This is a genomic window from Streptomyces sp. NPDC050416, assembly GCF_044458845.1.
GTDB lineage: Bacteria > Actinomycetota > Actinomycetes > Streptomycetales > Streptomycetaceae > Streptomyces.
Genome location: NZ_JBITII010000002.1, coordinates 395,869 through 506,318, shown reverse-complemented (window position 1 = coordinate 506,318; position 110,450 = coordinate 395,869). Strand labels below are relative to the sequence as shown.

Genomic DNA, 110,450 nt, shown 5'->3' with positions numbered 1-110,450 from the left:
GCGCGTGGTCGGGCCCCCCGGCCCCCGGCCGCCGGGAGCTCCTGGGTTTCGCCGCCGTCGGTCTCCTCGCCTACGCCGTCGACCTGGCCCTGTTCACCTGCCTGCGCGGCCCCGCCGGACTCGGCCCGCTCACCGCCAAGGCGCTGTCCTTCGTCGCGGCCTGCTCGGTCGCCTACGCGGGCAACGCCCTCGGCACCTATCGGGACAGGCGGATCAGCGGCCTGCGCCCGTACGCCGCCTTCTTCGTGGTGAACCTCGCCGGCGCCGGCGTCCAACTGCTCTGCCTCACCGTCAGCCACTACGGCCTCGGACTCACCTCCCAGCGCGCCGACACCCTCTCCGGCGCGGTCATCGGCATGGCGCTGGCAACGATTCTGCGGTTCTGGGGTACCCGTACATGGGTCTTCCGGGCGGAGGGCAGAGTCGGATCATGGACTGGCTGAAAAGGCTTCCGGTCGTCGGGCCGTGGGCGGAGCGGCTGATGATCACCCACGCGTGGCGGTCGTACGAGCGGCTGGACCGCGTGAAGTGGACGCGGCTGGCCGCCGCGATGACCTTCACGAGTTTCGTGGCGCTGTTCCCGCTGCTGACGGTGTCCGCCACCATCGCCGCCGGCACGCTCAGCACGGAGCAGCAGCACAGGCTCCAGGACAAGCTCGCCGAGCAGGTGCCCGGCATCTCCGACCAGCTGGACATCGCCGGCCTGGTGGACAACGCCGGCGCCATCGGCCTCATCGCGGGCGCGCTGCTGTTCTTCACCGGTGTCAGCTGGGCCGGTTCGATGCGCGAGTGCCTGCGCGCGGTGTGGGAGCTGGACGACGAGGAGGAGAACCCGGTCCTTCGCTACGCCAAGGACGCGGGCGTCCTGCTCGGCCTCGGCGGCGCGCTCCTCGTCACCATCGCCGCCTCCGCCGTCGCCTCCGCGATGATCGGCTGGATCACCCGGCACCTGGGCATCGACGAGGGCGGCTGGAGCGGCGTCCTGCTGCACATCGCCGCGTTCCTGATCGCCGTGCTCGCCGACTTCCTGCTGCTCCTCTACGTCCTGACGCTGCTGCCCGGCGTCGAGCCCACGCGCCACCGCCTGGTCGTGGCGGCGCTGACCGGCGCGGTCGGCTTCGAACTGCTGAAGCTGCTGCTCAGCGGCTACTTGCAGGGCGTGGCCGCGAAGAGCATGTACGGCGCGTTCGGCGTGCCCGTCGCGCTGCTGCTGTGGATCAACTTCACCTCGAAGCTGGTGCTGTTCTGCGCCTCCTGGACGGCGACGCGGAGCAAGGAGGACGAACTCCAGGACGTGCCGGCCGTGCCCGACGCCACGGGCGTCAGGGGCGGGTCCGGCGGCGCACCAGATCCGGCAGCGGCCAACGGCGGTTGACCAGGAACGCGCCGCCCGCGAGCAGCACCAGCACACCGCCGGTGATGCCGAGCGCGATCCCGATGCCGCCGGAGCCGCCCACGCCCGGGCCGCCGGCCACCGGCTTCCCGGCCGTGCTGCCCACGCCGCTCCCGGAGCCGCCGGCCTCCCCGGAGGGGTTCGCGCCGGGCTGGGAACCGGCCTGCTCGGCGCTCTTCGGCGGCACCAGCTCACCCACCGGCTGGACCTTCCCGGCCGCCCTGAAGCCCCAGTCGAACAGTCGCGCGGTCTCCTTGTAGACCTCGTTGTGCTCCTGCTTCTGCGGATTCATCACCGTCACCAGCAGCACCTTGCCGTCCCGCTCGGCGACACCGGTGAAGGTGGCACCGGCGTTGGTGGTGTTGCCGTTCTTGACGCCGGCGATGCCCTGGTAGACGGGCAGGCCCGCGTCGCCGCTCAGCAGCCGGTTGGTGTTCTGGATCTCGAAGGACTCGCGGACCGGCTTGCCCTTCTTGTTCTTCTTCGTCTGGCCCGGGAACTTCGCGCGGACCGTCGAGCAGTACTCCCGGAAGTCCTTCTTCTGCAGCCCCGAGCGGGCGATCAGCGTCAGGTCGTAGGCGGACGAGACCTGCTTCTCGGCGTCGTAGCCGTCCGGGCTCACGACGTTCGTGTCGAGGGCCTGGAGCTCCTCGGCGTGCTCGTTCATCTCCCTGACGGTGTTGTCGACGCCCTTGTTCATGGCCGACAGCACGTGCACGGCATCGTTTCCGGAGCGCAGGAAGACGCCGAGCCACAGGTCGTGGACCGTGTAGGTCTCGTCCTCCTTTATCCCGACCAGGCTGGAACCCGAGCCTATGCCCGCCAGGTCGGAGGGGACGACCTTGTGCTTGGCCGTACTCGGGAACTTCGGCAGCAGCGTGTCCGCGAACAGCATCTTCAGCGTGCTCGCCGGGGCCAGCCGCCAGTGCGCGTTGTGCGCGGCCAGCACATCACCCGACTCGGCGTCTGCGACGATCCAGGAGCGGGCGCTCACGTCCTTCGGCAGCACCGGCACGCCGCTCGCCAGGTTCACCTGCGTCCCCGGCTGCCCGAGCCGGGCACCGCCCACGGTCGACATCGACGCCGGGGGAGTGGCCGACGGGCTCGCCGACGGACTGCCCGAGGGGCTCGGGGCCGCGACGGCGGCGGGCGCGGCCAGGGCGAGGGACGACAGGACGGCGGAGGTGACCAGCAGGGATCGCCTGACGGTCTTCTTCGGAGCGGGCACGGTCGGAAACGTACATGCAGTACGCAGGGAAGTCCCGCCTCCGCCCCCACCCCGCGAACGGAACCGGACATGCTCTGGCGATACTGGTCCCATGCCGTGCTCATCCGGGGGACAACCCCCGGACCCCCGGCCGCCCCCGGGAGCCCGGCGTTGTGATGAAAGGTCTGATTTTGTGAAGCTCAGCCGCCCCGTCTCCTGGTTCCTGCTCGCCTTCGGGGTGTGGAGCTGGGTCATCTGGATCACTTTCGTCAAGAACCTTGTCAAGGACAGCAGCGGGCTCGCCTTCGACGACGGTCATCCCACGGCGTACTTCTGGGTGCACCTGCTGCTCGCCGTCGTTTCCTTCGTATTGGGGACGGCCATCGGGGCCATCGGGTTGCGTGGTCTGCGCGCACTGCGCCGGACGTCATAACGGCAATCGGGAGACACGACACCGTGGCCATCGTCTTCGTACTCGTCGCACTGCTCGTCCTGGCCGTCATCGTGACGGCCAACTGGTACGTGTGGCGCCGCCTGTTCCGCGACACCACTCGCGGCCCGGGCCTCACCCGCCGCACGGGCGCGATCCTGATCGCCGGCGGCTGGCTCCTCGCGATCACGGCCCTGGTGGCCGAACGCACCGGCGCCCCCTTCTGGCTCCAACAGGTCCTGGCCTGGCCGGGCTTCCTGTGGCTGGCCCTGTCGATCTACCTGCTGCTGGCGGTCGTCGCGGGAGAGGCCGTACGGCCAGCGCTCCGGTGGTTCCTCGAGCGGCGGGCGAGGACGAGGGCGAGGGGCACGGGCTCCGAGCCGGGTGCCGGCGTGCCCGCCGGTGCGGGTGCGTCCGGCGGTACCGGTGAGCCCGTTGCCGCACCACAGACGGACGACGGGGCCGGTACGCCCGGCGGTGCCCCCACATCCGTGGCGGCGACCTCCACGCACGCCGACCCCGGCGGCACGATGACGGCTCCCGCCACCGCCCCTCACCCCGTGGCCGGCCCCGCACCCGCCACCCCCGACACCTCCCCGCAGCCGCTCACCACCCCGGGCGCCCCCGACAGCACCGCCTCCGCTCCCACCGGCCCGTCCCGCCGTCTCTTCGTCTCCCGGGTCGTCGCCGGGGCCGCCGCGGCCGCCGCCGTCGGGACCGTGGGGTACGGGACGTACGGCGTGCTGCGCGGGCCGAAGGTGAAGCGGGTCACCGTGCCCCTGGCCAAACTGCCGCGCGCCGCGCACGGGTACCGGATCGCCGTGGTCAGCGATGTGCACCTCGGCCCGGTCCTGGGCCGCGGCTTCGCGCAGCAGGTCGTCGACACGATCAACGCGACGCAGCCCGACCTGATCGCGGTCGTCGGCGACCTGGTCGACGGCAGCGTCAAGGACCTGGGCCCCGCGGCGGCCCCGCTGGCGCAGCTGAAGGCCCGTCACGGGTCCTACTTCGTCACCGGGAACCACGAGTACTTCTCCGGCGCCGAGCAGTGGGTCGAGGAGGTCCGCCGCCTCGGACTCGTCCCCCTGGAGAACGCCCGCAGGGAGATGCCGTACTTCGACCTGGCCGGGGTCAACGACGTCGCCGGCGAGGACGAGGGCCAGGGCCCCGACTACGCCCGGGCCCTCGGCGACCGCGACACGGCACGCGCGTGCGTGCTGCTCGCCCACCAGCCCGTGCAGATCCACGACGCCGTAGAGCACGGCGTCGACCTCCAGCTGTCCGGCCACACCCACGGCGGCCAGCTCTGGCCCGGCAACCTCATCGCCGCCGCCGCGAACCCGACCCTCGCGGGCCTGGAGCGCTACGGCGACACCCAGCTCTACGTCTCACGCGGCGCGGGCGCCTGGGGCCCGCCCACCCGGGTGGGGGCACCGTCGGACATCACCCTGATCGAACTGGCGTCGAAGCAGGCCTGACCCTGTGAGCACGCTGTGAAACCGGACCGAACAGCCCATCGGTAAGTTCTTTCCCAACTCGGCAGATCTCCCTTCCGCCCGCTCAAACTCCTGTGATTGGGTGAGGCCGCCACAAAGGGGTGTGGCTCTGGCACAAGGGCCCACGGGCCTGGGAGGGCAAGGCCGATGCGATCGGTTCGCATGCGGATACTCGCGGTACTGCTGGTCCTGGCGGCCGTGGGCTTGGGCGCCTGGCAGCTCGTGCCGTCGAAGAAGGACAGCACGGCCATCACGGTCGGCACGACGGACGCCGTCACGTCCCTCGACCCGGCCGGCGCCTACGACGCCGGTTCCTGGGCGCTGTTCAGCAACGTCTTCCAGTCGCTGCTCACCTTCGCCCCCGGCGGCACCGCACCCGCGCCGGACGCGGCCAAAAGCTGCGCGTTCACCGGCGGCGACCTGACCACGTACCGCTGCCAACTGCGCTCCGGCCTCACCTTCCCGAGCGGCCGGACGATGACCGGCGACGATGTGAAGTACTCCTTCGACCGGATCATGAAGATCAAGTCCCCGGTCGGACCGGCGTCCCTGCTGGACACCCTCCGTTCCGTGGACGCCGACGGACTGACCGTCACCTTCCACCTGTCCTCGCCCGACGCCACGTTCCCGTTCAAGGTGGCCACCGGCGCGGGCTCGATCGTCGACCACACCGCGTACCCGGCCGGCAAGCTGCGCACCGGCAGCCGTGTCGACGGCACCGGCCCGTACACCCTCACCTCCTACACGCAGGACGCCAAGGCGGTCCTGGCGCCCAACAGCCATTACCAGGGCGCGGTCAAAGGCGGTGCGAACAGGCCCGTCGAACTGCGCTACTACGCCACCCCCGCTGCCCTGGACACCGCGTGGAAGGACAAGCGCGTCGAGGTCACGACCGACCAGCTGCCGCCAGCGGTCCTCGCCGATCTGAACCCGAGCGATCCCGCGCAGCGCGTCTTCGAGGCGGACGGCTCCGAGACCCGCAACCTGTACTTCAACACCCGCGCGGGCAAGCCCCTGCACAACCCGAAGGTCCGGCAGGCCATGGCCTGGCTGATCGACCGCGAGCGGCTGGCCGCCACCGTCTACGACGGCACCGTCGACCCGCTGTACTCGCTGATCCCGGCGGGCCTCACCGGGCACACCGCCTCGTTCTTCGACGACTATCCCGAGCCGGACCGGAAGAAGGCGCGGAAGCTGCTCACGCAGGCCGGCGTGACCCTGCCCGTCCGCTTCACCTACGGCTACGCCAAGGGTCGCGGCGCCGGTGAGCAGGAGGCCGCCGAGATCAAACGGGAGCTGGAGGCGAGCGGCCTGTTCAAGGTCACCCTCAAGGGCTACGAGTGGACCGACTTCCAAAAGCGCTGGGCGAGCGGCGAGCTCGACGCGTACGCCGTCGGCTGGGTCGCCGACTTCCCCGACCCGGACACCTTCCAGGCCGCGCTCGTCGGCACCGGCAGCGCCATGAACACCGGCTACAGCAGCAAGACCGTCGACCGGCTCATCAAGGACAGCCGCCGCTACGCCGACCGCGGCGAGGCCGACCGGGACTTCCAGTCGGTGCAGCAGACCGTCGCCCAGGACGTGCCGGTGCTGCCGTTGTGGCAGGCGAAGGAGTACGTCGTCACCACCGAGGACATCGGCGGCGGCCAGTACCTGTCGGACGGCACGGGCGTGTTCCGGCTCTGGAGCCTCACGCAGCTCTAGAGGCCCGTGCGTGCTCCGGCGCCGGCGCTCTAGGCGCCGGTCCGCCGCGTGGCGGGGTCCGGGATCGCCCGGGTCATACCCGGCAGGAAGTCCGTGAACAGCTCGTGCACCTCACGCACGAGCGGCCGCAGCACCCGGAAGCGGGCCAGCGCGACGCCCCGCGCGGTGAGCCGGGCCCCGCGCTCGGCGAGCCGGTAGCTGCGCTCCCGGCCCTCGGTCCGGTCGAAGATCCAGTACAGGACGAGGCCCATCTGGGACAGCCACATCAACTCGGGCAGGATGTCCCGCAGTTCCTCGGCCACCTTGGTCTTCGTCGCCCCGGCCAGCACCTCCCGGTGGACGCTGATGGCCTCCTCGCGCGCGTGCTCCGACTCCGGGGAGAAGGGGCTGAGCGGACTGTCCGGGTCGGCGGCGTTCTTGAAGAACTGCACCGCGAACTCGTGGTACGGCGCGGCGATGTCCAGCCACGCCCGCAGCACGCCCGCGAGCCGGGCCTCCAGATCGGTCTCCCGGTCCAGGATCTCCCGGACCGCCACCTGGTGCTCGGCGGCGATCCGGTCGTAGAAGCCCTGGATCAGGTGTTCCTTGCCCTCGAAGTAGTAGTACGCGTTGCCGACGGAGACCCCGGCCTCCTTGGCGATGGCCCGCATCGTCGTCTTGTCGTAGCCGCGCTCCTGGAACAGCCGCATGGCCGTCTCCAGGATCAGGGCACGGGTCTGCTCGGACTTGCTCGGGGTGGCGCCGTCGTCGGGGCCGTCGCTCTTCGCGGACACGGGAAGAGAGCCTAACGTCAGCGGCCCGGCGCCCGGCGAGGGGCACAGGTGCCGTCGGCGCAGCCCGGCGCGGTATAGGTCCAGCCGGCGTCCGGGTCGTACGCCCACCCGTCCGCCCGCCGGTACACCCGCCCGCCCCACTGCCCGCCGCCCTGCCCCCGGTTCCACTGCGCACCGCGCCACCTGGCGGCGGCCAGCACCGCGCCCTTGGCGAGCCGGGCGCCGGACGGGGTGCTGAGCCGGTGGGCGAGCGGCCGGTGCTCGCGCAGCGCCCACAGGGTGACGATCCAGGCGGCGGGGCCCTGGTAGACCTGCCCGGCGTCGCCGACGACGGTGATCTCGTCGAGGGTGGCGCCGTGGTCGAGGCCGGGAAACCGCCGCCGGGCCTCCTCGGAACCGGCCGGGACCAGCTCCAGCGGCACCAGCTTCGGTTGCCGCAGGAGCCAGTCGCGCAGGAACGCGCACAGGGAGCACTCGGCGTCGTACAGGACGGTGAGCCGGCGGACCGGTGCGGTGGCGTTCATGCCGCTCTCCGCTCAGGCCTGGGCCTGCGGGGCGGCCCAGCCCTGCGGCGGCACCGGCGGCACCTGCTCGCGCTCCATGGCACCGCGCCGCCGGATCCGGTTGAGCACGTACACGTTGCCCAGGTGCATCACGCCGAGCACCAGCAGCACCACGCCGAGCTTGGTCGACAGGGCCTCGAAGACGCCGCGCGTGTCGGTGATGGTCCCGTCGCCGCTCAGATACAGCGCGACGAACCCGAGGTTGACGAGGTAGAAGCCGACCACCAGGAGGTGGTTGACGGCGTCGGCGAGCTTCTCGTTGCCGTGCAGCACGTCGGCGAGAAAGATCCTCCCGTTCCGGCTGAGCGTGCGGGCCACCCAGATGGTCAGACCGATGCTGACCAGCAGGTAGATGACGTAGGCGACGACCGTGCGGTCCATTGCCCCACCCTTCTTGAACACGTTCAAAACGCTGTCGGGATGACTCTAGACCGCTTTTTGAACATGTTCAACACAACGGCTCGCCGAGGAGCGGCTGACCGCACGGGAGTTGATCCGGCGCCGGGTGTTCCAGGAGGTCGCCGAGTTCAACGCCCGGACGCCGGAGGTGTTCCAGGGCATGGTGCGGCCCGATGACACCGAGCGCGTGCTGAACTTCGCGGGGAACGGCTTCCTGGTGCTGGAGGGTGACCGCCAGGTCACCGACCCGGACGAGGAGATCGAGCTGACGCTGCATCGTCCCGAAGTCCGGCTCGTCGGCCCCGCGGACGGGCTACCTCCCCTACGAGGGCGACCGCATGCTGGCGGTGATCCTGAGCAAGGCGATGATGCCGGCGGAGGACACGAACATCACGGCCCCTTCGTTCCTGAGCCAGTTGTAAGACTCAGTCGCCCGAACCCGGCCGACCCGCCTCCAGGATCGCGGCGACGTCGAGCGTGACCTCGGCACCGATCGTGTCGGGGAGCGTGACGAGTTCGCCGGGGGCATGGGGACGGTGGCTCGCGTACGTGTCCCCGACGGGATCGGTGAGGACGTGGAGGCGCTGGTGCTTGCGGTCGACGACGACGTAGACCGGGACCTTCGCCTCCGCGTACGCGGTGACCTTGGTGCGCAGGTCGGCCCGGTAGTTGCTGGAGGTGACCTCCAGGACCAGGCGGAAGCAGACGGGGCCGTAGCAGTTGTTCTCGATGAGGTGGTCCCGGTAGTCGGCGTCCACCAGGGACAGGTCCGGGATCGCGTAGTCCTCCGTCCCGGTCGGCAGCCAGAGGCCGATGCCCTGGATCAGTCGTGACTCCGTCCCATGGAGGCCGGCCGCGATGAAAGGCGACGTCAGGTCGGTCAGCACATCGCCGTGGGGGCCGTCGGGGGGCGGGGACGCGAGGATCTGGCCTCCGATGATCTCGACTCGGTAGCCCGGGTTGCGCTCCATGAGCCGGTTGGCCTCCGCGATCAGCGGACGCTTTCCGTAAGGCCGCTCGACGGCTGCAGCGGACATCAGGGTGCCTCCCGTGGCTGGTGTCGAGAGCATCATCGAAGGCCGGACGCCGCCCGCGCGGCCTGCTCAGTTGCGTTCACCCGATGGTGTGGCATATGCCAGAGGGCCTCGTCTCCAGCGGAGACGGGGCCCTCTCGATCAAGCGGTCGATCTCAGTAGCGCCGCGTGATCAGCGCCCGCTTCACCTCGGCGATCGCCTTCGTGACCTCGATGCCGCGCGGGCAGGCGTCCGTGCAGTTGAAGGTCGTGCGGCAGCGCCAGACGCCGTCGCGGTCGTTGAGGATCTCCAGGCGCTGTTCGCCCGCCTCGTCACGCGAGTCGAAGATGAAGCGGTGCGCGTTGACGATGGCGGCCGGGCCGAAGTACTGGCCGTCGTTCCAGAAGACCGGGCACGACGTGGTGCAGGCCGCGCAGAGGATGCACTTCGTCGTGTCGTCGAAGCGCTCGCGGTCCTCGGCCGACTGCAGACGCTCGCGCGTGGGCTCGTTCGTGTCCTTCGTGATGAGGAAGGGCATGACGTCCCGGTACGCCTGGAAGAACGGCTCCATGTCCACGACCAGGTCCTTCAGGACCGTCAGGCCCTTTATGGCCTCGACCGTGATCGGCTTCTCGGGGTTGATGTCCTTGATCAGCGTCTTGCAGGCAAGGCGGTTCTTGCCGTTGATCCGCATCGCGTCCGAGCCGCAGATGCCGTGCGCGCAGGAGCGGCGGAACGTCAGCGTGCCGTCGAGCTCCCACTTGATCTTGTGGAGGGCGTCGAGGACGCGCTCCTTCGGGTCGATCTCCAGCTGGAAGTCTTCCCAGCTGGCCTCCGCCGCGACCTCCGGGTTGAACCGGCGGATGCGGAAGGTGACCGTGATGTAGGGGGAGTCGGCGAAACCGGGCTCGGGCTTGCCGGCCGCGTCTTCCTTGTCCAGAACGGGGGTAGCCATCAGTACTTACGCTCCATCGGCTGGTAGCGGGTCTGGACGACCGGCTTGTAGTCGAGACGGACGGTTTCGGAGCCGTCGGCGCCGACCTCGCGGTACGCCATGGTGTGCCGCATGAAGTTGACGTCGTCGCGGTTCGGGTAGTCCTCGCGGTAGTGACCGCCGCGGGACTCCTTGCGGGCGAGCGCGGAGACCGCCATGACCTCGGCGAGGTCGAGCAGGTTGCCCAGCTCGATGGCCTCCAGCAGGTCCGTGTTGAACCGCTTGCCCTTGTCCTGGATGGACACGTTCTTGTAGCGCTCGCGCAGCTCCGCGATCTTCTCGACCGCCGTCTTGATCGTCTGCTCGGTGCGGAAGACCATGACGTTGGCGTCCATGGTCTCCTGCAGCTCCTTACGCAGCGTCGTCACGCGCTCGGTGCCGGTGGAGTCGCGCAGCATCTCCACCTGCTTGAGCACGAACTCGGCCGGGTTCTCCGGCAGCTCGACGAAGTCCGCCGTCTGGGAGTACTCGGCCGCGGCGATGCCGGCCCGCTTGCCGAAGACGTTGATGTCCAGGAGCGAGTTCGTGCCGAGGCGGTTCGCGCCGTGCACCGACACGCACGCGACCTCGCCGGCCGCGTACAGGCCCGGGACGACCGTGGTGTTGTCCGCCAGGACCTCACCCTCGACGTTCGTCGGGATGCCGCCCATCGCGTAGTGGGCCGTGGGCTGGATCGGGATCGGGTCCGTGTACGGCTCGATGCCGAGGTACGTACGGGCGAACTCCGTGATGTCGGGCAGCTTGGCGTCCAGCTGCTCCGGCGGGAGGTGGGTGAGGTCCAGGTAGACGTGGTCGCCCTCGGGACCGCAGCCGCGGCCCTCGCGGATCTCCGTGTAGATGGAGCGCGAGACGACGTCGCGCGAGGCGAGGTCCTTCATGACCGGCGCGTACTTCTCCATGAAGCGCTCGCCGTCCTTGTTGCGGAGGATGCCGCCCTCACCGCGGGCGCCCTCCGTCAGCAGGATGCCCATGCGCCAGATGCCGGTCGGGTGGAACTGGAAGAACTCCATGTCCTCCAGCGGGATGCCCCGGCGGTAGACCGCCGCCTGGCCGTCACCCGTCAGCGTGTGCGCGTTCGACGTCACCTTGAAGAACTTGCCGCAGCCGCCGGAGGCGTAGATCACGGCCTTCGCCTGGAAGACGTGGATCTCGCCGGTGGCCAGCTCGTACGCGACCACACCGGCCGAGCGCTTGACGCCGTCGACCTCGGTGATCAGCTGGTCCAGGACGTAGAACTCGTTGTAGAACTCCACGCCCTCCTTGACGCAGTTCTGGTACAGCGTCTGGAGGATCATGTGGCCGGTGCGGTCGGCCGCGTAGCAGGAACGGCGGACCGGGGCCTCGCCGTGGTTGCGGGAGTGACCGCCGAAGCGGCGCTGGTCGATGGTGCCGTTCGGCGTGCGGTTGAACGGCAGGCCCATCTTCTCCAGGTCGAGGACGGAGTCGATGGCCTCCTTCGCCAGGATCTCGGCGGCGTCCTGGTCGACCAGGTAGTCACCGCCCTTGACCGTGTCGAAGGTGTGCCACTCCCAGTTGTCCTCCTCCACGTTGGCCAGCGCGGCGGCCATGCCGCCCTGCGCGGCGCCCGTGTGGGAGCGGGTGGGGTAGAGCTTGGTGAGCACGGCGGTGCGGCTGCGCTTCGTCGACTCGATGGCGGCGCGCATACCGGCGCCACCGGCGCCGACGATGACGGTGTCGTACTTGTGGATCTTCATGATTCTCGCAGCCCCGTGCCTAGCGGATGTTCGGGTCGAAGGTGAAGATCACCAGCGTGCCCAGCAGGATGGTGAACACCGTGGCGGTGTAGAGCAGGCCCTTGAGCCACAGCCGGGTGTTCGCGCGCTCCGCGTAGTCGTTGATGACCGTGCGCAGGCCGTTGGCGCCGTGCAGCATCGCGAGCCACAGCATCAGCAGGTCCCAGACCTGCCAGAAGGGGCTCGCCCAGCGGCCCGCCACGAAGGCGAAGCCGATCTTGGAGACACCGCCGTCCAGCACCAGCTGGATCAGCAGGTGACCGAGGACCAGCACGACCAGCACCACGCCCGACAGGCGCATGAACAGCCACGCGGCCAGTTCGAAGTTGCCGCGGGTGGACTTCGGGGTCTTCTTGGTGCGCTTGCGCGGGGCCTCGATGAAGGGCGCCGGGTTGTCGACGGTGTAGACGGCGCCACCCTCGACGGGGCCGACGCCGGCGGCGGTCTTCTCAGACGTGGACATTGGCGTCAGCTCCCGAACAGTTCACGAGCGGCGTGGCCGAGGACGGGGTAGATCGCCCCGAGCATCAGCACGACCCACAGGGCGACGACGGTCCAGAGCATCTGCTTCTGGTAGCGGGCGCCCTTGATCCAGAAGTCGACGGCGATGACGCGCAGGCCGTTGAGCGCGTGGAAGAGGACGGCGGCGACGAGGCCGTACTCCAGTAGCGCGACGATCGGCGTCTTGTACGTGGCCACGACGTTGTCGTAGGCCTCGGGCGACACACGGACGAGTGCGGTGTCCAGCACGTGAACGAACAGGAAGAAGAAGATGAGGACGCCGGTGACTCGGTGAGCCACCCAGGACCACATTCCTTCCCGGCCGCGGTACAGCGTTCCAGCCGGCACGGAAGTTTCCTCCGGGAGCGGGGATTGGGGCCGCGCCGGCTTGGTGTGTCGGTCGGGCCCGGCCGGGTACGGTCCACCGGCCCCCAGCATCGTAGCGAGGCGCTGCCGCTGGGCTGAGCCGGGGTCCCAGGGTGTGATCAAACTGGCATGCAAAGAGGTACAGGTGGGCTAGCGCGGCCAAGGGGGCGGGGGGTGTCACTGGGACCGCCGGGTGTGGGCCGTCAGTGGTTGATCGCGCAGTTCCCCGCGCTCCTGAGGGCAGTCAGCAGACGCCCCCTCGCGAGGCGCCGGAGTTCGTCCGCCGTCACGGCCCGCTCCTCCTCCGGATCGTTGGTCAATCGTGACCGGATGGCTTCCAGGAGGCGGTCCAGGGTCTCGGCCTGCGCCACACCGTCCAGGCAGATGACGAACGCATGTCCGAAGCGGGCCTCGTAGGCGGCGTGGGCCGCGCTGAGGGCCGTGTGGGCCGCGGAGTACGTGCCGGGTGGGAGGGGTGGCAGGGACTCGGCTGTCAGGGCCTCGGTCAGGTCGGGCCAGGTCAGGTCGTAGGCCGCCTCGTCCGCCGCGGCGAGCAGGGAGTCCAGGTCCGGATAGGGGCGGTGTTCCGCGACGCGCCGGGACCAGCGGGGGCTGCGCAGGCAGGAGAGGAGCGTCTGCTCCAGGGCCTCGGCCGAGGCCGCGTTGAAGTGCTCCACCGGTATGGCGAGTCGGCCGGGGAGGTCTGGGAGACGGTGCGCAGGCAGCGTGGGTCCTCGTGGGCGTCACGTGTGTCGGCAGGGCATGTTGTGAGAGATGTGACGTCACGCTATCGAGTACGACCATGACGTGTCCGACGGATGCCCGAATTTCACCCGGCAGAGAGAGATTCGGAACGCGTGGTGGACGGGCGCCGGACGGGGCCGGGTCTTAGGTTGGCGGGTGTGAGTCAGCACAGGCGCCGGGTTCCGGCGAAGCAGACGAAGCAAGGGAAACAGCGGCAGGTGCTGGTCGTGGCCATGGCCGTCGCCCTGGTCGTGATCGTGGCCGGGGTGAGTCTGGGGCTCTGGGCGGCCTCGGGCGGTGACGGCGGGACCACCGGGCCGGAGGCCAGACCCTCCCAGGGCCGGTCCGCGGCCGCCCCGCAGGGCACCTCGCCGGAGGACGCCCCGAGTCCGAGCCGCTCCTACGCCTTGTCCAAGGCGCCGCGGACGATCCCCGCCGTGCGCGAGCACACCGCGGCGCGCGGCCCGGGCTGGCGCCCCGCGAGCGGGAACCGCGTGGTCGTGGACGACCCGGCGCTGGCCGACGAGGGCCGGCTGATCGCCGGTGAGCTCGGCCTGAAGTACGAGGGCGAGAAGGACGACCGGCGCGCCGGGGACCTGCGGCTGACGCTGAACGAGGACAAGGGCGCGAACCCGGAGTCGTACGTCATGACCGTGCGCGACGGGCGGGTGGAGATCGCCGGGCCCGCCGACGCGGGCGTCTTCTACGGCACCCGGACCCTCAAGCAGGAGGTGCACGACGGCGGTACCGCGCCCGAGGGCGTGGTGCGGGACGAGCCGGCCAAGCCGGAGCGCGGGTTCATGCTGGACATCGCGCGCAAGAACTACACGGCCGGCTGGATCGAGGACCGGATCCGCGAACTGGGCGATCTGAAGTTCAACCAGCTCGGGCTGCACTTCTCCGACGACCAGGGGTTCCGGATCGAGTCCGACTCGCATCCGGAGGTCGTGTCCCGGCAGCATCTGTCCAAGGCGCAGGTGCGCGAGATCGTCGACCTCGCGGAGAGCCGGCACATCACGGTCGTGCCCGAGATCGACTCGCCCGGGCACCTCGGCGCGGTCCTCGACGCCCACCCCGACCTGCAGCTGCGCACCGCGCAGGGGTCGGCGGTGCAGGGGGCCATCGACATCTCCAAGAGCGAGAGCGCCCGGATCGTCGACGACCTGCTGAACGAGTACGCGGACCTGTTCCCGGGCGTGCCGTGGCACCTCGGCGGCGACGAGTACCAGGCGCTGGTGCGCTCCGACCCGGAGGCGTCGTTCCCGCAGCTGGCCGCCGCCGCGCGGGAGAAGTACGGCTCCGGCGCGACGGTCGCCGACCTCACCACCGGCTGGCTCAACGACCGGGCCGCCACCGTCCGCAAGCACCAGCGCGTCCCGCGCGCCTGGAACGACGGCTTCTTCCGGGACACCACCGTCGACGCCGACAAGGACATCCAGGTCGGCTACTGGACCGGCAAGGAGATCGGGGCGCGGCCGCCGGCGGTGTACCTGAGCGAGGGCCGGAAGGTGATCAACTACAACGACGAGTTCCTGTACTACGTGCTCGGCCAGCCGCAGACCTTCGTCTACCCGACGGGGCAGCGGATCTACGAGCAGTGGACGCCCCGGGTGCTGCGCGGCACGCAGGCCGTGCCGGAGCGCTACGACGGGCAGATCCTCGGCGGGGTCTTCGCCGTCTGGGGCGACATCCCGAACGCGCAGACGCAGGAGCAGGTGGCGGCCGGGATCCGGATGCCGCTGCGGGCGACCGTCCAGAAGCTGTGGGACCCGGGCCGGCCCGAGCTGTCCTGGGCGGAGTTCCGGGCGCTTGCGGACAGGCTCGGCTGACCGCACACGAATTGGCCCGTACGGCTGCGAACTGCCGTACGGGTGTGGTGGTCTTCTGACGCGAGCCGAATCGAATATGCCGGGGGGAACCGGAGCATGGGGTACTGGGGGTACTTCGTCGTGGGCCGTGGGGAGCGGCCGCTGGCGGAGCTGGACGCGCTGGCCGGGGCGGTGGACGGGATGGTGCGGCACACCTCCGCGCCGGGCGGGTGGCAGGTCTGGGAGTACCCGAGCAGCGACGGCGACGTGGGGAACATGAACGCCCTCGCCCGCCAGACCGGGGCGCCCGCGCTGTTCGGGTACGTCATGAACAGCGAGTGCGTGGTGCTGGAGGCCGCCGCGCCGGAGAGCGGGACGTGGACGACCTGCCTCGCCCGGGCCGCCATGGCCGGGTACCTGGGGGCCGGGCGGGAGGGCCTCACCCTGGAGGACTACTTCCTGGAGCCCCGCGACGCCGCCGAGCACGCCGTCCGCTGGGCCGCCGAGGCCGGGCACGAAGTGAACGCCGACGCCCTTGTGGACGTACTCACTTCAGACCCCGATCCGCTGGCCGAAAACCTCCTCTTCCGCTTCCTCGACCGACTGGGCGTCGTGCCCCTGTGACGTTCCGGGGCCGTTGCGCGCAGTAAGGGGAAGTGCGGGTTCCGTGAGGGGTGAGGGCTGTAAGCGGCCTGGTAGGGCCCCTGCATGGCCCGCGGAGGGAGGCGTGGATGAGCCTGGTGGAGTTGATCGCACAGGCCGACGAGCGCGGGCTGGCCGCGAGCGGACTGGCTTGTCTGGATCGGTGCGTGCCCCTGCTGGGCGGCGACGACGAGACCCTGCGGCCGCTGTGGGCGAGCCTCAGCGACGGCGCCGGCGGCGGCGACTGGGGTGAGGGGCTGGAGCAGGCGCGCAAGAAGCTGGACGCCGCCGGCACCGGCGACGAGGCGGCCGTGCTCGCCCACCGGATGCTGGAGGCCGCTCCCGCCGGGCGGTCCCCCGCCGGGTTGCGGGTGTGGGCCGACGCCTGTTCCGTCGCCGCCCTCCAGATCCACCGCCTCCTCGACACCGCCGCCGACGACGCCTCGTCGGTCGCCGTGCGCCGCGAGGGCCGTACGGAGGGCATGTCACCGCTCGTCGCCGCGGAACTGCGCCGCCAGATCACCGTCCTGGAGGTCCTGGCCGGTCACGGCCCGGCCGGGCTGCGGCGGGCGCTGGAGGTGTCGACCGAGGGGCGCCGGGTGCTGCGCGCGGTCGTCTCGCGCCGGAGCCGGCAACGCGGCTGAGGAACGGGCCGCCGGGCCTTTGACCGGCCTAAACCCCCGTTCCTGGAAGAGTCCTGTGACCGTCGTAGGGCCGAGATGGGGCGGTCCTGCGCGACTTCCGGGAAGTCGCCGATTCCGTGTGACGAAGCGTCACGCCGCAGCGCTTACCGGGGTGTGACGACTCAAGCGGAAACCAGGCCCTCGGCCGCGGCGAAGCCGCTGCGGTGGGCGGCGGACACGGTGGCGACGATGCGCGAAGGGGCACGGCTGCACCTCGACTACTCGGCCCAGAGCCTGTGGAGCATCGACCGGATGATCGAGGGGATACGGCGGGAAGGAGCCCCGTACGCCGCCGTGCGGGAGGTGCTGCGCGGATTCGGCGCCTACGCCGGTGAGGTGATGGCGCGCCAGACCGGCGCCGAGTGGTGGGCGACGGGCGGCGACCACTGGATCCGCACCCCCGACGGACGCCTCTGGGACCCGATCGACGAGGCCCGCCGCTGTTACGCCGGGCACGGCTCGCTGCGGCTGCTGTGCCGGGACGCGACGGCCGCCGCGCCCCGGCGGTAGCGTCAGCGCGCGAGCGCCACCGTGACGTCGTCCTCGATGACGGGGCCGGCCGCCTCGGGGGACGGCTCGTCGGACGTGGCGGCGTTCCCGGCGAGGGTGCGGATTTCGGGCAGGTCGTCGTAGAGGTGCTGGCCGGGGCACTCGGTCGGGTAGCCGTCGCGGTGGCCGGAGATGCGGTGCAGCGTGGCCTTCTGGCCCGCCTTGTACTTGCCGTTGTCGGCACCGGCGGTCAGCACCACCGTGCCGGTCGGGTCGATGCCGTACAGGCCGAGCTTCCAGGCCGCGACCTTGGCGACCGACGCGCGCACGGCGGTGTTCGCGGTCGTCCTGCCGTAGTCGCCGAGCACCGAGACGCTGCTGGTGGCGGTGTTGAAGCCGTAGGTGTGGGCGCCGAGGACGGGCTTGTCGATGCCGCCCGCACGGCCCTCGAAGACCGTGCCGCACTTGTCGACGAGGAAGTGGTAGCCGATGTCGTTCCAGCCGTTGCTGCGCACGTGGTAGAGGAACACGCCGCGCACGATCGACGCCGACTCGGCGCAGGTGTAGTCGTTGGTGCCCGCCGTGTGGTGGACGAACAGCGCCTTGGTGTCGGTGGTGTAGGTGGGCGGGTCCTTCACCAGGGACTCGTCGGCGCCCCAGGCGGAGCGTGACGTCACGGCGGGACGCCCGGCGGCGGGCGCGCCCGCCGCCGGTCCGGCCACGTCCGGTTCGACGGCCGGGCTGTGCACGGCGTCCGACCCGCCGTCCGGGTCGACCAGTTCGACCCGCAGCCCCTCGGGCAGCCGCCCGCCCGACACCCGCACCTGGACACCGTCCGAAGGCCCGGTCCACAGCGGCTGGGTGCCGCCGCGGACCCCGGCACGGTCGCGGTCGGGGCCGGTCTCGGGCGTCCGGACGTCGGTGTCGAGTGCGCGCCACGCGCTCCACTCGCCGCTCTCCCGGGAGCGGGTGCGTACGTGGGCGGTGCCGTCCAGGGCCGCTTCCGGGTCGTCCCAGGTGACACCGATCATGCTGAACGGCTCGGTGGTGCGCGGGTCGAGGGACCGCTCGTGCGGGTCGCCGTCCGGCACCCGGACGGTGTGCACACCGTCCGAGGAGGAGGCGGTGTCGGAGGCCCGGGCGGGCTGGATCAGGCCGAGCGTGCCGGCGGCCAGGGCGGTGGCGACGGCGGTGTGCAGCAGGAGGCGTGTCATTCACGGCTCGATTCCGGTCCTCTGGGCGGGCGATGAGGGAGCCTTTCCCCCTTGCCCGCCCGTCCGTTCGGTCTGCCGGAGAAATCCGGCGAACGGCCGAGGACCGGTCGAGTCGTCACGGCGTCAGCATCTGGCCCAGGCGGGCGTCCCTCGGGGTGCCCAGAGTGGTCTTGCCGAAGACGACCGAGTCGGCGTAACCGAGGCCGGTGCTGTTGCTCGGCAGGTGCAGCAGGACGCCGTCGCCCCCGTCCTCGCCGTCGGCGCCGAACGTGAGGTCCACCCGGCCGTAGCCGGACAGGTCCGTCAGGGACACCGACGAGCCGAAGCGGTCGCCGCTCTCCGTGGAGCCCGGGACGCCGGAGGTGTCCTGCGAGATCCCCACCGAGCCGGAGCCGGTCAGACCGGACGCGGTGCCCTTGACGAGGATCGCGTCGCCCGCGTCGGCGCGGTTGACGCCGTCCCGGGTCAGGTCCTCGCCCGGGGCGCCCGCGAGCACGTCCGCGTAACCGTCGGCGTTGTAGTCGCCGGCCGACACGGAGGTGCCGAGGGCGTCACCGGACTCGTTGCCGCCCGGCACGTAGGCCGTGTCCTGGAGGATCACGGTCATGCCGGTGGTCGTGAAGCCCGTGGCCGTGCCCGGGACCATGGTGATCTGGCCGCCGGACTTGCCGCCGGACTCGGACGCGACCGGCTGACCGATGACGATGTCGTCGTAGCCGTCGCCGTTGACGTCACCGGCGGCGAGGGAGCGGCCCCCTTGACGGAGATGACGCCCACCTTGGTCAGACCGGTCGCTGAGCCCGCGAAGCGGACGACCCGGCCGATGCCACCGGTGTCGCGGTAGTTCACGGCGATGTCCGCGTAGCCGTCCCGGTTGAAGTCGCCGGTCGCGGCGTCGAGGTAGGAGACGGCGCCCGTGGCCGTGGTGAGGGTGCCGTACGTGGTGGCGCCGCCGGTCAGCCGGGCGTTCCAGTTTCCGCCCTTGCCGGTGCCGGCGGAGAAGACGTCCGCCTTGCCGTCGCCGTTGAAGTCGCCGACGGCGACCGTGGAGCCGAGCCTGGCGCCCGTCGAGGTGACTCCTGACGTGGTGTACGAGAAGCCGGTGTCGAGGGCGGGTCCGTACATCACGGTGACCGCGCCGCGGTCGGCGTGGCCGCTGGTGTCGTCCTCTCCGGGTGCGCCGATCGCGAGGTCGGCGTAGCCGTCGCCGTTGACGTCGCCCCACGCGGCGGACGTGCCGAAGCCGTCACCGGACTCGTGGGAGCCGGGCACGCCCGGGCTGCCGCCGCCGCTGGACTCAGCGGCTTGTACGCACGCGTGCTGCGACGACTCAACTACCCACCCTTAGAACTGGTCACATTCGCACCGGCGGTTACACAGGCGCCACTCACCCAGCGCACATCCGTGGCCAGACGTCACCCGGTAGTGCCGATGTCGCGGCCCGTACCGGGCGGGGGCCTTCCGCTTGCTGTGACATTTCTCCGGTGCGCGGCGCTGATGATCGTGGAGGACAACCCGGTACGGACGAGGACGGTTCTTGGGCCAGCGAGAGGAACCCCGGCGCACGCAGGCACGCGACGGGGAACTGGGCGAGGCCGTCGAGCGGGCCCAGGACGGTGACGAGGAGGCCTTCGCGGTCGCCTACCGGATCGTGCAGCCCGGACTGCTCGGCTATCTGCGCGGACTGGTCGGGGACGACGCGGAGGACGTGGCCTCCGACGCCTGGCTGGAAATCGCCCGGGACCTGGGGCGGTTCAAGGGCGACGGGGCCGGTTTCCGCGGCTGGACGGCGACCATCGCCCGGCACCGGGCGCTGGACCATCTGCGCCGCCAGCGGGTACGGCCGAGGTCGTCCGCGCTGGAGCAGGACGTCCTGGACCTGCCCGGGCCGCACAGCACGCACGACCAGGCGCTGGAGGCCATGTCCACCGAGCAGGCGCTGCGGCTGGTCGGGGGCCTGCCGCAGGACCAGGCCGAGGCCGTTCTGCTGCGTGTCGTGGTGGGGCTGGACGGGCCGGCCGCCGCCCGGGTCCTCGGCAAGCGGCCGGGTGCCGTACGGACGGCCGCGTACCGGGGTTTGAAACGCCTGGCCACCCGGCTGGGCGCCGAAGGTGTGACGGATGAGGCTCCCCGGACGCTGGGGGAGTCGAAATGAACGATGCCGGCGGGCCTGGCGGAGGCGCCGGGTCCGGTGCCCTGAACAGGGCGGACGAGCACAACGTATGGATCGGCCCCGGAACGCCGGGGCGGCCGGCCGGGCCGGCCGGGTCGCACGGACCCGGCGGGCACCGCAGGACGCGTGGATCGAGCAGGGACGGAACAGGACATGGGTGAACAGCAGAGCGGCGGGGTTCCGGGCCGTCGGCGTGTCCACCCTGGGAGTTCCGCCCGCGACCACCGGGCGGGGCGGGATGCCGACGGCCGGCTGCCCGGCCACCGCGGGACGGCCGGCCTCGGCAGCCCGGGGCTCGGCAGCCCGGGCCTCGACACCCGGCCCGTCTTCGACGCAGCCGAGCTGGAAGCGCTGCTCGTGTCCGCCCTCGTCCGGGACCGGATCGACGCCGAGGCGGAGCAGCGGGCGGTGGCCGCGTTCGTGGCCGCCCGGGACGCCGGCGCGCACGGGGCCCGCACCCGCCGCCGCGACGACTGGCGGCCCCGGGAGCGGTGGCATCCGGGCCGCTCGCTGAAGGCCACGCTCTCCGTGCTGCTCGCCAGTCTCACGCTGGGCGGGGTCGCGGTCGCGGCGATCGGCTCGGCGGGATCCACGGACGGCGCCGACGACCGCGGTCGTCCCCCCGCCTCCACCAGCGCCCCCGGCGCCCCGGCGGGCGAGCCCGCCGGCATCCCGTCCGGCTCCGCGTCCGCGCGCCCGGACCGCCCCGCCCCCTCCCGCGACACCGAGGCCCACTGCCGCGCCTACGAGCAGGTCGACGGCCGGGGCAAGGCCATGGACGCGACGGCCTGGAAGCGCCTCGTCCGGGCCGCGGGCGGTGAGAGGAACGTCACGGCGTTCTGCGCGGAGCAACTGGCCCCGGCCGGGGCGAAGCCCGGCAGCACCGCCCGGCCGGAGAAGAGCGCGGGTGCCCTGGGTTCCACCGGAGCCGGCAACGGCTCGGGCAGCGCGGACAACGGCGCCGGCAACGCGGACAGCGGCGCCGGCAACGCGGAGAACGGGTCGGAGGCCGCGCGCAGCGGCGGGGACGGCGCCGCCGACGGCGCCTCGTCCGGGGCCAAGGGCAAGCCCGCCCAGCCCAACGACCGCCGTCCGTAGCAGAATTCGGCAACAGGAGCCGGAGAGCCGTGCGTCCACGCCCGGCCGCACCGTCAGGGCGCCAGGCCGTATCGCTCGGATGCCCGACCGCGTCACCAGGCCGCCGATCGGGTCCGCCATGGCAACGGCCGGGGCCGCCACCCCCCACAGGAGAGGCCCCGGCCGTCGCGCGGCACGGGCCGCGCGGCGGCCCGTACTACCTACAGCGCCCGGGCTGCGTTTTCTGTCACACCCCAGCGTGTCACGGCTTAGTTGCATCCTGGACGGACATGGACGGGGAGTGGTTTCAGGTCGTAACGTGCCTTTCGCGCCAGACCGCGGAGGACGGATGGCCATAGCAACCACTGCGGTCCTGAGACCGCAACCATGCATTGAGAAACCACGACGGCGAGAAGCCGGTCCGCGAGAGCGGCGCCGGTTTAGGCGCAAAGAGGGGCGCGCGCGGTGCTGGGGGACGACGCGGAGCTGACCGCCGCGGTGCGCGCGGCACAGGACGGAGACGAAGACGCGTTCCGGACTGTGTACCGGGCCGTGCACCCGCGGTTGCTCGGGTACGTACGGACGCTGGTCGGCGACCCCGACGCCGAGGACGTGACGTCCGAGGCCTGGTTGCAGATAGCCCGGGACATCGAGCGGTTCACCGGCGACGCGGACCGCTTCCGCGGCTGGGCCGCCCGTATCGCCCGCAATCGCGCGCTGGACCACATACGCATGCGAGGGCGCCGGCCCGCGATCGGCGGCGACGAGACGGAACTGACCGGCCGGGCCGCCGAGTCCGACACCGCTGACGAGGCCATCGAGGCGCTCGCCACCGACGGCACGTTCTCCCTGATCTCCCGGCTGCCGCAGGACCAGGCCGAGGCGGTCGTGCTGCGTGTGGTGGTGGGGCTCGACGCGAAGACCGCCGCCGAGACCCTCGGCAAGCGTCCGGGCGCCGTCCGTACGGCGGCCCACCGGGGTCTGAAGCGGCTGGCCGAACTGCTCGGCGACGATCCGGAGGCCGATCCGGAATCGGCCGGGGTGCTCGACGCGCTGCCGCCCCAGCGAGAACCGCGCGGTGGTGCCATGGCGTCCGCACGTGTGACGCAAAGCGTCGCACGGACGCAGAAGGATGTGTGATGGCCGACGAGCAGCACAGGTGGCTGGACCGCGAAACGGCGGAGCGTTTGCTGAGCGGAGAGCCACCGGAAGCTGTCGACGGCGCCGCCCGGGGCGAGGCCGAACGGCTCGCCGCAGCGCTCCGCGCGCTCGCCGCCGCAACCCCGCCGACCAGCGATGAACTCCCCGGTGAGGCCGCGGCGATGGCCGCCTTCCGCAAGGCACGCGCGGAACGCGCCGACAGCGCGGCGGCGCCCGCGGCCGACGGCGGACGGGCCGGTGCGGAGGTCGCCGACGCCGGGCTGGTCCGGATCGGAACCTCGCGCCGCAGCGGCTCCGGCGGTGTCCGGCGGCCTCGCCGGGTCCGTCCCGCGCGCCTCGCGCTGGCCGCCGTGCTGGCGGTCGGCATGGCGGGCGGTGCCGCCCTCGTGGCCGGAACCGGAGCCCTGAACGCACCGTTCGGCAACGATGAGCCCCAGCCCGGTTCCTCCGTCTCGGCCGCTGTCACTCCGCCCGAGCGCCCGCTGGTGTCGCCCTCGCCGAGCGACGCCGCGCAGGGCGGGTCGACGCTCGAAGGCAAGCCGAGCGGCGGCGATTCAGGACGGGACGTGGCAGGCGACGACCCGTCCCGCACGCCCGGCTCCGGTGACCGGGGCGAGCGGGAGGACAGCCACGGTGACAGTCGCGGTGACAGCCGTAGGGAGATCGCTGCCGCCTGCCGCGACCTCCGCGACGGCAAGCGGCTGGACGCCGACCGCAGGCGCGCCCTGCGCGACGCGGCGGGCGGCTCCCGGGTCTGGAAGTACTGCAGGGGCGTCCTGTCCGGGTCCGGCGGCCGTTCGGGAGAGCGGCACGACGAGGACACGGACCGGCGTCACCAGGACGAGAGGTCCGGGAACCACGACCGCAAGCAGGACGAGGACCGGAAGAAGGACCGGAAGAAGGATCGGAACAAGGCCCGGGAGAAGGACCGGAAGAAGGCCAGGGAGAAGGACCGGAAGAAGGCCCGGGAGAAGGCCGGGCGGAATGCCGGGGAGCAGGCCGGGACGCTCGCAGAGCGGCAGGTCCGCGGCGCCGGTCCCGCGGACCGCGGTCGGTCCGCACGGTCTCTCGCACCCCTGCGACCTGCGGTTTCGCACTCAGTGAAAATCTCCTCGCCGAGGGTGTGACGTTTTCGGCCGCCCCGGCGCAGTAATGAGTGAGCCGACTGGTCATCGGCCGTCGCACAGAGCCGGGGTTCCCCCCGTACCTACGGCTCGTGCACCTGAGCGCGGGCGGGACACGTTCCCCCGGTCCCGCCCGCGCCCCATCTCCCCTTCCGCGTCCTCACCAGGACACGACGACCTTGTCGCCGTCGCGGACCTGCGCGTAGAGCTCCGCGATCGCCCCCTCGTCCCGTACGTTGACGCAGCCGTGCGAGGCGCCCGCGTAGCCCCGGGCCGCGAAGTCGGGGGAGTAGTGCACGGCCTGGCCGCCGCTGAAGAACATCGCGTAGGGCATGGGCGAGTCGTAGAGCGTCGACACGTGGTCGCGGGACTTCCAGTAGACGGAGAACACACCCTCCCGGGTCGGCGTGCCGCGTGAGCCGAAGCGGACCGCCATCGTCGACACCGTCCGGCCGTCGATCATCCAGCGCAGCGTCCTGCTGGTCTTGTCGATGCACATCACCCGTCCGGACCTGCAGCGCGGATCCGGTGGATCGGCCGGCTGGCCGCCCATCAGGTACAGGTCCCAGGTGCCCGGCTCGCGGGTCATCCGCAGCAGCCGCTGCCACGTGACGGTGTCGGTCTTCCCGGTGCGCGGCAGCCCGCGCTTGCCCTGGAAGCCGCTGACCGCCCGCTCCGTCGACTCGTCGTACGTCCCGGTCGGCCCGTCGAAGAGCCAGGCGACCTGCCGCAGCCGGGCCTGGAGCTCGCGGACGTCCCGGCCGGTGTCGCCGCGGGACCACAGCACGCGGGCCGGAACGGGGGCCGCGCTGGGCTTGTCGTCGCCGGGCGGGGCGGGAGCGGTGCCCGGCCCGCCGTCGTCGTCGGGGGTCCGGGCCGGGGACGGGGTGTCGCCGGGTAACTCGATGTGCACCGGTGAGCGGCTCTTCCCGCCGCCGTCGGGGGCCTGCACGGTACAGCCGGCCAGCACGGCCGCCCCGGCGACTGCCACTGCGATCGCTGCTCTCCCCATGCCCGTGGTACGCACGCGGCCCTCCGTCGTCTCACCGGTGTGCCCGGATGTCACCTGAGATGTTCCCCGGGGGTGACCGGCCGCGAACCACGGGGCATGGTGGTGAGCGAGGTCACTACCGTCCGTCCTGCGGGAGGCATCAGACCATGGCGCGCGAGTCGGAGTCCGGGCTGCCCATCGAACCGGTCTACGGGCCGGACGACCTGCGGGACTGGGACCCGGCGCAGAAGCTGGGGGAGCCGGGGGCGTACCCCTTCACCCGTGGCGTGTACCCGACCATGTACACCGGCCGGCCCTGGACCATGCGCCAGTACGCGGGCTTCGGCACGGCCGCCGAGTCCAACGCCCGCTACCGGCAGCTGATCGCCCACGGCACGACGGGCCTGTCGGTCGCCTTCGATCTGCCCACCCAGATGGGCCACGACTCCGACGCCCCGCTCGCGCACGGCGAGGTCGGCAGGGTGGGCGTCGCCGTCGACTCGATCGACGACATGCGGGTGCTGTTCGGCGGCATCCCGCTGGACCAGGTCTCCACGTCGATGACGATCAACGCTCCCGCGGCCCTGCTGCTGCTCCTCTACCAGCTGGTCGCCGAGGAGCAGGGCGTCAGCGCCGACAAGCTGACCGGCACGGTCCAGAACGACGTGCTGAAGGAGTACATCGCCCGCGGGACGTACATCTTCCCGCCGAAGCCCTCACTGCGCCTGACCGCCGACATCTTCAAGTACTGCCAGGCCGAGATCCCGAAGTGGAACACGATCTCGATCTCCGGCTATCACATGGCCGAGGCGGGTGCGAGCCCCGTGCAGGAGATCGCCTTCACCCTCGCCGACGGCATCGAGTACGTCCGCACGGCCGTGGCGGCCGGCATGGACGTCGACGACTTCGCGCCCCGCCTGTCCTTCTTCTTCGTGGCGCGTACGACGCTCCTGGAGGAGGTCGCCAAGTTCCGTGTCGCGCGCCGGATCTGGGCGCGGGTGATGAAGGAGGAGTTCGGCGCGCAGAACCCCAAGTCGCTGATGCTGCGCTTCCACACCCAGACGGCGGGCGTCCAGCTGACGGCCCAGCAGCCGGAGGTGAACCTGGTCCGCGTCTCGGTCCAGGCCCTGGCGGCGGTGCTGGGTGGCACCCAGTCGCTGCACACCAACTCCTTCGACGAGGCGATCGCGCTGCCCACGGACAAGTCCGCGCGCCTGGCGCTGCGCACCCAGCAGGTCCTCGCCCACGAGACGGACGTGACGGCGACCGTCGACCCGTTCGCGGGCTCCTATGTCGTCGAGAGGATGACGGACGACGTCGAGGCCGCGGCCGTGGAGCTGATGACCCGGGTGGAGGAGCTGGGCGGCGCGGTCGAGGCGATCGAACGCGGTTTCCAGAAGGACGAGATCGAGCGCAGCGCCTACCGGATCGCGCAGCAGACCGACTCGGGCGAGCGGGTCGTGGTCGGCGTCAACCGCTTCCAGCTCGACGAGGAGGAGCCGTACGAGCCCCTGCGGGTCGACCCCGCCCTCGAGGCCCGGCAGGCGGAGCGCCTGGCCAGGCTCCGCGCGGAGCGCGACCAGCCGGCGGTGGACACGGCCCTGGCCGCCCTGAAGAAGGCCGCCGAGGGCGAGGACAACGTCCTGTACCCGATGAAGGACGCCCTGAAGGCCCGGGCGACGGTGGGCGAGGTGTGCAACGCCCTGCGGGAGGTGTGGGGGACGTACGTCCCGAGCGACGCGTTCTGATCCCCCTGTCGCCTCCCCGTGCGACACTCCCTTCCATGTTCGGTGTCATCGATCTGCCCACCTACCTTGCGGGCCTCGTCCTGATCGTTCTGCTGCCCGGTCCCAACTCCCTGTACGTCCTGTCCGTCGCCGCCCGGCACGGTGTGCGGGCCGGGTACACCGCCGCGGCCGGTGTCTGGTGCGGGGACACCGCGCTGATGACGCTGTCGGCGGCCGGGGTCGCGTCCCTGTTGCAGGCCAACGCCGTGCTGTTCGGGATCGTGAAGTACGTGGGAGCCGGCTATCTGGCGTGGCTGGCCATAGGCATGCTGCGGGCCGCGTGGGGCATGTGGCGGGCGCGTGCGGAGCGGTCCGCCGGTGCGGAGGCCTCCGCGCCCGCCGGGGAGCGGCCCTTCCGCCGTGCCTTCGTGGTCAGCTTGGTCAACCCCAAGGCGATCCTCTTCTTCGTCGCCTTCTTCGTGCAGTTCGTCGACCCGGGGTACGCCTATCCCGCCCTGTCCTTCGTCGTCCTCGGCGCTCTCGCCCAGCTCGCCAGCGTGCTCTACCTCAGCGCGCTGATATTCGGCGGCACCAGGCTGGCCGCCGCCTTCCGCCGCCGCAGGCGTCTGTCGGCGGGGGCGACCTCGGCGGCGGGCGCGCTGTTCCTCGGTTTCGCGGTGAAGTTGTCCCTCGCGAGCGCGTGATCAGAGACCGACGCGCCCCAGGTACTGCCGCAATCCGTCGCCCGTTTCGCCCGCCCAGCCCACATAGGCCGTCCGGGCGCACCAGGAACAGGCCCTCTCCGTACGTCGCCTGCTGTGCCCCGCCGACCGCGCGCACCTGCTCCGGCAGGGCCGGTGCCGCCGTCCCCACCGCCACCAGCGTCCAGTGCGGTCCCCGGAAGGCGTCGAAGAGCCGTACGCCGTCCAGCGTGCCGTCGGGTGCGCGGTCGCCGGCCCGGAGGGCGCCCGGCGCCGTACGGGTCTCCTGGGTGAGGGACGACTCCCGGTAGCCCAGCCCCAGTTGGCGGGTCGCCGCGCCGCGCCGCACCTGCCCGCGGTGGACGCGCGTCGACAGGCCGAGCATGTCCGCGGCGACCGGGCGTCGTTCCTCCTCGTACGTGCCGAGGAGCGACGCCGGCGCACCGCCCCTCAGCACCGCGCCCAGCTTCCACCCGAGGTTGTAGGCGTCCTGGACGCTGGTGTTGAGGCCCTGGCCGCCGGCCGGGGAGTGCACGTGGGCCGCGTCGCCGGCGAGGAAGACCCGCCCGGCGCGGAAGCGGTCCGCCAGGGCCGCCCGGGGGCGGAAGTCCGAGGCCCAGCGCACTTCGGTCACGGCCTCCGGCGTGAGGTGCGAGCGGGCGGCGACGACCTTCCGTACGCCCTCCGGGGAGGCGTCCGGGGCCGTGCCGTCCGGGAACTGCGCCACCAGCTGGAAGTCCTCCGTGCCCGGCAGCGGGCAGATCGCGAGGAAGCCGTCGCCGTCCCCGCGCGGCGGGAAGATGTGCCAGTGGTCCCGGTCCAGGCCGCTGATCCGGACGTCCGCCACCAGCATCGGGTTCGGGTCGACGGTCTCGCCCGTCATGCCGATGCCGAGCAGCGGGCGTACCGTCGAGCGGCCGCCGTCCGCCGCGACGGCGTACCGGGCGGTGACGGGCGCGCCGGAGGCGAACTCCGCGCGGACCCCGTCCGCGTCCTGCGTCAGGCCGACGAGCTCCCGGCCGAAGGCCACCGTCCCGCCCAGCTCCGCCAGCCGTGCCCCGAGGATCTCCTGCGTGCGCCACTGCGGCACCATCCACGGCCCGTTGTACGGCGAGTCCTCGGTCTCCTCGGCCGGGTCGAACATCCGGTGCTCGCCGGCCCGCCTGCCGTCCTGCCAGATCATCCCCACCGGGTAGGGGCTGCCCGCCGCGCGGATCGCGTCGAGCACGCCCAGGTCGTCGAAGACCTCCATCGTGCGCGGCTGGATGCCCTTGCCGCGCGAACCGGGGAACAGCCCCTCCGCCCGCTCGGCCACCAGCGCGGCGACGCCCCGCCGGGCCAGGTCGATGCCGAGCGCCAGACCGGTCGGACCCGCGCCCACCACCAATACGTCCGTGTCGATGGGATCCATGAGCCACCCTTTCCTTAACGCTGTTAAGTGCGGTCGTTCCCGAGCGTGGCCTTAACGGTGTTAAGTTGTCAAGCGTGAGTACGGAACGACGCGCACCCCTGGACCGCCGACGGGTCGCGGACACCGCGCTGCGGCTGCTGAACGAGGTGGGCCTGGACGGCCTGACCCTGCGCGCCATCGCCCGGGAACTGGACGTGAAGGCGCCCGCCCTCTACTGGCACTTCAAGGACAAGCAGGCGCTGCTCGACGAGATGGCGACGGAGATGTACCGCCGGATGGTCGCCGGGGCCTCGCTCGACCCGGCCGACACCTGGCGGGAACGGCTGCTGAAGGCCAACCGGGGACTGCGCGCCGCCCTGCTGGGCTACCGGGACGGCGCCAAGGTGTTCAGCGGCTCACGCTTCACCGGCATCGAGCACGCCGGGCAGATGGAGGACAACCTGCGCCTGTTCACGGCCGCCGGCTTCACCCTCGCCCAGGCGGTCCGCGCGCTCACCACGACCTATCTGTACACGCTGGGCTTCGTCACCGAGGAACAGGGCGTCCAGCCGCTGCCGGGCGAGCGGCGCGAGGGCTACGACCTGCACGAACGCGCCCGCCTGATGGCCGACTTTCCCTTGTCGGCCCAGGCGGGCGCGGAGATCTTCGAGGACTTCGACGGGCACTTCGAGGAGGGACTCGCCCTCGTGATCGACGGGATCGGGGCGCGATACGGGGTCTCATGACACCCCGGGTCAGGACCGCTGCGCGCGGGCCCGCCGTACGGCCCGGGTGACCACGGGGGGCAGCAGGTCCTTGGCGAGCCGGCGGGCCCGGGACGGGGCGGGCCGGGCCGGGCGCGCCGCGCGGGACTCGGCGACGGGCGCGGCCGGGGCACTGGCCGGCGCCGGTACCGGTGCCACGTAGTGCCGGGAGGGCGGGAAGGCCGGCGGCTTCATGCCCCTGGACCGGGCGCGGACCAGCCGGTGCCCGGCCGCCTCCTGCACGCTCAGCCCGACATCCGTGCGCTGCCGCAGCATGTCGAGCAGCTCCTCCTGGACCGGCTCCGGGTCGCCCCAGGTGCCGTACAGCTTCTGCGTGCTGAGGCAGACCGGGCGCAGGCCGCGGTTGAGGACGGCCTCCCAGGCGGCGACCGAGACACCCGGCGTGTGCTCCGAACGGAAGTCGTCGAGGACGACGATGCCCTCGGGCATCAGGATGTCGTGGGCGGCGCCGATGTCGCCGTACACGTGCTCGTACAGGTGCGAGGCGTCGACGTGGACGAAGCGGCAGGTGCCCGGGGCCACCTTCTCGGACACCACCGAGCTGGGGGCCGCGATCACCGTCGGCAGCGTGTCGTGGAAGGACAGGTAGTTCCGCTCGAAGGCCTGCTGGGTGAGCGAGGCGTACGACTTCGTCGACTCCGCCTTGTTGGCCTCGTCCGGGGCGTCGCCCTCGAACAGGTCGCAGACGGTGAACTGCTCGCCGTCCTGGAGGTGGTGGCCGAGGAGGATCGCGCTCTTGCCCATGTAGACGCCGAGCTCCAGCAGGTCTCCGCTCATGCCCTGCTTCTGCTGCCGCTCCAGGAACCAGGTGAACAGCATCTGGTCCAGCGGCGGGAACCAGCCCGGGACGTCGGCGAGTTCGCCGGGGTACGTGTCGGTCGCTTGTGCGTTGGTCATGAGACGAGCCTTCTCCCTGAGCGGTGCTGAAACCGACGGCTGGTTGAACGTCCCGTGAACAGCTCAGCGGGCCTTGGCCAGCAGGGTCCGCAGCCGTGGTGTCAGCGGCTTCTCCACATACTGGTTCAGCAACCACGCCAGGCCCAGCATTGAGCCCACGGTCAGGGCGAATGTCGCCGCGGACGGCAGACCCAGACCGCGGTGCAGGGCATGGATCACCACCCACCCGAGGTGCTCGTGGACGAGGTAGAACGGATACGTCAGCGCCCCCGCCACCGTCAGCCAGCGCCAGTTCGCCCAGCGCAGCCAGCCCAGCGCGATCGCCGCGACCGCGACGAAACCGAAGGTGACGACGAGCATGATGCCGATCGAGGAGCGGTACGAGAAGCCGCCCGCGTCGGGCGCGTGCCACAGGCTCTGTACCGCGAAGTGCTGACCGATCAGCCAGCTCACCGCGACGATGCCCCACCCGTAGGCGTCCCGCCGGTCCAGGTGGACGAGGTAGAGGCCGACACCGCCGATGAAGAAGGGGGCGTACTCCGGCATCACGACGATGTCGAGCAGCGGCAGGTTCGCGTTCTGCGCGATCACCGTCGCCAGCATCCAGCCGGCGCAGAACATGATCACCCGCCGGCGGTTCGCCCCGGGGAGCACGACGCACAGCGCGAACAGGGCGTAGAAGCGGACCTCGGCCCACAGGGTCCAGCACACTCCGAGCACCCGGTCCACGCCCAGCGGCATCTGAAGCATGGTCAGGTTCACCAGCGCGTCGCTCGGCGAGACCGCCTTGTACGCCACCACGGGCAGCGCGAACACCGCCGTGACGAGCACGACCGCCACCCAGTAGGCGGGCAGCAGCCGGGAGGCGCGGGAGGCGAAGAACGACTTCAGCGGCCTGCCCCAGCCGCTCATGCAGATCACGAACCCGCTGATCACGAAGAAGACCTGGACGCCGAGGCAGCCGTAGGCGAAGTACTCGTGCAGCGTCGGGAACTGCTCCTTGGGCGAGCTGCCCCAGGCCTGGGAGACCTCACCGTCGCGCCCGCCGTAGTGGTACGCCGCCACCATCAGCGCGGCCACCAGCCGCAGCCCGTCCAGGGCCCGCAGCCGGCCGCCGGAGTCCTTCCGGCGCGGCGGGACGGTCGTGGCGCCCGGTGGTTCGACCAGCACGGTGACGTCGGGCCGGGGCTTGGGGGTGCTGACGACCGTCTCGGTCACGCTGAAAACCTCTGTAGTAGCTCGTATGTCCTTCACCTGAGCCGCCAGGGGCGGGCAGGGCGCCGATGCCACCCTAGGGCGGAGGTTGACGCTAAAACGTTCGACGGAGTCAGCCTTCGCCCGCCGGTCCCCATGGGTTCATCTGGATGTCGCCGAGCCCGGCCACAGGACGGGCCCGCCTCAGCGGCGCACCGCCTTGCGCAGCGCCCGCGCCCGCCGGACCACCCGGCGTGCCGTGGAATTGCGGGGCAGGAACGCCAGCCGCTGCGGAATACCGCCGGGCAGTCCGAGCGAGGTGAGCCGGCGCTTCTTGAAGTAGCGCCGGGTACGCGGACCGAGATGGCGGGACAGGAACGCCTCCGCCCGCGGGCGCAGGTCCGGATAGATCTGCGGCTGCATGGTGAACCCGACGGCGGTCACCAGGTCGGACAGCAACTCGGGCCGTAGCAGGTCGCCGTCCTCACCGCCGTCCAGGTCGGGCAGCAGCGCGTCCGCCAGGGTGGTGGGGATCCGGTTGCTGTTCTGGTACGGCGTCAGCCGCTCCAGCAGCAGCTCGGTGCCGATGCGCGCGACCGGCAGCTCGTAGAGCACCGAGGCCGTGAACAGCGCCGTGGAGAAGCAGCCGATGACGAGCGCGGGCCGGGTCCGCTCGAACAGCACCTCGGCGAGCACGGGCGTGTCCAGCACGGTGAGGTCCACACCGAGCTTCTCGGCCTCGGTCTCCAGGGCGCGGCTGTAGCGGGCCGGTGCGGTCGGGTGCGGCTTGAAGACGACCGTGCGGTGGCCGCGGGCGACCGCGCCCCGCATCATCCGCACGTGCAGGTCCTCTTCCTCCTCCGGGGAGAGGATGTTCAGCGCCGACAGGTACTGGCCGAGCAGCAGGGCCGCGTCGCCCGGCAGGTCGGGCAGCTCGGGCACGGTCTCCGTGACCTCTCCCAGCACCTTGAGGAACGCGGGCGTCGGCACCAGCCGCGCCGGCACCTCGAACTCGGTCAGCAGCATCGGTGTGAGCCCCGGCACCAGGTCGAGGTGCAGCAGCCGCCGCACGCGCGTGCCGACCAGCGGGTCGAGCTTGTTGCGCGTGGGGCCGTAGCTCATCAGCCCGTCGGCGTAGACGTCGATGGGGGCGTCGGTGAACAACTGCGCCACCGTGAGCGCGGGCGCGACCTGGATGGACTCCAGCACCAGGCTCACCCGGTCGTCGCCGAGGCCCCACAGCATCCGCAGATAGCGCTCGAAGAGCGGGATGTCGTCGGAGCGCGGCGTCCACGCCCCGGGGTGGAACGGGCGGATGGCGTCGTTCCAGGACAGCACGTCGTCGAAGTGCTCGCGCAGCGGCGCGAAGCCCGGCATCTCGTCGAGGGCCGGGGTCGTCTCCGGGGTCGCGGAGTTGTTGAACACCAGCAGCACCCGGCGGTCCGGCTCCTCGAAGAGGTCCGAGTCGATCGCGGCGGCCAGGGTGGCGACGCCGTACAGCGTCGAGGCGCAGAAGATCTGTGTGGTCCCGGGCATCAGGCGGCCGCTCCCGCCGGCGTGACCCTGCGCCGCAGCCGCCGCAGCTTGGACGAGCGGTCCATGTCCATGGCCTCCAGTGCGTCACCGAGCGCGTCCTGCGGCATGCGCTTGATGGCCGCCGCGCTCATCGACCGCAGCTGCCTCGCCACGGCCGGTTCGAACCTGTCTTCGTTGGAAAGGTGGTGCGCGATGATCGCGCAGTACGTCCGTACCGCCTTCGGCAGCAGCCGGCCGGCCTCACGGTCGGCGGCCGTCTCCTCGATCACCTGGTCGAAGGCGCGGATGAAGTCGAGCTGGCGGACATCGCCGATCTGGGTCAGGGACGAGGCCACCCCGCGCCGGTAGAACACGCCCAGCAGGCTCACCACGGCGAACGACTCCGCCTCGCGGTGCAGCTTCCAGATCCACGGCCGGTCCTCGGCCGTGCGCAGCCCGTCGGTGAAGTGGAGCAGGCCCCTGTCGAGGAGGCGGCGGTGGTAGGCGCCGGCCCAGGCGTAGGCGTAGTCCACCGAGGTCGAGCGGTGGGAGGGGAGGATCGCCTCCCGCGGGTCGAACGCCTCCCAGCGCCGACCGACCGGGACCCGGGAGACGGAACGGGCGCGCGCGGTGGCCTGCACATGGTCGGTGCGGATGAAGTCGCAGCCCAACTCGTCCAGGGCGGACACCAGTTCGGCGAGGTAGCCGGGGGCCAGCCAGTCGTCGCCGTCCAGGAACGTCAGGTACTCGCCCTGAGCCGCGTCCAGGCCGGTGTTGCGGGCGGTGGCGAGCCCCCCGTTCTCCTCGTGTCGGATGTAACGCACCTGCGCGACATCCGAAAGGTCCTCGGCCGCCCGCTCGAGAATGGCCGGCGTTTCATCCTTCGAATGGTCGTCGACCAGGATGAACTCGAAATCGCGGTCGGCGTTCAACCGAAGGCTTCTGAGGGTGTCCGGGGCGAATTGCTGCACGTTGTAGAACGGCACGATCACGGAAAGCTTAGGCACCCGCAAAACGTTAGGAGGCCGTCCGGCTCCGCAACTTTCCGGTGCACATACACTGGGTGAACTCAATGTGTCAGAACGGTGCACCCCGTGTACTTCCCCGTTCGCCACGGGCCAGTTCGGCTCCCGGTGGTGCGTTGTTAACTTTTCGTTGAGTCGTGGTTCCGCCATACCTAGGAATTGCTTCCTAGCGTCTTGGACGTGCCAGCAAGTACACCGAACCGCCCGCGAATCGCCGTCCTCGCGGACTCCGACACCCGATGGAAATGGGGTGCGCTCACCGCGCACCGCATCGCCCCGGGACAGTCCATGGAAACCGGACCGCGCGAGAGCGCGCAAGTCGGCCCCGCCCTCGACGGATTCCTGCTGCGCGGCCGGGCCACGCCCACGCCGCGCCAGCTGGAGGAAGTGGGCGTGCGCGCCGACTCGCTGCGGGAGGTCACCGCCGTCGAGTTCCTGCGCACCATGACCGAGGAGTCCTACGACGTCCTCGTCCTCGCCCTCGTCGGCGGCGGTGTGCAGGCGATGCTGCACGGCCTGGCGCGGGTCTGGCGGAACCGGACCTCGCGGCCCGTCGTCGTCACCGGCTACGTCGGTGTCGTCTACGAGAAGCTCGCCGACGGCCTGCTGCTGCGGCACGGCGCGGACCTGGTCCTCGCCAACTCCCGCCAGGACGCGGACCGTTTCCGGGCCGTCTACGAAGGGGTGGGCGCCGACGCCACGTCGGTGACCGAGGTGGCCCTGCCGTTCCTCGGCGGCGCGTCGTACGAAGGTGAACACGACCCCTACACAGTCGTCTTCGCCGCCCAGCCCTCCGTGCCGGAGAGCCGCAAGGACCGTACGTACCTGCTGAACCGGCTCGTCCAGCACGCCCGCAGGCACCCCGAGCGCGAGGTGCTGCTGAAGCTGCGCTCCATGCCGGGCGAACACACCACCCACATCGAGGAGTTGCCGTACCAGAAGCTGGTGCAGCGCCTCGATCCGCCGGCCAACTTCCGCCTGGTCTACGGGAACATGGGCGAGGTCCTCGACCGCACCGACCTGCTCGTGACGGTCAGCTCCACGGCCGCCCTGGAGTCGCTGCACCGCCGCATCCCGACCGTCGTGCTGACCGACCTGGGCGTGCGTGAGGCCCTCGGCAACCACCACTTCGTGGGCTCCGGCTGCCTCGCCTCCTGGGACCAGCTCGACGCCGGACACCGGCCCGCGCCCGACGAGGAGTGGGTCGCCCGGCAGGGCGTGGTAGCGGACGGCTCGTACGAGTCCGCCTTCGACGCGGCCCGCGAACGCATCGCCAAGCTGCTCGACCGGCCCGGTGGCCTGCCGCCGCTGGCCCCGTACTACACACCCGTCACCGCGCCCGGCTATCTGCCCGGCATCCTCGCCCGCCACCACCTCGGCCCGGACGGCACTCCGCTGCCCGGCGCGCCGGCCGCCGACAAGGAGCCCGGCCCGGTCCGGCAGATCGTGCGCCGGGCGGCGCGCGGCGCCTACCGGCACGGAGTGCAGCGCGTGGCGCCCGTCATCCGGCGGATGGGGGAGCTGTGAGCCGCACCGAGACCCCTGCTCAAGGAGTAGTCCCCATGTCCCAACCGGAAGCGGGCCGAGGCGCCTCGGTGCGCCGCGTGCTCGCGGTGATCCCCGCGCGCGGCGGCTCCAAGGGCGTCCCCGCGAAGAACCTCCTCCCCGTCGGCGGTGTCCCGCTCGTGGCGCGGGCGGTGCGCGAGTGCCGCGCCGCCCGGCTCGTCACGGACGTCGTGGTCTCCACCGACGACCAGGCCATCGCGGCCGCCGCCCGCCAGGCCGGCGCCGAGGTCGTGCTGCGGCCCGCCGCCATCGCCGGCGACACGGCCACGTCCGAGGCCGCCGTCCTGCACGCCATGGACGCGCACGAGGCCCTGCACGGCGCGGTCGTGGACGTCGTGCTGCTGGTGCAGTGCACCAGCCCGTTCATCACCCGCGAGGACGTGGACGGAGTCGCCGCGGCCATCGTGGAGAACGGCGCCGACACGGCCCTCACCGTGGCCCCGTTCCACGGCTTCGTCTGGCGCGACGCCGAGGACGAGGTCGCCGCCGGCACCGTCGCGGAGGCCGACGCGGCCACCGGCGGCGGCTACGGCGTCAACCACGACAAGTCTTTCCGCCCCCGCCGCCAGGACCGCCCCCAGGACCTGCTGGAGACCGGCGCCGCCTACGCCATGGAGGCGGCCGGCTTCCGCAAGCACCAGCACCGCTTCTTCGGCCGGACCGAACTGGTCCGCACCGACGCCGCACGCGTGCTGGAGATCGACGACCCGCACGACCTCGCCCGCGCCCGGGCCCTCGCGCCCCTCTTCGACGCGGACCGCCCCGGCGCGCTGCCGACCGCCGACGACATCGACGCGGTCGTCCTCGACTTCGACGGCACCCAGACCGACGACCGGGTGCTGGTCGACTCCGAAGGACGGGAGTTCGTCTCCGTGCACCGCGGGGACGGACTCGGCATCGCGGCCCTCCGCAGGAGCGGCCTGAAGATGCTGATCCTGTCCACGGAACAGAACCCTGTGGTCGCCGCCCGGGCCCGGAAGCTCAAGCTCCCGGTGCTGCACGGCATCGACCGCAAGGACCTCGCGCTGAAGCAGTGGTGCGAGGAGCAGGGCATCGCGCCGGAGCGCGTGCTCTACGTCGGCAACGACGTCAATGACCTCCCGTGCTTCGCCCTCGTGGGCTGGCCCGTGGCGGTCGCGAGCGCCCACGACGTCGTGCGCGGCGCCGCACGCGCGGTCACCACCGTCCCCGGTGGCGACGGCGCGATCCGAGAGATCGCCAGCTGGATCCTCGGCCCCTCTCTCGATTCCCTCACCAAGTAAGGACATCTCTGCCATGAGCACCAACTCCCGTATCCGCCGGTTCGGCACGCGCGAGGTCGGCCCGGGCCGTCCGGTCTACGTCTGCGGTGAGATCGGCATCAACCACAACGGCGAGCTCGAGAACGCCTTCAAGCTGATCGACGCCGCCGCCGAGGCCGGCTGCGACGCCGTCAAGTTCCAGAAGCGCACCCCGGAGATCTGCACCCCGCGCGACCAGTGGGACATCGAGCGCGACACGCCCTGGGGCCGGATGACCTACATCGACTACCGCCACCGCGTGGAGTTCGGCGAGGACGAGTACCGCGCGATCGACGAGTACTGCAAGTCGAAGAACATCGACTGGTTCGCCTCCCCGTGGGACACCGAGGCCGTCGCCTTCCTGGAGAAGTTCGACGTCCCCGCCCACAAGGTGGCCTCCGCCTCCCTCACCGACGACGAGCTGCTGCGGGCCCTGCGCGCCACGGGCCGCGCGGTGATCCTCTCCACCGGCATGTCGACCCCGAAGCAGATCCGCCACGCGGTGGAGGTCCTCGGCTCCGACAACATCCTGATGTGCCACGCCACGTCGACCTACCCGGCCAAGGCCGAGGAGCTCAACCTGCGCGTGATCAACACGCTGGAGAAGGAGTTCCCGAACGTCCCGATCGGCTACTCCGGCCACGAGACGGGCCTGCAGACCACGCTGGCCGCGGTCGCCCTGGGCGCCACCTTCGTCGAGCGTCACATCACCCTCGACCGCGCCATGTGGGGCTCGGACCAGGCCGCCTCCGTGGAGCCGCAGGGCCTCACCCGCCTCGTCCGTGACATCCGCACGATCGAGGCCTCCCTGGGCGACGGCGTGAAGAAGGTCTACGAGTCCGAGCTGGCCCCGATGAAGAAGCTGCGCCGCGTCGCCGGCGTGGTCGCCGAGGCGGAGATCGCCGACGCGGCGGGCGAGCCGGTCGGCGTCTGAGCGCACCACCCCCACAACCCCCCTTACGACGGGACGGTCGTACGTCGATGAGCCCCCGCGCCGGGAACGCCGGCCCCCACACTCTCGCGTTCGTCGAGAGTCCGGTACAGCTGCTGAACGTGCTGGAGTGGGCGCACGCGCATGCGCCCGGCGTGGGGCTCACCCTCGTGGTGCTGTCGCCCGTCGACCCGATGACGCGCGGTCAGCTGCGGCGGATGTCCGACCTGGCCCGCGACGAGGGGCACGAGGTCCGCTGGGAGGAGGCGCGCGGCGGGCCCCTGGCGCCGTTCCAGACCATCGGCGGCCTGGCCGGCCTGCTCCGCAGGGCGCGCCGGATCGTGCTGGGGGACCCCTTCTCCCGCTACGTCCAGCTGCTGCTGACGATCACCCGGGTCCGTGACCTGGTCGTCGTCGACGACGGCACGGCGACCTTGGAGTTCGTCGGCCAGCTCGCCCGGGGCGAACGGCTGGTGCGCTGGCACCGCAAGGGCGGCCGCCCCGGCCCACGCGACCTGATCTTCGCGCCGGTGTCCTCCTCGGCCCGGCGCCGCCTGACCCCGGGGGACGCGCGCCGGGTCGAGATCTTCTCCTCCATGCCGATGGAGCAGACCCCGGCGGGCGTCACCGTCAGCGCGAACGACTTCTCCTGGACCCGCGCCCGCTTCGGCCCGCCCCGCATCACCAAGGGCGCGGACATGGTGGGCACGTCCCTGGTGGAGACGGGCGTGGTCGACGACGACCACTACCTGGAGGCCGTCCGCGCCCTGGCCAGGGCCCACGGCGCCACCCGCTACTTCGCCCACCGCCGCGAGAGCACGGACAAGCTCCGCCGGCTCGCGGTCGAGACGGGCCTGGAGATCGTCCGCCCCGAGCTCCCCCTCGAACTGATCGCCCGCCGCGGCCCCATCGGCCGCACGATCCTCAGCTTCCCCTCCACGGTCGTCCACACGCTCCCCCTCGCCCTCTCCGGCACCGAGGTCCGCGTCGCGGTCTGCGACATCGACCCGACCTGGCTGACCGACCACGCCTCCCCACGCGCCCAGGGCTTCCTGTCGGGGGTGACGGGGGCGGCGCGCGACGTGCATCGCGTGTCCGCGGCCGGACCGGGGGAGGGGCCGGGGACGGAGGGCCAGGGGGGTCGGGGCCCGGGGAGTACGACCGGTCCGGGGGGACCGAGGGGCTCGGCTGCCGGGGGTCCGGCCGGTCCGGCCGGTCCGGCGGGTACGGCCGGCCAGGGGAGTGTCACGGGCACGACGGGCTCGGCCGGGACAGCGGGTTCGGCGGGTTCGGCGGGTTCGGCCGGGACGGTGGGTTCGGAGGGCATGATCGGCTCGGCCGGGTCGGTGGGCTCGGGAGGTACCCCAGGCCCGGCCGGGGCGGCGGGCGCGGTGACTGCCGGTTGACGTGCTGGAGATTCCCGGGGGCCGGCGGGTTCGAGCGGGTCAGCGGACTGTAGGACCTATCGGCGGTCTCACGGCCTCATCGGTCCCATCCGGCCTCAGCGGCCTCGCGGCCTCGGCGGCGTTCAGGGAGTCGGCGGTTTCGCCGGGTCAGCGGGCTGTCAGACGGCTTGGCGGCTCGGCAGTTCGGTGGGGGCCCGACGGTTCAGGACGACGTCTCGGACGTGGCGGCATACGCGGCCGTCACCGCCATCACAGCCAGGGCACCCAGGGCTGCCGGACCAGCTGGGGCGGCCGGAGCAGCCGCAGAGGCCAGGGCCGCCGGAGCCGCCGGGGCAGCCGGGCCGCCGGAGCCGCCGGGACCGCCGGGACCGCCGGGACCGCCGGGGCCACCGGGGCGGACGGAGCCCCCGGGCCGGACTGCCATGACAGCCTGAGGACCCGCCACCTCCTGGCCCGGATGCTCACCCCCGGCCAGGACTCACGCTCCGGCAGGAGCCGGCTTGCGGGCCAGGAGGAACGCTCGGGGACGCTGTTCCTCGCCCTCGGCCTCCCGCAGCACACGGGCGTAGAGCTCCAGGCCCGCCTCCGCGAGCCGCGCCGCGACGGTCTCCGGCGTGCGCCAGAAGTAATCGAGCGAGATCTCCTGCCCGAAGCGCTCGGTGAGGTGCGCGCGGCCGTCCTCGGCACCTGACTGGAAACCGAGCAGCACGGGCGCGCCCGGCACCAGGACGCGGTGGAACCCGGCGAAGACCGAGGGCAGATGCTCGTCCGGCACATGGATGATCGAGTACAGGGCGACGATGCCGCCGAGTGTCTCGTCCGGCAGGTCCAGGGCCGTCATCGAACCGACGTGGAACCGCAGCCGAGGGTGCGCCCGGCGGGCCAGGGCCACCATGCGCGGTGAGACGTCCACCCCGAACACCGGCAGGCCCATGTCGTGCAGCCGGGCCGCCACGTACCCGGGCCCGCTGCCGATGTCGGCGACCGGCGGCCGTACCGGCGCCCCGGGGGCACGCACCAGGTCGACGAAGGCCGTGAGGAGGGCCCGCTCCAGCGGCCTCCCGGCGAGACTGTCCGGGAACCCGGCGGCATAGTCCTCGGCGATGGCGTCGTAGGAGGCCTGGGTGGACTCGACGAACTCGGGGCTGTCGGCGTGCACGGGGCGCACACTATCGGGGCCGGGCGTCCGCCAGACGAACAAGGCCGTGTTCCCCGCGCAGGGCGTGGTATCCGTGGAGGAGGATGGATGGATAACGGCGTCGCGGCGCAGGTGTGGTTGAAGTCACATCTGTGGGCCGTGGTGACCGGCTCGGCCCGAAGACGGGCGAGTTTACCCATCTGGCTTGATAGCTATACGTTCGGCGGTCATATTTTCTGCCCCCTAACGGGTTGAAGTTTTGTTGATCGAGGGTCAGCCGACCGCCCTGGCGCCCTACCCTTCAGAGGGTGAAGCAATTGATGTCACTGGAGTCCGAGGTCGATCTTCCCGGGGGAGCCGTACTTCCCGGTGCGCTGCCCGACGCTCTGCGCGCCGAGCTCATCGCGTTCCGACGCGACCTGCACATGCACCCGGAGCTGGGCAACCAGGAGTTCCGCACGACAGCCGCGATCAAGGAGCGGCTGGAGAGGGCCGGCCTCAAGCCGCACGTCCTCGCCGTCGGGACCGGACTCGTCTGTGACATCGGCGTAGAGGGCGAGCAGTGGGACGGGGGCCCCAGCATGCTCGCCATGCGGGCCGACATCGACGGCCTGCCCATCCCCGACATGAAGAGCGACTGCCCGTACCGCTCGACCGTGCCCGACCGCGCGCACGCCTGCGGCCACGACGTGCACACCACCGTCGTCCTCGGCGCGGGCCTCGTCCTCGCGGAGCTCCACAAGCAGGGCCTGCTGCCCCGCCCCGTCCGGCTGATCTTCCAGCCCGCCGAGGAGGTGCTGCCCGGCGGTGCCGCCGACGTCATCAAGTGCGGGGCGCTGGAAGGGGTCGGCGCGATCATCGCCGTGCACTGCGACCCCCGGGTGGACGCGGGGCAGGTCGGACTCCGGGAGGGGCCCATCACCTCGGCCTGCGACCGGCTGGAGATCGCCCTGAACGGCCCGGGCGGGCATACCGCACGCCCCCACCTCACGACCGACCTGGTCACCGCGGCCGCCCGCGTCGTCACCGACGTACCCGCCCTGGTCGGCCGGCGCTTCGACAGCCGGAGCGGGCTCGCCATCACCTGGGGCCGCGTCGAGTCCGGGCACGCGCCCAACGTCATCCCGCAGCACGCCGAGCTCTCCGGCACCGTGCGGTGCCTCGACATCGAGGCGTGGCGGCAGGCCCCCGACGTCGTGGTCGCCGCGATCGACGAGATCGCCAACCTGCACCGCGCCAAGTCGGAGATCAACTACGTCCGCGGCGTCCCGCCCGTCGTCAACGAGCCCGGTGTGACGGAGCTGCTGCGCGACGCCATGATCGCCCGACGCGGCGTCGACTCGGTCGTCGGCACGGAGCAGAGCCTCGGCGGCGAGGACTTCTCCTGGTACCTGGAACACGTCCCCGGCGCGATGGCCCGCCTGGGCGTACGCACCCCCGGCGAACGCCAGGTGCGCGACCTCCACCAGGGCGACTTCGACGTGGACGAGTCCGCGATCACGGTAGGCGTAGAACTCTTCACAGCAGCGGCCCTGGTCAACGGCCTCCGCTAATCCGTCGGGGGTGCCGGAACCCGGCCGCGGCTGAAGCCACCTTCGCGGGGGCGCGGGGAACTGCGCGACGAGCCGCGACGGTGCCGCACGCGGTCGCGGGGTTGGGGGCGCGGGGAACTGCGCGACGAGCCACGACGGTGCCGCACTCGGACGCGGGCCCCCGGTGACGACCACCCCCGGTGCCCCGTGCACCCTCGGGCCCCGTCCACACCGGCCCCATCCCCCCGGCGGCGTCTCCGGTTGCGAGCGGCGCAGCCCCACGGCAGCCTGGTGCGCGTGACCAGCAGGCATGCGCCGTGTGCCCGAGTACACCTTTCGACCCCGTTCGATCCCGTGGTTCACAAGGGCGTAACCGGCCATCGGCACGAATGGATAACGGCCCCGCGGCGAACCGTTCCCAGGAGTGTCTACGCGCGTTAATGTGCGCCGAACCGAGCACCCGCTGCGGGGCTTTGGAGAATGGGGAACTTCACGATGCGTCGGATTTCCAAACTGACCCGCGTCGCGGTGGGGGTCGCGTCGCTCGGGCTCGTCGCCACGGCGTGTGGCGGCACCAGTGGTGACAGTGGCGACAGCGACAGCAAAGACCGTGGCATCGCCATCGCCTACGACATCGGCGGCAAGGGCGACCAGTCCTTCAACGACGCCGCCTACGCGGGCCTGACGAAGGCCAAGGACCAGTTCGGCTACCAGACGGCCGACATCGAGCCCACCGAGGGCGAGACGAGCGCCGACAAGGAGCAGCGTCTCGTCTCGCTGGCCAGGCAGGGCTACAACCCGGTCATCGGCGTCGGGTTCGTCTACGGCCCGGCGATGAAGGCCGCGGCCGCCAAGTACCCGGACACCACCTTCGGCATCGTGGACGCCGTGGTCGAGGGCAAGAACGTCGCCTCACTCGTCTTCGCCGAGGAGCAGGCCTCGTACCTGGCCGGCGTCGCCGCAGCCAAGGCCACCAAGTCGAACACGGTCGGCTTCGTGGGCGGCGTGGACATCCCGCTGATCCACAAGTTCGAGGCCGGCTACAAGCAGGGTGTCGAGGACACCAAGCCCGAGGTGAAGGTCCTGTCGCAGTACCTCACACAGACGGCCGAGGAGGGCGGTTTCTCCAGCCCCGACAAGGGCAAGGCCGCCGCCGAGGGGCAGATCGAGAAGAAGGCCGACGTGCTCTACGCGGCCGCCGGCCTGTCCGGCCAGGGCGTGATCGAGGCCGCCGCCAAGGCGAAGGTCTGGGCCATCGGCGTCGACTCCGACCAGTACAAGCAGGCCGCCCTCGCCCCGTACAAGAACTACATCCTCACCTCCGCCCTCAAGGACGTCGGCGGAGCGGTCTACACGCTGGCCAAGTCCGTCAAGGACGGCAAGCCCCTGACGGGCACTCAGACCTTCGACCTGAAGGTCAATGGCGTGGGCCTGTCCGAGGCGAACCCCGAGTACGCCAAGATCCCGGGTCTCAAGGCGGCCGTGGACAAGGCCAAGGAAGGCATCACCGACGGTTCCATCAAGGTCAAGACCGAGTAGGACGTCAACGGTCTGCGACAGCCGGAGCGGGGGGGGCCCCCGGGGGGCCCCCCCCCGCTCCGCCGTTCCCGTGGGGAACAGGAATCGGAGGCCGGGAGGCGGGAACCGGATCACCCAGCGCCACCCTCCGTTCGCAGTCGGCAACGCCCCGACCAAGGCCGGGTGATGGCTTGGCCACGGCCGCATAACAAGGTGGACAGAAGGGGTTTTCAGGCAGGTCTACGCGCGTTAATCTGCGGCGAAGCCAGCGCCGAAGCTGAACCGTCCCGGCGCTGTGCGGCCCCGGTAGTACGACAGGAGCACCCACACATGCGCCGGATTTCCCGGATCACGGTCGCAGGCGCAGCGACCGCCTCCCTGGCCCTCGCCCTCTCCGCCTGTGGCAGCACCTCGACCTCCGGGTCGTCGGACTCGAAGGGGAACAAGGGCCTCGCCATCGCGTACGACGTCGGCGGCAAGGGCGACCAGTCCTTCAACGACGCCGCGTACGCGGGCCTGGAGCAGGCGAAGAAGGAGTTCGGTTACCAGACGGCCGACCTGGAGCCCACCGAGGGCGAGACGGACGCCGACAAGGAGCAGCGTCTGGTCTCGCTGGCGAAGCAGGGCTACAACCCGGTCATCGGCGTCGGCTACGCGTACGCCGGGGCCGTCAAGGGCGCCGCGGAGAAGTTCCCGAAGACCACCTTCGGCATCGTCGACGACGCCACGATCAACTCCAAGAACGTCGCCGACCTCGTCTTCAGCGAGGAGCAGGCCTCGTACCTGGCCGGTGTCGCCGCCGCCAGGAGCACCAAGTCGAACGTCGTCGGCTTCGTCGGCGGTGTGGACATCCCGCTGATCCACAAGTTCCAGGCGGGCTTCGAGCAGGGCGTCAAGGACACGAACCCGAAGGTGAAGGTCCTGTCGCAGTACCTGACGCAGACGGCCGAGGAGGGTGGTTTCTCCAGCCCCGACAAGGGCAAGACGGCTGCCGAGGGTCAGATCGAGAAGAAGGCCGACGTCGTGTACGCGGCCGCCGGCCTGTCCGGTCAGGGTGTCATCGAGGCCGCCGCCGCCAAGAAGGTGTGGGCCATCGGTGTGGACTCCGACCAGTACAAGCAGGAGGCCCTCGCCAAGTACAAGGACTTCATCCTCACCTCGGCGATGAAGGACGTCGCCAAGGCGGTGTACAACCTGGCGAAGTCGGTCGAGGACGGCAAGCCCGAGACCGGTATCGTTCGTGGCGATCTGAAGACCGGCGAGGTGAGCCTGTCGGACTCCAACCCGAAGTTCGCGGACGACGCCGAGCTTCAGGAAGCCATCAAGACGGCCAAGGAGAAGATCATCAGCGGCGAGATCAAGGTCAAGAGCAGCTGACGACCGACTGCCTCGAAAGCAGGCGGTAACCCCCGGGGTTACGTCCGCTCGACGGGGTACGGGGAGGCTGCTCCCAGTACCCCGTTGTCGCGGTGCGTCGGCCCCTTTGTATGCCGTAGGGGCGCTACGCGCGTAGACGGCCCCCGTCCCCAGGAGAGTGCGCCATCAACGCGTCCAGCAGCCCTCCGGCCGGAGCGGCGGTCAAGGAATCGGTGACCGCCGTCGAGCTCGCCGGGATCACGAAACGTTTCCCGGGCGTCGTGGCCAACCACGACATCCACCTCAGCGTCCGCAAGGGCACCGTGCACGCCCTCGTCGGCGAGAACGGCGCCGGCAAGTCGACGCTGATGAAGATCCTCTACGGCATGCAGAAGCCGGACGAGGGCACCATCACCGTCGACGGCGAGCAGGTCGGTTTCTCGTCGCCGGCCGACGCCATCGCCCGCGGCATCGGCATGGTCCACCAGCACTTCATGCTCGCCGACAACCTCACGGTCCTCGAGAACGTCGTGCTCGGCAGCGAGAAGCTGTACGGCATCGGCGCCAAGGCCCGCCGCAAGATCAAAGAGCTCTCCGAGCGCTACGGCCTCGACGTCGAGCCCGACCTCCTGGTCGAGGAACTCGGCGTCGCCGCCCGCCAGCGCGTGGAGATCCTCAAGGTCCTCTACCGCGGCGCCCGCACCCTCATCCTGGACGAGCCGACCGCCGTGCTCGTCCCGCAGGAGGTCGACGCCCTCTTCGCCAACCTGCGCGAACTGCGCTCCGAGGGCCTGTCGGTCATCTTCATCTCGCACAAGCTCGGCGAGGTGCTCTCCGTCGCCGACGAGATCACCGTCATCCGCCGCGGCACCACCGTCGGCACGGCCGTCCCCGCCGAGACCACCTCACGCCAGCTCGCCGAGATGATGGTCGGCAGCGAACTGCCCACGCCCGAGACGGCCGAGTCCACGGTCACCGACCGACCGGTCATCAGCGTCGACAAGCTCCGCCTGGCCGCCCCCAGCGGCAGGGCCCTGCTCGACGACATCAGCTTCACCATCCACGCGGGCGAGGTCCTCGGCATCGCCGGTGTCGAGGGCAACGGCCAGACCGAGCTGGTCGACGCGCTCATCGGCCTGCGGGCCGCCGACTCCGGCACCATCCGGCTCGCCGACGAGGAGATCACCGCCTGGCCCACCCGCAGGCGCCGTGAGCAGGGCATCGGCTACATCCCCGAGGACCGCCACCGCCACGGCCTGCTCCTGGAGGCACCCCTCTGGGAGAACCGCATCCTCGGCCACGTCACCGAGAAGCCGCTCGCCAAGGGCGTCTGGCTGGACCCGAAGGCGGCCCAGGAGGACACCCGGCGGATCGTCACGGAGTACGACGTCCGCACCCCCGGCATCGACGTCACCGCCGCCTCCCTGTCCGGCGGCAACCAGCAGAAGCTGATCGTCGGCCGCGAGATGAGCCACAAGCCGCGCTTCCTGATCGCCGCCCACCCCACCCGGGGCGTGGACGTCGGTGCCCAGGCCGCCATCTGGGACCACATCCGCGAGGCCCGCCGCGAGGGCCTGGCCGTCCTGTTGATCTCCGCCGACCTGGACGAGCTCATCGGCCTGTCCGACACGCTGCGCGTGATCTACAACGGCAAGCTGGTCGCGGACGCCGACCCGGCCACCATCACCCCCGAGGAGCTCGGCTCGGCCATGACCGGTGCCGCCACCGGGCACCTCGAGCACGAAGAGACCCCCGAGACCTCGAAGGCCGACGCCCCCGAGTCTCCGGAAGACGAGGCCCGCTGATGAAGAAGTTCGACAGGGAGCGCGTGCTCCTCGCGGTGGCCGGACCGGTCATCGCGCTCGCCGTGGCCTTCGTCCTGAGCGCGATCGTGCTGGTCGCGTCGGGCAAGAGCCCCGTCGAGCCGTTCGCCCTGATGTTCGAGCAGCTGAGCTTCTCCGACATCCAGGTCCTGATCATCAACCAGGCGTCGATGTACTACATCGCGGCCCTCGCGGTGGCCATCGGCTTCCGGATGAACCTGTTCAACATCGGCGTCGACGGCCAGTACCAGCTCGGCGCGATGCTGGCCGCGATCGTCGGCGCCCACGTCGCCCTGCCGGCCGCCCTGCAGGTCCCGCTGCTGCTCCTGACCGCTGTCCTCACCGGCGCCTTCTGGGCCGGCATCGCGGGTGTCCTGAAGGTCACCCGCGGCGTCAGCGAGGTCGTCGCCACGATCATGCTCAACGCGATCGCCACCTCCGTGATCGCCTACCTGTGGCTGCCGAACGTCTTCGGTGTGAAGGTCGGCAACAACAACACCACCGGCGAGATGCACGAGTCCGGCTGGATCCCCGGCATCCCCATGGGCGCGGCCGGCGAGATCTACGGCCTGGTGCTGCTCGCCGTCCTGCTCGGCATCGGCTACTGGGTCGTCCTCAACCGCACCCGCTTCGGCTTCGACCTGCGCGCCTCCGGCGCTTCGCAGACCGCCGCCGCGGCCAGCGGTGTGGACCCGGGGCGCATGGTGCTCAGCGCCATGCTGATCTCCGGCGGCATCGCGGGCCTCGCCGGCCTGCCGATCCTGCTCGGCGACACCCACACCTACAGCCTGAACTTCCCCACGGGCATCGGCTTCCTCGGCATCGGCATCGCCCTGCTCGGCCGCAACAGCCCCGTGGGCATCGCCTTCGCCGCCCTGCTGTGGGCCTGGCTCGACAAAGCCTCGCCCGAGCTGGACTTCCACGGCTACGACAAGGAGATCGCGGTCATCATGCAGGGCCTGATCGTGCTCTCCGTCGTCGTCTCCTACGAGGCCGTCCGCGAGTGGGGCCTGCGCCGCCAGCAGCGCCGGGTCGGCGCCGAACTGGCCGCCGGCCACGTCCTCGGCAACAACAACACCACGAAGGAGGTGGCTGGCCGATGACCACCGCGACCGACCTCAACCAGCCCACGCTGCAGCCCGCGGCGCCGACCGGCCGCCGCCTGTCGTGGCCCGTCCTGCTGCTGATCATCGCCGGCGGACTGGCGCTCACCTCGATCGTCCGCCTCATCACCGGCGCCGACGGCATCACCAACGTCAGCCAGATGTCCACCGCGCTCCAGCTCGCCGTGCCGATCGGCCTCGCCGGTCTCGGCGGCCTGTGGGCCGAGCGCGCGGGCGTGGTCAACATCGGCCTCGAGGGCATGATGATCCTCGGCACCTGGTTCGGCGCCTGGGCCGGCTTCCAGTGGGGCCCCTGGACCGGTGTCCTCGTGGGCATCGCGGGCGGCGCGATCGGCGGCCTGCTGCACGCCTTCGTGACCGTCACCTTCAACGTCAACCACATCGTCTCCGGTGTGGCCATCAACATCCTCGCCCTCGGCGCCACCCGCTACCTCGCGCCCCTCGCCTTCGAGGGCCACACGGGCGGCTCCGCCAAGCAGTCCCCGGCCGTCGACTCCCTCGGCAGCTTCACCGTGCCGGGCTTGTCCGACGCGCTCCGGGACCTCAACAACCAGGGCTGGTTCTTCGTCTCGGACATCGCCGGCCTGCTCGGCGGCCTGGTCACCAACGTCTCCTGGCTGACCCTGGTCGCCGTCGCGCTGATCCCCGGCACCTGGTGGGTGCTGTGGCGCACCGCGTTCGGCCTGCGGCTGCGCTCCTGCGGCGAGAACCCGGTCGCCGCCGAATCCCTCGGCGTCAACGTCTACAAGTACAAGTACATCGCCGTGATCATCTCCGGCGGTCTGGCCGGCCTCGGCGGTGTCTTCCTGTCGATCGTCGCGAACCCCTTCTACCTGGAGGGCCAGGTCAGCGGCCGCGGCTTCATCGGCCTCGCGGCGATGATCTTCGGTAACTGGATGCCGGGCGGACTCGCCCTCGGCGCGGGCCTGTTCGGCTACACCGACAGCCTCAACCTGCGCGGCGGCTCGGCCAACGTCCACGCCCTGCTGCTGCTCGGCGCGCTGCTGCTGGTCATCGGCGCGATCTGGCTCGTGATCCGCAAGAAGTACGTCCCGGCCGTGGCGACCCTGATCGCCGGCGCCCTGGTGTTCGCCTGGTACGCGACCACGGACGAGGTCCCGAACCAGGTCGTCTCCGCCACGCCGTACGTCATCACCCTGGTGGTCCTCGCCCTGTCCGCCCAGCGCCTGCGGATGCCGAGGGCGAACGGCATGCCGTACCGGAAGGGGCAGGGCAAGTGACCGGGGCCGGCCCGGACGTCGACTGGGAGAAGCTGCGCGCGGTGGCCCGGGACGCCATGTCCCGGGCGTACGCCCCGTACTCCGGCTACCCGGTCGGCGTGGCTGCCCTGGTCGACGACGGCCGGATCATCTCCGGCTGCAACGTCGAGAACGCCTCGTACGGGCTCGGCCTGTGCGCCGAGTGCGGTCTGGTCTCCGAGCTGCACAACACCGGCGGCGGCCGGCTGACGCACTTCACCTGCGTCGACCGCGACGGCGCCACGCTCGTGCCGTGCGGCCGCTGCCGCCAGCTGCTGCACGAGTTCGGCGGCCCGGACCTGCTGCTGGAGACCCCGGCGGGGATCCTGCCGCTGTCGGCGATGCTGCCCCAGGCCTTCGGCCCGGAGCACCTCACCAAGTAATCCCCGTGCGGCCCCCCTGAGTTGCTCACGCGACCGGCTCAGGGGGGCCGTACGGCTTCTGGAATCCTCGGAAGGAAGCCCAAGCCATGGCCATGGACGCCATCTCCGTCATCCGCACCAAGCGGGACCGCGGCGAACTCAGCGACGAGCAGATCGACTGGGTCATCGACGCGTACACCCGCGGGGAGGTGGCCGACGAGCAGATGTCGGCCCTCGCGATGGCCATCCTGCTCAACGGCATGAACCGCCGCGAGATCGCCCGCTGGACGGCCGCGATGATCGCCTCCGGCGAGCGCATGGACTTCTCGTCCCTGTCCCGCCCGACGGCCGACAAGCACTCCACCGGCGGCGTCGGCGACAAGATCACCCTCCCGCTCGCCCCCCTGGTCGCCGCCTGCGGTGCCGCGGTCCCGCAGCTGTCCGGCCGCGGCCTCGGCCACACGGGCGGCACGCTGGACAAGCTGGAGTCGATCCCCGGCTGGCGCGCCCTGCTCTCCAACGAGGAGATGCTGCACGTCCTGGACACCACGGGCGCGGTGATCTGCGCGGCGGGCGACGGCCTGGCCCCGGCCGACAAGAAGCTGTACGCCCTGCGCGACGTCACCGGCACGGTCGAGGCGATCCCGCTGATCGCCTCCTCGATCATGTCGAAGAAGATCGCGGAGGGCACGGGCTCCCTGGTCCTGGACGTGAAGGTCGGCACGGGCGCCTTCATGAAGACCCTGGAGGACGCCCGCGAACTGGCCTCCACGATGGTGGGCCTCGGCACCGACCACGGCGTGAAGACGGTCGCGCTGCTCACCGACATGTCGACCCCGCTCGGCCTGACGGCCGGCAACGCGCTGGAGGTCCGCGAGTCGGTGGAGGTCCTCGCGGGCGGCGGCCCGGCGGACGTGGTCGAGCTGACGATCGCCCTGGCCCGCGAGATGCTCGACGCGGCGGGCATCAGGGACGCCGACCCGGCGAAGGCCCTGGCCGACGGCTCGGCGATGGACGTCTGGCGCCGCATGATCACGGCCCAGGGCGGCGACCCGGACGCGGAGCTGCCGGTGGCTCGCGAACAGCACGTGATCAAGGCCCCGGCCTCGGGCGTCCTCACCCGCCTCGACGCCTACGGCATCGGCGTCGCGGCCTGGCGCCTGGGCGCGGGCCGCGCCCGCAAGGAGGACCCGGTCCAGGCGGGCGCGGGCATCGAGATGCACGCCAAGCCCGGCGACCAGGTCACCGAGGGCCAGCCCCTCCTGACCCTCCACACGGACACGCCCGAGCGCTTCGAGTACGCGCTGGACGCGGTCGAGGGCTCGTACGACATCGCCGCGCCGGGGACGGCCTTCGAGGCGTCGCCGGTGGTGCTGGAACGTATCGCCTGACCAGGCGGTTTCCCTTTCGGGTGAACGGGATCGGTGGACCGCCACCGGTCCCGTTCGGCATGCTGGGATCGGTGACGCACTGATCGGAGAACCGCCATGAGCGCACTCACCGTCGACCACTCGACGGCCAACGGCCACGAGTGGGACGACCTCGTCCGGATCTGGCAGGAGACGGACGCGCCTGAGGGCTGCAAGGTGGAGATCATCGAGCGGATCGTCACCGTGGCGCCACCGCCGTCCAATGCCCACAACGACATCGTTGATCTGGTTCAGCGAGCCCTGTACGAGGTCATCCCCAGGAACCGGGGCATCTACCAGACTCTGGGTACGGCGGTTCCGTCCCGTGACGGGCTCTACATCCCTGATCTCGCCGTCGCCCCCAGGCAGGTGCTGCGCAGCGAGGGCGGCAACTTCATCCCGGCGTCCGCCGCTGAACTCGTCGTCGAGATCACGTCCAAGTCCAATGCGGCCCATGACCGGATCAAGAAGGCCGCGGGTTATGCCCAGGCCGCAGTTCCGCTGTACCTGCTCATCGACGGCTGGGCCCCCGGCGGCCCCACCATCACTTCGCAAGCTGAGCTTCCTCACCCCAACACCGCCGCCACCACCACCAGAACCGGCACCGACACCACCGTCGACAACAGGATCGACTCCCTCGCCAGCGCCTCGCCCACCCGGTAGCTGCTCGCGTACGTGAACAGGTTCTGCGCCGCCGGAAGCGCCGACGTCACCACCACGTCGAGCAGTAGGGCCCCGTGCAGGCCGAAGACGCCCGCTGCGAGGGCCCAGGCGACCAGGGGCTGGATGACCGCCTTGAGGGTCACGGCGAGGAGGACAGGGGCCCGTTCCGCGCCGCGCAGCGGAAGCGTGCTGCCGCGCAGGGAGATGCCGAAGGCCAGGAGGACCGCCGGGACCGACATGTTGCCGATCAGGGTGAGCGGGTCCATCAAGGGGCCGGGGACGTGCAGGCCCGACGCCGACGCCGCCACACCGGCCAGGGAGCCCAGGGCTATCGGATTGCGCAGAGGCGTGAGCAGGCGCTGCCACAGAGGCCGCTTCTCGCCGCCGCTCGCCAGGTCCAGGACCGTCAGCGCCACCGGCGTGACCCCGACCAGCTGGAACAGCAGCACCGGCGCGACCAACGACGCGTCGCCCAGCACGTACACCGCGATCGGGATGCCGAGGTTGCCCGAGTTGACGTAGCTGGAGCACAGCGCGCCGATCGTCGTCCGGCCCACGCCCCAGCCCCGCGCGGCACCCACCGCCACGAAGACACCCGCCACCGCCGCCGTGCTCATCGCCGTGACCAGCAGCCGGTCGGAGAAGATCACCGACAGGTCGGCCCGGGCGAGCGTCGTGAAGAGCAGGGCGGGAGACGCCACGTGGAAGGCCAGCTTCGTCAGGACCTCGCGCCCGCCGTCGCCCAGATACCCCCGGCGGCCGATCAGATAGCCGACCCCGATGACGACCGCGATGACCGCGAAGCCGCTCAGCACCCCTCGCACGGGGGCCCCTCACCGGCGACATGTGCATCGGACAGCGCGGGAGGGGCAGATGCATGGGGCATACAGCCAACCCTCCGGGGAAGGCCGTACCCAGGTCAATGTGATCCTTACGGCGCCGACAGGACGGACAGCCGCGATGAGTTACCGCCGCCCCCCCGGTCTACCGATCGTGGACGCCATGACACCCCCCGTGCTCGTGCTCCCCGGCCCCGTCGCCCGGGACGAGGTGAGCGGACTGAGCGACGACGTGAGGGCACTGCTGCGCACCAGCCGTGCCCGGGTCGTGGTGTGCGATGTCGGAGGCCTCGGGCCGCCGGGACTCGCCGCCGTCGACCTCCTCGCACGGCTCCAGCTGGCCGCCCGGCGAGCCGGGGGACGGATACGGCTGCGCGATCCCGATCCGGCCCTACACGCCCTCCTGGACCTGGTCGGTCTCCGCTTCGAGGTGGAGGGGCAGGTCGAAGAGCGGGAACCAGCGCTTGGTGTCGAGGAAGCAGTGGAACCCGGTGATCCGGCCGTCTGAGATCTCCAGCACCTGGACCGCCCACGGTGTGAAGCCGCCGGTCTCCGGGTCCGGCTTGTACTGGGCGAACCCGGGCAGGCCGTTGACCTGGACCGGCACCAGCCGGGAGCCCGCGCAGGGCGCGCCGAGCGTCGTCATGAAGCCCGTGATGTCGCTGACCCCGGTCAGCCACAGGTCGAACGGCGGCATCGTCATGACCGCGTCCTCGTGCAGCAGGGCCGTCAGCGCCGTCATGTCGTAGCCCTCGAAGGCCGCCACGTAGCGGTCCAGGAGCTTCTGCTGGTCCGCGTCCAGCGGGTCGGAGACGGCCGCTTCGGCGCCCGGCTCCTGCCGCTCGGCCAGGGTGGCGCGGGCTCGCTGGAGGGCGCTGTTGACCGACGCCACCGACGTCCCCAGCAGCTCGGCGACCTCGCTGGCCTTCCAGGCCAGCACCTCGCGCAGGATCAGCACGGCCCGCTGCTTGGCCGGCAGCTTCTGCAGGGCGGCCATGAACGCGAGCCGCACGGACTCCTTGGCTATCGCCGCCTCCGCCGGGTCCGCGGTCATGGGCAGCACGCGGGCGTCCGGCATGGGCTCCAGCCAGGTGTTGTCCGGGCGGGGGGAGAGGGCCGCCTGGGCGAGGGGGGTGGACTCGGTCAGGTCCATGGGCCTGGCGCGCTTGTTGCCCGCGGTCAGCATGTCCAGGCACACGTTGGTCGCGATGCGGTAGAGCCAGGAGCGGAGGCTGGAGCGGCCCTCGAACTTGTCGTAGCTGCGCCAGGCCCGGACCATCGTGTCCTGCACCGCGTCCTCGGCCTCGAAGGAGGAGCCGAGCATCCGGTAGCAGTACCCCGTCAGCTCGGTGCGGTGTGCCTCTAGCCTGGCGTCCAGGTCTGCCGGTGTCGCCGTGCCGTTCGTCATCGTCCACCCACCCCTGTGGAATTTCTGTCACGCGCCATCGCGTCCAGCACTTCGGAAGCTACCGCAGCCCACTGACAACGGCCCCCCGAGCGCACAAAAGCGCAGGCAGGAGCAGCGCTTCAGACCAGCTGTTTCACCGACATCAGCAGATGCCGATGCTCCCCGGCCATCCCCCCGGCCTTTTCCCGAGCCGTCTCACCGGCCATCCCCCCGCCCCCCTCCGCGGCCCCGCCGTCCGGCACCGCGTGCAGCAGCGCCCGCTGCCCCGACCCCAGCAGTTCCAGCCGTACGCGCGGGCTCTCGAAGGACGTCAGCGCGTCCAGCAGATAGGCCGGGTTGAAGGCCACCGGCATCTCGTCGGCGCCGGTCAGCGTGGCCGGCAGGCGCTGGGCGGCCACGTCGTCGCCGTAGCCGGCGCGCAGCATGACGGACCCGTCGGACGAGAAGTCCAGCCGCACCGGACTGTTCGCCTCCGCCACCACCGCGACCCGCCGCACGGCCTCCGCGAGCCCCTCGCACTCGACTTCGGCGACCGCGGCCCCCGTCATGTCGAACAGCGACCTGTACGTCGGCAGCCGCCCGTCGAGGAGCCGCAGCGCCGTCCGCGTCCGCCCGCCCTCGAAGCCGATCAGCCCGCCGCCCCCGGCCGGGTCCCAGCCGATCACCACGTCCCCGCCACGGCCCAGCGACCGCGCGACGTCCAGCAGGCGCCGCGCGGGCAGCAACACGTCCACCGCACCGTCGGCCGCCGCCCCCGGCCGCCACTCCAGCCGCCGCACGGCGTACCGGTAGCGGTCCGAAGCGGCCAGCGTCATCTCCCCGCCGTCCAGGCGCAGTTGGGCGCCCGTCAGCAGCGGCAGCGTCTCGTCCCGCCCGGCCGCGACGGCGACCTGGGCGACAGCGGTCGCGAACGCGGCGGCGTCCACCGTGCCGTACGGCGCGGGCGGCGCCGGCAGGGCCGGGTACTCGGCGAGGGGCAGCGTCGACAGCCCGAACCGCGTACCGCCCGCCTCCACCGTGAACCGCGATGCCTCCAGCGCGCAGCTCACCGGCCCGTCCGGCAGCACCCGGCAGACGTCCAGCAGCCGCCGCCCCAGGACGAGCACCCGCCCGGGCTCGGCGACCTCGGCGTCGGCCTCCACCCGTACCGCCGCCTCGAAGTCGAACCCCGTCACGGCCAGCCGCCCCGCGTCCGCCTCCAGCAGCAGTCCGCCGAGCACCGGCACCGGCGTCCGCGCGGGCAGCGCCCGTACCGTCCGGCCCACGGCCTCGGCGAACGCCGTACGGTCGATGCGGAACTCCATGAAAGATCCCCCTGGTCGAATCCGGTGGTCAGCAGACGCGGACGTTATCCGCACCCACTGACAACCGGCCCCGACCAGGGGGAAAGCCTCCGCCTTCGAGGCTCAGGCGGCCGTGGCCGGCCGCCGCTGCGTCCGTGCCGCCCGCGTTCCGAACACCGTGATCGTCACGACGCCCAGGACCGCCAGCAGGCCGACCCCGACCGTGCCGGCCCAGCCGCCCGCGTGGAAGGCGATCGCGCCGACCGTGCTGCCCGCGCTGGAGCCGATGTAGTAGGCCGACTGGTAGAGCGCCGAGGCCTGTGCGCGGCCGGTCGTGGCCGCCTTGCTGACCGCCGAGGAGGCCACGGCGTGTCCCGCGAAGAAGCCCGCCGTGATCAGGACCAGGCCCAGCAGGACCAGCGGCAGGGAGCCGGCCAGGGACAGCAGCAGACCCGCCGCCGTCGTACCGCCGCCCGCGTACAGCGCGCCCCGGCGGCCCAGCCGGCCCACCAGCCGGCCGGCCGTCGACGCCGACACCGTACCGACGAGGTACACCAGGAAGATCGAGCCGATGATGCCCTGCGGCAGCGAGAACGGCGCCTCGGTCAGCCGGTAGCCGATGACCGTGTACACACCGCCGAACACCGTCATGAACAGCGTGCCGATCGCGTACAGGCGGCACAGCAGCGGGTTCGACAGGTGGTCACGGACCGTTCGGGCCAGCACGCGCGGCCGCAGCGAACCGGTCCTGAAGTTCCTCGGGGCGGGGAGCAGCAGCCGGAAGGCCACCGCGCACGCCACGGCGATCGCGCCGATCACACCGACGGCGATCCGCCAGCCCCACTCCTGGGCGACCCAGCCGGTGATGACCCGGCCGCTCATCCCGCCGACGCTGTTGCCCGCGACGAACAGCCCGATCGCGGTGACCAGCGCCTTGGGGCTGACCTCCTCCGCGAGGTACGCCGTCGCCGACGCCGGCAGCCCGGCCAGCGCCGCGCCCTGGAGCGCCCGCAGCACGACCAGGACACCCAGCGACGGGGCGAAGGGCACCAGCAGCCCGACGGTCACCGCCACGGCCAGCGAGGCCGTCATGACCGTACGCCGTCCGAAGCGCTCCGACAGGGCGCTCATCGGCAGGACGAACAGCGCCAGCCCGCCCGTCGCGGCGGCCACCGTCCAGCTCGCGTCGCTCGCCGCCACCCCGAACTCGCCGGAGATCAGCGGGAGCAATGCCTGCGTGGAGTACAGCAGCGCGAAGGTCGCCACACCCGCGAGGAAGAGGGCGAGGCTCATCCGGCGGTAGCCGGGCCCGCCCGGGGACATGCGTGCGTCGGCTGCAGGGACAGAGGCATCGGCGCCCACGACGGTGGACGCCCCGGTACTGGCGGGAGACATGCCTCGAAACTACGTACGCGCGCACTGATCCGTCCAATGCATGGAACCGTCATAATCGTTCCCATGGTGCATCAACACAGTTCAACCGCTCGGCTGTCACCGTCCAGTGACACAGAAGACATGGCAGAGATGTCCAAGGTGCTGGCACCCCGTCTCGCGTACTTCGCCGGCGTCGCCCGCACCGAGCACGTCACCCGCGCCGCCCAGGAGATGAACGTCCCCCAGTCGACCCTCTCCCGGGCCATGGCCCGCCTGGAGCAGGACCTCGGCGTCGACCTCTTCGCCCGCCACGGCCGTACGGTCTCCCTCACCCCGGCCGGGCGCACCTTCCTCGCCTCCGTGGAGCGGGCCCTGGCCGAGGTCGAGCGCGCCGCAGAAGAGGTGCGGGCCGACGCCGACCCCGCCACCGGCAAGGTCGCCTTCGGCTTCCTGCACACCATGGGCGCCGAGACGGTCCCGGGCCTCCTCCAGGCCTTCCGCGCCGACCATCCGCGCGTCCGCTTCAGCCTCGTCCAGAACTACGGCGAGGCCATGCTCGAACGCCTCCGCGCCGGCGAGCTGGACCTGTGCCTGACGTCCCCCGTCCCCGACGCCCCCGACCTGGTCGCCCGCCGCCTCGACGAACAGAAGCTCCGTCTGGTCGTCCCCGCGGACCACTCCCTCGCGGGCCGCCGCCGCATCCGCCTCGCCGAGGCCGCGGACGAAATGTTCGTCACCCTGGAACCCGGCTACGGCCTCCGCCGCATCACCGACGACCTGTGCCAGGAGGCCGGCTTCAAGCCCCGCATCGCCTTCGAGGGCGAGGAGGCGGAAACCCTCAGGGGCCTGGTGGCAGCGGGCCTGGGAGTGGCCCTCCTGCCCCCGCCCGCCGTGCCCCGCCCGGGGGTCGTCGAACTGACGGTGACCGCTCCGCGCGCCGCTCGCGAAATCGGCGTGGCCTGGCTGGACGGCCACCCGGACACACCCCCGGTGGCAGCCTTCAAAAGGTTCCTGCTCTCAAGAAGAGGCAGTCTGCTGCCGACCTAGGGGCGCGGGGCTGTGTTCCATATGCGGCTCCGCCGCGTGGGCGCGACCGGCCACAGACAACCCGCACCCCGAAAACCACACCCACCCCGAACGGCGTTACCGCCGAGAAGGACTGAACCCCGCAGCCAACGGCATCCGCAACCCCAACGGCGGCGGCGCGGCCAGCGCATCCCGCACAGGCCGCGACACAGCCCGCCCGAACAACGCCCCCATCACGAAGTCCTCGGCCAACGCCAGCACTTCATCCCGGTACTGATGCAACCCGTGCCCGTCCGCGTGCACTTCGAACCGGCACACATCCCGGTTCGCCTTCTTCGCCCGCGCCGCCAGCCGGAACGACAACTCGGGATCCGTCCGCCCGTCGTTCGTGCCGTGCACGATCAGCACCTGCCGCCCCACCAGCTGCTTCACCGGTTCGGGTGTCCCGGCCACATCCTCCTCGGGCAGCCAAGGGGCGAGCGCCAGCACGGAGTTGACGGCCTCGTGGCCGGCCGCCCGCAGTCCGGCCCGGCCGCCCATGCCGATGCCGGCGAGGCAGACGGGGACGTCTCCGTAACGCCGTACGACCTCGTCGGCCGCCCAGGCCGCATCGGCCGCGAGGTTGGCCTCGCTGCCGTTCCAGCCCCGGCACCGGTAGTGCACCACGTGCGCGGCGAGACCCTCCTCCCGGCCCGCGCGGGCCAGCCGGCGCCCCAGGGCGCGCACGGAGGCGGTCGCGAGCAGGGGCGACGGTCTGCGGCTGGAGACCTCGTCACCACCGGGGAGCAGCAGCACCACGCCGCTCACCGCCGTCGGCTCCGGCCCGAGTGTCCTTCCCAGCCGGGCCCTGCCCGCCGGCGTCGCTTGGTGTGCCATGACAGAACAGTGTCAGAAGGGTGGGTGTACTCGACCCGTCCTGGGGATCACCGTTACGTATCGACGGAAACGTAAAGCAGCCGAGGACGCGCCATCTACGCGCGTAGGAGTTAGAGTGCGGAAATGACGAGCCAGACCATCGCGAACACCCCGACACCGGACCAGATCCACCGGGCGCCCAAGGTTCTGCTGCACGACCACCTCGACGGCGGGCTGCGCCCCGCCACGATCGTCGAGCTCGCCCACGCGACCGGCTATACCCAGCTTCCCGAGACCGACCCGGAGAAGCTCGGCGTCTGGTTCCGCGAGGCAGCCGACTCCGGTTCCCTGGAACGGTATTTGGAGACCTTCTCCCACACCGTCGGTGTCATGCAGACCCGCGACGCCCTGGTGCGGGTCGCCGCCGAGTGCGCCGAGGACCTCGCCGAGGACGGCGTCGTCTACGCCGAGGTGCGCTACGCACCCGAGCAGCACCTCGAAGGCGGTCTGAGCCTCGAAGAGGTCGTCGAGGCCGTCAACGAGGGGTTCCGGGAAGGGGAGCGCCGCGCCCGGGAGAGGGGCCTGCGCATCCGTGTCGGCGCCCTGCTCACCGCCATGCGGCACGCGGCCCGCGCCCTGGAGATCGCCGAACTCGCCAACCGGTACCGGGATCTGGGCGTCGTCGGCTTCGACATCGCGGGCGCCGAGGCCGGCTACCCGCCCACCCGGCACCTGGACGCGTTCGAGTACCTCAAGCGCGAGAACAACCACTTCACCATCCACGCCGGCGAGGCCTTCGGGCTGCCGTCCATCTGGCAGGCCCTCCAGTGGTGCGGCGCCGACCGGCTCGGGCACGGCGTGCGGATCATCGACGACATCCAGGTCCACGAGGACGGCAGCGTCGAACTCGGGCGGCTCGCCTCGTACGTCCGGGACAAGCGCATCCCGCTGGAGCTGTGCCCGAGCTCCAACCTCCAGACCGGGGCGGCGGCCTCGTACGCCGAGCACCCCATCGGGCTGCTGCGCCGGTTGCATTTCCGTGCCACGGTCAACACGGACAATCGTCTTATGTCGCACACCAGCATGAGCCGGGAATTCGAGCACCTTGTCGAGGCGTTCGGTTACACACTCGACGACATGCAGTGGTTCTCCGTCAATGCGATGAAATCAGCGTTCATTCCATTCGATGAACGACTGGCCATGATCAATGACGTGATCAAGCCCGGATATGCCGAGCTGAAATCCGAATGGCTGTTCCGGCAGACCGCATCTACCAGCGGTTCTTCGCCTTCGGAGGACTGACCCGAGAGTCATCGGCACCCAGGGAATGCGGGCGGTGCTCACAACCCGTCCGCATTTCGATGTTTGCGGCGGATGGCGCCGCGTGATTACGGTCGCTGGACCGCTCACACCCCGTCATCCCATTATGAGGACGCATTTCATGAAGCAGTCTGCTGCCAAGTCCCTCGGTGTCGCCGCCCTCGGTGCCGCCTTCGCCGCCGCCGGTGCGGGCGCCGCCAACGCCGCCGCCCCGGCCCTCCCGGGCACCGCTCAGACGCTGGAGACCGTCACCCAGGCGCTCCCGGCGGAGCAGCTCTCCCAGACGCTGCCGGGCTCGGGCGAGGCGCTGGGCCAGGGGCAGGCGGCGCCCGGTGCCGCTCTCGCCGCCGCCCAGCCGGTCGCCGAGCAGCTGCTCGCCGAGGGCCCGATCGGCCCGGGCGCCAAGCTGCTCGGCGGTCTGCCGGTGCAGGGCCTGCCCACGCACGGCCTCCCGGTGAACGGCGTTCCGGTCGGCTGACCCTCCCGCCCAGGCGGACACACGCCGATGGGGCGCACCCCGGGTCCGGGGGTGCGCCCCATCGGTGTTCCGTCGGTGTTCTGTCGAACAGGACGTCACCAGGCCGTCTGTGCCGTGTTCTGCACCTTGCTCTCCGAGGGCAGCAGGATCCACAGCGCGATGTACAGCAGGAACTGCGGGCCGGGCAGCAGGCACGAGACGAGGAAGATCACCCGCATCGTCGTCGCGGAGGTGCCGAAGCGCCGCGCCAGCGCGGCGCACACTCCGCCGATCATGCGGCCGTGGGTGGGGCGGGCGAGGCGTGACATGTGCGGCTCCTTCGTGAGGTGTCGTGAGGCCTCGGGTCCGAGTACCCCATCCGCACTCCACGCTACGGAGACGAAGGGGGCAAAGCGTCGCTCCACGGGGCGATCCCGACCCTGGGAATCGTCGGGGTCCGACCCTGAGCCGGCCCCTCCGGGGTCAGGGGCGTACGGGGCGGGCCCGCGGTGGTGCGGCGGCGCAGCCAGGAGCGGCCGGCCGGGACGAGCGCGAGATGCGCGAGGGCCACGCCCGCGGTGTTCAGGAACAGCGAATCGACGTCGACGACCTGACCGGGAACGCCGGTCTGGAGCAGCTCGATGCCCAGCGACAGCAGGGCCCCGGCCGTGACGGTGTTCACCAGGGACGCCAGCGGCGAGACCAGCAGTCTGCCGCTCGCAATCGGCAGCAGCACGCCCAGCGGGGCGAGCAGCGCCAGCCCCTCGCAGATCCGCCGGGCCGCCTCGGGCCAGCCCAGGGCGAGATCGGCCTGGATGCCGTGGAACGGCCGCAGATTGGCCGGCATCACCCAGGGAACGTCCAGCGGCCGCAGCGTGAGCCAGGCGACGAACGCGAGGTGTGCGACGAGGAGGACACCTCCTGTCACACGGATGCGGAACGCGGCGCTGCCGCCGATGGAGCCTTGACGCTGCACGCCCCCCAAGACGCGGCCTCCGGCAGGATCGGTTCCGGGATGGGCCCCGTCAGGCCGGTGAGGCATACGCCACAGCCGGGCGAACCCGGCCCGCTCACTCCCCGGCCGCGTCCTTGGAGGGCGGTTCCTTGCTGCCCGGCCGGGCCCGCACCTCGTCCGTGCACTCATACCGGCGCGGGGGGCCGGCACCGGGGCCGCCCAGGACCACGGAGCCGTTGCCCTCGGCGGCCGCCGAGTCGGAGAAGGTGCAGACGATCTGGGCCAGGGCGTACGAGGTGAGGCTGTCCGGCGCCATGCTCAGCCGCAGCGTGTCCTCCGGGTCACCGGGCCGGGGCCGGCCCACGGTGATGCCGCCGCGCACGTCCGTGCTGTAGCCGGCCTCCTTCTCGGCGGGCGACGGCTGCGCCGCGAGCTGGTCCAGCAGGCCCTGCGCCACCAGCATCCGCCGCTCGGAGTCGGCCGCGCCGTCCGGGACCCGCACGGTCCGGTCGACGGTCACCAGCGAGGACCCGCACAGCAGGAACACCTGCACCGGCAGCCCCCGCGCGGCCTGCGCCGACACGTCCGGCTCGGCGAGCGAACAGCGCACCCGCGAGGGCGCGGGCCCGAAGTTCGTCGGCACCTCCGTGGCCCGGATCCCGCAGCCGGCGAGCAGCAGGGCGAGCACGGACACGGCACCGATCCGGGCCCTGGAGACGAGGCGTGTGGTCATCAGGCGTCCCCCTTCGAGTCCGCGCCCTGGTCCCGGCCGGTGTCGTCCCCGTGCTTGTGCTCGCCCTCGGCGGGTTGTTCCCCCGGCGCGTACGTGTGGCGCGGGAGCCGCAGGGTGAACACCGCGCCCGAGTCGGGCGAGTTGGCCGCGGTGATCTCGCCGCCGTGGATGTGGGCGTTCTCCCGGGCGATGGACAGGCCCAGGCCGCTGCCCTCGGAGCGCGGCCGGGACGCGCTGGCCTTGTAGAAACGGTCGAAGACGTGCGGCAGGACGTCCTCGGGGATGCCGGGCCCGTGGTCCTGCACCTCGATGACGAGCGAGTCGTCCTCCACCCGGACGGACACCCGCACCGGGGAGCCGCCGTGCTTGAGCGCGTTGCCGATCAGGTTGGCCAGGATGACGTCCAGGCGGCGCGGGTCCAGTCGGGCGTGGATGCCGCGCTCGGCGTCCAGCTCGACCGCGTCCAGCCAGGCACGGGCGTCGATGCACGCGGTGATCTGGTCGGCGATGTCGACGTCGTCCAGGACGAGCCGGGCCGTGCCCGCGTCGAAGCGGGTGACCTCCATCAGGTTCTCGACGAGATCGTTCAGCCGCCGGGTCTCGCTGACCACCAGCCGGACGGCGGGCTCGATCATCGGGTCCATGCTCCCGGTCTCCGCCTCCAGCTCCTCCTCCAGCACCTCCGTCACGGCGGTGATGGCGGTGAGCGGCGTCCGCAGCTCGTGGCTCATGTCGGCGACGAACCGCCGGGACGCCTCGTCGCGCGCGGCCATGTCGGCGACCCGCTTCTCCAGCGCCTCGGCCGCCTTGTTGAACGTCCGTGACAGGTCGGCGAGTTCGTCGGTCCCGGACACGCTGAGCCGGGTGTCCAGCTTGCCCTCCCCGAGCCGCCGCGCGGCCGTCCCGAGCCGCTGCACCGGCTTCAGCACGGTCGTCGCCGCGGCCTGGGCGAGCAGCGCCGAGCCGATCAGCGCGAGCCCCGTTGCGATCCCCAGCGACCAGGCCAGCGAGTTGAGGTCCTTCGCCTCCGGCTCCAGCGACTTCAGCATGTAACCGGTCGGACCGCCGCCGATCACCCGCGTCCCGGCCACGAGGTACGGCGTGTCGTGGTCGACGACCCGCTGCCAGTACAGGTGGTACGGGTGCTTGTTCGACGCGTCGACCTTCTGCGCCCTGTTCACCGCCGTACGCAGCGAGACCGGCACGTCCCGCAGCGAGAAGCCGCTCAGCCCGCCGGAGCTGCCGTAGACGGTCCTGCCGTCGGCGTCCCTCGCGACCAGCAGCACGCTGAAGCGCTGGTCGCTGCCCGCCATCTGGCCCGCGGTGTGCTGGAGCTCGTCCTGCGTGGGCCGATCGGGCAGCGCACCGGCCCGGTTCTGCATCTCCTGCTCGAAGTCGCGCAGCACGGCGTCCTGGGCGCGGGTGAGCACGGCCTCGCGGTTGAGCCAGTACGCGATGCCGGACGCGGACACGGCGGCCGTCAGCGCCACCAGACCGAAGACGACGACCAGCCTCAGCCGCAGACTGGTGAAGCGCAGCCGCGACAGAACTCCCTTGCGCGCCGCGGTCCAGCCGCGGGTCCCCCCCTGGTTCCCCTGTGTCACTGAGGCGGATCCAGCCGGTAGCCGACACCCCGCACGGTACGGATCAGCGTCGGGGACGAGGGCACGTCCTCGACCTTGGCGCGCAGCCGCTGGACACACGCGTCCACGAGCCGCGAGTCGCCCAGGTAGTCGTGTTCCCACACCAGCCGCAGCAGCTGCTGCCGCGACAGCGCCTGCCCCGGCCGCCGGCTCAGCTCCAGCAGCAGCCGCAGCTCGGTCGGCGTGAGCTGGAGATCCTCGCCGTTCTTCGTCACCGTCATCGCCGAGCGGTCGATGACGAGGCTGCCGAAGCTCGCCGCGTCATTCGACTCCCGCTCGCCGCGCCGCAGCACGGCCCGGATCCGGGCGTCCAGCACCCGCCCCTGCACCGGCTTGACGACATAGTCGTCGGCGCCGGACTCCAGCCCGACGACCACGTCGATGTCGTCGTTGCGCGCGGTCAGCAGGATGATCGGCAACTGGTCCGTGCGCCGGATGCGCCGGCACACCTCGAACCCGTCGATGCCGGGCAGCATCACATCCAGCACGATCAGATCCGGCCGCTGCTCGCGCAGCAGCTTCAGACCGTCCTCACCACTGGCAGCGGTCGCCACCCGGTGACCCTGGCGCGTCAGTGAGAGCTCCAGGGCCGTCCGGATGGCGTCGTCGTCCTCGATCAGCAACAGGGAAGGCACGGGCACATTCTGGCCCATGGAGGGGTCACGGTTCGACATGTGGGCCGAGATGGGCCCCGCGCACAGCGCCGACGCCCGTGCACGGGGTGTGTCCGCCATATGGCCGACCCCTGTGACAGCTCTGTGACAGTCGGCGGACACGGCCATGAAAGTGCCGCGGCAAAGTTTTCGGCACAAGCAGGAAAGCCCGCCCGACCGGCGGGCCGCACACCGGAAGTCCACGACGGGGGGCGCGAGATGAACACGCTGCACGGCACCAGCACCAGCGCAGTGGTCACGCGTCTGCACGACGTGAGCCGGGGGTCCGAGAAGTCCGGTGCCGTGAGCGGGCGGGGGTGCGCTCGCGGCACCGGGCGTCAGCACACCGGGTTCATGACGGTCGTTGACGCACACACGGGGGACAGCAAGGGGACGGGGGCGGCTCACGGGGGAGCCGCGTACAGGGAGGACTCGGGGGAGCGCCGCTCGCTGTCGGAGGCGGAGTTCACCGCCTACGTCCAGGAGCGCCGCGCCTCCCTGTACGCCACCGCCTACCACCTCACCGGCGACCGCTTCGAGGCCGAGGACCTGCTGCAGAGCGCGCTGTTCTCGACCTACCGGGCGTGGGACCGCATCAGTGACAAGGCCGCGGTCGGCGGATACCTCCGCCGCACCATGACCAACCTGCACATCAGCGCCTGGCGGCGCCGCAAGCTCAACGAGTACCCGACCGAGGAACTGCCGGAGACGCCCGGCGACACGGACGCGATGCGCGGCACCGAACTGCGCGCGGTCCTGTGGCAGGCGCTGGCCCGGCTGCCGGAACTCCAGCGCACCATGCTGGTCCTGCGCTACTACGAGGGCCGCACGGACCCGGAGATCGCGGAGATCCTCGACATCAGTGTCGGCACGGTGAAGTCCAGCATCTGGCGGTCGCTCCGCCGGCTGCGCGAGGACGAGGTCCTCAGCTTCGGCCGTGACGAGGAGGACGCCTTCGGCGAGCTTGTCGCCTGAAGGCCGGGGGGAGCACCAAAGGGGCCCCACGGGGGAGGGAACCGGGGCCCACGGGGGACTGCGGAGACGCTGGGGGGCGTCTCCTCAGGACAGTGGGGGGACACGGGGGAACACGGGGGAGGACAACGGGGGAGCACAGAGCGGGACTGGAGGGCCGGGGGGTCCGTCCAGTCCCCTCTTTGCGCCTAAACCGGCGCCGCTCTCGCGGACGTGGTTGCTCGCCGTCGTGGTGCCTCAATTGACGGTTGCGGTGTACTTCCCTTTCACACACCGACCCGCAGCTGCATCGGCCAGCCGGCCCATCGCCTCGTCGCGGTCGCAGGCGTACGTGCCCAGCGCGGTCTGGCGGGCGACGATCGAGCGCTCCTGACGCATCAGACGCCAGCCGCGGCGCAGCAGGAACGGCACCGACTTGCGGCCCTCCCGCAGATCCCGCAGGAAGCGGCGGCGGAACGTCGTCACCGGGCCGCGGCTCAGACACAGCGCGTCGGCGAGGACGCCGAGCTCCCGGCAGCGCGTGACGATCTCCGCGGCGAAGATGCCCTCCGCGATGAACAGCGGGGTCCGCCCGATGTCCACCGTCTCGGTGCCGGTGCGGGCGCTGCGCGCGATGTCGTAGACGGGGACCTCCGTACGGCCCGTGCGGCACAGCCGGGTGATCGCGGCGACGGCCGTGTCCGCGTCCCACGACTCCGGATGATCCCAGTCGATGTCCGAACTCCCGGCCACCAGCGGCAGCGTCGGGTCGTCGCCCTCCTTGTAGAAGTCGTCGAGCCGCAGCACCGGGAGGCCGGAGTGGGCCGCGAGGAGGGACTTGCCGGAGCCGGAGGGGCCGCAGAGCAGCACGACTCGCGTCGGTATGGCCAGAGGAGAACTCACGGGACACCAGTGTGAGGCATCCATCGGGGGCCGTACGACCCCGCGTCGCCTTTGATGCGCGCGTCACACACGGGACAGGCGGCCGGGCGGCTCTCGCAGTAGCTCGGCGGCTCCGCAGCGGGACCTCCCCGACCAGCCAGGACACCGCGAACGCCACGGCGCACAGCGCGGCGGTGCCCGGCGCGACACCGTGCAGGCCCTCCACGACCCCCGTCCGGAAGGCGTGCCGGACGGGCACCGGCAGGCCCCGCAGCAGCGCGGGTGTGAGCTCGCCGCCGGTCAGCCGCGCGCCGTCGCCCCCGAGCCGGTCCGTGACGGTGGCGGTGAGCCGGCCGGTGCCTGTGGGCTGTCATGATCGACCGGGTGTCGCGTGCTGATAGCAGTACGCCCTCAACGCGGCCCGCAAGGACGACCGGGCCTGGGAGTTCGCGTTCGGCCTGGACTGCGTCCTCGACGGCATCGCGCAGCGCCTCGGGATCTGACGGCAGCGAGCGCGCAGAGAAGCCCCGGCCCTCCCGGACGGAGGAGGGCCGGGGCTTCCGCTGTGAGGGGCGCTCTAGTACGAGGAGCCCGACCTAGTACGAGGAGCCCGACGCGCCCAGTGACCCCGTGGGGTGCCAGACCGTTTTCGTCTCCAGGAACGCCGTCATGCGGTCGATGCCGGGCGTCTCCGCGTAATCCACAGGCTGTGGACGCAGGACGCGCTTGAGGTTGTCGGCCGCGGCGATCTCCAACTCCTTCGCGAGGGCCTCGTCGGCGCCCGCCAGATCGATCGCGTTGACGTCCTGGTGGGCGGCCAGCGGGGTCGCGATCTCCGCCGTGCGGCCCGACAGGACGTTGACCACACCGCCGGGGACGTCCGAGGTCGCCAGCACCTCGGCGAGGGACAGCGCGGGGAGCGGGGACTTCTCGCTCGCCACCACGACCGCCGTGTTGCCGGTCGCGATCACCGGGGCGAGCACCGACACCAGGCCCAGGAACGACGACTCCTGGGGCGCCAGGACCGCGACCACGCCCGTCGGCTCGGGGGAGGACAGGTTGAAGAACGGGCCGGCCACCGGGTTGCCGCCGCCGACCACCTGGGCGATCTTGTCGGTCCAGCCCGCGTACCAGACCCAGCGGTCGATCGTCGCGTCCACGACCGCCGCCGCCTTGGACTTCGACAGCCCCTCCGCGTCGGCCACCTCACGCGTGAACTGGTCGCGGCGGCCCTCCAGCATCTCCGCGACGCGGTAGAGGACCTGGCCGCGGTTGTACGCCGTCGCGCCGGACCAGGCGCCGAACGCCTTGCGGGCGGCCACGACCGCGTCACGGGCGTCCTTGCGGGAGGACAGGGGCGCGTTCGCCAGCCACTTGCCCTTCGAATCGGTCACCTCGTACACCCGGCCGCTCTCGGAACGCGGGAACTTCCCGCCGACGTACAGCTTGTAGGTCTTGAGGACACTCAGTCGCGTGTCAGACATCGAGGTACGCCTCCAGGCCGTGGCGGCCGCCCTCGCGGCCGAAGCCCGACTCCTTGTAACCGCCGAACGGCGATGTCGGGTCGAACTTGTTGAACGTGTTGGACCAGACCACACCCGCGCGGAGCTTGTTCGCGACCGCCAGGATGCGCGAGCCCTTCTCCGTCCAGACGCCGGCGGAGAGCCCGTACGGCGTGTTGTTGGCCTTGGCGACCGCCTCGTCCGGGGTGCGGAAGGTCAGGACCGACAGCACCGGGCCGAAGATCTCGTCGCGGGCGACGGTGTGCGCCTGGGTGACGTTCGTGAAGAGCGTCGGGGCGAACCAGTAGCCGCTCTCCGGCAGTTCGCAGGCCGGTGACCAGCGCTCTGCGCCCTCCGCCTCGCCTTGCTCGACGAGCGAGGTGATGCGCGTGAGCTGTTCCTCGGAGTTGATCGCGCCGATGTCCGTGTTCTTGTCGAGCGGGTCGCCGAGGCGGAGGGTCGACAGGCGGCGCTTGAGGGAGTCGAGGAGCTCGTCGTGGATCGACTCCTGGACCAGCAGGCGGCTGCCGGCGCAGCAGACCTGGCCCTGGTTGAAGAAGATGCCGTTGACGATGCCCTCGACGGCCTGGTCTACGGGTGCGTCGTCGAAGACGATGTTGGCGCCCTTGCCGCCCAGTTCGAGCGTGACCTTCTTGCGGGTACCGGCGACCGTACGGGCGATCTCCTTGCCGACGGCCGTGGAGCCCGTGAAGGCGACCTTGTTCACGTCCGGGTGGGCCACCAGCGCCGCGCCCGCGCCGCCGTAGCCGGGGAGGATGTTGACGACGCCCTTCGGCAGGCCCGCCTGGCGGCAGATGTCCGCGAAGAACAGCGCCGAGAGCGGGGTGGTCTCCGCCGGCTTCAGGACGACCGTGTTGCCGGTCGCGAGCGCCGGGGCGATCTTCCACGCCAGCATGAGGAGGGGGAAGTTCCAGGGGATGACCTGGCCGGCGACGCCGAGCGGCCTGGGGTTCGTGCCGAAGCCGGCGTGGTCGAGCTTGTCCGCCCAGCCCGCGTAGTAGAAGAAGTGCGCCGCGACCAGGGGGAGGTCCGCGTCGCGGGTCTCCTTGATCGGCTTGCCGTTGTCGAGGGTTTCGAGGACGGCGAGCTCGCGGGAGCGCTCCTGGATGATCCGCGCGATGCGGAACAGGTACTTGGCGCGCTCCGAGCCGGGCAGCGCCGCCCACTTCTCGAAGGCCTTGCGGGCCGCCTGTACGGCGCGGTCCACGTCCGCCTCGCCCGCCTGGGCGACCTCGGCGAGGACCTCCTCGGAGGACGGGCTGACCGTCTTGAAGACCTTGCCGTCGGCCGCCTCCACGAACTCGCCGTCGATGAACAGGCCGTACGAGGGCGCGATGTCGACGATCGAGCGGGACTCGGGGGCCGGGGCGTATTCGAATACCGATGACACGTTTTCCCTGTTCACGGGTATCAGTCCACCGTCACGTAGTCGGGGCCGGAGTAGCGGCCGGTGGCCAGCTTCTGGCGCTGCATCAGCAGGTCGTTCAGCAGCGAGGAGGCGCCGAAGCGGAACCAGTGGTTGTCCAGCCAGTCCCCGCCGGCGGTCTCGTTGACCAGGACGAGGAACTTGATGGCGTCCTTGGAGGTGCGGATGCCGCCGGCCGGCTTCACGCCGACCTGGATGCCGGTCTGTGCACGGAAGTCACGTACCGCCTCCAGCATGAGGAGCGTGTTCGCCGGGGTCGCGTTGACGGCGACCTTTCCGGTGGACGTCTTGATGAAGTCCGCGCCCGCCAGCATCCCGAGCCAGCTCGCGCGGCGGATGTTGTCGTACGTCGACAGCTCGCCCGTCTCGAAGATGACCTTCAGGCGCGCGGACGTGCCGCAGGCCTCCTTCACGGCGGTGATCTCGTCGTACACCTTCAAGTATCGGCCCGCGAGGAACGCCCCGCGGTCGATGACCATGTCGATCTCGTCGGCGCCGGCGGCGACGGCCTCACGGACGTCGGCCAGCTTTACGGTGAGCGGGGCGCGGCCGGCCGGGAACGCCGTGGCGACGGAGGCGACCTTCACGCCGGAGCCGGCGACGGCCTCCTTGGCCACGGCCACCATGTCGGGGTAGACGCAGACCGCGGCCGTCGCGGGCGCCGTACGGTCGGTCGGGTCGGGCCGGACCGCCTTCGCGCCGAGCGCCCGGACCTTGCCCGGGGTGTCCGCGCCTTCCAGCGTCGTCAGGTCGACCATCGAGATGGCGAGGTCGATGGCGTACGCCTTCGCGGTCGTCTTGATCGACCGCGTACCGAGGGAGGCCGCACGGGCCTCCAGTCCGACCGCGTCTACGCCGGGAAGCCCGTGGAGGAAGCGGCGCAGCGCGCTGTCGGACGCGGTGACGTCCTTGAGGGGGTGAGCTGCGGTGAGTGCAGAACTGGGCATGGTCACCAGACGAGCATATCTACGCGCGTAGCGGCTGTACAGCCCCTGGGTTTGGTCCCTGGGTTTGGCCGGGTGGGTAGCAGTGGTCTGCACACGGTCCGGCAGAATCGGAGCATGACGAGCCCCGAGTCCCAGTCGCCCGCGCCGCAGCCTCCGGAGCCCGAGTCCGAGGACCGGGTGTACCGGTCGGTTCCGGCCATCGCCGGTGGGGTGCTGCTGCTGGCCATCGCCGGATGGCTCGGCATCGACGCGATCGTCTCGGGCGAGGGGCGGACGCCGTGGATGGCGCTCGCCGTGCTGATCCTCATCGTGCCGCTGGTCGCCGCGTTCACGCTGCGCCCCGCCGTGTACGCGGGTGACGACCGGCTGCGTATCCGCAACCCGTTCCGCGTCGTCGTGGTCCCCTGGGGGCAGGTCGCCTCGCTGAAGTCCGCCTACTCGAACGAGGTCGTCACCGAGTCCGGCGCGAAGTACCAGCTGTGGGCCGTGCCCGTGTCGCTGCGGGCCCGCAAGAAGGCCGCGCGGCGTGAGATGCGGGCGACCGCGCAGGCACGGCGGCACATGGGGCGGGACGAGGGGCGCGGCAGTGCGCTCGGGATGCGTGCGGGGCTGGGCTCGGGGCCTGGGCAGGGTCTCGCCGGCGGCCCGGTGTCGGACGGGCCCGCGCGGGCGGAGACCGACCGGATCATGGATGAGCTGCGGGGGCTGCACGAGGCGCGGCGCCGGGCGGAGACGGCGCAGGGGGAGGTGACCGTGCGGTGGGCGTACGAGGTGGTGGGGCCGGCGGTTGCCGGGGCGTTGCTTGTGCTGATTCTGGTGGTGGTGGGGTGAGGGTGGGCCCGTTGGCCCATCGGCCCCGGCCGGGTGCTCGGCTGCGCCGGGGCCGTTCTTGTGGGCGTACGACCGCGGGTGCGGTCAGATGCCTGTCGCTGTCGACAGGTCGCGTTTGATCGACTCCAGTCGAGCCGTCGCCTGTGCGCGGGCCTGGGGGAGCTCGGCGTGGGCCGCGACCGGGATCACGACCTCCAGGTAGCACTTCAGCTTCGGCTCCGTGCCGCTCGGGCGGACGATCACCCGGGCGCCGTCGAGGGTGTAGCGCAGGCCGTCGGTGGGCGGGAGGGCGTCCGTGCCCTGGGTGAGGTCGTCGGTGCGGGTGATCGGCAGGCCGGCGAGTTCGGTCGGGGGCTGTTCGCGCAGGCGGCGCATCGCGGCGGCGATCAGGGACAGGTCCTCGACGCGGACCGAGAGCTGGTCCGTGGCGTGCAGGCCGTGTTCCACGGCCAGGTCGTCGAGGAGGTCGAGGAGGGTGCGGCCCTCCTCCTTGAGCTGCGACGCCAGTTCCGTGATCAGGAGCGCGGCCGTGATGCCGTCCTTGTCGCGTACGCCGTCCGGGTCGACGCAGTAGCCGAGGGCCTCCTCGTAGCCGTAGCGCAGGCCCTCCGCGCGGGCGATCCACTTGAAGCCGGTGAGGGTCTCTACGTGGGGGAGGCCGGCCTTCTCGGCGATGCGGCCGAGGAGGGAGGAGGAGACGATCGACTCCGCGAAGGTGCCGGTCGCTCCGCGGCGGACCAGGTGGGCGGCGAGCAGCGCGCCGACCTCGTCGCCGCGGAGCATGCGCCAGTCGGCGCCGTTCTGGCCGTCCTGTACGGCGACGGCGCAGCGGTCCGCGTCCGGGTCGTTGGCGATGATCAGGTCGGGGGCGGGAGTGAGCGCGCGGGCCGTCGCGAACGCCAGGTCCATCGCGCCGGGCTCCTCCGGGTTGGGGAACGCGACGGTCGGGAACTCCGGGTCGGGTTCGGCCTGCTCCGCGACGAGGACCGGTTCCGGGAAGCCGGCGCGGGCGAAGGCGGCGAGGAGGACGTCCTTGCCGACGCCGTGCATCGCCGTGTACACCGTGCGGGCCGTGCGGGGGGAATCCTTGGCGAGTACGGCGTCGGTGCGGGCGAGGTAGGCGTCGAGGACGCTGTCGTCGAGGGTGTCCCAGCCTTCGGTGGGGCGGCGGACCGTGGTGAGGGACGGGACGGCGGCGATCTCCGCGGCGATCTCGGTGTCCGCCGGGGGGACGATCTGGGAGCCGTCGCCGAGGTAGACCTTGTAGCCGTTGTCGCGGGGCGGGTTGTGGCTGGCGGTGACCTCCACGCCGGCGACCGCGCCGAGGTGCCTTATCGCGAAGGCGAGGACGGGAGTGGGGAGGGGGCGGGGGAGGACGGCTGCGCGGAGGCCGGCGCCGGTCATGACGGCGGCGGTGTCGCGGGCGAAGTCGTGCGACTTGTGGCGGGCGTCGTAGCCGATGACGACGAGGCCGTCGTGGTGGCCCTGCTTCTTGAGGTACGCGGCGAGGCCGGCGGCCGCGCGGATGACGACGGAGCTGTTCATGCGCATGGGGCCGGCGCCGAGTTCGCCGCGGAGGCCGGCGGTGCCGAACTGGAGGGTGCCGCTGAAGCGGGCGGCGAGTTCGGTGTGGTCCTGGGCGTCGATGAGGCGGGCGAGCTCGGTGCGGGTTTCCGGGTCGGGGTCCTCGGTGAGCCACGCCTGGGCCTGTGCGATGAGTTCGTCGTGCACGGTCTGTGTCAGCCTCTCCGTTGTGTGGGTGGTGCTGGGTGCCTGCGGCGGCCTGTGGCTGCTTCGGTGGGGGTGCGCGGAGCGCCTGCGGCTGGCTTGTGGGTCGGGGCCGCGCCGGGGGGTGTCCGTCCTCGGAACGGCGCGATGGGATTGCGTACCGACTAACCGTTCCGTTGACGCGCCAACCGCTGCGGGCGGACACCCCCCGACACGTCCCCGTCTCGCCGTCGGCGGGTACGGGCGCGCCTGGCTGCGGGCAGTCGTGCCTCCTCCAGTTCCTTAAGGGTCTGGGAGGTGCCCCCAGGCGGCACGGGTGGGCGCAGCGGCACCCCGCTCCGCCGGGCTGCGGACCCACCCGGCCCAGGCAACCACGCCGGGTTGCTTACAGGCGGCCCAGGACCTGGGCGAGCAGTGAACCCATGCGCGTCGCGGAGTCGCGGCCGGCCTGGAGGACCTCTTCGTGGTTCAGGGGCTCTCCGGTCATGCCCGCCGCCAGGTTCGTGACGAGGGAGATGCCCAGAACCTCCGCACCCGCCTCACGCGCGGCGATCGCCTCCAGGACCGTCGACATGCCCACCAGGTCCGCACCGATGACCCGGGCCATACGGATCTCCGCCGGAGTCTCGTAGTGCGGGCCGGGGAACTGGGCGTAGACGCCCTCCTCCAGCGTGGGGTCGACCTCCTTGCACAGGGCCCGCAGGCGCGGGGAGTAGAGGTCGGTGAGGTCGACGAAGTTGGCGCCGATGATGGGCGAGGTGGCGGTGAGGTTGATGTGGTCGCTGATCAGGACCGGCTGGCCGGGGCGCATACCCTCGCGCAGGCCGCCGCAGCCGTTCGTGAGGACGATCGTCTTGCAGCCGGCCGAGACCGCGGTGCGGACGCCGTGCGCGACCGCTGCCACGCCGCGGCCCTCGTAGTAGTGCGTACGGCCGAGGAAGACCAGGGCGCGCTTGTTGCCGATCCGGTACGAGCGGATCTTGCCTCCGTGGCCCTCGACCGCCGGGGGCGGGAAGCCGGGCAGCTCGGTGACCTGGAGCTCGGCCTCGGGGGCACCGAGGGCGTCCACGGCCGGAGCCCAGCCGGAGCCCATCACGAGGGCGACGTCGTGGGTCTCGGCGCCCGTGAGTTCGCGCAGGCGGGCCGCGGCGGCGTCGGCGGCGGCGTGGGGGTCGCCCTGGATGTCGTCCGGAAGAAGAGATGCGTTCACGCGCACGAGGGTAGCCGGTGATTGCCTACGCGCGTAGATGGTGGACCTCACGGGGTGGCGATCGTTGTCTTGTCGTTTCCGACGAAGAGAGGGTCAGCAGGGGCGCTTGCGGAGTTCCATGACGTAGTCGTGGGGGGCGCCGGCCGACTCGGCCGCGTCGGCGATCTCGCCCAGGTGGCGGGCGGAGGGCAGGCCGCCCTCGTAGGCGTTGAGGGTGAAGGCCCACGCCTGTTCGTCACCCTCCAGGGTGTGGACCCGTACGCGTGTGCGGCGGTAGATGTCGAGCCCCACGCCCTCCCAGCGGTCGAGTGACTCCTCGTCCATGGGGGCGATGTCGTACAGCGCGACGAAGACCTGGGAGAGGGGGTCCTCGACGATCGTCGGCAGGGCGCCCTCCCAGCCCATGTGCTCGCCGCCGAAGGTCAGCCGCCACCCGTTCAGCCAGCCGGTGGCGCGCAGCGGCGAGTGCGGGGCGCGGCGGGACATCAGCCGCGCGTCGAGGTTGCCGGCGTACGCGGCGTAGAGCGACATGGGGAGAGGGTACGGCAGGTGCCCGGGAGTCACTCGCGTAACGGAGCCGCATCGGCGGCGGGCCCCGGGGCGGTGCCATGTTGATGGGTGCGGGACAATGGGGTACGTGACTCGGATCGTGATCATCGGTGGCGGACCCGGCGGATACGAAGCGGCGCTGGTGGCCGCTCAACTCGGCGCGGAGGTGACCGTCGTCGATTGCGACGGTCTGGGCGGGGCGTCGGTGCTCACCGACTGCGTGCCGTCGAAGACCCTGATCGCCACGGCCGAGGTGATGACCACCTTCGACTCGTCCTACGAGGAGCTGGGGATCATCGTCGCGGACGACACCCCGCCCCTGGAGCAGAGCGCCCGGGTCGTGGGCGTCGACCTGGGGAAGGTCAACCGGCGTGTGAAGCGGCTCGCGCTCGCCCAGTCGCACGACATCACGGCCTCCGTGACGCGTGCCGGGGCGCGTGTCCTGCGCGGGCGCGGGCGGCTGGAGGGCATGCAGGCGCTCGACGGGTCGCGCAAGGTCGTGGTGCGCGCCGCCGACGGGAGTGAAGAGACCCTGACGGCGGATGCCGTGCTCATCGCCACCGGCGGGCATCCCCGCGAGCTGCCCGACGCCCAGCCCGACGGCGAGCGGATCCTGAACTGGACCCAGGTGTACGACCTCGACGAGCTCCCCGAGGAGCTGATCGTGGTCGGGTCGGGTGTGACCGGTGCCGAGTTCGCCGGTGCCTACCAGGCGCTGGGGTCGAAGGTGACGCTCGTGTCGTCGCGGGACCGCGTGCTGCCGGGTGAGGACCCGGACGCGGCGGCCGTACTGGAGGAGGTCTTCCGGCGGCGCGGCATGAACGTCATGGGACGCACCCGGGCGCAGTCCGCCAAGCGGGTCGGGGACCGGGTCGAGGTGACCCTCTCCGACGGGCGGGTGATCACCGGGTCGCACTGCCTCATGGCCGTCGGCGCCGTTCCGAACAGCTCGGGCATGGGGCTGGAGGAGGCCGGGGTCCGGCTGCGCGAGTCCGGTCACATCTGGACCGACAAGGTGTCGCGTACGACCGCTCCGGGCGTGTACGCGGCCGGTGACGTGACGGGCGTGTTCGCCCTCGCCTCCGTGGCCGCCATGCAGGGACGTATCGCCATGTACCACTTCCTGGGCGATGCCGTGGCCCCGCTGAACCTCAAGACCGTCTCGTCGAACGTCTTCACCGACCCGGAGATCGCCACCGTGGGCTACACCCAGGCCGACGTCGACGGCGGGAAGATCGACGCCCGGGTCGTGAAGCTGCCGCTGCTGCGCAACCCGCGCGCGAAGATGCAGGGCATCCGCGACGGCTTCGTCAAGATCTTCTGCCGGCCGGGGACCGGGATCGTGGTCGGTGGTGTCGTCGTGGCGCCGCGTGCCTCGGAACTGATCCACCCCATCTCGATCGCGGTCGACAACAATCTGACCGTCGAACAGATTGCGAACGCCTTCACCGTCTATCCCTCGCTGTCGGGCTCGATCGCCGAGGTGGCACGGCAGTTGCACACCCGGAAGGACACAGGCGAGGGCTGAGGCCGGATCCGGTTCCTCGCTGGTCACGGGGAGTGTTCGACCATTCGTGCGGCATAGGCGGCGCGACTAGGCCCTATACCACTTCGCACTGCTCCGTGCGAACATCTTCTGCTATTCAGCGCAAACTGCTGAAAGCAGACGGTCGCTGGCGTTACTGTCAGTTTCGTGTTCGCTGCAGAACGTCGCCAATTGATCCTCGAAATGGTGCGAGCGAACGGGGCCGTGTCGCTCCGTGAGCTCGCCCGCGTCGTCCAGACCTCCGAAGTGACCGTACGGCGGGACGTGCGCGCGCTGGAGGCAGAAGGACTCCTCGACCGCCGGCACGGCGGTGCGGTACTGCCGGGCGGTTTCACGCGGGAGTCCGGCTTTCCGCAGAAGTCTCATCTCGCGACCGCCGAGAAGACCGCCATCGCCGACCTCGCCGCGAGTCTCGTGGAGGAGGGTGAGGCGATCGTGGTCGGGGCGGGTACGACGACCCAGGAGCTGGCCCGCCGGCTCGCCCGGGTGCCCGGGCTGACCGTCGTCACCAACTCACTGCTGGTCGCCCAGGCGCTGGCCCATGCCAACCGGGTCGAGGTCGTGATGACCGGCGGTACGCTCCGCGGCTCGAACTACGCCCTGGTCGGCAGCGGTGCCGAGCAGTCCCTGCACGGGCTGAGAGTGTCGCGGGCGTTCCTGTCCGGGAGCGGTCTGACCGCGGAGCGCGGGCTGTCCACGTCCAACATGCTGTCGGCGTCGGTCGACCGGGCGCTGGTGCAGGCCGCCGCGGAGGTGGTGGTCCTCGCGGACCACACCAAGCTCGGGACGGACACGATGTTCCAGACCGTGCCGACGGACCTCATCACCCGCCTCGTGACGGACGAGCCGCCCGCCCATGACGACCGTGCGGGTACGGAGCTTCAGGCGCTCGCCGATCAGGGTGTGCAGATCACTGTCGCGGGGGCGCCGGGGGGGTCGGCCGGGGCGGGAGGCCCCGGGGGTGATGCCGGCCCGGGGCGTCAGCAGCGGCGGGATGTGCCGTTGCCCGGGCCTCGGCGGCAGGTGCCGGGGGCGGGGAGTGGGTTGCGGTCGGCCACGATGCTCGGGGAGCAGAGTCCTGGGGCGGAGCGGGCGAGGGTTGCGGATCTGCGGCGGCGTTGAGCCGGCGGGTGGGTTGAGTCGCCGCTGGTTGCCAGGTGCTCGGCGATGTCGCCCGGGCCGGGGCGTTGCGCAACCCGGCGCTGCGGGGTGCCGCTGCGCCCACCCGTGCCGCCCTGGGGGTACCTCCCAGGCCCTTAAGGCACTGGGGGAGGCACGACTGCCCGCAGCTAAGCGGCGGCGCGACTGACCGCGGCTCAGCGGTACGACTGCCCGCAGCTAGGCTGCGGCGCGGCCCCGAGCCGGGGCCGCGCCGTAGGTGTTGTCCGTGCTGCCCGGTCAGTCCTTGATCTCGCAGATCGGTGCGCCCGACGTGACCGACGTGCCGATTTCCGCGCTGAGGCCCTTGATCGTGCCGGACTTGTGCGCGTTCAGGGGCTGTTCCATCTTCATGGCCTCGAGGACGACGACCAGGTCGCCCTCCTTGACCTCCTGGCCCTCCTCCACCGCGACCTTGACGATCGTGCCCTGCATCGGGGAGGCGAGGGTGTCGCCGGAGGCGGCGGGGCCCGACTTCTTCGCCGCGCGGCGCTTGGGCTTGGCCCCGGCCGCGAGGCCCGTGCGGGCCAGGGACATGCCCAGGGACGCCGGGAGGGAGACCTCGAGGCGCTTGCCGCCGACCTCGACGACCACCGTCTCGCGGCCCGGCTCCTCGTCCGCCTCCAGGGCGTCCCCGGCCGCCGCGAACGGCTTGATCTCGTTGACGAACTCCGTCTCGATCCAGCGGGTGTGGACCGTGAACGGGTCGGACGAGCCGGTGAGCTCAGGCGCGAACGCCGGGTCCTTCACCACCGCGCGGTGGAACGGGATCGCCGTCGCCATGCCCTCGACCTGGAACTCCTCCAGGGCCCGCGCGGCCCGCTCCAGCGCCTCCTTGCGCGTGCGGCCGGTGACGATCAGCTTGGCCAGCAGCGAGTCCCACGCCGGGCCGATGACCGCCCCGGACTCCACGCCCGCGTCCAGCCGGACACCCGGGCCGGACGGCGGGGCGAACGTCGTGACCGTGCCGGGGGCCGGCAGGAAGTTGCGGCCAGGGTCCTCGCCGTTGATGCGGAACTCGAAGGAGTGCCCCCGCAGCGCCGGGTCGTCGTAGCCGAGCTCCTCGCCGTCGGCGATGCGGAACATCTCGCGGACGAGGTCGATGCCGGCGACCTCCTCGGTGACCGGGTGCTCCACCTGCAGGCGGGTGTTGACCTCCAGGAAGGAGATCGTGCCGTCGTTGCCGACGAGGAACTCGACCGTGCCGGCGCCGACGTAACCGGCCTCCTTCAGGATCGCCTTGGAGGACGAGTACAGCTCGGCGATCTGCTCGTCGGAGAGGAAGGGGGCGGGGGCCTCCTCGACCAGCTTCTGGTGGCGGCGCTGGAGGGAGCAGTCACGGGTGGAGACGACGACCACGTTGCCGTGCTGGTCGGCCAGGCACTGGGTCTCCACGTGCCGCGGCTTGTCGAGGTAGCGCTCGACGAAGCACTCGCCCCGGCCGAAGGCGGCGACGGCCTCGCGGACCGCCGAGTCGTACAGCTCCGGGACCTCTTCGAGCGTGCGCGCGACCTTCAGGCCGCGGCCACCGCCACCGAACGCCGCCTTGATGGCGATCGGCAGACCGTGCTGCTCGGCGAAGGCGACGACCTCCTCCGCACCGGACACCGGGTCGGGCGTGCCCGCAACCAGCGGGGCGCCCGCGCGCTGCGCGATGTGCCGGGCGGCGACCTTGTCGCCCAGGTCGCGGATGGCCTGCGGGGGCGGGCCGATCCAGATCAGGCCCGCGTCCAGGACCGCCTGCGCGAACTCCGCGTTCTCCGAGAGGAATCCGTAGCCGGGGTGGATCGCGTCCGCGCCCGACTCGCGGGCGGCCTTCAGCACCTTCTCGATGTCGAGGTAGCTGGTGCCCGGCGTGTCACCGCCCAGGGCGAACGCCTCATCCGCGGCGCGGACATGCAGAGCGTCCCGGTCCGGGTCGGCGTAGACAGCAACGCTCGCGATGCCGGCATCCCGGCAGGCCCGGGCCACACGGACAGCGATTTCGCCACGGTTGGCGATGAGCACCTTGCGCACGATGAGGCTCCCTCCTTGAAACAAGCCGAGTTTAGGGACTGCCGACACGGCACTTCGACCCGTCCCCAGTGGTGAGCTTGCCCACACGGAGCGTGATGCGAGGCTCGCTCGACTCGCGAAATCCCTTGTCGCACCGCGGTACGCAGTACTCCTCCGGGAAACCCTAGCCCTCCCCTGTGGTCAAGGTCTCTGTCACCACGTGCTGCGGGCCACTCGGTTTCTTTGTGGAGTCCCTACGAATGGCCCAATGATTCTTTGCCCGCCGCAGAACCCTTGTCCCAGGGTTTACTCGTTAGTAGCGTTCGCGATGTCTCGAACGTACTAGGGGTAAGTGGGTGGGCCCGGTGGTGCGCAGGCCGGTGGCGTGGATCGTTGCGGTGGTGCTGTTCGGTGAGGCGTTCGGCATCGCCGCGCTGAACTGGTTCCTCGGCGTCGTCGTCGACCGGCAGGACATGTCCCTGGCCGGGCTCGACCCGCACATGATGTCCGTGTCGTCGAAGATCGGCGGGATCGCCTTCGGCCTCTACTTCGGGCTGTGCGGCCTGGCCGCCCTGCTGGTGGCGCTGCGGAACCGGCCCCCGGCGGGCTTCGGGCGGGTGCTGATGATCAGTGCCGCGGTCGTGCACGGGCTGCTCGGCGCGTTCACCTGGGGGCTCGTGGGCTGGCCCGCGTTCCTGTTCATGGTGCTGGTGCTCGGCCTGATCGTGCTGCTGCTGATGACGTACGACCGGCCGGCGGCCGAGCCCGCCGGCGCCGCGCCCCAGGACGGTGCGGGCGGCGACGGCTCCCCGGTCACTTCCCCGCCGGCTCCCACAACTCCGTGATGCCGACGCCCAGTTCGGCGAGGAGTCGCCGGACGAGGGGCAGGCTGATGCCGATCACGTTGCCGTGGTCGCCGTCGATGCCGTCGATGAACGGGGCCGAGCGGCCGTCCAGCGTGAAGGCCCCGGCGACGTAGAGGGGTTCGCCGGAGGCGACGTAGGCGGCGATCTCCTCGTCCGTGGGCTCGCCGAAGTGAACGACGGTGGACGCGGTGGCGGAGGTGTAGCGGCCGGAGAGCGTGTCGTAGACGCAGTGGCCGGTCTGCAGAGTTCCGGCGCGTCCGCGCATCGCCTTCCAGCGGGCGGTGGCCTCCTCGGCGTCCTCGGGCTTGCCGAGGGCCCGGCCGTCCAGGTCGAGCACCGAGTCGCAGCCGATCACGATCGCGCCCTTGGCCTCGGGCCGGGCCGCCACGACGGAGGCCTTCGCCTCGGCGAGGGCGAGCGCCAGTTCGGCGGGGGTGGGTGCGGTGACGGCGTCCTCGTCGACGCCGCTCACGATCACCTCGGGGGCGAGACCGGCCTGGCGGAGCAGCCCGAGCCGGGCGGGGGACTGGGAGGCGAGGACGAGTCGCCTGCGGCGCTGAGCAGTCATGCCGTCAGGTTAGTCACCTGATGGAGGTCGGCTCACCTCACCCCGATCACGATCATCGCGAGCACCATGGCCAGGGCCAGGAGAACGCTCAGCCGCCGCAGCATGTCCTGCATGTCACGCAGTTCTTCGGGCGGTTCGTTCTCGGGGTCGGACCACAGCATGAGACCAGCGTGCGGCCTGGCAGGGCGGGGCGCCTGAGTAGGGGTACTCATATTGGCGCCCCGCGCTGTTGCCCAGTGCGCGGTTCCCCCGCGCCCCTGAAGAAAGCCGATCTCACCCTGGCCAATAGGTGCGGCCCCAGGCCGCCGGCCCCGGCTGGGGCAGGCGGTGGGCCGCGATGCGGGACGGGTCGGACCAGGAGTCGCGGGTGTCCGGCGCGCCGGGCGGCGTCGCTGCCGCCGCCGCGGCGCGGGCCCTGACCACCGCCAGGGCGGCGGCCAGCTCCTCGGGGGTCGGGTTGCCCCGTACGACCTTGATCGTCATGTGGGTCTCCTGGGCTCGCCGGGACTAGAGGGGGATGTTGCCGTGCTTCTTCGGAGGCAGGGATTCCCGCTTCGTCCGCAGTTGACGCAGGCCTCGTACGACGTGCCGGCGGGTGTCGGACGGCAGGATCACCGCGTCGATGTAGCCGCGCTCGGCCGCGACGTAGGGGTTGAGGAGGGCGTCCTCGTACTCCTGGATCAGCCGGGCCCGGACCGCCTCCAGGTCCTCGCCGTTCGCCTCGGCCTCGGCGATCGTGCGGCGGTGCAGGATGTTGACCGCGCCCTGGGCGCCCATGACGGCGATCTGGGCGGTGGGCCAGGCGAGGTTGAGATCGGCACCCAGGTGCTTGGAGCCCATGACGTCGTAGGCGCCGCCGAAGGCCTTGCGGGTGATGATCGTGATGAGCGGGACGGTCGCCTCGGCGTAGGCGTAGATCAGCTTGGCGCCGCGCCGGATGATGCCGTCGTGCTCCTGGCCGACGCCGGGCAGGAAGCCGGGGACGTCGACGAAGGTGAGGACCGGGACGTTGAAGGCGTCGCAGGTGCGCACGAAGCGGGCGGCCTTCTCGCTGGCCTTGATGTCCAGGCATCCGGCGAGCTGCGTCGGCTGGTTGGCGACGATGCCGACCGGGTGGCCTTCGACCCGCCCGAAGCCGGTGACGATGTTCGGCGCGTACAGCGGCTGCGTCTCGAAGAACTCGGCGTCGTCCAGGACGTGCTCGATCACCGCGTGCATGTCGTACGGCTGGTTCGCGCTGTCCGGGACGATCACGTCCAGCTCGCGGTCCTCGTCGGTGACCTCGAGGTCGGCCTCCTCGGGGAAGGCCGGCGGCTCGGAGAGGTTGTTGGACGGCAGGTACGACAGCAACTGCTTGATGTACTCGATGGCGTCCTTCTCGTCGCCCGCCATGTGGTGGGCGACGCCGGACGTCGAATTGTGGGTCCTGGCCCCGCCCAGCTCCTCGAAGCCGACGTCCTCGCCGGTGACGGTCTTGATGACGTCGGGTCCGGTGATGAACATGTGCGAGGTCTGGTCGACCATGACCGTGAAGTCGGTGATGGCGGGGGAGTAGACGGCCCCGCCCGCGCACGGGCCGACGACCAGGCTGATCTGCGGGATGACGCCCGACGCGTGGGTGTTGCGGCGGAAGATCTCGCCGTAGGCACCGAGGGAGGCGACGCCCTCCTGGATCCGGGCACCGCCGGAGTCGTTGATGCCGATGACCGGGCAGCCGGTCTTCAGGGCGAAGTCCATGACCTTGACGATCTTCTGCCCGTAGACCTCGCCGAGGGCCCCGCCGAAGACGGTGAAGTCCTGGGAGAACACGGCGACGGGGCGGCCGTCGACGGTGCCGTATCCGGTGACGACCCCGTCCCCGTACGGCCGGTTCTTGTCGAGGCCGAAGTTGGTGGAGCGGTGCCGGGCGAACTCGTCGAGCTCGACGAAGGAACCCTCGTCGAGCAGGAGCTCGATCCGTTCACGGGCCGTCAGCTTGCCCTTGGCGTGCTGCTTCTCGACGGCGCGTGCGGAGCCGGCGTGCGTCGCTTCTTCGATGCGGCGCTGGAGATCCGCGAGCTTGCCCGCGGTCGTGTGAATGTCAGGCTGCTGCTCTTCCGGCTCGGACATCGGGATCTGGCTCCCTGCCTGCTCAAAAGGGGGGACGGTTACTCATCCGTAGACTAGTGGGGTGCCTCCGCATCGGCAGTGCGGCGTTTACCACACCTAGGGTGGCTTGCATGACGCCGCGAGATGCATCAGAGCCGAACGGTAGCCGTTGGTCGGACCTGGACCGTCCGCCCCTCAACATCACCGCCCTGCGCCGGGGCTTGGTGCATGAGGGAGGGCTGTGGTCGGAAGTCGACCTGGTGCAGCGCACCAGCTCCACGAACTCCGACCTGGTGGCCCGGGCCGCCGAGGGCAGCGCAGCCGAGGGCGCGGTGCTCGTCGCCGAGGAGCAGACGGCCGGGCGCGGGCGTCTCGACCGCCAGTGGACGGCGCCGCCCCGCTCCGGCCTGTTCTTCTCCGTGCTGCTCACGCCGGGCGAGGTGCCCGTGGAACGGTGGGGGTGGCTGCCGCTGCTCACGGGAGTCGCGGTGGCGACGGGGTTGTCGCGGGCGGCGGGTGTCGACACGGCGCTGAAGTGGCCGAACGACCTGCTGGTCACCGTGCGGGGCGAGGAGCGCAAGGCCGGGGGGATCCTGGCGGAGCGGGCCGGTGACGGCGGGGTCGTCATCGGGGTCGGTATCAACGTCACGCTGAAGGAGGACGAGCTGCCGGTGCCCACGGCGGGGTCCCTGGTGCTGGCCGGGGCCGTGAGCACGGACCGGGATCCGTTGCTGCGGGGGGTGCTGCGGGCTCTGGAGGAGTGGTACGGGAAGTGGCGTGCGGCCGGGGGTGACGCGGGTGCGTGCGGGTTGCTGGAGGCGTACGCGGCGGGGTGCGCGACGCTCGGCAGGAAAGTGCGGGCGGAGTTGCCGGGGGATCGGGCCCTGGTGGGGGAAGCGGTTGCGGTGGACGGGGACGGGCGGTTGGTGCTGGCGACGGGGGAGGGGGTGCAGGAGCCTGTGGGCGCGGGGGACATCGTGCACCTGAGGCCTGCTTGAGCCGGGGTGGGATGGGTGCGCAACCCGGCGCCGCGGGGTGCCGCTGCGCCCACCCGTGCCGCCCCAGCGGCACGACTGCCCGCAGCTGGGCGGATCGATCAGCACACCCAGCCCGTCCGGCGATTGAGGACGAGGCCGCGCAGGCCGATCGGGGGTTCAGGGGGCGAAGCCCCCTGGGGACGGTGGGGCAGCGCCGGGTGCCTCGGACACGCCGGGTCCCTCACCTCACCCCCCGGCTGAACCTGACGGAGTGAGCTGGCGCACACCTGCCGTAGAGTTGAGGCCGGTCGATACATGACCGTGACAGATCGGAAGGGCAGCACGCGTGACCGTCGACGACTCGGGTTCCGGCGAGGACGCGCAGGGCGCCGACTCCGGCGAGGATCCGCTCGCCCTGCGCCTCGAAGGGCTCATCCTGGGCGCCGAGCGCCGCTACACCCCGTTCCAGGCGGCCCGCAGCGCCGGCGTCTCCATGGAACTGGCCTCCCGCTTCTGGCGGGCCATGGGCTTCGCCGACATCGGCCAGGCCAAGGCCCTCACAGAGGCGGACGTCCTCGCGCTGCGACGCCTCGCCGGTCTCGTCGAGGCGGGGCTGCTGAGCGAGGCGATGGCCGTACAGGTGGCCCGGTCCACCGGGCAGACCACCGCGCGGCTCGCCGAATGGCAGATCGACTCCTTCCTGGAGGGGCTGACCGAGCCGCCCGAGCCGGGCATGACGCGCACCGAGGTGACGTACCCGATCGTCGAGCTGCTCCTGCCCGAGCTGGAGGAGTTCCTGGTCTACGTCTGGCGCCGGCAGCTCGCAGCCTCGGCCGGACGGGTCGTGCAGGCCGCCGACGACGAGGAGATGGTGGACCGGCGGCTCGCGGTCGGCTTCGCCGATCTCGTCGGGTTCACGCGGCTGACCCGCCGGATGGAGGAGGAGGAGCTCGGCGAGCTGGTCGAGGCGTTCGAGACCACCGCCGCCGACCTGGTCGCCGCGAACGGCGGCCGGCTGATCAAGACCCTCGGCGACGAGGTGCTGTACGCCGCCGACGACGCGGGTGTGGCCGCCGAGATCGCCCTGCGGCTGATCGAGACCATGGCGCACGACGATACGATGCCGGAGCTGCGCGTCGGCATGGCGTTCGGCACGGTGACCACCCGTATGGGTGATGTGTTCGGTACGACCGTGAACCTGGCCTCCCGGCTCACCTCGATAGCTCCGAAGGACGCCGTCCTCGTCGACACCGCCTTCGCCGAGGAGCTGATCCGCACGCAGGACGCCCCGTCGTCGGAGGCGGAGGCGGCCGAGGAGGCCGCGGCTGCGGAGAAGGAGGGCGAGGAGCCGCCGACGTACCGGTTCGCGTTGCAGCCGATGTGGCAGCGGCCGGTGCGTGGCCTGGGCGTCGTGGAGCCGTGGCTGCTCACGCGGCGGGACGGCGGCTGACGAGGCCGGCGCGGCCGACCGCAGGGCCGCTCAGTCCAGCGGGTCCACGCACACCCCGATGACCGGCACGCACAGGCCCGGATCCTGCGGTTTCTTCGGCTTCTCGGGCTCGGGTGCCGGGGTGGGTGTGGTCCGGCTCGACGGTGAGGGCTTGGTCGGGGCCGGGCGGGGGGCCTCGCCCCTGGCCGTCGGTGCCGGGGGGTTCGTGGTGTCGGGGATGGTCGTGGACCGGGGAGTCGGGGGCGTATCCGCGCGGCGGGTGTCGACGGACATGGACGCCGCCGGGGCGGGCGAGGCGGTGACCGGGCCGCGGGTGCCCGGTGACGGGGGCAGGCCGCCCAGGGCGGTGGGTGACGAGGGGCTCGCCTCGGGGGTGGCGGGAGCGGTGGCGGCGGTGTTCGTCGCCTCGTCCGTGCCGGTCGTGACCGGGTCCGGGCGGGGCTCGGCCTCGACCGTGCCGACGCTGTCCGTGCCGGGGCCGGAGGTCAGGCGTACGAGGCTCAGGGCGCCGGCCGCCAGGGCGAGACCGCCGGCGGCGAGCAGGGCCTTGCGGGGGCGGGGTTTGCGGTGGCGGCCGCCTCGGGCGCGGGGTGGTAAGGAGTCGGTTTCCCCCGGTGCTCCGGTGTCCCGCTGCGGCATCGCCGGCTTGTTCGTCGTCGTCATGGTCCCTCCCCGGTACGCACGCGCCCCCAGTGCGCCGTGGCGGATGCACGTTATGCGCTCCCATGGGCGATCGGACCGGAGTTGGGGTGATGTCACTCGAACGGGTGGGCGGGGTCGTGGTGCGGGAACCGGACGCGTCCGCTCTTTCGCGGGTCGGGTGGGGCTGCGATGATCGGAGCGGTCATGTAGTTAACCCGCGTTAACCGGAGGGTGTCATGAGTGAGGAACGGTTCGGGGAGTTCGTGCTGGTGCGGCGGCATGAGCAGGGGCATGTCGCGGAACTCGTCCTCGACCGGCCCAAGGCCATGAACGCGGTGTCGACGGAGATGGCGCGGTCCGTCGCCGGGGCGTGCGCGGCGCTGGGCGAGGACCGGGACGTACGGGTGGTCGTCCTGACCTCGTCGCACGAGCGGGCGTTCTGTGTCGGGGCCGATCTGAAGGAGCGGAACTCGTTCAGCGACGCGGAGCTGCTGCGGCAGCGGCCCGTCGCGCGGGGGGCGTACACCGGAGTGCTGGAGCTGCCGGTGCCGACGGTGGCGGCGGTGCACGGGTTCGCGCTGGGGGGCGGGTTCGAGCTGGCGCTGGCGTGTGACGTGATCGTGGCGGACCGGACCGCGGTGGTGGGGCTGCCGGAGGTGTCGGTGGGGGTGATTCCCGGCGGTGGGGGGACACAGCTGCTGCCGCGGCGGGTGGGGGCGGCGCGGGCGGCCGAGCTGATCTTCTCTGCGCGGCGGGTGGAGGCCGTCGAGGCGGGGGAGTTGGGGCTGGTGGATCAGGTGGTGGAGGAGGGGCGGGACCGGGAATCGGCGCTGGAGCTGGCTGCTCGGATCGCCGGGAACTCGCCTGTGGGATTGCGGGCGGCGAAGCGGGCGTTGCGGTTGGGGCAGGGGCTGGATCTGCGGGCCGGGCTCGAGGTGGAGGACGCGGCCTGGCGGGCTGTGGCGTTCTCGGGGGATCGGGCGGAGGGGGTCGCTGCGTTCAATGAGAAGCGGCGGCCTCAGTGGCCGGGGGAGTGATCTGAGGGTCGGTTCCCGGGTGCTCGGCGTTGGTGCTGGGGCGGGGTGGGTCCGCAGCCCGGCGGTGTGGGGTGCCGCTGCGCCCGCCCGTGCCGCCCTGGGGGTACCTCCCAGGCCCTTGAGGCACTGGGGGAGGCACGACCGCCCGCAGCTCAGCGGGGCCGGCTGCCCGCAGCTGAGCGGGGCGGACCGCCCGCAGCCGGGCGGGGCCGCGTCCGCAGCGGAGCGGCGTGCCGCTCCCCGTTCGCGCCGTCAACCGGACCAAATGGCTGGAAACTGCCTAGCCTGGGGTGATGGGTGAGGACAGACGGCTCGCGGCTGTCGTCGCGTTGGCTCAGGGGATGGCGGCCACGCACGGGTTGCATGAGGCGTGGCGTGCGGCGGCGGTCGGAGCGTGCCGGGCGCTGGGCGGGAGCTTTGCCGCGCTGTCGGTGTGGGAGCGGGAGCTCGGGCGGCTGAAGGTCCTCGTGAACGTCGGTGAGCTGGCCGAGGGGGAGGAGGAGTTCCCGGAGGACGAGTCCTACCCGGTGCACCAGTTCGCGGAGATCACCGAGTTCCTGCACGAGCAGTGGGCCGGTGGCGGGGAGCCGGACGCCTGGGTGGAGACCGCCGAGGGGCCCGCCGCAGGGCGGCGTCCCGGGTACTGCCATCAGCGCGTGGCCGCCCTGCGCCGCCGGGGCCGCGGCTGCTGCGTGGTCGCGCCCATCGTGCTGCACGGCCGGGCCTGGGGCGAGCTGTACGTCGCGCGGCCGGTCGGGGAGCCCGTCTTCGAGCGGGGCGACGCCGACTTCGCCACCGTCCTGGCCGCCGTCGTCGCCGCCGGCATCGCCCAGACCGAGCGGCTGGAGGAGGCCCGGCGCCTCGCGTTCACCGACGCGCTGACGGGGCTCGCCAACCGCCGTGCCGTCGACGTACACCTGGAGCAGGCGATCGAGCGGCACCGCAGGGAGGGAGCCGTCGTCAGCCTCGTCGTCTGCGATCTGAACGGGCTCAAGCGGGTCAACGACACCCACGGGCACGCCGCCGGCGACCGGCTCCTGGAGCGTTTCGGCTCCGTGCTGTCGCTGTGCGGGGCCATGCTGCCGGGGGCCCTGGCGGCACGGCTCGGCGGGGACGAGTTCTGTCTGCTCGCGGTCGGGTCGCCCGCCGACCAGGTCGTCAAGGCGGCCGGTGAACTGTGCCGGCGGGCAGCGGAGTTGGAGTTCGGGGACGGCGTGGCCTGCGGCGTGGCGTCCACCGAGGACCCGATCGGTCCGGTGCGCTCGGCGCGGAGGCTGTTCCGGCTCGCCGACGCGGCCCAGTACCGGGCGAAGGCCGAGCGGGCCACGCGGCCGGTCGTCGCCGGGCGGGCCGGGCCCGACGACCCCGTCGTGCGGCTCGCGGACGAGCCGTCCCAGGAGGCCGACTCCGAGCGCCGGCGCTTCCGGGGGCGGCATGCGCCGTAGGGACAGCGAGCCGTGCGTGTGACGTATCGGTAAGGGGTGAACCGGGGCCCCAGTGGTGACATCATCGAATTCACTGCGTACGCTCCTGAATATGGATATGCACACTGTGGTGGTGGGGACGTCCGGGGTGACCGCGTCCGACGTGCTCGCCGTGGCGCGCGGCGGCGCCCGCGTCCAGCTCTCCGAGGAGGCGCTGGCCGCCCTCGCCGCGGCCCGCGAGATCGTGGACGCGCTGGCGGCCAAGCCGGACCCCGTGTACGGCGTGAGCACCGGCTTCGGTGCCCTGGCGACCCGGCACATCAGCCCGGAGCTGCGCGCGCAGCTGCAGCGCAACATCGTCCGCTCGCACGCCGCCGGCATGGGGCCGAGGGTGGAGCGGGACGTCGTACGGGCCCTGATGTTCCTGCGGCTGAAGACCGTCTGCTCCGGGCACACCGGCGTACGGCCCGAGGTCGCGCAGACCATGGCCGACCTCCTCAACGCCGGTATCACCCCGGTCGTGCACGAGTACGGCTCCCTCGGCTGCTCCGGCGACCTCGCCCCGCTGTCCCACTGCGCGCTCGCGCTCATGGGTGAGGGTGACGCCGAGGGCCCCAACGGTGTCGTGCGCCCGGCCGCCGAACTGCTCGCCGCGCACGGCATCCAGCCGGTCGAACTGCGCGAGAAGGAAGGCCTCGCCCTTCTCAACGGCACCGACGGCATGCTCGGCATGCTGGTCATGGCCCTGGCCGACCTGGACGTGCTCTACCGGTCCGCCGATGTCACGGCCGCGCTGTCGCTGGAGGCCCTGCTCGGCACCGACAAGGTCCTCGCCCCCGAGCTGCACGCCATCCGGCCGCACCCGGGGCAGGCCGCCAGTGCCGCCAACATGCTGGCCGTGCTGAGGGGTTCGGGCCTGACCGGGCATCACCAGGACGACGCGCCGCGCGTACAGGACGCCTACTCGGTGCGCTGCGCCCCGCAGGTCGCCGGGGCCGGGCGGGACACCATGGCCCACGCCCGGCTGGTCGCCGACCGTGAGCTGGCCGCCGCGGTGGACAACCCGGTCGTGCTGCCTGGGGGAACCTCCCAGGCTTTCGGCACTGGGGGAGGGCGTGTGGAGTCCAACGGCAACTTCCATGGCGCGCCGGTCGCCTACGTCCTGGACTTCCTCGCCGTCGCCGTCGCCGACCTCGGCTCCATCGCCGAGCGGCGCACCGACCGGCTGCTCGACAAGAACCGCAGCCACGGCCTGCCGCCGTTCCTCGCCGACGACGCCGGTGTGGACTCGGGCCTGATGATCGCTCAGTACACCCAGGCCGCGCTGGTGAGCGAGCTGAAGCGGCTCGCCGTGCCGGCGTCCGCCGACTCCATCCCGTCCTCCGCCATGCAGGAGGACCACGTCTCGATGGGCTGGTCGGCGGCGCGCAAGCTGCGCACGGCCGTCGACAACCTCACCCGGGTCCTGGCCGTCGAGCTGTACGCCGCCACGCGCGCGATCGAACTGCGCGAGGGGCTGACCCCGGCGCCCGCGACGCGGGCGGTCATCGAAGCCCTGCGGGAAGCGGGAGTCCAGGGTCCGGGGCCGGACCGGTTCCTGGCGCCCGACCTGGCCGCGGCGGACGCGTTCGTGCGCGACGGGCGGCTGCTGGCCGCGGTGGAGGCGGTCACCGGCCCGCTTCAGTAGACGCCCTCGGGTGAAGAGAAGGCCGCCCGGGGCCCGCCACGCGGCGGGGCCCCGGGCGCGTGACCTCGGAAGCCGGCCTCAGAAGCCGGCCTCAGAAACCGAGCCGTTCCCGGCGGACCGAGTACACGACGAAGCCCGCGCCCAGCGTGAGGAAGAACGTGCCGCCCATGACGTACGGCGTGCTGTCGAAGCTGCCGGTGTCGGCGAGGCGGGTGCCGTTGACGGAGTCGCCCGCGGTCGTGGCCGCGATCCGCGCCTGCTCCGTGACCTGCGGCGACGGGCTCGCCGCGACCGCGTCTCTCACCGGCGAGTGTGACGTCGCGTTGGCGGACGGGACGAACCACAGGGCGCCCAGCAGGGTCGCCGCGGCGGTGGCGGTCAGCAACGGACGGCGAGCGGATGACACGGAATATCGATCCCCTTGTGGCGCTGGCGAATTGGCCGTGTGGGGCGATGTTAGTGAAAGTCGCGGGTCACGGGAAAGTCACGGGAGGACCTGGACGTACGCTCGCGCCATGAGCACTCCAGAGACATCACGTTTTGTCCGGCTTCGAGTGGAGCTCGTTCTCGAGGTCCAGGACGCGGACGGGATCACCAAGGCCGCGCTGCGCCGGATCGCCGACGACGGTGAGATGCCGGCGGCGGAACGGACCCACGGCGAGGCCGCTGTGACGGAAGACACTGCGGAGGCCCTCGCGTACCTCGTCGACCCGTTCGACCTGGTCAGCCAGGTACCGGGGGTGGAGCTCCAGCAGGCCTCCTGGAGCAGCGAGCGGATCGACTACGACCCCGATGCGCCGGACTGGGATCTCGACGAGGATGATGTCGACGACGACAGTGACAGCTGAGGCACTTGAGAAAATGGTGACCCCGGACGGCAACCGTCGTCCGGGGTCACTGCGTCTCAAGCGGCGCACCGCCCTGAGCCGCACCGTCCGCGCCCGTGCGCCGCGGACGGGCGCGGACGTGGTGATCCCCACACGTGCGCGACATGGGGAACCGGACGAACCGGTCGTAGCGTTGAACGTTCCGGACGAGGACTCACGAGTCCTGACGGGGGCACTTGCACTGCGACGGGGACACCCGGGGTTTTGGGGAAATCGGCAACGATGGAGAAGCGTGTGATGACGGTCAGTAAGCGGCGCAAGGGCCTGACGGTCGCGTCCGCACTGCTCGGCGGAGTGCTGGTGCTCTCGGCCTGTTCCGGCGGCGATGACAACGCCTCCGGGAGTGACGGCGGCGACAGCTCCCAGTCGAAGGTCGACGAGGCCGCGGCCGAGAAGGCCTCCAAGGCCCAGATCAAGATCACACCCGAGGACGGCTCCGACAACGCCTCCATCAACAACTCCGCAACCGTCACCGTCAGCAAGGGCACGCTCACGAGCGTCAAGATGACGACGTCCGACGGCACGGAGGTCAGCGGCCAGATATCCGCCGACAAGACCAGCTGGAAGCCCAGCACGCAGCTGGAGCGTTCCACCACCTACAAGCTGGCGGCGGAGGCGAAGGACTCCGACGGCCGCGTCGCCCACGAGAACGCCTCGTTCACCACGGTCTCCCCGGCCAACAGCTTCATAGGCAACTTCACCCCGGACGACGGCACCACCGTGGGCGTCGGCATGCCGGTCTCGATCAACTTCGACAAGGCGATCACCAACAAGGCCGCCGTCCAGAAGGGCATCAAGGTCAGCACGACCAGCGGCCAGGAGGTCGCCTGCCACTGGTTCAACGCCAACCGCATGGACTGCCGCCCCGAGGACTACTGGAAGGAAGGCTCCACCGTCACGCTGAAGCTCGCGCTCGACGGCGTCGAGGGAGCCAAGGGCGTCTTCGGCGTCCAGCAGAAGACGGTCACCTTCAAGATCGGCCGCAACCAGGTCTCGTACGTCGACGCGAAGACCAAGCAGATGAAGATCACGCAGGACGGCAAGGTCGTCCGGACGATCCCGATCTCCGCCGGCTCGCCCGCGAACAAGACCTACGAGGGCGTCATGGTGATGTCCGAGAAGTTCAAGGAGACGCGTATGAACGGCGCGACCGTGGGCTTCACGGACGACGACGGCAAGGGCGAGTACGACATCAAGGACGTGCCGCACGCCATCCGCCTGTCCAGCTCGGGCACGTTCATCCACGGCAACTACTGGGGCGCGAAGTCCATCTTCGGCAACGTGAACACGAGCCACGGCTGTGTCGGCCTCCAGGACGCCAAGGGCGCGAACGACCCGAACACCCCGGGCGCGTGGTTCTACAACAACTCGATCATCGGTGACGTGGTGGTCGTCGAGAACACCGGCGACAAGACCATCGCGCCGGACAACGGCCTGAACGGCTGGAACTTGAACTGGGCCGACTGGAAGGCCGGTTCCGCGGTCTGACGGGTCGTCAGCCGCAATCGGCAGCCGCACGCGAGGCGAGCCGCCGCCCTGCCCCCGTCCCGGGGCGGGCGGCGGCTCGCCTTTGTGCGCGACCGTGTCAAGGGGAACGCGCGTGCCCCATCGTCCTTCCCTGTAACGGAGTTCCCGCAGCCTTGTAACAGCCTGCCGACGGATCTCTTACCTCCCTCTCATCTATTGAGTGACTGATCACACCTCGGCATACTGCGTAATTCCGGGGGGTGTACGCCCATGCGTACGAGACCACCCCCGGCCGGGTGAACGGGGAAATTCGCCCGGTACTTCTGCAAGGGGGAAACTTGCGCAGACAAGTGAAAAGGGCGTGCGCGGCCACGGTCGCCACAGCTGCGGCCGTGGCCCTGGCGGCGGGTATGACCAGCCCGGCGTCGGCGAACGGCGAGCAGACGACCGCAGCCGCGAAGCAGGCGCCGGTCACCGCCAAGCACCGCATCACACTGATCACCGGTGACCGGGTCGTCCTGGACGCCAAGGGCCGGGTCGTCGGCCTGCAGCGGGCCAAGGGACGCGAGCACATTCCCTTCCAGGTCCGCAAGATCGACGGCCACACGCTCGTGATCCCGGCCGACGCGGCCCGCCTGGTCGCCACCGGCAAGCTCGACCAGCGGCTCTTCGACGTCACCGAGCTCAACAAGTCCGCGACCCGCAAGGCCCAGAAGAAGGGCCTGAAGGTCATCGTCGGCTACCAGGGCAGCGCCGCGGCCACCAAGGCCGACGTACGCGACGCGGGCCGGCTCAGCCACTCCCTGAAGACCGTGAACGCCGACGCGGTGCAGACGCCGCAGGAGGACGCGCCCGAGCTGTGGGACGCGGTCACCAACGGCGACAAGACCGCCTCCGGCATCGCGCACGTCTGGCTCGACGGCGTCCGCAAGGCCAGCCTCGACAAGTCCGTGCCGCAGATCGGCGCCCCCAAGGCGTGGGCCGCCGGCTACGACGGCAAGGGCGTCAAGATCGCCGTCCTGGACACCGGTGTCGACGCCACCCACCCCGACCTCAAGGGCCAGGTGATCGACGCCAAGAACTTCACCACCGCGCCCGACACCTCCGACAAGGTCGGCCACGGAACGCACGTCGCCTCCATCGCCGCCGGTACCGGCGCGAAGTCCGGCGGCAAGTACAAGGGCGTCGCGCCCGGCGCGAAGATCATCAACGGCAAGGTGCTCGACGACGGCGGATTCGGCAGCGACTCCGAGGTCCTCGCCGGCATCGAGTGGGCCGCCGCGGAGGGCGCCGACGTCGTCAACATGAGCCTGGGCGGCGGCGACACGCCCGCGATCGACCCGCTGGAAGCGGCGGTGAACAAGCTGTCCGAGGAGAAGGGCATCCTGTTCGCCATCGCGGCCGGCAACGAGGGCGACTTCGGCGAGCAGACCATCGGCTCCCCGGGCAGCGCCGCCGCGGCCCTGACCGTCGGCGCGGTCGACGACAAGGACGTGCTGGCCGACTTCTCCAGCCGCGGCCCCGGCATGGACGGCGCCCTCAAGCCCGACGTGACCGCGCCCGGCGTGGACATCACCGCGGCCTCCGCCCCCGGCAACCAGATAGCCGCCGAGGTCGGCGAGAAGCCGGCCGGCTACATGACGATCTCCGGCACGTCGATGGCGACCCCGCATGTCGCGGGCGCGGCGGCGATCCTCAAGCAGCAGCACCCGGAGTGGAAGTACCCCGAGCTGAAGGGCGCCCTCACCGGCTCCACGAAGGGCGGCAAGTACACGCCGTTCCAGCAGGGTTCGGGCCGCATCCAGGTCGACCAGGCCATCAAGCAGTCCGTGATCGCCAACCCGTCCTCGGTGAGCTTCGGCGTCCAGCAGTGGCCGCACACCGACGACAAGCCGGTCACCAAGGAACTGACGTACCGCAACCTCGGTACGAAGGACGTCACGCTGAAGCTGGCCTCGACCGCCACCGACCCGAAGGGCAAGGCCGCCCCGGCAGGCTTCTTCAAGCTCGGCGCCACCTCGGTGACCGTCCCGGCCGGCGGCAAGGCCTCCGTCCCGTTCACCGTGAACACCAAGCTGGGCGGCACGCTCGACGGCGCCTACTCGTCGTACGTGACGGCGACGGGCGGCGGCCAGACCGTCCGCACGGCCGCCGCGGTGCAGCGTGAGGTCGAGTCGTACGACCTCACGCTGAAGTTCATCGACCGGGACGGCAAGCCCGCCAAGAACTACAGCGCCGACCTGGCCGCCGTCTCCGGCCTCGGCAAGGGCAAGTCCTACGCGCCGTACGACGCGGACGGCACCGTCACCACCCGGGTGCCCAAGGGTGGTTTCATCCTCAACACCAACGTCCTCGTGGGCGACGATCCCGAGAAGTTCCAGGGCGTCGACTGGCTCGCCCAGCCCAAGCTGGACGTCACCAAGAACACGACGGTCACGCTGGACGCCCGCAAGGCCAAGCCGGTGGACATCACCGTGCCGGACAAGGCCGCCAAGTCGGTGTTCGCCTCGCCCGACTACACGGTGGAGACCGGCGACTCCAGCTACGGCTTCGGCTGGTTCCTCGACTCCTACGCCGACATCCGCACCGCGCACGTCGGCCCGCAGATCACCGACGGTTCCGTGACCCAGCAGTGGGACGGCCACTGGACCAAGGGTGACAAGGAGCAGTACGACGTCACCGGCGGCGGCAAGGTCAAGCAGCTCGCCACCGGCTACACCAAGCACTACAAGGCGAGCGAGCTCGCCACGGTGAAGGCGGGCCTCGGCGCCGCGGCGAAGGGCAAGAAGGGCTCCATCAGCGCCGTCGGCTGGCTGCCGTGGAGCAACAGCGCCTCCTCGATCGGCATCGAGCAGTCCCTGCCCGCCACCCGGACGCTGCACCTGTCCACCACGGGCGATGTGAAGTGGCAGTTCGAGTTCTCCCAGTCCGGCGGTGTCGACGCGGACGGCTTCCCGATCGACGAGGCCGCCTACGCGCTGGGCACGCACAAGTTCGCCGCCGGCAAGACCTACTCGAAGACCGTCAACACGGCCGTCTTCGGGCCGCGCCTCAACGCCGAGTTCGGCCTCTTCCGTGAGGGCGACCAGGTCTACGGCTCCCTGCCGCTGTTCGCGGACGGCAAGGGCAACGCGGGCTACTCGACCTTCTCCGCGGTCGACACGACGCTCTACCGCAACGGCAAGAAGCTCGGCAGCAACGACGACCCGCTGTTCGGCGAGAAGCAGTTCAAGGTCCCGGCGGGTGACGCCGAGTACAAGCTGACGACGTCGGTCAAGCGCAGCGTCAAGGTCGCGGCGGCCTCCACCCGCATCGACGCGAGCTGGACGTTCCGCTCGAAGAAGAGCTCCGGCATCAAGCAGCTGCCCGCCTCCACGGTCCGCTTCAACGCGGTCACGGGGCTGGACAGCAAGGTCCCGGCCGGCAAGTCGGTCAGCGTCCCGGTCACCGTCGAGGGCGCGGCCAAGGGCAGCAACCTGAAGTCGCTGTCGGTCTACGTGTCGTACGACTACGGCAAGACCTGGAAGAAGCTCACCGTGAAGAAGGGCAAGGTCAGCTTCAAGAACCCGGCGAAGGGGAAGGCCATCTCCTTCCACGCGAAGATCGCCGACAAGAAGGGCAACAAGTCGACGATCTCGATCTACAACGCGTACTACGGCAAGTGAGCCACCGCCCTGCGCCGCAGGGTGAGCTGTAGGACTCGTCAGTGAGCGGCCCGCCGGAAGCCTCGGCTTCCGGCGGGCCGTTCCCGTTCACCGGGCCGGCGCACCGCTCCCCGCCCGGGTCGCGTCCGTACCCCAGCTGGCCAGCAGCCGCAGCGCCTCCGCCGACGACGAGTCCGGCTCCGCGTGGTACGTGATCAGGGACTGCTCGCCGTCGTCGACCAGGCGGAACGTCTCGAAGGACAGGGTCAGTTCGCCGACCAGCGGGTGCCGCATCCGCTTCACGCCGTAGCTCTTCTCCTTGACGTCGTGCGCGGCCCACAGCCGGCGGAACTCCTCGCTCTTCACGGAGAGCTCGCCCACCAGGGCGGACAGCTTCGGGTCGTCCGGATGGCAGCCCGCGTCCATGCGCAGAAAACCGACGATGTCGGACGCCTTCTGGTCCCACTCGACGAACAGCTCGCGGTAGTCGGGCCTGAGGAACACCAGCCGCGCCCAGTTCCGCTCCGGCGCCGGCAGCTCCCCCCAGTCGCCGAAGAGGGCCGCGGCCATCCGGTTCCAGGCCAGGATGTCCGAGCGGCGCCCGACGACGTACGCCGGGACGGCGTCGATCGAGTCCAGCAGATGCCGCAACGCCGGCCGTACCTGCTGGGCCCGCGCCGTCTGCTTCTTCTTGTGCTGCTTCGGCTTCGCCAGGTGCGTCAGATGGGCGTGCTCGGCGCCGGTCAGCCGCAGGGCGCGCGCGATCGCGTCGAGCACCTCCGCCGAGACGTTGCGCCCGTTGCCCTGCTCCAGGCGTGTGTAGTACGCCACGGACACCCCGGCCAGCTGGGCCAGCTCCTCGCGGCGCAGCCCGGGCACCCGCCGCCGCCCGAAGTCGGGCAGCCCCACGTCCTCAGGCTTCAGCCGGGCACGCCGGGTGCGCAGGAACTCGCTGAGCTCGGCACGCCGGTCCAGGCCCCCGCCGGTCTGCGGTGCGGGCTCCTGTACGGGTTCGGGCTGTTCGTCCATGCCCTCCAGTATTCACGGTCGTACGCACACGAGCCTGACCCCGCCAGTGGTACGCACGCTGTGCGTACGCAAAACCGTGACCTGGGTAGACGCTCGCGGGTCTGGCACGCTCGGGGTCGTGCCCGGTCAGAACATCCAGAAGGCAGCCGGGCACGGAACCCCGCTAGGAGAACCCCCGGCATGACCACTGTTGCTGCGTACGCCGCCCCCGCGCCCAAGGCCCCGCTGGAGCGCACCACCATCGAGCGCCGCGAGGTCGGCGAGTACGACGTCCTGATCGACATCAAGTTCGCCGGTATCTGCCATTCCGACATCCACCAGGCCCGCGACGGCTGGGGCGAGGGCATCTTCCCGATGGTCCCCGGCCACGAGATCGCCGGTGTCGTCTCCGAGGTCGGCCCGGGCGTCACGAAGTTCGCCGTCGGCGACCGTGTGGGTGTCGGCTGCATGGTCGACTCCTGCCGCGAGTGCGAGAACTGCAAGGCCGGCCGTGAGCAGTACTGCGTGAAGGGCAACGTCCCGACGTACAACGGCATAGGCAAGGACGGCGAGCCCACTTACGGCGGCTACTCGCAGAAGGTCGTCGTCGACGAGAACTTCGTCGTCCGCATCCCCGACGGCCTCTCCCTCGACGTCGCCGCGCCGCTGCTGTGCGCCGGCATCACCCTCTACTCCCCGCTCAAGCGCTTCGGCGCCGGCCCCGGCAAGAAGGTCGCGATCGTCGGCCTGGGCGGCCTCGGCCACATGGGCGTGAAGATCGCCCACGCACTGGGCGCCGAGGTGACCGTGCTGTCGCAGTCCCTGCGCAAGCAGGAGGACGGCCTGAAGCTGGGCGCGGACCACTACTACGCCACCAGCGACCCGAAGACCTTCGAGGAGCTGGCCGGCACCTTCGACCTGATCGTCTCCACGGTCTCGGCCCCGCTGGACTTCGGCGCCTACCTGTCGCTGCTGAAGACCGAGGGCACGCTGGCCAACGTCGGCGCCCCCGAGGAGCCCATCTCCCTGAACCTCTTCTCGGTGATCGGCGGCGGCAAGTCCCTCGCCGGTTCCATGATCGGCGGCATCGCGGAGACCCAGGAGATGCTGGACTTCTGCGCCGAGCACGGCCTCGGTGCCGAGATCGAGCTGATCAGCGGTGACCAGATCAACGAGGCGTACGAGCGGGTGGTCGCCAGCGACGTGCGCTACCGGTTCGTGATCGACACCGCGACCATCTGAGACCGGTCGGTTTTCCGTCTCCGCCCCGAGCCACGGACATGCCCGAGGGCCCAGGCAGCGCGCCGGGGCCCTCCGGGTGTTCGTGATGCACGAGGAAGGGGCCCGCGGGGTACACATGAGGAGTGCACCAGGGGGTTCGCCAGGTAGGTCAGGGGAGGCCCGCCATGACCGTGCAGCTGAACCACACCATCGTCGCCGCGCGTGACAAGCGCGTCTCGGCCCGGTTCCTCGCCGACATCCTGGGGCTGGACGTGGCGCCGCCCTACGGCCCGTTCCTCCCGGTCGAGATCCCCAACGGCGTGACGCTCGACTACATGGACAGCCCCGGCGCCATCACGTCGCAGCACTACGCCTTCCTCGTCTCCGAGGAAGAGTTCGACGAGATCTTCGCCCGGATCCAGGAGGCCGGTCTGACGTACTGGGCGGATCCCTTCCACAGCCGTCCCGGCGAGATCAACCACCACGACGGCGGCCGGGGCGCGTACTTCGACGACCCGGACGGCCACCGCCTGGAGATCATCACGCGGCCGTACGGCAGCGGCGGCCGAGCCGCCGGCTGACCCTTTGCGGCCGGTGCTAGGAGGCCGTCGGCCGGTCCTGCTCGCCGAAGGTCCACACGGCGCGGGGCCCCGGGCCGACGACGAGGGCGGAGTGACCGATCCGCTCCTCGTGCCGGTACGACACCGGCGTGTTCAGCGACATCTCGACCTGCCGCAGACCCACCCGGTCGAGCGGCACGGCGTCGAACCGCAGCGTGGTGCCGCCGCCCTTCGCGACGGCACCCCCGCCGGGCAGGGACCGGACGGCGAACCCGCCGGCCTTCAGCAGCGGCACCGTGTTGGCGAGGTCCCGGGCGGTCACCGCGAGCCGGATGCCGGTCACGTCCCGCATCAGGTGGTCGCGGTAGCCGTCGGACAGGTAGCGCTCCCGGCCCACGTCACCGGGGCGCGCGGCGGGCTCGGTGTTGCTGCGCGGGTCGGCGAAGTACTCCGGCCGGTACTCCATGCCCCAGGCGCCGAAGAGGTCGTACTCCGCGGTGGTGAAGACGGCGTCGAACCAGGGCACCGGGACGCCGTCGCCGAAGTCGCGGGTCTGCTGGAACTCGACGGGGTCGCTGATCCCCAGCTCGCGCAGCCGCGCGGTCACCGTCGCCAGGTCGCCCTCCTGTTCGGCCGAGACGCCCATGCCGGTGGCGCCGAGGGTGCCGTCCTTGCCGGCGACGTCGCCGATCCCGAACAGCTCGAGGTAGGTCTCGCGGCCCAGCAGGTAGCGGCCGGTCCAGGTCTGCCCGCCGGCCCCGGTCGTGGTGCGGACCTGGAAGTCGGCGAAGTCCCGCAGGTAGCCGGAGTGCTCGATGGCGTCGGCGGTCTCCCGGTCGAGGACACCGTAGGCGTGGTTGTAGAACAGGAGCTGCCGTCCGCCGTCCTCGGCATGCGCGGAGCTCACCCCGCCCTGGACCGCCCCCGCGAGGGCAAGGGCGACGACCATGATCATCTGTAAGGCTCGTCTGACCGTCATGCGGAGGAGCGTAGGGCGGGAGGAATCGCTTCCGCCGGGAATTGCGGTGACCTTGTCACGGACCCTTCGTCAGTGGCCCTCGGTCAGGGGGCTCCTGCCCGCCCATGTCGAGGCGGAACGGCGGGTACTGGTCGGTCATCAGGGCGGCGTACGCGGTCACCCGGGCGCACCAGCGGGCGAGGCCGAGCAGGAAGTCGAAGAGGTGCCGCGGATAGCGGGCGGTGAACAGCAGGACGACCACCGCGACCAGCGAGAGGAAGGGCATCAGTCCCGTGCCCCGCCAGCCGTCCCCGTCGTCCCAGCCCCAGCCGCCGCCCACGAACATCGCGACGACGATGTACTGCGGGATCGCCAGCAGCCACCACTTGACCAGCACCAGTCCGCGCGAGAGCCGCTCGGGGTAGGCGACGTCGAAGCGGGCCGGATAGCCGGGCACGTCGGCCAGGGTGAACGGCGGGTACCGGTCGGTGCCGAGCGCGGTGTGGGCGTAGTAGCTGACCCGCCAGTTCCAGCGCAGTACGCCGACGTTGAAGTCGAAGAGGGGCCGGGGGTACCGGGCGGTGAACAGGATGGCGAAGAACGCGACGACGCTCACGAGGGCGAACGCGATCCACAGGAAGAACAGCACGATGTAGTGCGGGACGGCGAGCAGCCACTTCACCAGCCACAGCCATCGGGACAGCCGGTCGTCGACGGACGCCTCCAGGCGCACGGGCGACGTGGTGACAGGAACCATGGGGCGGCACTCCCTTCGCCTGCAGGCTCGCAGGCGAGGAGGAGCCCCGCGACCCGGGCGGGGCCGTTCGTGCGTTCGTGTTCGTTCCTGTGTTCGGGCCGGTTCGTGCGGCCGGGGCCGTTACGACGGGACGGGGGCGGCGCTGTCCGGCTCGTCGGTGCCGTCCGGTTCAGCGGCGCTGTCCGGTTCCTGCGGCGGTTCGCCGAGCTGCTCGCGCACGTAGTTCCAGACCACCGCGATCAGCGCGGCGACGGGGACGGCGAGCAGGCTGCCCACGATGCCGGCCAGGCTGCCGCCAAGCGTCACCGCCAGCAGCACGACGGCCGCGTGCAGGCCCAGCCCCCGGCTCTGGATCATGGGCTGGAAGACATTGCCCTCCAGTTGCTGCACCACGACGATGATGATCAGCACGATCAGCGCGTCCGTCAGGCCGTTGGAGACGAGCGCGATCAGGACCGCGACGAAACCGGCGAACAGGGCGCCGATGATCGGCACGAACGCGGACACGAAGGTCAGCACCGCCAGCGGGAGCACCAGCGGCACGCCCAGGATCCACAGGCCCAGTCCGATCAGGACGGCGTCGAGCAGGCCGACGGCCGCCTGGGACCGCACGAAGGCGCCCAGCGTGTTCCAGCCGCGCTCGAACACCGTCGGGACGTCGGCGGCGAGCCGGCCGGGCAGCTGGCGGGAGAGCCACGGCAGGAACCGCGGGCCGTCCTTGAGGAAGAAGAACATCAGGAAGAGGGCGAGAACGGCGGTGACCAAGCCGTTCACCACGGTGCTCACGCCCGTGACGACAGCGCCGACCATGCTGCCGACGCCCTCCTGGGCGCGGGCGACGGCCGTGTCGAAGGCCTTGTTGATCTGGGCGTCCCCGATGTTCAACGGCGGCCCGGCGGCCCACTCGCGCATCTTCTGGATGCCCTCGACCACGCCGTCGGTCAGCTGACCGGACTGGGAGGCCACGGGCACGGCGATCAGCGCCACGACACCCGCGGCGACCAGCAGGAACAGCACGGTCACCACCGACGCGGCGAGCGCGGGCGGCCACCCGCGCCGACGCAGGAAGCGGGCGGCGGGCCAGGTCAGCGTGGTCAGCAGCAACCCGACGACGAGCGGCCAGACCACCGACCACATCCGCCCCAGCAGCCACAGTCCCACTGCGAGCATCACCAGCACCAGCAGCAGCTCTGCGGAGACGCGGGCGGATATCCGGAGCGCGTCACGGGTCTTCGTGGAACTCAAGGGCGCAGTCACGAGGGCACCTTATTGCCACGAAGTCCGGGGGAGTCTCGTATAGGGACCGGGAGAGTCTCGTCCAGGGGTGACGCCGGTCGTCACCCCTCGGCCTTGGCCACGCCGATCGGGCAGGACACGCCCGTGCCGCCGATGCCGCAGTAACCCGCCGGGTTCTTGTCCAGGTACTGCTGGTGGTAGCCCTCCGCCGGGTAGAACGGTCGGCCCTCCGCCGGGACGATCTCCGTGGTGATCTCGCCGTGGCCGGACGCGGTGAGGACCTTCTGGTAGGCCTCGCGGGAGGACTTGGCGATGGCCGCCTGCTCGGGGGTGTGGGTGTAGATCGCCGAACGGTACTGCGTGCCCACGTCGTTGCCCTGGCGGAAGCCCTGCGTCGGGTCGTGGGACTCCCAGAACGTCTTCAGGAGGCGCTCGTACGAGATCACCTCGGGGTCGTAGACCACGCGGACGACCTCCGTGTGGCCGGTGAGGCCCGAGCAGACCTCCTCGTACGTGGGGTTCTCCGTGTAACCGCCCTGGTAGCCGGCCAGGGTCGTCCACACCCCTGCCGGGAGCTGCCAGAACTTGCGCTCGGCGCCCCAGAAGCAGCCCAGGCCGAAATCGGCGGTCTCCAGGCCCTCGGGGTAGGGACCGAGCAGCGGGTTGCCGAGAACGGTGTGGCGGTCGGGGACCGAGAACGCCGGCTCCGGGCGGCCGGGCAGCGCCTGCTCGGGGGTCGGCAGCTGGGGCGTACGGCTGTGCAGGAACATGCGGTCTCCAATCGGCACGACACCCACGCGGGGGCGACGCCCTGTTCAACGCGCGAGGGCATGGGGGAATTCCGGCCGGGAGCCTTGCCGAGGGGTGATACGAGCCCACGCCCCGGGCCTGCGCCCCGCTCACGCTTCAGTGCGGGAGGCTCGCCGGGCTGCCGCCGTTCGCCTCGTAGCCCGCCACCGCCAGGGCCCGGTACACCGCGAACTCCGCCGCCGGGTCGGCGGACAGCGTCCAGGGCAGGGCGCCGACATGGCCGTCGATGTGCACCAGCTGGTTCATGGCCTCCGACCAGCGCTCGCTGCGGACCAGGAAGAAGACCAGCATGTGCCGTACGTGCGCCAGCATCGGGTCGTCGGGGCGGGCCGAGTGCACCGCGTGCAGCGCGCCGTGGACCGCCTTAGTGACGACCTCGGTCTGCCAGAAGCTGCTGACCAGGGTCACCTCGGGAAGGTGCTCGAACACGGCGAAGAGGGGCATCGCCGCCAGCAGGGAACCCTTGGGCGCGCGGGCCGCCGCGGCCTCCGCGAACTCGTACGCCAGCGCACGCGAGCCGTGCCACTTCTCGCACCAGAAGTGCAGCGCGGCCAGGTGCGCTCCCATGTGGGCCGGGGCGCGGTCCAGGATCTTCAGCCAGAGCTGCTCGAAGTCCTTCTGGGAGTAGCCCAGCCCGCGGGCCACCGACAGCTCCACGATGTACGGGATCGGGTCGCCGGGAGCCAGCAGCGCCGCCTCACCGCACGCCGCCTTCGCCTCCTCCATGATGATCCGGAACTCGTCCGTCCCGGGCGTCGCCGTCCGCCACGCCTGCTGCACCAGGAACTCCGCGTGCACCGCGGCCCCGCCCGCGTCCTTGGGCGCCTCGGCCCGCCACACCCGCAGCCACTGCCCGCCCGGCGCCTCGCCCACCCCGCCGGGCCGCTGTTGCAGCTCCAGCGAGGCCGCGCCCGCGAAGGCCTGCACACGCTGCCAGCGGCGCTCGCCCTCCGTCTCCGTACCGGCGAGGAGCTGCTGGGCCGCGCGGTAGTCCTGCGTGCGCTGCACCACGTCCAGCACGTCCAGCAGGTCCTGGTCGGGGCCGGGCATGCGGATGTCCAGCTCCTCCTCGCGGACGAAGCCGTAGTTCGCCGGGTCCGCGGCGTCCGGGTGGTCGGGCGAGACCAGCCCGATCGCGGCCCCGCGCCTGCGCCGCAGGAAGGGAAGCAGCACGAAGCCCAGCATGACCAGTGCGATCAGGACCCAGAGAATCTCCATGCAACAAGCGAACCAGACCGCGCCGACAATTGGCCAACCTGGTCCCCGAACCTGTGGAAAACCCGGCCGAGCCGCACCCGCCACCCTGTGGAAAACCCGCCCCCCGGGCCCCGCCGCCTCGTCGCCCGGCACTCATCGCGTCGGCGCACTACCCTCGGTCCCCATGAGCGACAGGCATATCAGTCAGCACTTCGAGACGCTCGCGATCCACGCGGGCAACACCGCCGACCCCCTGACGGGCGCGGTCGTCCCGCCGATCTACCAGGTCTCCACCTACAAGCAGGACGGCGTCGGCGGCCTGCGCGGCGGTTACGAGTACAGCCGCAGCGCCAACCCGACCAGGACCGCGCTGGAGGAGAACCTCGCCGCCCTGGAGGGCGGCCGCCGGGGTCTCGCGTTCGCGTCCGGGCTGGCGGCCGAGGACTGCCTGCTGCGTACGCTGCTCAGGCCCGGTGACCACATGGTCATCCCCAACGACGCCTACGGCGGCACGTTCCGCCTCATCGCCAAGGTCGTCGCCCGCTGGGGAGTGGAGTGGTCGGTCGCCGACACCAGCGACCCGGCCGCCGTACGGGCCGCGATCACCCCGAAGACCAAGGCCGTGTGGGTGGAGACCCCCTCCAACCCGCTCCTCGGCATCACGGACATCGCCGCCGTCGCTCAGGTCGCCCGGGACGCCGGCGCCCGCCTCGTCGTCGACAACACCTTCGCCACGCCCTACCTCCAGCAGCCGCTGGCGCTCGGCGCGGACGTCGTCGTGCACTCGCTGACCAAGTACATGGGCGGCCACTCGGACGTCGTCGGCGGCGCCCTGGTCACGGGCGACCCGGAGCTGGGCGAGGAGCTGGCCTTCCACCAGAACGCGATGGGCGCGGTCGCCGGGCCCTTCGACTCCTGGCTGGTGCTGCGCGGCACCAAGACCCTCTCCGTGCGCATGGACCGGCACAGCGAGAACGCCGCGAAGATCGCCGACATGCTCACCCGGCACGCGCGCGTGTCGAGCGTCCTGTACCCGGGCCTGCCGGAGCACCCCGGTCACGAGGTCGCGGCCAAGCAGATGAAGTCGTTCGGCGGCATGGTCTCCTTCCGTGTGGCGGGCGGCGAGGAGGCGGCCGTCGAGGTCTGCAACCGCGCCAAGGTGTTCACGCTGGGCGAGTCCCTGGGCGGCGTCGAGTCGCTGATCGAGCACCCCGGCCGGATGACGCACGCCTCCGTGGCGGGCTCGCTCCTGGAGGTGCCCGGCGACCTGGTGCGGCTGTCCGTCGGCATCGAGAACGCCGACGATCTGCTGGAGGACCTCCAGCAGGCGCTCGGCTAGGACGGCCCCGGCCGGGTCACCAGCCGGTGAGGGGTGGAGTCGTGTCCGACGGCGGCTCCACCCACGGGCGGGCCGTCAGCGCCCACACGATGAACGCCACGGCCGCCGCGAACATCAGCAGCCACAACAGGCGCCGGGCGACCGTCCTGCGCCGCAGCATCCGGTTGCCCCGGCGCACCGCCTCCGCGTGGATCTCGGGCGGCACGGGCCGCGACGGCGCCTGCTCCAGCAGCCGCCGTACGGTCGCCTCGCGGTCGTTCCCGCTCATGACGGCACCGCCTTCGCGGCCCTCACCGCCGGGGCCGGGCCCCGCGCGCGGTGCAGCAGGGTCGTCGTCGCCCGGTGGCAGACGGCCCGTACGCGCTCCGCGGACAGGCCGAGCAGGGCCGCCGTCTGCTCCTCGGCGACGCCCTCGTAGAGCATGAGCACCACGATGAGCCGCTCCTGCGGGCCGAGCGGGGCCAGGGGGCTCGCCGGGTGCGGCCGGGAGCGGCCGGGACCGCCGTAGTGGTGCCAGGCGCCGCGCGCGAAGCGGGTCGCCAGATACTGCCGGGTGCGGTCGTACGGATCCTCGCCGCGCAGCCGGTCCCAGCACGCGTATGTGTGCGCCAGCGACAGGGTCAGCAGGCGCCGCGCGCGGGGGTTGTCGTCCGGGTCCTCCGCGGTGAGCAGGGTGGCGGCGTGCAGCAGCCGCCCGGCCGCGCCCGCGACGAACGCCTCGAACTCCCGGGCCCGGCGGGTTGCCTGGGACGCATGCCGCTCTCGCATCGCGCCTCCCGCCCTACGGCGATCCTGAGGATGCGGGCCCGGCCGGGTACACGGGCGACGGCCGCGTACGACGGGGACCCGGTCTCATATCAGGCCAGGGGCGGCCCCGAGGTCAAGAGCCGCGCACCGAGCGGGTCGGCGGACGGCGGCCCGCGCCCCCTTTGGGCCCGACCGGCCTCCTGCCACAGGTGCGTCGCGGCCCGTCGGCGGACGGCGTCGGCGTCCCGCCCGCTCCACCGGCCACGCGCGCGTGGGGGTCAGGACGGCGACTGCGCCTCCGGCCCCGGTACTCCCTGGACCGCCATCCGGGCGGACAGCGCGCTGTTGAAGCGCGTGAGGAGCGAGCAGAACGCCTCGCGCTCCTCCGGCTGCCAGTCCTCGGTCAGCTCGGCCATCAACTGCCGCCGGGACGAGCGCACTTCCTCCAGCCGCGCCTGCCCGCGCGGGGACAGCTGGAGCACCACCGCACGCCCGTCCTCGGGGTGCGACGTGCGCTTGACCAGGCCGGTGTCGACGAGCGGAGCCACCTGCCGGGTGACCGTCGACGAGTCGATCCCCATGCTCGCGGCGAGGGCCTTGACGCCCATGGGGCCTTCCTTGTCGAGACGGTTGAGCAGCAGGTACGCGGCGCGGTCCATCGAGTTGCGCACCTGCCCGACCCCGCCGAGCCGGGTCTGTTCGGCACGACGCGCGAACACCGCCACCTCGTGCTGGAGGGTGTCGAGAAGACCGGTGTCACCGACGGTCGTCATGTCCATCGACATTTCAGGTGTTGTGGGCATGGCCGGGGGCTCACTTCGTGAAGGGCTGGCTGATTGGGGGACAGGGTACGCGGCCGGGGGGCGGGCCGTACCGGCGCTGCGCAAAGCGGGTCTCGGACGTTGGTCACAACGGCGGTTCCCGTTCGTGAACTGCGATGCTGGAGTCATGAGCTACAGCACGGCGGACTCCTTGCGGCCCGTCACCCTCGACGACGTGCGCGGCGCCCAGAAGATGCTCTCGGGCGTGGCGCGGGTGACCGCGATGGAGGGCAGCAGGCACCTGTCCCAGATGGTCGGCGCGCCGGTGCATCTCAAGTGCGAGAACCTCCAGCGGACGGGGTCGTTCAAGCTGCGCGGCGCCTACGTCCGGATCGCCGGTCTGCTGCCCGAGGAGCGCGCCGCCGGTGTCGTCGCCGCGAGCGCCGGCAACCACGCGCAGGGCGTGGCCCTGGCGTCCGCTCTGCTCGGCGTGCGCTCCACGGTGTTCATGCCGAAGGGCGCCCCGCTGCCCAAGGTCAGCGCCACCCGGGACTACGGGGCCGAGGTGCGGCTGCACGGCCAGGTGGTCGACGAGACGCTGACCGCCGCGCAGGAGTACGCGGCCGAGACGGGCGCGGTGTTCATCCACCCCTTCGACCACCCCGACATCATCGCGGGCCAGGGCACGGTCGGCCTGGAGATCCTGGAGCAGTGCCCCGAGGCGCGCACGATCGTGGTCGGCATCGGCGGGGGCGGACTGGCCGCCGGGATCGCGGTGTCGGTGAAGGCCCTGCGGCCAGACCTGAAGATCATCGGCGTCCAGGCGGAGGGCGCGGCCGCCTATCCGCCGTCGCTGGCGGCGGGCCGGCCCGTCACGGTCGAGAATCCGGCGACGATGGCCGACGGCATCAAGGTCGGGCGGCCCGGCGACGTGCCGTTCGGGATCGTCGGCGATCTGGTCGACGAGGTGCGGACGGTCAGCGAGGACGAGCTGTCCGCCGCGCTGCTGCTGTGCCTGGAGCGCGCCAAGCTGGTCGTGGAGCCTGCCGGGGCGAGCCCGGTCGCGGCGCTGCTGAGCCGGCCCGACTCCTTCGAGGGGCCGGTCGTCGCCGTGCTGTCCGGCGGCAACGTCGATCCGGTGCTGATGCAGCGGGTGCTGCGGCACGGCATGGCCGCGCAGGGCCGCTACCTGGCCGTCCGGCTGCGGCTGACGGACCGGCCCGGAGCTTTGGCCACACTTCTGGGCGTGTTGTCAGTGGTCGACGCTAACGTCCTCGATGTGAGCCACGTACGGACCGACCCACGGCTCGGGCTCACGGAGGCGGAGGTCGAACTGCACCTGGAGACGAAGGGCCCGGCGCACTGCGCCGAGGTGGGCCAGGCGCTGCGCGAGGCGGGCTACACGGTCATGGGCTGACCGGCTGCCGAGCTCGGCGCACCGGGCTCAAGATCCTTTCGTCACGGAGCAGAACGCGGAAAGCCCCATTGTGAGACGCGATACATCGCGTTATGGTGTGTCGTGAAGCGTGATGCCCTTGTCCGGCACTCCCCGAAGACGCGGAGATTCATATGCCAGCCGCCATCCATGCCGAAGGACTGGTGAAGACCTTCGGTGACGTAAGAGCCTTGGACGGAGTCGACCTCGACGTGCCCGAGGGCACGGTCCTCGGCCTGCTCGGGCCGAACGGCGCGGGCAAGACGACCACCGTCCGCTGCCTGACCACCCTGCTGCGCCCCGACAGCGGCCGGGCGGTCGTCGCGGGCATCGACGTGCTCAAACAGCCCGACGCCGTCCGCCGCTCCATCGGCCTGTCCGGCCAGTTCGCGGCCGTCGACGAGTACCTGACCGGCCGCGAGAACCTGTACATGGTCGGCCGGCTCTACCAGATGAAGGCGAAGGCGGCGAAAGAGCGCGCGGCCGAACTGCTGGAGCAGTTCCACCTCGCGGACGCGGCCGACCGCCCCACCAAGACCTACTCCGGAGGCATGCGCCGCCGGCTCGACCTCGCGGCGGCCCTCGTCGTCTCGCCGCCCGTGATGTTCATGGACGAGCCGACCACCGGCCTCGACCCCCGCAACCGCCAGCAGCTGTGGGAGGTCATCAAGCAACTGGTCTCCGGCGGCACGACGCTGCTGCTGACCACGCAGTACCTGGAAGAAGCCGACCACCTGGCACACGACATCGCGGTGGTCGACCACGGCAAGGTCATCGCCCAGGGCACCTCCGACCAGCTCAAGGCCCGCACCGGCGGCGAGCGCGTCGAGGTCGTGGTGCACGAGCGCGAGCACATCCAGGCCGCCGCCGAGGTGCTCACCGGCTTCGGCAAGGGCGACACCACGGTCGAGGAGCACATGCGCAAGCTCACCGCGCCCGTCACCGGCGGCGCCAAGCTCCTCGCCGAGGTCATCCGGGAGCTGGACAACCGGGGCATCGAGATCGACGACATCGGCCTGCGCCGGCCGACCCTCGACGACGTCTTCCTGTCGCTGACGGGACACGTGGCCGAGGCGAAGAACGAGGACGACGACGAGGAGGCCGTGAAGTGAGCGCCGTCACCGACACCGTGCGGGTCGCGCCGGCCGCGAACCCGGTCAGCCAGTCGATCCGTGACTCGCTGGTCGTCGCGCAACGCAACCTGATCCGCATGTCCCGGATCCCGGAAATGATCATCTACGGACTGATCCAGCCGATCATGTTCGTGGTGCTGTTCACCTACGTCTTCGGCGGTTCCATGCAGATCGGCAGCAGCACCAGCGCCGTCGACTACAAGAACTTCCTGATGGCGGGCATCTTCGCGCAGACCGTCACGTTCGCCACCGCCAGCTCCGGCGCCGGTATCGCCGACGACATGCACAAGGGCCTCATCGACCGCTTCCGCTCCCTGCCCATGGCGCGCGGCGCGGTGCTCACGGGGCGCACCCTCGCCGACTCCGCGCAGACGGCCCTCACCCTGGTCGTCCTCGCGGTCGTCGCCCTCCTGGTCGGCTGGCGCGTCGGGTCGGACGGCGACACCAACGCCGGCAAGGTGCTCGGGGCCTTCGGTCTGCTGCTCCTGCTCGGCTACGCGTTCACCTGGATCGGCGCCCTGATCGGCATGTCCGTGCGGACCCCGGAGGCCGCCACGTCCAGCGGGCTGATCTGGCTCTTCCCGGTCACCTTCATCTCGAACGCCTTCGTGGACACCAGCCACATGACCCCGTGGCTGCGCCACATCGCGGAGTGGAACCCCTTCAGCGCCACGGTCCAGGCCTGCCGGGTGCTGTTCGCCAACCCGGGCCAGTCGTCGTCGGACGCCTGGCCCATGCAGCACCCCGTCTGGGCCTCGCTGATCTACTCGATCCTGATCCTGGTCGTCTTCCGGACACTGGCGGTGCGCAAGTACCGGTCCGCGACCGCATGACGATGCCCCCGGTGCCGCGAGGACGCCGGGGGCGGGTCAGGACTTCGGCAGGGGCGGTTCAGCCCTCGTACGGCTCGGCCTTGAGGATCTTCACCGAGGCCTTCTTGCCGTTCGGCAGCTCGTACTGCGCGTCCTCGCCGACCTTGTGGCCGATCACGCCGGTGCCCAGCGGGGACTGCGGGGAGTACGTCTCGATGTCGGCGCTCGCGTACTCGCGCGAGGCGAGCAGGAACGTCAGCGTGTCGTCCTCGTCACCGTCGAAGGCGATCGTGACGACCATGCCGGGCGCCACGGCACCGTCCGCCGCGGGCGCCTCGCCGACCTTGGCGCTCTCGAGGAGCTGGGTGAGCTGGCGCACACGGAGTTCCTGCTTGCCCTGCTCCTCCTTGGCTGCGTGGTACCCGCCGTTCTCACGCAGGTCGCCCTCCTCGCGCGCGGCGGCGATCTTCGCGGAGATCTCAGCCCGCGCGGGACCAGTAAGGTACTCAAGCTCAGCCTTGAGCTTGTTGTACGCCTCCTGGGTCAGCCAGGTGACGTTCTCGCTGGTCTGGGTCACAGGTGCTCCTCGTAGGTACTGGGAATACAAAGCATCGCCCTACCCAGAAGCATGTTCCTTCACGGATGGGCGAAACCACGAGCCTAACAATTCAGGGGCAGAAGGGGGAGGACATAAGCCACCAGTTTCACGTCGACGCAGGTCAGGCGCTACGTATTGCGGGTGACCCGGGCGGGGTTTCAGCCGGTGTGGCAGCCCAGCAGCTCGGCCGTCGTCCCCGGGGAGGTCGTACGGAGCGTGACGACCTTGTCGATGCGGGTGGCGTCCCCGTCGAAGCGGAAATCGGCCCGGCCGACCTCGGCACCGTCCTCGGCCTGGGAGCGCACGGTGCAGTAGCCCTCGGCACCGGCGTCCTTGCGGACCTCCAGGTGCACCTGCACGGACTCCTTGCCGGGCTCGAAGCTGATCACCTCGGCGCTGATCTCGGTCTGGGCGACGTAGTGGTAGCCGAACCAGCCGACGAGTCCCAGCAGCGCCGCCGCGAGGACGGCACCGACGATCTTGAGCGTGCGGTCGGCGCGCTCGTCCGAGGAACGGCCGTAACGCCCCTCGGGCAGTCGCGTGCTCGC

General features: G+C 71.4%; 105 protein-coding genes and 4 pseudogenes (2 of these 109 only partly in view). 52 read left to right on the top strand and 57 right to left on the bottom strand.

Features of this window, described 5'->3' with window-relative positions; genetic code table 11:
• Nucleotides 1–443, top strand: the 3' portion of a protein-coding gene (locus tag ACIBL4_RS07355) for a GtrA family protein (RefSeq protein ID WP_399407372.1). The gene continues 10 nt to the left of window position 1, outside the view; only the last 443 of its 453 coding nucleotides appear in the window; its start codon lies off the left edge, out of view; the stop codon is at nt 441–443.
• Nucleotides 431–1,375 carry a YihY/virulence factor BrkB family protein gene (locus ACIBL4_RS07350; protein ID WP_399407370.1) on the top strand — a complete coding sequence of 315 codons (945 nt, stop codon included), beginning with the start codon at nt 431–433 and terminating at the stop codon, nt 1,373–1,375. The genes ACIBL4_RS07355 and ACIBL4_RS07350 overlap by 13 nt, the downstream gene beginning before the upstream one ends.
• Here ACIBL4_RS07350 and ACIBL4_RS07345 read toward each other — a convergent pair.
• Nucleotides 1,323–2,621 carry a D-alanyl-D-alanine carboxypeptidase family protein gene (locus ACIBL4_RS07345; RefSeq protein WP_399407368.1) on the bottom strand — a complete coding sequence of 433 codons (1,299 nt, stop codon included), beginning with the start codon at nt 2,619–2,621 and terminating at the stop codon, nt 1,323–1,325. The two genes, ACIBL4_RS07350 and ACIBL4_RS07345, sit on opposite strands and share 53 nt — an antisense overlap.
• 172 nt (nt 2,622–2,793) lie before the next feature.
• On the opposite strand from ACIBL4_RS07345, the gene ACIBL4_RS07340 reads away from it, so the two are divergent.
• The 3 genes from ACIBL4_RS07340 (at nt 2,794) to ACIBL4_RS07330 (ending at nt 6,230) form a co-directional block, all read left to right on the top strand.
• Complete coding sequence (locus ACIBL4_RS07340; RefSeq protein ID WP_010047056.1) at nt 2,794–3,033, top strand: SCO4848 family membrane protein; 240 nt, start codon at nt 2,794–2,796, stop codon at nt 3,031–3,033.
• A 23-nt stretch (nt 3,034–3,056) separates the two neighbouring features.
• Nucleotides 3,057–4,508 (top strand): metallophosphoesterase, encoded by a 1,452-nt coding sequence (locus tag ACIBL4_RS07335; protein ID WP_399407366.1) that lies wholly within the window; start codon nt 3,057–3,059, stop codon nt 4,506–4,508.
• A 180-nt stretch (nt 4,509–4,688) separates the two neighbouring features.
• Nucleotides 4,689–6,230: an ABC transporter substrate-binding protein gene (locus ACIBL4_RS07330; protein ID WP_399407364.1), complete on the top strand. Its 1,542-nt coding sequence runs from the start codon at nt 4,689–4,691 to the stop codon at nt 6,228–6,230.
• A gap of 29 nt (nt 6,231–6,259) precedes the next feature.
• Here ACIBL4_RS07330 and ACIBL4_RS07325 read toward each other — a convergent pair whose 3' ends face one another.
• The 10 genes from ACIBL4_RS07325 to ACIBL4_RS07280 form a co-directional block, all read right to left on the bottom strand.
• On the bottom strand, nt 6,260–7,003 hold the full coding sequence (locus tag ACIBL4_RS07325; protein ID WP_399407362.1) for a TetR/AcrR family transcriptional regulator: 744 nt from the start codon (nt 7,001–7,003) through the stop codon (nt 6,260–6,262).
• A 17-nt stretch (nt 7,004–7,020) separates the two neighbouring features.
• Nucleotides 7,021–7,527, bottom strand: coding sequence for a thiol-disulfide oxidoreductase DCC family protein (locus ACIBL4_RS07320; protein WP_399407360.1), 507 nt, complete (start codon nt 7,525–7,527; stop codon nt 7,021–7,023).
• A 12-nt stretch (nt 7,528–7,539) separates the two neighbouring features.
• Nucleotides 7,540–7,947 (bottom strand): hypothetical protein, encoded by a 408-nt coding sequence (locus ACIBL4_RS07315; protein ID WP_397617185.1) that lies wholly within the window; start codon nt 7,945–7,947, stop codon nt 7,540–7,542.
• 67 nt (nt 7,948–8,014) lie between these two features.
• Nucleotides 8,015–8,242, bottom strand: coding sequence for a hypothetical protein (locus tag ACIBL4_RS07310; RefSeq protein WP_399407358.1), 228 nt, complete (start codon nt 8,240–8,242; stop codon nt 8,015–8,017).
• A 148-nt stretch (nt 8,243–8,390) separates the two neighbouring features.
• Nucleotides 8,391–9,002: a Uma2 family endonuclease gene (locus tag ACIBL4_RS07305; RefSeq protein WP_399407356.1), complete on the bottom strand. Its 612-nt coding sequence runs from the start codon at nt 9,000–9,002 to the stop codon at nt 8,391–8,393.
• Nucleotides 9,003–9,154: 152 nt separating this feature from the next.
• Nucleotides 9,155–9,934, bottom strand: a complete 780-nt coding sequence (locus ACIBL4_RS07300) for a succinate dehydrogenase iron-sulfur subunit (protein WP_399407354.1) — start codon at nt 9,932–9,934, stop codon at nt 9,155–9,157.
• The gene (sdhA, locus tag ACIBL4_RS07295) at nt 9,934–11,688 is read right to left on the bottom strand and encodes a succinate dehydrogenase flavoprotein subunit (protein WP_086564894.1); all 1,755 of its coding nucleotides are present in this window, start codon (nt 11,686–11,688) and stop codon (nt 9,934–9,936) included. The genes ACIBL4_RS07300 and sdhA overlap by 1 nt, the downstream gene beginning before the upstream one ends.
• Before the next feature lie 19 nt (nt 11,689–11,707).
• Nucleotides 11,708–12,190: a succinate dehydrogenase hydrophobic membrane anchor subunit gene (locus tag ACIBL4_RS07290; RefSeq protein ID WP_020273764.1), complete on the bottom strand. Its 483-nt coding sequence runs from the start codon at nt 12,188–12,190 to the stop codon at nt 11,708–11,710.
• A 5-nt stretch (nt 12,191–12,195) separates the two neighbouring features.
• Nucleotides 12,196–12,576 carry a succinate dehydrogenase, cytochrome b556 subunit gene (gene sdhC / locus ACIBL4_RS07285; RefSeq protein WP_114254899.1) on the bottom strand — a complete coding sequence of 127 codons (381 nt, stop codon included), beginning with the start codon at nt 12,574–12,576 and terminating at the stop codon, nt 12,196–12,198.
• A 221-nt stretch (nt 12,577–12,797) separates the two neighbouring features.
• The gene (locus ACIBL4_RS07280) at nt 12,798–13,271 is read right to left on the bottom strand and encodes a 2-oxo-4-hydroxy-4-carboxy-5-ureidoimidazoline decarboxylase (RefSeq protein WP_399407350.1); all 474 of its coding nucleotides are present in this window, start codon (nt 13,269–13,271) and stop codon (nt 12,798–12,800) included.
• A 300-nt stretch (nt 13,272–13,571) separates the two neighbouring features.
• On the opposite strand from ACIBL4_RS07280, the gene ACIBL4_RS07275 reads away from it, so the two are divergent.
• The 4 genes from ACIBL4_RS07275 (at nt 13,572) to ACIBL4_RS07260 (ending at nt 16,981) form a co-directional block, all read left to right on the top strand.
• The gene (locus ACIBL4_RS07275; protein ID WP_399408120.1) at nt 13,572–15,167 is read left to right on the top strand and encodes a family 20 glycosylhydrolase; all 1,596 of its coding nucleotides are present in this window, start codon (nt 13,572–13,574) and stop codon (nt 15,165–15,167) included.
• A 96-nt stretch (nt 15,168–15,263) separates the two neighbouring features.
• Nucleotides 15,264–15,770 (top strand): hypothetical protein, encoded by a 507-nt coding sequence (locus ACIBL4_RS07270; protein WP_399407348.1) that lies wholly within the window; start codon nt 15,264–15,266, stop codon nt 15,768–15,770.
• A 107-nt stretch (nt 15,771–15,877) separates the two neighbouring features.
• On the top strand, nt 15,878–16,432 hold the full coding sequence (locus ACIBL4_RS07265) for a hypothetical protein (RefSeq protein ID WP_399407346.1): 555 nt from the start codon (nt 15,878–15,880) through the stop codon (nt 16,430–16,432).
• Between the two features lie 153 nt (nt 16,433–16,585).
• Nucleotides 16,586–16,981, top strand: coding sequence for a hypothetical protein (locus ACIBL4_RS07260; protein ID WP_391083899.1), 396 nt, complete (start codon nt 16,586–16,588; stop codon nt 16,979–16,981).
• A 2-nt stretch (nt 16,982–16,983) separates the two neighbouring features.
• On the opposite strand, the gene ACIBL4_RS07255 is transcribed toward ACIBL4_RS07260, so the two are convergent.
• The 4 genes and pseudogenes from ACIBL4_RS07255 to ACIBL4_RS07240 form a co-directional block, all read right to left on the bottom strand.
• Nucleotides 16,984–18,174 (bottom strand): N-acetylmuramoyl-L-alanine amidase, encoded by a 1,191-nt coding sequence (locus ACIBL4_RS07255; RefSeq protein WP_399407343.1) that lies wholly within the window; start codon nt 18,172–18,174, stop codon nt 16,984–16,986.
• Nucleotides 18,175–18,289: 115 nt separating this feature from the next.
• Nucleotides 18,290–18,781: an FG-GAP repeat protein gene (locus tag ACIBL4_RS07250; protein WP_399408118.1), complete on the bottom strand. Its 492-nt coding sequence runs from the start codon at nt 18,779–18,781 to the stop codon at nt 18,290–18,292.
• 87 nt (nt 18,782–18,868) lie between these two features.
• Nucleotides 18,869–19,147: pseudogene (locus ACIBL4_RS07245) on the bottom strand (FG-GAP repeat protein); the annotation flags it as partial.
• Nucleotides 19,081–19,446, bottom strand: a pseudogene (locus ACIBL4_RS07240) (FG-GAP repeat protein); the annotation flags it as partial. The pseudogenes ACIBL4_RS07245 and ACIBL4_RS07240, both read right to left, overlap by 67 nt.
• A gap of 265 nt (nt 19,447–19,711) precedes the next feature.
• On the opposite strand from ACIBL4_RS07240, the gene ACIBL4_RS07235 reads away from it, so the two are divergent.
• From ACIBL4_RS07235 to ACIBL4_RS07220, 4 genes are all read left to right on the top strand, one after another.
• A complete protein-coding gene (locus ACIBL4_RS07235) occupies nt 19,712–20,329 on the top strand; it encodes an RNA polymerase sigma factor (protein ID WP_399407341.1) in 618 nt (205 codons plus the stop codon).
• Between the two features lie 171 nt (nt 20,330–20,500).
• Nucleotides 20,501–21,445: a hypothetical protein gene (locus ACIBL4_RS07230; protein WP_399407339.1), complete on the top strand. Its 945-nt coding sequence runs from the start codon at nt 20,501–20,503 to the stop codon at nt 21,443–21,445.
• Nucleotides 21,446–21,889: 444 nt separating this feature from the next.
• Entirely contained in the window at nt 21,890–22,564 is a 675-nt protein-coding gene (locus ACIBL4_RS07225; protein WP_399407337.1) for an RNA polymerase sigma factor, read from the top strand.
• The gene (locus tag ACIBL4_RS07220) at nt 22,564–23,712 is read left to right on the top strand and encodes a hypothetical protein (protein WP_399407335.1); all 1,149 of its coding nucleotides are present in this window, start codon (nt 22,564–22,566) and stop codon (nt 23,710–23,712) included. The genes ACIBL4_RS07225 and ACIBL4_RS07220 overlap by 1 nt, the downstream gene beginning before the upstream one ends.
• Nucleotides 23,713–23,869: 157 nt before the next feature.
• Here ACIBL4_RS07220 and ACIBL4_RS07215 read toward each other — a convergent pair whose 3' ends face one another.
• Complete coding sequence (locus ACIBL4_RS07215; RefSeq protein WP_399408116.1) at nt 23,870–24,721, bottom strand: L,D-transpeptidase family protein; 852 nt, start codon at nt 24,719–24,721, stop codon at nt 23,870–23,872.
• A gap of 146 nt (nt 24,722–24,867) precedes the next feature.
• On the opposite strand from ACIBL4_RS07215, the gene ACIBL4_RS07210 reads away from it, so the two are divergent.
• Nucleotides 24,868–26,448 (top strand): methylmalonyl-CoA mutase, encoded by a 1,581-nt coding sequence (locus tag ACIBL4_RS07210; protein ID WP_399407333.1) that lies wholly within the window; start codon nt 24,868–24,870, stop codon nt 26,446–26,448.
• Nucleotides 26,449–26,483: 35 nt separating this feature from the next.
• On the top strand, nt 26,484–27,131 hold the full coding sequence (gene leuE, locus ACIBL4_RS07205; protein ID WP_399407331.1) for a leucine efflux protein LeuE: 648 nt from the start codon (nt 26,484–26,486) through the stop codon (nt 27,129–27,131).
• On the opposite strand, the pseudogene ACIBL4_RS07200 reads toward leuE, so the two are convergent.
• Nucleotides 27,132–28,530 (bottom strand): annotated as a pseudogene (locus ACIBL4_RS07200) (FAD-dependent oxidoreductase).
• A gap of 83 nt (nt 28,531–28,613) precedes the next feature.
• On the opposite strand from ACIBL4_RS07200, the gene ACIBL4_RS07195 reads away from it, so the two are divergent.
• Complete coding sequence (locus ACIBL4_RS07195) at nt 28,614–29,264, top strand: TetR/AcrR family transcriptional regulator C-terminal domain-containing protein (protein WP_399407329.1); 651 nt, start codon at nt 28,614–28,616, stop codon at nt 29,262–29,264.
• A 9-nt stretch (nt 29,265–29,273) separates the two neighbouring features.
• Here ACIBL4_RS07195 and ACIBL4_RS07190 read toward each other — a convergent pair whose 3' ends face one another.
• The 4 genes from ACIBL4_RS07190 to ACIBL4_RS07175 all read right to left on the bottom strand — a co-directional run bounded on the left by ACIBL4_RS07190 (nt 29,274) and on the right by ACIBL4_RS07175 (nt 33,916).
• Nucleotides 29,274–30,200 (bottom strand): class I SAM-dependent methyltransferase, encoded by a 927-nt coding sequence (locus tag ACIBL4_RS07190; RefSeq protein WP_399407326.1) that lies wholly within the window; start codon nt 30,198–30,200, stop codon nt 29,274–29,276.
• Nucleotides 30,201–30,263: 63 nt separating this feature from the next.
• Nucleotides 30,264–31,418, bottom strand: a complete 1,155-nt coding sequence (locus ACIBL4_RS07185) for an acyltransferase family protein (RefSeq protein ID WP_399407324.1) — start codon at nt 31,416–31,418, stop codon at nt 30,264–30,266.
• Between the two features lie 180 nt (nt 31,419–31,598).
• The gene (locus tag ACIBL4_RS07180; RefSeq protein ID WP_399407322.1) at nt 31,599–32,930 is read right to left on the bottom strand and encodes an alpha-2,8-polysialyltransferase family protein; all 1,332 of its coding nucleotides are present in this window, start codon (nt 32,928–32,930) and stop codon (nt 31,599–31,601) included.
• Nucleotides 32,930–33,916 carry a glycosyltransferase family 2 protein gene (locus ACIBL4_RS07175; RefSeq protein WP_399407320.1) on the bottom strand — a complete coding sequence of 329 codons (987 nt, stop codon included), beginning with the start codon at nt 33,914–33,916 and terminating at the stop codon, nt 32,930–32,932. Before ACIBL4_RS07175 ends, ACIBL4_RS07180 begins: the two co-directional genes overlap by 1 nt.
• Nucleotides 33,917–34,114: 198 nt before the next feature.
• On the opposite strand from ACIBL4_RS07175, the gene ACIBL4_RS07170 reads away from it, so the two are divergent.
• From ACIBL4_RS07170 to ACIBL4_RS07155, 4 genes and pseudogenes are all read left to right on the top strand, one after another.
• Nucleotides 34,115–35,461 carry a DUF6716 putative glycosyltransferase gene (locus ACIBL4_RS07170; protein WP_399407318.1) on the top strand — a complete coding sequence of 449 codons (1,347 nt, stop codon included), beginning with the start codon at nt 34,115–34,117 and terminating at the stop codon, nt 35,459–35,461.
• Between the two features lie 35 nt (nt 35,462–35,496).
• Nucleotides 35,497–36,762 carry a cytidylyltransferase domain-containing protein gene (locus ACIBL4_RS07165; protein WP_399407316.1) on the top strand — a complete coding sequence of 422 codons (1,266 nt, stop codon included), beginning with the start codon at nt 35,497–35,499 and terminating at the stop codon, nt 36,760–36,762.
• Between the two features lie 13 nt (nt 36,763–36,775).
• Entirely contained in the window at nt 36,776–37,714 is a 939-nt protein-coding gene (locus tag ACIBL4_RS07160) for an N-acetylneuraminate synthase family protein (RefSeq protein ID WP_356927903.1), read from the top strand.
• Between the two features lie 47 nt (nt 37,715–37,761).
• Nucleotides 37,762–38,811 (top strand): annotated as a pseudogene (locus tag ACIBL4_RS07155) (hypothetical protein); the annotation flags it as partial.
• Nucleotides 38,812–39,595: 784 nt separating this feature from the next.
• On the opposite strand, the gene ACIBL4_RS07150 reads toward ACIBL4_RS07155, so the two are convergent.
• Complete coding sequence (locus ACIBL4_RS07150) at nt 39,596–40,276, bottom strand: class I SAM-dependent DNA methyltransferase (RefSeq protein ID WP_399407314.1); 681 nt, start codon at nt 40,274–40,276, stop codon at nt 39,596–39,598.
• 299 nt (nt 40,277–40,575) lie between these two features.
• Between ACIBL4_RS07150 and ACIBL4_RS07145 the strand changes: the two genes are divergently transcribed.
• The 9 genes from ACIBL4_RS07145 (at nt 40,576) to ACIBL4_RS07105 (ending at nt 51,301) form a co-directional block, all read left to right on the top strand.
• Nucleotides 40,576–41,808: a M20 family metallopeptidase gene (locus tag ACIBL4_RS07145; protein ID WP_399408114.1), complete on the top strand. Its 1,233-nt coding sequence runs from the start codon at nt 40,576–40,578 to the stop codon at nt 41,806–41,808.
• 474 nt (nt 41,809–42,282) lie between these two features.
• Complete coding sequence (locus tag ACIBL4_RS07140) at nt 42,283–43,326, top strand: BMP family protein (protein ID WP_399407312.1); 1,044 nt, start codon at nt 42,283–42,285, stop codon at nt 43,324–43,326.
• Between the two features lie 309 nt (nt 43,327–43,635).
• Nucleotides 43,636–44,682: a BMP family protein gene (locus ACIBL4_RS07135; protein WP_399407310.1), complete on the top strand. Its 1,047-nt coding sequence runs from the start codon at nt 43,636–43,638 to the stop codon at nt 44,680–44,682.
• 212 nt (nt 44,683–44,894) lie between these two features.
• On the top strand, nt 44,895–46,466 hold the full coding sequence (locus tag ACIBL4_RS07130; RefSeq protein ID WP_399407308.1) for an ABC transporter ATP-binding protein: 1,572 nt from the start codon (nt 44,895–44,897) through the stop codon (nt 46,464–46,466).
• On the top strand, nt 46,466–47,587 hold the full coding sequence (locus tag ACIBL4_RS07125) for an ABC transporter permease (RefSeq protein ID WP_399407306.1): 1,122 nt from the start codon (nt 46,466–46,468) through the stop codon (nt 47,585–47,587). The genes ACIBL4_RS07130 and ACIBL4_RS07125 overlap by 1 nt, the downstream gene beginning before the upstream one ends.
• A complete protein-coding gene (locus ACIBL4_RS07120) occupies nt 47,584–48,849 on the top strand; it encodes an ABC transporter permease (RefSeq protein WP_399407304.1) in 1,266 nt (421 codons plus the stop codon). Before ACIBL4_RS07125 ends, ACIBL4_RS07120 begins: the two co-directional genes overlap by 4 nt.
• On the top strand, nt 48,846–49,250 hold the full coding sequence (locus ACIBL4_RS07115; RefSeq protein WP_399407302.1) for a cytidine deaminase: 405 nt from the start codon (nt 48,846–48,848) through the stop codon (nt 49,248–49,250). Before ACIBL4_RS07120 ends, ACIBL4_RS07115 begins: the two co-directional genes overlap by 4 nt.
• 92 nt (nt 49,251–49,342) lie before the next feature.
• Nucleotides 49,343–50,620, top strand: a complete 1,278-nt coding sequence (locus ACIBL4_RS07110) for a thymidine phosphorylase (protein WP_399408112.1) — start codon at nt 49,343–49,345, stop codon at nt 50,618–50,620.
• 96 nt (nt 50,621–50,716) lie between these two features.
• Nucleotides 50,717–51,301, top strand: a complete 585-nt coding sequence (locus tag ACIBL4_RS07105) for a Uma2 family endonuclease (protein ID WP_399407300.1) — start codon at nt 50,717–50,719, stop codon at nt 51,299–51,301.
• Here the strand turns inward: ACIBL4_RS07105 and ACIBL4_RS07100 are convergent.
• Nucleotides 51,205–52,125, bottom strand: a complete 921-nt coding sequence (locus ACIBL4_RS07100) for an AEC family transporter (RefSeq protein WP_399407298.1) — start codon at nt 52,123–52,125, stop codon at nt 51,205–51,207. The genes ACIBL4_RS07105 and ACIBL4_RS07100 overlap by 97 nt on opposite strands.
• A 136-nt stretch (nt 52,126–52,261) precedes the next feature.
• Between ACIBL4_RS07100 and ACIBL4_RS07095 the strand changes: the two genes are divergently transcribed.
• On the top strand, nt 52,262–52,648 hold the full coding sequence (locus ACIBL4_RS07095) for an STAS domain-containing protein (protein ID WP_399407296.1): 387 nt from the start codon (nt 52,262–52,264) through the stop codon (nt 52,646–52,648).
• Here the strand turns inward: ACIBL4_RS07095 and ACIBL4_RS07090 are convergent.
• The 3 genes from ACIBL4_RS07090 to ACIBL4_RS07080 all read right to left on the bottom strand — a co-directional run bounded on the left by ACIBL4_RS07090 (nt 52,532) and on the right by ACIBL4_RS07080 (nt 56,226).
• Nucleotides 52,532–53,548, bottom strand: a complete 1,017-nt coding sequence (locus ACIBL4_RS07090; RefSeq protein WP_399407294.1) for a sigma-70 family RNA polymerase sigma factor — start codon at nt 53,546–53,548, stop codon at nt 52,532–52,534. The genes ACIBL4_RS07095 and ACIBL4_RS07090 overlap by 117 nt on opposite strands.
• 119 nt (nt 53,549–53,667) lie before the next feature.
• A complete protein-coding gene (dnaN, locus tag ACIBL4_RS07085) occupies nt 53,668–54,852 on the bottom strand; it encodes a DNA polymerase III subunit beta (RefSeq protein ID WP_399407292.1) in 1,185 nt (394 codons plus the stop codon).
• A 102-nt stretch (nt 54,853–54,954) separates the two neighbouring features.
• Nucleotides 54,955–56,226, bottom strand: coding sequence for an MFS transporter (locus ACIBL4_RS07080; RefSeq protein WP_399407290.1), 1,272 nt, complete (start codon nt 56,224–56,226; stop codon nt 54,955–54,957).
• A 63-nt stretch (nt 56,227–56,289) separates the two neighbouring features.
• Here ACIBL4_RS07080 and ACIBL4_RS07075 point away from each other — a divergent pair, with 63 nt between their 5' ends.
• Nucleotides 56,290–57,252 (top strand): LysR family transcriptional regulator, encoded by a 963-nt coding sequence (locus ACIBL4_RS07075; protein WP_399407288.1) that lies wholly within the window; start codon nt 56,290–56,292, stop codon nt 57,250–57,252.
• Nucleotides 57,253–57,348: 96 nt separating this feature from the next.
• Here the strand turns inward: ACIBL4_RS07075 and ACIBL4_RS07070 are convergent, their stop codons facing one another.
• A complete protein-coding gene (locus tag ACIBL4_RS07070) occupies nt 57,349–58,107 on the bottom strand; it encodes an alpha/beta hydrolase (RefSeq protein ID WP_399407286.1) in 759 nt (252 codons plus the stop codon).
• Between the two features lie 123 nt (nt 58,108–58,230).
• Between ACIBL4_RS07070 and ACIBL4_RS07065 the strand changes: the two genes are divergently transcribed.
• Both ACIBL4_RS07065 and ACIBL4_RS07060 read left to right on the top strand, forming a co-directional pair.
• Nucleotides 58,231–59,388 (top strand): adenosine deaminase, encoded by a 1,158-nt coding sequence (locus tag ACIBL4_RS07065; protein WP_399407284.1) that lies wholly within the window; start codon nt 58,231–58,233, stop codon nt 59,386–59,388.
• Nucleotides 59,389–59,527: 139 nt separating this feature from the next.
• The gene (locus tag ACIBL4_RS07060; protein WP_399407282.1) at nt 59,528–59,884 is read left to right on the top strand and encodes an ATP-binding protein; all 357 of its coding nucleotides are present in this window, start codon (nt 59,528–59,530) and stop codon (nt 59,882–59,884) included.
• Nucleotides 59,885–59,979: 95 nt separating this feature from the next.
• On the opposite strand, the gene ACIBL4_RS07055 is transcribed toward ACIBL4_RS07060, so the two are convergent.
• The 5 genes from ACIBL4_RS07055 to afsQ1 form a co-directional block, all read right to left on the bottom strand.
• The gene (locus tag ACIBL4_RS07055; protein WP_399407280.1) at nt 59,980–60,192 is read right to left on the bottom strand and encodes a PspC domain-containing protein; all 213 of its coding nucleotides are present in this window, start codon (nt 60,190–60,192) and stop codon (nt 59,980–59,982) included.
• A 62-nt stretch (nt 60,193–60,254) separates the two neighbouring features.
• Nucleotides 60,255–60,839 (bottom strand): VanZ family protein, encoded by a 585-nt coding sequence (locus ACIBL4_RS07050; protein WP_399407278.1) that lies wholly within the window; start codon nt 60,837–60,839, stop codon nt 60,255–60,257.
• Nucleotides 60,840–60,933: 94 nt separating this feature from the next.
• Nucleotides 60,934–61,551 carry a hypothetical protein gene (locus ACIBL4_RS07045; RefSeq protein WP_399407276.1) on the bottom strand — a complete coding sequence of 206 codons (618 nt, stop codon included), beginning with the start codon at nt 61,549–61,551 and terminating at the stop codon, nt 60,934–60,936.
• A complete protein-coding gene (locus ACIBL4_RS07040) occupies nt 61,551–63,155 on the bottom strand; it encodes an ATP-binding protein (protein WP_399407274.1) in 1,605 nt (534 codons plus the stop codon). Before ACIBL4_RS07040 ends, ACIBL4_RS07045 begins: the two co-directional genes overlap by 1 nt.
• On the bottom strand, nt 63,152–63,829 hold the full coding sequence (gene afsQ1, locus ACIBL4_RS07035) for a two-component system response regulator AfsQ1 (RefSeq protein WP_150482700.1): 678 nt from the start codon (nt 63,827–63,829) through the stop codon (nt 63,152–63,154). The genes ACIBL4_RS07040 and afsQ1 overlap by 4 nt, the downstream gene beginning before the upstream one ends.
• Nucleotides 63,830–64,066: 237 nt before the next feature.
• On the opposite strand from afsQ1, the gene ACIBL4_RS07030 reads away from it, so the two are divergent.
• Nucleotides 64,067–64,822, top strand: a complete 756-nt coding sequence (locus tag ACIBL4_RS07030) for a SigE family RNA polymerase sigma factor (protein WP_399407272.1) — start codon at nt 64,067–64,069, stop codon at nt 64,820–64,822.
• Nucleotides 64,823–65,056: 234 nt separating this feature from the next.
• Here ACIBL4_RS07030 and ACIBL4_RS07025 read toward each other — a convergent pair whose 3' ends face one another.
• The 4 genes from ACIBL4_RS07025 to deoC form a co-directional block, all read right to left on the bottom strand.
• The gene (locus ACIBL4_RS07025) at nt 65,057–65,725 is read right to left on the bottom strand and encodes a uridine kinase (RefSeq protein ID WP_399407270.1); all 669 of its coding nucleotides are present in this window, start codon (nt 65,723–65,725) and stop codon (nt 65,057–65,059) included.
• 551 nt (nt 65,726–66,276) lie between these two features.
• A complete protein-coding gene (locus ACIBL4_RS07020) occupies nt 66,277–67,164 on the bottom strand; it encodes an aldehyde dehydrogenase family protein (RefSeq protein WP_399407268.1) in 888 nt (295 codons plus the stop codon).
• Nucleotides 67,157–68,593, bottom strand: a complete 1,437-nt coding sequence (locus tag ACIBL4_RS07015) for an aldehyde dehydrogenase family protein (RefSeq protein WP_399407266.1) — start codon at nt 68,591–68,593, stop codon at nt 67,157–67,159. Before ACIBL4_RS07015 ends, ACIBL4_RS07020 begins: the two co-directional genes overlap by 8 nt.
• Before the next feature lie 20 nt (nt 68,594–68,613).
• Entirely contained in the window at nt 68,614–69,576 is a 963-nt protein-coding gene (gene deoC / locus ACIBL4_RS07010) for a deoxyribose-phosphate aldolase (protein ID WP_086565140.1), read from the bottom strand.
• 114 nt (nt 69,577–69,690) lie between these two features.
• Between deoC and ACIBL4_RS07005 the strand changes: the two genes are divergently transcribed.
• Nucleotides 69,691–70,407 (top strand): PH domain-containing protein, encoded by a 717-nt coding sequence (locus tag ACIBL4_RS07005; RefSeq protein ID WP_399407264.1) that lies wholly within the window; start codon nt 69,691–69,693, stop codon nt 70,405–70,407.
• An 84-nt stretch (nt 70,408–70,491) separates the two neighbouring features.
• Here ACIBL4_RS07005 and ACIBL4_RS07000 read toward each other — a convergent pair whose 3' ends face one another.
• The 3 genes from ACIBL4_RS07000 to ACIBL4_RS06990 form a co-directional block, all read right to left on the bottom strand.
• Nucleotides 70,492–72,138 carry a phospho-sugar mutase gene (locus tag ACIBL4_RS07000; protein WP_399407262.1) on the bottom strand — a complete coding sequence of 549 codons (1,647 nt, stop codon included), beginning with the start codon at nt 72,136–72,138 and terminating at the stop codon, nt 70,492–70,494.
• Between the two features lie 382 nt (nt 72,139–72,520).
• The gene (locus ACIBL4_RS06995) at nt 72,521–73,345 is read right to left on the bottom strand and encodes a purine-nucleoside phosphorylase (protein WP_020274367.1); all 825 of its coding nucleotides are present in this window, start codon (nt 73,343–73,345) and stop codon (nt 72,521–72,523) included.
• A gap of 93 nt (nt 73,346–73,438) precedes the next feature.
• Complete coding sequence (locus ACIBL4_RS06990) at nt 73,439–73,876, bottom strand: gamma-glutamylcyclotransferase (RefSeq protein ID WP_399407259.1); 438 nt, start codon at nt 73,874–73,876, stop codon at nt 73,439–73,441.
• A 97-nt stretch (nt 73,877–73,973) separates the two neighbouring features.
• Here ACIBL4_RS06990 and ACIBL4_RS06985 point away from each other — a divergent pair, with 97 nt between their 5' ends.
• Both ACIBL4_RS06985 and ACIBL4_RS06980 read left to right on the top strand, forming a co-directional pair.
• Nucleotides 73,974–75,422, top strand: a complete 1,449-nt coding sequence (locus tag ACIBL4_RS06985) for an NAD(P)H-quinone dehydrogenase (protein ID WP_356927935.1) — start codon at nt 73,974–73,976, stop codon at nt 75,420–75,422.
• A gap of 165 nt (nt 75,423–75,587) precedes the next feature.
• Complete coding sequence (locus tag ACIBL4_RS06980) at nt 75,588–76,562, top strand: DeoR/GlpR family DNA-binding transcription regulator (protein ID WP_399407257.1); 975 nt, start codon at nt 75,588–75,590, stop codon at nt 76,560–76,562.
• A gap of 276 nt (nt 76,563–76,838) precedes the next feature.
• On the opposite strand, the gene ACIBL4_RS06975 is transcribed toward ACIBL4_RS06980, so the two are convergent.
• Entirely contained in the window at nt 76,839–78,614 is a 1,776-nt protein-coding gene (locus tag ACIBL4_RS06975; RefSeq protein WP_399407255.1) for an acetyl/propionyl/methylcrotonyl-CoA carboxylase subunit alpha, read from the bottom strand.
• Nucleotides 78,615–78,958: 344 nt separating this feature from the next.
• Here ACIBL4_RS06975 and ACIBL4_RS06970 point away from each other — a divergent pair, with 344 nt between their 5' ends.
• Nucleotides 78,959–79,438, top strand: coding sequence for a hypothetical protein (locus ACIBL4_RS06970; RefSeq protein ID WP_399407253.1), 480 nt, complete (start codon nt 78,959–78,961; stop codon nt 79,436–79,438).
• On the opposite strand, the gene ACIBL4_RS06965 is transcribed toward ACIBL4_RS06970, so the two are convergent.
• From ACIBL4_RS06965 to ACIBL4_RS06950, 4 genes are all read right to left on the bottom strand, one after another.
• Nucleotides 79,407–80,027 (bottom strand): Maf family protein, encoded by a 621-nt coding sequence (locus ACIBL4_RS06965; RefSeq protein ID WP_399407251.1) that lies wholly within the window; start codon nt 80,025–80,027, stop codon nt 79,407–79,409. The two genes, ACIBL4_RS06970 and ACIBL4_RS06965, sit on opposite strands and share 32 nt — an antisense overlap.
• Before the next feature lie 32 nt (nt 80,028–80,059).
• Entirely contained in the window at nt 80,060–80,188 is a 129-nt protein-coding gene (gene mmpB, locus ACIBL4_RS06960) for a morphogenic membrane protein MmpB (protein WP_142160211.1), read from the bottom strand.
• 112 nt (nt 80,189–80,300) lie between these two features.
• Nucleotides 80,301–80,510 (bottom strand): acyl-CoA carboxylase epsilon subunit, encoded by a 210-nt coding sequence (locus tag ACIBL4_RS06955; protein WP_086605521.1) that lies wholly within the window; start codon nt 80,508–80,510, stop codon nt 80,301–80,303.
• Nucleotides 80,511–80,534: 24 nt separating this feature from the next.
• Nucleotides 80,535–82,136 (bottom strand): acyl-CoA carboxylase subunit beta, encoded by a 1,602-nt coding sequence (locus ACIBL4_RS06950; protein WP_399407248.1) that lies wholly within the window; start codon nt 82,134–82,136, stop codon nt 80,535–80,537.
• Between the two features lie 110 nt (nt 82,137–82,246).
• On the opposite strand from ACIBL4_RS06950, the gene ACIBL4_RS06945 reads away from it, so the two are divergent.
• Nucleotides 82,247–83,113, top strand: coding sequence for a biotin--[acetyl-CoA-carboxylase] ligase (locus tag ACIBL4_RS06945; protein WP_399407246.1), 867 nt, complete (start codon nt 82,247–82,249; stop codon nt 83,111–83,113).
• A gap of 325 nt (nt 83,114–83,438) precedes the next feature.
• Nucleotides 83,439–84,542, top strand: coding sequence for an adenylate/guanylate cyclase domain-containing protein (locus tag ACIBL4_RS06940; protein WP_399407244.1), 1,104 nt, complete (start codon nt 83,439–83,441; stop codon nt 84,540–84,542).
• A gap of 30 nt (nt 84,543–84,572) precedes the next feature.
• Here ACIBL4_RS06940 and ACIBL4_RS06935 read toward each other — a convergent pair whose 3' ends face one another.
• A complete protein-coding gene (locus ACIBL4_RS06935; protein ID WP_399407242.1) occupies nt 84,573–85,205 on the bottom strand; it encodes a hypothetical protein in 633 nt (210 codons plus the stop codon).
• A gap of 215 nt (nt 85,206–85,420) precedes the next feature.
• Here ACIBL4_RS06935 and ACIBL4_RS06930 point away from each other — a divergent pair, with 215 nt between their 5' ends.
• The 3 genes from ACIBL4_RS06930 to hutH all read left to right on the top strand — a co-directional run bounded on the left by ACIBL4_RS06930 (nt 85,421) and on the right by hutH (nt 89,332).
• Nucleotides 85,421–86,221, top strand: coding sequence for an enoyl-CoA hydratase/isomerase family protein (locus ACIBL4_RS06930; RefSeq protein WP_399407240.1), 801 nt, complete (start codon nt 85,421–85,423; stop codon nt 86,219–86,221).
• 293 nt (nt 86,222–86,514) lie between these two features.
• Nucleotides 86,515–87,666 (top strand): diguanylate cyclase domain-containing protein, encoded by a 1,152-nt coding sequence (locus ACIBL4_RS06925; protein ID WP_399407238.1) that lies wholly within the window; start codon nt 86,515–86,517, stop codon nt 87,664–87,666.
• Between the two features lie 97 nt (nt 87,667–87,763).
• A complete protein-coding gene (gene hutH / locus ACIBL4_RS06920) occupies nt 87,764–89,332 on the top strand; it encodes a histidine ammonia-lyase (protein ID WP_399408110.1) in 1,569 nt (522 codons plus the stop codon).
• Between the two features lie 91 nt (nt 89,333–89,423).
• Here hutH and ACIBL4_RS06915 read toward each other — a convergent pair whose 3' ends face one another.
• Entirely contained in the window at nt 89,424–89,738 is a 315-nt protein-coding gene (locus ACIBL4_RS06915; protein WP_399407236.1) for a hypothetical protein, read from the bottom strand.
• A gap of 109 nt (nt 89,739–89,847) precedes the next feature.
• Here ACIBL4_RS06915 and ACIBL4_RS06910 point away from each other — a divergent pair, with 109 nt between their 5' ends.
• The 3 genes from ACIBL4_RS06910 to ACIBL4_RS06900 all read left to right on the top strand — a co-directional run bounded on the left by ACIBL4_RS06910 (nt 89,848) and on the right by ACIBL4_RS06900 (nt 95,351).
• Nucleotides 89,848–90,180, top strand: a complete 333-nt coding sequence (locus ACIBL4_RS06910) for a hypothetical protein (protein ID WP_399407234.1) — start codon at nt 89,848–89,850, stop codon at nt 90,178–90,180.
• A gap of 261 nt (nt 90,181–90,441) precedes the next feature.
• The gene (locus ACIBL4_RS06905) at nt 90,442–91,707 is read left to right on the top strand and encodes an Ig-like domain-containing protein (protein WP_399407232.1); all 1,266 of its coding nucleotides are present in this window, start codon (nt 90,442–90,444) and stop codon (nt 91,705–91,707) included.
• Between the two features lie 329 nt (nt 91,708–92,036).
• The gene (locus ACIBL4_RS06900) at nt 92,037–95,351 is read left to right on the top strand and encodes a S8 family peptidase (protein WP_399408108.1); all 3,315 of its coding nucleotides are present in this window, start codon (nt 92,037–92,039) and stop codon (nt 95,349–95,351) included.
• An 87-nt stretch (nt 95,352–95,438) separates the two neighbouring features.
• Here ACIBL4_RS06900 and ACIBL4_RS06895 read toward each other — a convergent pair whose 3' ends face one another.
• Complete coding sequence (locus ACIBL4_RS06895; RefSeq protein WP_399407230.1) at nt 95,439–96,359, bottom strand: helix-turn-helix domain-containing protein; 921 nt, start codon at nt 96,357–96,359, stop codon at nt 95,439–95,441.
• A gap of 180 nt (nt 96,360–96,539) precedes the next feature.
• Here ACIBL4_RS06895 and ACIBL4_RS06890 point away from each other — a divergent pair, with 180 nt between their 5' ends.
• Together ACIBL4_RS06890 and ACIBL4_RS06885 are read left to right on the top strand one after the other, a co-directional pair.
• Nucleotides 96,540–97,580, top strand: coding sequence for an NAD(P)-dependent alcohol dehydrogenase (locus ACIBL4_RS06890; protein WP_399407228.1), 1,041 nt, complete (start codon nt 96,540–96,542; stop codon nt 97,578–97,580).
• A gap of 164 nt (nt 97,581–97,744) precedes the next feature.
• The gene (locus tag ACIBL4_RS06885; protein ID WP_399407226.1) at nt 97,745–98,140 is read left to right on the top strand and encodes a VOC family protein; all 396 of its coding nucleotides are present in this window, start codon (nt 97,745–97,747) and stop codon (nt 98,138–98,140) included.
• Nucleotides 98,141–98,156: 16 nt separating this feature from the next.
• Here the strand turns inward: ACIBL4_RS06885 and ACIBL4_RS06880 are convergent, their stop codons facing one another.
• From ACIBL4_RS06880 to ACIBL4_RS06860, 5 genes are all read right to left on the bottom strand, one after another.
• Nucleotides 98,157–99,074 (bottom strand): DUF5829 family protein, encoded by a 918-nt coding sequence (locus ACIBL4_RS06880; protein WP_399408106.1) that lies wholly within the window; start codon nt 99,072–99,074, stop codon nt 98,157–98,159.
• Between the two features lie 79 nt (nt 99,075–99,153).
• Nucleotides 99,154–99,834, bottom strand: coding sequence for a DUF4389 domain-containing protein (locus ACIBL4_RS06875; protein ID WP_399407224.1), 681 nt, complete (start codon nt 99,832–99,834; stop codon nt 99,154–99,156).
• 120 nt (nt 99,835–99,954) lie between these two features.
• Nucleotides 99,955–101,079, bottom strand: a complete 1,125-nt coding sequence (locus ACIBL4_RS06870) for an AI-2E family transporter (RefSeq protein WP_399408104.1) — start codon at nt 101,077–101,079, stop codon at nt 99,955–99,957.
• A gap of 92 nt (nt 101,080–101,171) precedes the next feature.
• Nucleotides 101,172–101,840 (bottom strand): peptide-methionine (S)-S-oxide reductase MsrA, encoded by a 669-nt coding sequence (gene msrA / locus ACIBL4_RS06865; protein ID WP_399407222.1) that lies wholly within the window; start codon nt 101,838–101,840, stop codon nt 101,172–101,174.
• A gap of 136 nt (nt 101,841–101,976) precedes the next feature.
• Nucleotides 101,977–103,098, bottom strand: a complete 1,122-nt coding sequence (locus tag ACIBL4_RS06860; protein WP_399407220.1) for a hypothetical protein — start codon at nt 103,096–103,098, stop codon at nt 101,977–101,979.
• A 163-nt stretch (nt 103,099–103,261) separates the two neighbouring features.
• On the opposite strand from ACIBL4_RS06860, the gene ACIBL4_RS06855 reads away from it, so the two are divergent.
• On the top strand, nt 103,262–104,416 hold the full coding sequence (locus tag ACIBL4_RS06855) for a cystathionine gamma-synthase (protein ID WP_399407218.1): 1,155 nt from the start codon (nt 103,262–103,264) through the stop codon (nt 104,414–104,416).
• A 16-nt stretch (nt 104,417–104,432) separates the two neighbouring features.
• On the opposite strand, the gene ACIBL4_RS06850 is transcribed toward ACIBL4_RS06855, so the two are convergent.
• The 3 genes from ACIBL4_RS06850 to ACIBL4_RS06840 form a co-directional block, all read right to left on the bottom strand.
• Entirely contained in the window at nt 104,433–104,684 is a 252-nt protein-coding gene (locus ACIBL4_RS06850; protein ID WP_399407216.1) for a hypothetical protein, read from the bottom strand.
• Nucleotides 104,681–105,184 carry a sigma factor-like helix-turn-helix DNA-binding protein gene (locus ACIBL4_RS06845; RefSeq protein WP_399407214.1) on the bottom strand — a complete coding sequence of 168 codons (504 nt, stop codon included), beginning with the start codon at nt 105,182–105,184 and terminating at the stop codon, nt 104,681–104,683. The genes ACIBL4_RS06850 and ACIBL4_RS06845 overlap by 4 nt, the downstream gene beginning before the upstream one ends.
• 257 nt (nt 105,185–105,441) lie before the next feature.
• Nucleotides 105,442–105,948 carry a MarR family winged helix-turn-helix transcriptional regulator gene (locus ACIBL4_RS06840; protein WP_208641395.1) on the bottom strand — a complete coding sequence of 169 codons (507 nt, stop codon included), beginning with the start codon at nt 105,946–105,948 and terminating at the stop codon, nt 105,442–105,444.
• Between the two features lie 163 nt (nt 105,949–106,111).
• Here ACIBL4_RS06840 and ilvA point away from each other — a divergent pair, with 163 nt between their 5' ends.
• From ilvA to ACIBL4_RS06825, 3 genes are all read left to right on the top strand, one after another.
• Entirely contained in the window at nt 106,112–107,341 is a 1,230-nt protein-coding gene (ilvA, locus tag ACIBL4_RS06835) for a threonine ammonia-lyase (RefSeq protein WP_399407212.1), read from the top strand.
• 152 nt (nt 107,342–107,493) lie between these two features.
• Nucleotides 107,494–108,471 carry an ATP-binding cassette domain-containing protein gene (locus tag ACIBL4_RS06830; protein ID WP_399407210.1) on the top strand — a complete coding sequence of 326 codons (978 nt, stop codon included), beginning with the start codon at nt 107,494–107,496 and terminating at the stop codon, nt 108,469–108,471.
• Entirely contained in the window at nt 108,468–109,325 is an 858-nt protein-coding gene (locus ACIBL4_RS06825) for an ABC transporter permease (protein WP_356927969.1), read from the top strand. The genes ACIBL4_RS06830 and ACIBL4_RS06825 overlap by 4 nt, the downstream gene beginning before the upstream one ends.
• A 58-nt stretch (nt 109,326–109,383) precedes the next feature.
• Here the strand turns inward: ACIBL4_RS06825 and greA are convergent, their stop codons facing one another.
• Entirely contained in the window at nt 109,384–109,881 is a 498-nt protein-coding gene (gene greA / locus ACIBL4_RS06820) for a transcription elongation factor GreA (protein ID WP_086842376.1), read from the bottom strand.
• A 179-nt stretch (nt 109,882–110,060) separates the two neighbouring features.
• Nucleotides 110,061–110,450, bottom strand: partial view of a DUF4307 domain-containing protein gene (locus tag ACIBL4_RS06815; protein ID WP_399407208.1) — the 3' portion only. The gene runs 9 nt beyond the window's last position; the window shows 390 of its 399 coding nt (coding positions 10–399); the start codon falls outside the window, past its right edge; its stop codon occupies nt 110,061–110,063.

What these genes read in the sequence shown, in the direction of transcription:
- ACIBL4_RS07350 (WP_399407370.1), top strand. Translation starts at nt 431, where the DNA reads ATGGACTGGCTGAAAAGGCTTCCGGTCGTCGGGCCGTGGGCGGAGCGG.
- ACIBL4_RS07330 (WP_399407364.1), top strand. Translation starts at nt 4,689, where the DNA reads ATGCGGATACTCGCGGTACTGCTGGTCCTGGCGGCCGTGGGCTTGGGC.
- ACIBL4_RS07320 (WP_399407360.1), bottom strand. Translation starts at nt 7,527, where the DNA reads ATGAACGCCACCGCACCGGTCCGCCGGCTCACCGTCCTGTACGACGCC.
- ACIBL4_RS07315 (WP_397617185.1), bottom strand. Translation starts at nt 7,947, where the DNA reads ATGGACCGCACGGTCGTCGCCTACGTCATCTACCTGCTGGTCAGCATC.
- ACIBL4_RS07310 (WP_399407358.1), bottom strand. Translation starts at nt 8,242, where the DNA reads ATGCAGCGTCAGCTCGATCTCCTCGTCCGGGTCGGTGACCTGGCGGTC.
- ACIBL4_RS07305 (WP_399407356.1), bottom strand. Translation starts at nt 9,002, where the DNA reads ATGTCCGCTGCAGCCGTCGAGCGGCCTTACGGAAAGCGTCCGCTGATC.
- ACIBL4_RS07300 (WP_399407354.1), bottom strand. Translation starts at nt 9,934, where the DNA reads ATGGCTACCCCCGTTCTGGACAAGGAAGACGCGGCCGGCAAGCCCGAG.
- sdhA (WP_086564894.1), bottom strand. Translation starts at nt 11,688, where the DNA reads ATGAAGATCCACAAGTACGACACCGTCATCGTCGGCGCCGGTGGCGCC.
- ACIBL4_RS07290 (WP_020273764.1), bottom strand. Translation starts at nt 12,190, where the DNA reads ATGTCCACGTCTGAGAAGACCGCCGCCGGCGTCGGCCCCGTCGAGGGT.
- ACIBL4_RS07275 (WP_399408120.1), top strand. Translation starts at nt 13,572, where the DNA reads ATGGCCGTCGCCCTGGTCGTGATCGTGGCCGGGGTGAGTCTGGGGCTC.
- ACIBL4_RS07270 (WP_399407348.1), top strand. Translation starts at nt 15,264, where the DNA reads ATGGGGTACTGGGGGTACTTCGTCGTGGGCCGTGGGGAGCGGCCGCTG.
- ACIBL4_RS07265 (WP_399407346.1), top strand. Translation starts at nt 15,878, where the DNA reads ATGAGCCTGGTGGAGTTGATCGCACAGGCCGACGAGCGCGGGCTGGCC.
- ACIBL4_RS07255 (WP_399407343.1), bottom strand. Translation starts at nt 18,174, where the DNA reads ATGACACGCCTCCTGCTGCACACCGCCGTCGCCACCGCCCTGGCCGCC.
- ACIBL4_RS07250 (WP_399408118.1), bottom strand. Translation starts at nt 18,781, where the DNA reads ATGACCGTGATCCTCCAGGACACGGCCTACGTGCCGGGCGGCAACGAG.
- ACIBL4_RS07230 (WP_399407339.1), top strand. Translation starts at nt 20,501, where the DNA reads ATGGGTGAACAGCAGAGCGGCGGGGTTCCGGGCCGTCGGCGTGTCCAC.
- ACIBL4_RS07220 (WP_399407335.1), top strand. Translation starts at nt 22,564, where the DNA reads ATGGCCGACGAGCAGCACAGGTGGCTGGACCGCGAAACGGCGGAGCGT.
- ACIBL4_RS07215 (WP_399408116.1), bottom strand. Translation starts at nt 24,721, where the DNA reads ATGGGGAGAGCAGCGATCGCAGTGGCAGTCGCCGGGGCGGCCGTGCTG.
- ACIBL4_RS07210 (WP_399407333.1), top strand. Translation starts at nt 24,868, where the DNA reads ATGGCGCGCGAGTCGGAGTCCGGGCTGCCCATCGAACCGGTCTACGGG.
- leuE (WP_399407331.1), top strand. Translation starts at nt 26,484, where the DNA reads ATGTTCGGTGTCATCGATCTGCCCACCTACCTTGCGGGCCTCGTCCTG.
- ACIBL4_RS07190 (WP_399407326.1), bottom strand. Translation starts at nt 30,200, where the DNA reads ATGACCAACGCACAAGCGACCGACACGTACCCCGGCGAACTCGCCGAC.
- ACIBL4_RS07180 (WP_399407322.1), bottom strand. Translation starts at nt 32,930, where the DNA reads ATGCCCGGGACCACACAGATCTTCTGCGCCTCGACGCTGTACGGCGTC.
- ACIBL4_RS07165 (WP_399407316.1), top strand. Translation starts at nt 35,497, where the DNA reads ATGTCCCAACCGGAAGCGGGCCGAGGCGCCTCGGTGCGCCGCGTGCTC.
- ACIBL4_RS07160 (WP_356927903.1), top strand. Translation starts at nt 36,776, where the DNA reads ATGAGCACCAACTCCCGTATCCGCCGGTTCGGCACGCGCGAGGTCGGC.
- ACIBL4_RS07145 (WP_399408114.1), top strand. Translation starts at nt 40,576, where the DNA reads ATGTCACTGGAGTCCGAGGTCGATCTTCCCGGGGGAGCCGTACTTCCC.
- ACIBL4_RS07140 (WP_399407312.1), top strand. Translation starts at nt 42,283, where the DNA reads ATGCGTCGGATTTCCAAACTGACCCGCGTCGCGGTGGGGGTCGCGTCG.
- ACIBL4_RS07135 (WP_399407310.1), top strand. Translation starts at nt 43,636, where the DNA reads ATGCGCCGGATTTCCCGGATCACGGTCGCAGGCGCAGCGACCGCCTCC.
- ACIBL4_RS07125 (WP_399407306.1), top strand. Translation starts at nt 46,466, where the DNA reads ATGAAGAAGTTCGACAGGGAGCGCGTGCTCCTCGCGGTGGCCGGACCG.
- ACIBL4_RS07120 (WP_399407304.1), top strand. Translation starts at nt 47,584, where the DNA reads ATGACCACCGCGACCGACCTCAACCAGCCCACGCTGCAGCCCGCGGCG.
- ACIBL4_RS07110 (WP_399408112.1), top strand. Translation starts at nt 49,343, where the DNA reads ATGGACGCCATCTCCGTCATCCGCACCAAGCGGGACCGCGGCGAACTC.
- ACIBL4_RS07105 (WP_399407300.1), top strand. Translation starts at nt 50,717, where the DNA reads ATGAGCGCACTCACCGTCGACCACTCGACGGCCAACGGCCACGAGTGG.
- ACIBL4_RS07095 (WP_399407296.1), top strand. Translation starts at nt 52,262, where the DNA reads ATGAGTTACCGCCGCCCCCCCGGTCTACCGATCGTGGACGCCATGACA.
- ACIBL4_RS07090 (WP_399407294.1), bottom strand. Translation starts at nt 53,548, where the DNA reads ATGACGAACGGCACGGCGACACCGGCAGACCTGGACGCCAGGCTAGAG.
- dnaN (WP_399407292.1), bottom strand. Translation starts at nt 54,852, where the DNA reads ATGGAGTTCCGCATCGACCGTACGGCGTTCGCCGAGGCCGTGGGCCGG.
- ACIBL4_RS07080 (WP_399407290.1), bottom strand. Translation starts at nt 56,226, where the DNA reads ATGTCTCCCGCCAGTACCGGGGCGTCCACCGTCGTGGGCGCCGATGCC.
- ACIBL4_RS07075 (WP_399407288.1), top strand. Translation starts at nt 56,290, where the DNA reads ATGGTGCATCAACACAGTTCAACCGCTCGGCTGTCACCGTCCAGTGAC.
- ACIBL4_RS07070 (WP_399407286.1), bottom strand. Translation starts at nt 58,107, where the DNA reads ATGGCACACCAAGCGACGCCGGCGGGCAGGGCCCGGCTGGGAAGGACA.
- ACIBL4_RS07065 (WP_399407284.1), top strand. Translation starts at nt 58,231, where the DNA reads ATGACGAGCCAGACCATCGCGAACACCCCGACACCGGACCAGATCCAC.
- ACIBL4_RS07060 (WP_399407282.1), top strand. Translation starts at nt 59,528, where the DNA reads ATGAAGCAGTCTGCTGCCAAGTCCCTCGGTGTCGCCGCCCTCGGTGCC.
- ACIBL4_RS07055 (WP_399407280.1), bottom strand. Translation starts at nt 60,192, where the DNA reads ATGTCACGCCTCGCCCGCCCCACCCACGGCCGCATGATCGGCGGAGTG.
- ACIBL4_RS07045 (WP_399407276.1), bottom strand. Translation starts at nt 61,551, where the DNA reads ATGACCACACGCCTCGTCTCCAGGGCCCGGATCGGTGCCGTGTCCGTG.
- ACIBL4_RS07030 (WP_399407272.1), top strand. Translation starts at nt 64,067, where the DNA reads ATGAACACGCTGCACGGCACCAGCACCAGCGCAGTGGTCACGCGTCTG.
- ACIBL4_RS07025 (WP_399407270.1), bottom strand. Translation starts at nt 65,725, where the DNA reads ATGGATGCCTCACACTGGTGTCCCGTGAGTTCTCCTCTGGCCATACCG.
- ACIBL4_RS07020 (WP_399407268.1), bottom strand. Translation starts at nt 67,164, where the DNA reads ATGTCTGACACGCGACTGAGTGTCCTCAAGACCTACAAGCTGTACGTC.
- deoC (WP_086565140.1), bottom strand. Translation starts at nt 69,576, where the DNA reads ATGCCCAGTTCTGCACTCACCGCAGCTCACCCCCTCAAGGACGTCACC.
- ACIBL4_RS07005 (WP_399407264.1), top strand. Translation starts at nt 69,691, where the DNA reads ATGACGAGCCCCGAGTCCCAGTCGCCCGCGCCGCAGCCTCCGGAGCCC.
- ACIBL4_RS06990 (WP_399407259.1), bottom strand. Translation starts at nt 73,876, where the DNA reads ATGTCGCTCTACGCCGCGTACGCCGGCAACCTCGACGCGCGGCTGATG.
- ACIBL4_RS06985 (WP_356927935.1), top strand. Translation starts at nt 73,974, where the DNA reads ATGGGGTACGTGACTCGGATCGTGATCATCGGTGGCGGACCCGGCGGA.
- ACIBL4_RS06965 (WP_399407251.1), bottom strand. Translation starts at nt 80,027, where the DNA reads ATGACTGCTCAGCGCCGCAGGCGACTCGTCCTCGCCTCCCAGTCCCCC.
- mmpB (WP_142160211.1), bottom strand. Translation starts at nt 80,188, where the DNA reads ATGCTGTGGTCCGACCCCGAGAACGAACCGCCCGAAGAACTGCGTGAC.
- ACIBL4_RS06955 (WP_086605521.1), bottom strand. Translation starts at nt 80,510, where the DNA reads ATGACGATCAAGGTCGTACGGGGCAACCCGACCCCCGAGGAGCTGGCC.
- ACIBL4_RS06950 (WP_399407248.1), bottom strand. Translation starts at nt 82,136, where the DNA reads ATGTCCGAGCCGGAAGAGCAGCAGCCTGACATTCACACGACCGCGGGC.
- ACIBL4_RS06945 (WP_399407246.1), top strand. Translation starts at nt 82,247, where the DNA reads ATGACGCCGCGAGATGCATCAGAGCCGAACGGTAGCCGTTGGTCGGAC.
- ACIBL4_RS06935 (WP_399407242.1), bottom strand. Translation starts at nt 85,205, where the DNA reads ATGACGACGACGAACAAGCCGGCGATGCCGCAGCGGGACACCGGAGCA.
- ACIBL4_RS06930 (WP_399407240.1), top strand. Translation starts at nt 85,421, where the DNA reads ATGAGTGAGGAACGGTTCGGGGAGTTCGTGCTGGTGCGGCGGCATGAG.
- ACIBL4_RS06925 (WP_399407238.1), top strand. Translation starts at nt 86,515, where the DNA reads ATGGGTGAGGACAGACGGCTCGCGGCTGTCGTCGCGTTGGCTCAGGGG.
- hutH (WP_399408110.1), top strand. Translation starts at nt 87,764, where the DNA reads ATGCACACTGTGGTGGTGGGGACGTCCGGGGTGACCGCGTCCGACGTG.
- ACIBL4_RS06910 (WP_399407234.1), top strand. Translation starts at nt 89,848, where the DNA reads ATGAGCACTCCAGAGACATCACGTTTTGTCCGGCTTCGAGTGGAGCTC.
- ACIBL4_RS06905 (WP_399407232.1), top strand. Translation starts at nt 90,442, where the DNA reads ATGGAGAAGCGTGTGATGACGGTCAGTAAGCGGCGCAAGGGCCTGACG.
- ACIBL4_RS06895 (WP_399407230.1), bottom strand. Translation starts at nt 96,359, where the DNA reads ATGGACGAACAGCCCGAACCCGTACAGGAGCCCGCACCGCAGACCGGC.
- ACIBL4_RS06890 (WP_399407228.1), top strand. Translation starts at nt 96,540, where the DNA reads ATGACCACTGTTGCTGCGTACGCCGCCCCCGCGCCCAAGGCCCCGCTG.
- ACIBL4_RS06885 (WP_399407226.1), top strand. Translation starts at nt 97,745, where the DNA reads ATGACCGTGCAGCTGAACCACACCATCGTCGCCGCGCGTGACAAGCGC.
- ACIBL4_RS06880 (WP_399408106.1), bottom strand. Translation starts at nt 99,074, where the DNA reads ATGATCATGGTCGTCGCCCTTGCCCTCGCGGGGGCGGTCCAGGGCGGG.
- ACIBL4_RS06875 (WP_399407224.1), bottom strand. Translation starts at nt 99,834, where the DNA reads ATGGTTCCTGTCACCACGTCGCCCGTGCGCCTGGAGGCGTCCGTCGAC.
- msrA (WP_399407222.1), bottom strand. Translation starts at nt 101,840, where the DNA reads ATGTTCCTGCACAGCCGTACGCCCCAGCTGCCGACCCCCGAGCAGGCG.
- ACIBL4_RS06860 (WP_399407220.1), bottom strand. Translation starts at nt 103,098, where the DNA reads ATGGAGATTCTCTGGGTCCTGATCGCACTGGTCATGCTGGGCTTCGTG.
- ACIBL4_RS06855 (WP_399407218.1), top strand. Translation starts at nt 103,262, where the DNA reads ATGAGCGACAGGCATATCAGTCAGCACTTCGAGACGCTCGCGATCCAC.
- ACIBL4_RS06850 (WP_399407216.1), bottom strand. Translation starts at nt 104,684, where the DNA reads ATGAGCGGGAACGACCGCGAGGCGACCGTACGGCGGCTGCTGGAGCAG.
- ACIBL4_RS06845 (WP_399407214.1), bottom strand. Translation starts at nt 105,184, where the DNA reads ATGCGAGAGCGGCATGCGTCCCAGGCAACCCGCCGGGCCCGGGAGTTC.
- ACIBL4_RS06840 (WP_208641395.1), bottom strand. Translation starts at nt 105,948, where the DNA reads ATGTCGATGGACATGACGACCGTCGGTGACACCGGTCTTCTCGACACC.
- ilvA (WP_399407212.1), top strand. Translation starts at nt 106,112, where the DNA reads ATGAGCTACAGCACGGCGGACTCCTTGCGGCCCGTCACCCTCGACGAC.
- ACIBL4_RS06830 (WP_399407210.1), top strand. Translation starts at nt 107,494, where the DNA reads ATGCCAGCCGCCATCCATGCCGAAGGACTGGTGAAGACCTTCGGTGAC.